Source organism: Pseudomonas sp. 18175 (genome assembly GCF_050432925.1).
GTDB lineage: Bacteria > Pseudomonadota > Gammaproteobacteria > Pseudomonadales > Pseudomonadaceae > Aquipseudomonas.
Map to the genome: position 1 here is coordinate 1 of NZ_JBKFTO010000020.1, position 113,005 is coordinate 113,005.

Sequence of the window (113,005 nt, forward strand, 5' to 3'; positions counted from 1 at the left end):
GCGAGCGCGAGCCTGTGAATAAACAAGTCACTTGAGATCTGACGCGACAACTACGTTGACACACACCGCTCTTTTCCAAAAGTGACCCGCCGTAAGGGCGGAACCATAATCAGCCGTTACCCAAATAACGGATATGTACACCGAAAGACCGCTATCGCAGGCAAGCCAGCTCCCACATTTGAACGGTGTACACCCCATAGAACTCGGTCGCTTGATAGGCCCTCTTCGCGAGCAAGCCCCTCCCACATTTGGGCGGTGTACACCCGACAGAACTCGGTCGCTTGATAGACCGCCTTCGCGAGCAAGCCCGCTCCCACAGTGGGCCCGAGGTTAGCCAGTCAATACCGCGCACTGTCAAAGCAGCCCGGATCTTCATCCAGATACTTTTTCATCCGCCGCCACAACGTGGTGGTGCTGATCTGCAAACGCTTGGCAGCCTCTTCGCGATTACCGCGAACGCTACTGAGCACCTCATGCAACAACGCCAATTCGCTCTTGATGGAGCCACCCTGCCCCGCCACCCCATCAGTGGCCAGATCCTCCAACACCTCCTCCAGCCACGGCTGCGCAAACGCCCGCCCCTGACTCATCACCGCCAAACGCTCAACGATATTACCCAACTGCCGAATATTGCCCGGCCACGCATAACCGCTTAGGCGCACCAACAAATCATCCGAAGGCTCGGCCGTGTCCATCGGTAAGCTTCGCAACAGGTAACGCACCAACTCGGGAATATCCCCACGGCGCTCACGCAACGCCGGCAACTGCAACTTGAGCACGCAGATGCGGTAGAAGAAGTCCTCACGAAACACCCCCTGAGCCACCAACTGCGGCAAGCTTTTGTTGCTCGCGGTGATGATGCGGATATCAATGGGCGTAACCTTGTCATCACCAATGCGCACCACCTTGCGCTCCTGCAAGGTGCGCAGCAGCTTCACCTGGATATCCGTGGAGGTTTCGTTGATTTCATCCAGGAAGATCGTGCCGGTATGCGCCAGTTCGAACACCCCCGCCTTACCTTCGTTGAGTGCGCCGGTGAAGGCGCCTTTGACATAGCCAAACAGTTCGCTCTCCAGCACGCCGGGGGCAAACGCTGCGCAATTGATCGCCACGAACGGGCCGTTTTTACGCCGCGACGCGTTGTGGATGCTCTGGGCGAACAGCTCCTTGCCAGTGCCGGTTTCGCCTTCGATCATCACCGTGCTGTCCACCGCTGCATAGGTCAGGGCCAGGCGCTTGGCCTTGGCCAGCGCCGGACTGCTGCCGATGATGTCGTCGAAGGTTTTTTCCGCCAGGTGCAGGCGCGCCAATTGGCGGCGCATCTTGCGTTCGATGGCGGTGATTTCGGTCTGGTTTTGCAGGGTGGCCACGGCGCCGATCACCTGGTTGTCCAAGGTGATGGGAGCGATGCTCAACGTCAGCGACAAACGCCCCAGGCTGATCAACGCACCGCGCACCGGACGCCCGTGGTTGAGCACTTGGCTGAAGTAATCCTGGGCCAGCAGGCCGTCGATGCTGTCGCCAATCCCCAGGCTGCCCAGATATCCGGTGGCCACGCTGTTCATATTGGTGAGGGTGCGCTGGCTGTCGACACTGAAAATACCTTCGGACACGCAATTGAGGATCGACTGGATCATCTCGTAGCGGCTCTGCAACTCCACGCGTTTGAGCCGACGCTCCTCCTCGATCTGCAACAAGTGCAAGGCTTCATCGATGGCCTCGTCGGCCGCATCCGGGTCGGCCTCGGACATGATGTAACGCATGCCCCGCGCCATCACCGCTTGGCGCGATGACAAGCCGCCAATCGCCACTTCAATGCCGTCCGCCTGCAAACGGTCCAACTGCGCCTCGGTGGCCTGGCTGCTACCCAACGGGTCAATCAGGCAGATCGACACCTGCGGCATAAATGGCCGCGCCTTTTCCAGGATCGTTGCATAGCCCTCGGAAGTGGCCAGAAAGGCGACCTTGTCCGAGACCTGCTGCGCCTTGTGATAGGCATTGATGCAGTCGAAAAACGTGTGCTTGACCTCGACAATGGGCACCCGCAATTGCTCGCGCAACACACTGGCGGTGCGGCCACGGCTGATGATCACGCTGACGCCGCTGTCGAGCAGTTCGCGGGCCTTGAGGGTCGCATCGTGCTGCGCGGCTTCGACCACTCGCAGCGATAGACCGCGCTGCTGGAGGATGCCGCGCATCACCGAGGTCAGGGTGCTGGAGGGGGAAATCACGGCGATGGTGCCTTGCATGGCAGAACCTCGAACAGCATGGACGGAGATTTCAGATTATTGCACAGCGCAATAATTTGAAATCTCCATGCAATGCAGCGCTTCACCCTTAAATACTCAACTCGTTGTTTTAAATGGACTTTAATCCGGTGGCACAGCCCTTGCTCTTTCTTCATCAATAACAAAGACAATGAAGGAAACACTGGATGGATATCGTCTTCATCGGGTTTGGCGAAGCCGCCTACCACCTCTGCACGGGCCTGCGCACCACTGGCGATCTACAGATCGGCGCCTACGACGCCCACGTCAGCCCGCCCCTGCAACAACGCGCCGAGCAACTGCACGTCACCCTCTTCGACTCCCTGGAACACGCCTGCCGCGATGCCCGCTTCGTGGTCTGCCTGACCAGCGCCAGCAGCGCGTTGGGCATCGCACAAAAAGTCTTGCCGCTGTTAGTCGCCGGGCAAATCTACGTCGACATGAACTCCGCCGCGCCTACCGTCAAGCAGGCCATCGACCTACTGCCCCGCCCCGCTGGCGTAGGCTTTTGCGACAGCGCCGTGATGGGCACCGTACCCGGCAACAACCACCGGGTGCCGATGTTTCTAGCAGGCGACGGAGCCATTGCGTTTGCCGAAGCCTTCACCCCACGGGGCATGCAATTGACCGTGCTGGACGCCGAAGCCGGTGCCGCCTCGGCGATCAAGATGCTCAAGAGCGTGGTGATGAAAGGCCTTCCGCAATTGCTGCTGGAAGCCTTCCAGGCCGGTGAAAAGTTTGGCGTGCTCGACACGCTGGTGGCGTCCCTCGGCGACTCACTCAACGGCAAAACCATCGAGCAACTGGCCAACACCTTCACCGCCCGCACGCTGATCCACGCCAAGCGCCGCAGCGCAGAAATGGACGACGCGGTCGCCACCCTGGAAGCCGCCGGCGTCGACCCGGTAATGACCCGCGCCACCCACGCCCAGCTCGAAAACCTGGCCGCCACCGACTGGGCCAACCTGCTCGGCCCCGGTGGCAGCGACATGGATTTTCGTACCGCCATCGCCCACTTTGCTGCCCACGCCTGAGGCCCTGCCATGAACACTGAACACTACTTCCCCCTGCCCGACCTGATCCCCGCCGACCTGCTGGCGCGCTTTCGCAAGCTCAGCCCGGCGCAACTGTGCGACGGCATGCAAAGCCTGGGCATCGCGCGCAACGGCTGCATGGACGCAAGCCTCATGCCCCTGGATGAAAGCAAAGTGATGCTCGGCACCGCCTACACCGTCGACACCGAAGACGGCGACAACTTCCCCATCCACGTCGCGGTGTACCAAGGCCAGCCCGGCTACGTGCTGGTGGTGGCGGGCAAGGCCTACCCCGGCCGCGCCTACATCGGCGACCTGATGGCTGGCGCCGCCCAGGCCGTAGGTTTGGCGGGCATGGTCATCGACGGTTGCGTGCGCGACAAAGTGCCGTTGGCCCAACTGGACATCCCGATCTACGCCAAGGGCTTCATGCAACGCAGCCCCGGCAAGCAAGGCCCGGGCAAGATCAACGCCACCGTGACCTGCGCCGGTGTCGAGGTAGCACCGGGCGACTTGGTGTTCGGCGACTACGACGGCGTCACCGTGGTGCCCCGCGCACGCCTGCTGGAAGTACTGGAAGCCTCGGAGAAAAAAAGCACCTACGAAAACCAGCGCCGCGACGTGATCGACGCTTACACTCGCGCCCGAGACAGCGGCCAGCCATTGCCGGCGCTGGCCCCGGCGTGGGTTACCCAACTGCTGGAAGGCCAGTAACGCTCAAGGCTGTACCGGGGGCGCTTGGCGCCCCACCTGCTGCGCTCACTATAAAAATAAAATTGTGGAGACGTTCAGATGCTGACAGTTCTGGGCTATGTGTTGATCACCTTGTTTTTGGTGCTGGTCATCAAACAAAAACTATCGCCGTTTACCGGCTTGATCGTGGTATCGCTGGCCGTGGGGGTGCTGGCGTGCCTGGTCAATGGCGTGCCGCTGGACACCATCATTCAATGGGTGCGCGAGGGGCTGTTCTACTCGCAAAACGAGGCCGGCAAGGTCTCCCTGGGCACGGTCAACCCCACGGTGATGATCCTGTTTGCCGTGTTGTATTTCAGCCTGATGATGAACGTCGGGCTGTTCGATCCGCTGTGTACGTTCCTGATCCGCAAGGCCAACGGCGACCCGCTGAAAATTATCCTGGTCACCGCCTTCACCTCGGCCGTCGTCACCCTGGACGGCGACGGCACCACCACCATCCTGATCATCACCACCGCGTTCCTGCCGCTGTACAAACAGATGGGCATGAAACTGTCGAACCTGGCGATGCTGATCATCCTGCCCTGCGGCCTGGGCAACTGCCTGCCGTGGGGCGGCCCGTTGGCGCGGGCGGCGGCAGTATTGAACGTGGAGGTCAACACGCTGTTCGTCGCGATCCTGCCGATCCTCGGCGTGTCATTCCTGTACGTGTTCTTTATGGCCTACCTGATGGGCATCAAGGAACGCAAACGCCTGGGCTTTGTGAAGGGTGCCAACGGCATCGTGACGCCTGAGCAGATCGTGCAAATGGTCAATGTGATCAAGGACCACGACAAAGAACTCAAGCGCCCGCGCCTGTTCCTGTTCAACCTGGCGTTGACCCTGGGCATGCTGGTGATCCTCATCGCCGGCTGGGCCAGCGGCGCCGTGGTGTTCATGCTCGGCACCGCGATTGCGCTGACGGTCAACTACAGTGCCGTGGAACAACGCGAACGCATCACCGCCAACGGTGGCGACGCCGTGGCCGTCGCCTCGATCATCCTTGCCGCCGGCTGCTTTCTGGGCATCTTCAACGGCAGCGGCATGGCCGGCGCCGTGGCCGAACACATGGCCAGCCTGATCCCGGACTCCATGGGCAGCCACACCGCACTGATCTTCGCCTTCCTCGGCGCCCTGGCCTGCTACGCCTTGCCGGTGGACGCCTACTACTTCGGCATCCTGCCGGTGGTGGCGCCCATCGCCTACAAGTTCGGCATCAGCCCCACCGAGATCGGCGTGGCATCGTTTATGGGCCAGGCGTTGCGCTATGCCAGCCCGACGGTGGCGTGGTTGTTTTTGCTGATGAACCGCACGGAGATGTCGTTTGGGGAGTACCAGAAGGAATTCTTCAAGTGGTCGATCCCGATGTTTTTCATCTTTATCGTGACGGCGATTGTGACGGGTGAATTACCCATTGGCTAAGCCCCACGAGCTTGCCCCGCGCTGGGTGGCCCAAATGCCCGCCAGTCAAGCTCAAACACTCTACCCGTGGCGAGGGAGCTTGCTCCCGCTGGACTGCGCAGCAGTCCCCGGCTCTTAAAACAAAGAGCTGGGGCCGCTTCGCGGCCCAACGGGAGCAAGCTCCCTCGCCACAAGTACAGCGCTCGGCCCTAGGGCAAGCCCGTTCACCGCCATGAAATCATCGTGCCACTAGCACACCTGTGCTAATCGACCCCTCCCCCCTGCGGCGCTATATTCCTCGGCACTTCCAACGCACCCACCGGCACCGCGCATACCCTGCGCGCGGACGCGTTGTGCGTTGGAAAAACCATAACAACCCCAAGGAAGAAGCACCATGAAACTGCACTCCCCTGTTACCCGCATCACCCTGTTGGGCGCCTTGATCATCGGCGTGGCCGGCTGCAGCAATATCAAGCCTACCGAAGACCATCTCAAGACGTTGTCGGAAACCAACCTGGGCGAGCCGGTCAAGCGTATTTCCAACGTACGCAGCGACTCGATGACCACCTACTATGTCGCCAGCGCGGCGTCCGGCGAATACAACTGCTCGGTGCCCAGCGGCGCCAGTGGCGGCATGTTTGCGGTCGCCAGTTTTGGCATGATGAAACCTGCGGCCTACTGCCAGCCCAAGGGTGCGCGTGGTAACCCACTGCAAGGGTTCAACCAGTAACCTTCTCCTGGCTCAAGTCGCGCAGTGTGCCGCGCAATTCTGCGGGGCGCACCGGCTTGGACAGAATGGCGATCTGACGGTCGTGCAAGGCGGCCTGGATGCGTTCCACATCGTGCCCCGTGAGGATCAGCGCCGGCACCGCCCAGCCCCGTTGCTCGCGCAGGGCATCGATGCATTCGATACCGGTGGCGTGGTTGCCCAGGTCATAGTCGGCGACGATGATGTCGCAATCGCTCACCAGGTCACGCCCCGACGACTCAGCCTGCACCTCGCAGCCCCAGCGCTCCAACAACGCCTGGGTGGCGAGCAGCACGTTGTGATCATCCTCCACCAGGCACACTTTCAACCCGGTCAGCAGGCCGGCCTGCCGTATGTCGTCACGGGCAGCCGCTGCACGCGGCGCGCTGGCCAGGGTCAAGCCATGCAGGCTCACCGAGGTGCCATGGCCCACCTTTGAACGCAGGCTCACCTGCACCCCCATCAACTGCCCCAGGCGCTTGACGATAGACAGCCCCAGGCCCACGCCTTCGACGTCCTTGTCCCGCAGGTGGCGTACGCGATAGAACTCTTCGAAGACCTTTGACAGATGCTCCTCGGCAATCCCCCGCCCCCGATCATGAATCTGCACCGCCAGCCCGCCGTCGCGGATGCGCACGCCCATCAACACCGGCCGGTGCGCGCCGTACTTGAAGCAATTGGAGAGCACGTTTTGCACCATGGTCGCCAACAACGCAGGGTCCACCAACACCCAGTGGGCGCAAGGCCGCAAGCGCAACTCCACCCCGGCCCAACGCGCGGCTTCGGCGTTCTGGCGCACCAGATCGGCGAGAAACTCACCCAGGTTCACCGCCTGGTATTTGGGCAACAAACGCCCGTTGTCGAGGGTGTACAGGTCGAGAATCGAACGAAACAACTGCGACACGTTAAGCAGCGAGCGGTCGATGTTATCCACCAACCGCCGCTCTTCATCGCCCAGCCGCGCTTCGCGCAAGCACGCGGTAAACAGGCCGATGGAGTGAATGGGCTGGCGCAGGTCATGACTGGCCTGGGCGAGAAAACGGGATTTTTCCAAGTTGGCGGCGATGGCCTCTTCCGACGCCTTGCGCGTACGCTCCAGCAGGATATGGGCGTACACCGGGATCACCGTACTGGTGATCATCAACATCAGCACCATGAACGGTTGCGCCTGCCATACCGGCGTCAACTGGTACACGATCAGCAGCGCCAACAACGCCAGCGCCGTGGCAATCGCCAGGTAGCGCGAGCCGTAACGCATGCCGTTGCCCAGGTTGACCCACACCATCACCGCATACAACGGCAACGCCGCCTCGCCGCCCACCACCATGCCGAACGAAGTGCCGGTGTAGTCGTGGAGCATGCCGAAAATACGCCGCGCCGGGTAATGCCCCGGCCAACGGGCGATCACCTGCCGCAAGGCAATCGAGGCGATCAGGAACAGCGCAATGTACAGAATCACCGGCAGATACGTGTCCAGCGACTGTCCTGGCAAAAAACCCAGAGCACTGATGTAAACAATCGCAATACCGGCCACCACAATGCGCAGGTTGGCCTGGTCGAGTTCAGAGTTGGTCTCACTACCCATGGGTTACGTCCTTGTGCGGCAGTCGTCAGCGGCGTCATGCAATGCGGTGCTAAGGTAGCATGACCGCGCCACACGCCGCCCCAAGGAGGAGCCCCCCATGAGCGGCCGCATCATCATCGCCGACGACCACCCGATGTTTCGCGAAGGCATGCTGCGCACCGTGCAACGCCTGCTGCCCGGCACCGAAGTGCAAGAAGCCGGCGACCTCGACACCGTGCACGCGCTGATCAGCGACGACGGCGACATCGACACCCTGATCCTCGACCTGCGCTTCCCTGGCCTGACCTGCCTAAGCCAACTGGCCGAACTGCGCCAGCAACTGCGGCGCACCACCTTGATCGTGGTATCGATGGTGGATGACCCGGCATTGATCGATCAGGTGATGGCGTTGGGCGCAGACGGCTTTATCGGCAAGAACATCGCACCCGAGGAGATCGGCCAGGCGTTGCTGGCGATTCGTGAGGGTGAGGTGTTGGTCAAGTTTGCGCCGTCGGGGTTGTTGCCGTTGGATACCCACACGTTGACAGCGCGACAGCAGGACGTGTTGAGGTTGATTGCCCAGGGGAAGACGAATAAGGAGATTGCCAAAGCGTTGGATATCTCGCCGTTTACGGTGCGGATTCATGTGTCGTCGTTGCTGAGGGTGTTGGGGGTGAGTTCGCGGGCGGCGGCGGCGGTTAGGTATTCGGGGGTGGGTTAGAGAGGACAGTTGCGGCGTTTCCGGGGTAATGACATCGGAGTGCTCATCTGCCGGCCAGTCGGTAACCGGCAGTGTTGACTCACGGACGAGCCACAAAGACCTGTGGTGCCTATGCCCGATCTGTCCCCCTTTTCACACAATCTCGCCAAGCTGATCGTGCACCTCAATCCACAATAAACAGCTTCGCCCCAATGCTCGTCGATGAACGATGGCCTTCCATGTCATTACCCACCTGGTAACTCATCCCCGCCGTCAGAATGAACTGGCGACCATCCTCCAACTCCGTGTGCAACTCGCCTTCGAGGCACAACAGCACATGCCCGCGCCAACACCAGTGATCAGCCAGGTAACCGGCGGTGTATTCCACCTTGCGCACACGCGTGGTGCCGAAGTGGCAGGTGCGCCATAAGGCGCTCCCGGTAATGCCTGGATGGACGACGGGTTCCAGCGTGGACCAATCTGTGATGCCAAAGGGGACAGCGGTGAGATCCATAGTGGGCTCGGCGGCGGTTTGAAGAAGGTTGAGGCTATCCAGCCGGTGGCGTGCGCGGTAGACACAGATGGCTGGGTTTTGTGGGATATAGGCGATTTGTTAATCTGCCAGCGTCGCTTATGGATTGGCTTATGCACATCGACCCTACGTATGTCCTTTATGAAACCGAACACTGGCTGCTGAACCATCACCTTGCTTCGACATTGCCGGGTTACCTGATGCTGGGCGCCAAGACACAGCACCGGTCGCTGGCGGATATGCCAGAGGCCGCACTGGCCGAGCTGGGTGGCTTACTGGCTAGAGCCCAGCGGGTCATGGAGTCGCAACTGCGGCCCAAATGGCTGTATATCAGCCGCTATGGGCATATGCCGGGATTCCCTCTGCACTTTCATTTCATCCCGGTGTATGACTGGGTGGAAGATGCGTTCTGGCGGGACGCGCGTTATCGGGCACTGCAGGGTTTTGGTGCGCATGCTCAGGGTCAATCGCTGACGGACGGGGCGGAATTGACGCTGTTTGTGTGGCGAGAGTACGGCGAAAGTCAGGTGCTGCCGCCGGTTGGGGGGGATTCAGTTCAGGAAGTGATTGCGCGGTTGCGGGCTGCTTTTGCTGCGGGCCAGGTGAGGTAGCGGGTGTACACGGTGCACATGTGGGAGGGGCGGTGCGACGATTCGACTTGCTCCCGATTGCGGAGTGTCAGGTGCTGGGTATGTTTGGTCGGGGTACATATCCGTTACTTGGGTGATGGCTGGTGTGGGTTCCGCCCGGGCTTTAGGCTTTAGCACTCGCATACCGCTCGTTCCACCAGACGACAAGCTCGGCATGTTGCTTGTGCGTGATCCACTGGATATTCGCGGGGTCTGTCGGGTCGCCTCCAAACACCAGCGGCTTCAGGTACCACTTGATCTTCGCGGTGAAGCGCGCGTCGGGGTGCAGTGATGGCTGCTGGGTCAGCGTAAACGGCGCGGCAAGGCTTGCATCGAGTGGCAGAGTGGGCACGGTAAGCATCACGCCGGACGCGTTGATGACGATGAAATCATCCCAGCCCTTCAGGCCTATCAGCGTATAACCCGGCAGGTAACGATCGAATGTGTAGGCTTGCATCGCGGCGAAGCTTTCATCCTGATCAAGGAGGATAAGGTAATCGTGGTTTTGCCAGCCTTCGTTCATATGGAACTCACAGTGTGTGCGAAAAAGAGAGTGTCAGATTTATTTTTTTCTTGTGGCTGTCACACTAGCCCGTCCCGCACCTGCATCAACGCAAACCCTAGTAGGTTCAAGCCTTTCCAAAGATTCGGATTGCTCGCATCCGCGTGGTCCTGCGCGAGCCCTATACCCCAGATGCTATCAACCGGGCTGGCTTCGACAATAACCCGCGAACCGGTGTGTAGAAGGTATTCGTTTAACGGCGGATTCTGAGAAAACTTGGCCTGGTTCGCTCGAACCACGATGTCGTATCGGTGTTGCAGCCAGACCTTTTCATCAAACCCGCGTACCTTGCGGCCAAGTACTTTGGCGGCACTAGCCGTAGGAGCGTCGAGCACCTGCGCACGAATGTCCTGATCGTCAAACAAGGCCGCTTTCTCCGCCATCATGAAATGCTCGGCCGTCGAGTAATGTTGACCCTCAACGAAAAATTCGGCCTCAAACCATTGGCTGAAACACGAAGCCGTGACGACAGTTTTGCTGCGCTGGTGCCCCCAGAAAAACGTAAAGCTCAGCGCTTCTCCTGCGTTGAAACGGGCGCACAGTGCGTTCAAATGTTCAGAGTCGTTCAATGAGATGCCCTCGCTAACTGGAGACCGAAGTTACAGCTACAGGGCGGGCCGAGGCAACCACGAAACTTGGCAGGTCAATGGAGCGCATCATCCTCTGGCATCGGATAGAATCCGCAGCTTATTTCGACAATGCTTGCTACAAACGAGGGAATTACATGACAAGGATGGCCGCTGTTTTCACCTTACTGAGTTGCATCGCGTCAGCCCCGGCATTGGCGGCGTCTGATTGCCCTTTTCCGCAGGGGATGCAGGCATCCATCGGTGCGTCGAAGCAGGCCATTGAAGCCAGGCAAGCGGGTGTCGCCAAGGACGAACTGCTCACCAAAATTTCCCCCGTGGCCGATGGGCAGATGTCCAAGATGCTAAAGAGCATCGTCGACGAGGTTTACGATTATCCGGTGCTGCTGCCTGAGGTGTATGCGGCCTTTCGGTTTGAGCGCTGCTTTGTTTCGCAGCAGCATGGGGAACAGGTGGCGGGGATGAAGTTTGCTGATGCTTATCCGTTGTTGAAGAAGTGTGAATTGATCGAACCGGAAGGGGCTCGGCCGCCTTGTGCGATGCGGGTGGTGCATACGGTGAGCGGGGTTCCTGAGTGATGGCCTTGGGTGGTTGGGGGCTGGGATGAAGGGCAGGTACCGGCTAGAAGCGGACAATGATAGGAAAATAAATTTATCCCCTTTTCGCTCTTTTCGCTCGTGGGTGGCGGCAGAAACCACGTACGCCCTGATGCGTTGGGACATGTAAGGATGGCGCAATCAACGGAGTAGTCATAACGATGATTTTGGTTGTTGAAGGTATCAGCGCCAGCGGGAAAACAACTTGGTGCGCTAAGCATGGAGGGCACCATGTCATTCCTGAAAACGGCCGTTTTGAAAACGAGCCGGATCGAATAAGAGATCCAGTCGGAGCAGCAACTTTTTGGGCAGAGCGAAACGTGGATCGCTGGCGAAAAGCGCTGGCCATGGAAGACATTTCTTCGTGGGCTTTGTGTGACAGTGACCCTCTCAAGCTCCACTACATTTGGAGTCTTTGGCAAATCGGCGAGACGAGCGAACACGACTGGCGACTAGAGTTGGACGCCACAAGAGAAACAATCTCACAAGGACGTATTGGCTTTGCTGACTGTTACATGGTTGGCCACATAGATCCTCAACTCGCGCGAGAACGAGCCAAAGCAGACACCACCCGCCGACGGAGTGGATTCGAGCTACACGTGCGCCTCCAACAAGCTCTGCTGACTTGGTACTCAGCTATGGATGAAGTGCTTCCCGGCAGAGTGCGATTTGGGTTTCCTTCAGAAATTCCAACCTTGAAAAGGCTTGATGGAAGATACGCGGTGGTGGTCTTTGATCAAATGATCGCATCGCTCCCACGACCTTCTCGGTCCCCCTTTTCCGCATAGCCCTGCACTACGCGCTTCGTCGCCAGTTGTCCTGGTTCAATAATATTTTTGTTTATCGTCCAACATCTTCTACAGTCCTGACCTCAATAAACAGTCGGGACAGATCCATGAAGAAGGTCTACATCGCTAACTTTGGGCGCAAAAATTACGAATGGCCCAAATGCCTCAAGAAAAACACCGTCGCGACAATGAATAACCTGGATGCGCATGCCGCTTGGTTGAATAACGATCGGGATGCGTACCATCAAATATCCATGCGCCCATCTAATTTTCTAGACAATAAACCGCCTACCCCTGCGGTTACCACGCGATGGTTCAATGCGACCACAACGGTAAATGACACCGCTGGGGATATCTGGATGCATTGCGATCAAAATCACCTGTGGTGGACGGAGTCGACTGCCGCCGCCTGCGAAATTTACCAAATGACTGAACCCGTTGAGATAGGTGCTCGACCTATCTTTGTCTACCACAAACCTTGCCTGCCTTGGTCCAGCACGAACAAGAAAGGTAGGTCTTTAAGCTGGAAAAGTTTGCATCCGAAAGCGAGGCAGATTCTTTTTACACAAGGCACCCTAGCGGCGTTATCACTGGAAAACGCAGGCTACGCGAGAGCCCTGATTGATGACGCAGACCTCTCGAAATGGCATGACCTACCGAAATGGAAAGAGGTATTGCTAAACTCAAAAAAGACCTTGGGCTCCAGCTTTACCCCTTTAGAAAGAACTTGCTATCGAATGGCTCAGACCGCTCTGTCGACGGCAGCTCATTCAAATGGGCAAGTGGTGGTGAGTACCCTCAAAAACAAGCTGATGAGTCTTTCACTAGATGATATGAGAGAGCTACTGGCTGAGCTTTTCATAGCACAGGAAGGGCTATGTGCTTTGACGGATATACCTCTTCAACTTGATGGTGAGCAAGATGATGACGAATTTTTATGCTCACTTGATCGAATCGACAGTGATGGACACTATGACCGAGACAACGTGCAGGTCGTTTGTAGGTTCGTTAATCGCTGGAAATCCGATGGTGATAACGACGCGTTCAAACAGCTCGTTGATGCGATTAGAAGGCACTAGCTTTCCCATTGCTCAGGCTGTACTCCTTGAACCGGCCCTGAATTCGTAGACGCTGGATGGCCGCTCCTGGCCGATAGCGGCCTGTTGTGAGAGGACAGTGAACAGCCAAAAACCGGCCTTCCAGATACCTCAATCTCAAGATGCCCCTCCCACTCAACCCCGATGAACTTCAACCCGCAACCCCTCCCCCTCACCCGGCGTACAGAAGTAGCTGGTAATCAGATCAAACTCCGCATCGGTCGCCGCAAACTCATGTTCCCCACGCTGGTTGCGAAGATGCAACCTGGCACGACAGGTGTGATCTTCCACCTCAATGTAGTGAACACAATGGGAAACCCCGGCAACATCAGCTAAGCCGCGTAACCATCGCCGGTCTTGAGGCGTATTGGCAGGAAAATCCAAGACCACCGTCACACCAGCCCTCAGTAGATCGATGACGACCGGGCCTACCACCTCGCGGATCTGGCGCGCAAAGCGCACATAATCTGTGATTGACTTGATCTGATCAGGGTACAGCCGTGCTAGCCACTGATCCTCACTCAGCAAAATGGCCGAGTGTTCGGCTGCGAGGCTTTTTGCCAGGGTTGATTTGCCGGAGGCGATTTTGCCTGTCATGAGATGCAGCACGGGGTTGGGCATGGGGACGTCTCCTTGTCGAAGCCTGATGATGCTGATTGCAAAGCGTTGAGGCAACCGCCGCCCGCGATGTTTGCCGCCTTATCGCGGCGTTGATACATCCTCTTGGTTGCACCCCGTTTCACAGCGCCTTATAGTTCGGCCCGTCGCTGGCATTGGCTGGCGACAGGGTTTCGCAGCCCTACAGAATAGAATCAACCTGCACAGTCATCAGACCCTCAGGCGGAGTTCGCTCGCGTCTTGTTTATGGCGGCTGTGCGTGGGAGACCTTCGGGTCTGCCGGGGGTGATTCTTCCTGGTCTGCGAACCCGCGCACAGTTGCCACCCAAGTCTGTTTCGCAGCAGCAAGGTGGCCATTCTTTTATCCCAAATAGAATCGAACCTTATGACTACTCAAAACCCGCCCCACCGCTTCACCCCCATGTCCCAAACCGCAACCGACTACCCCGTCCTGCTGATCGACAGCGATGCCCCGCTCAGCGAGTTGCATGCGTGCGCCAGCGAACGCTTGAACGCTGCCCTCGCCTATCTGCATCTGATGGCCTGTTCCAACGTGTCGGACTATGCCGAGCACGATATCAATACCGTCGCCAATACTGCCCGGATCATGGTCCAGGATGTGGCGGATGTGTTTGCGGTGATTGAGCGGCGCGGGTTTGGGGCGCCGGCTGTGAGTTGAGGGTTTGGGAGTGTTGAGGGAACCCGCTTAGGCGGGTTTTCTGGTTTTTGATTGACGGTGCTGCAGATGGGCTTCCGGCATCGTTAGCAAGACCTAATGCCGGCTATAAACAACCTGTGGCGAGGGAGCTTGCTCCCGTTGGACTGCGCAGCAGGCCCATTCTTTTAAACAAAGAGCGGGGCCGCTTTGCGGCCCAACGGGAGCAAGCTCCCTCGCCACAGGTACAGTGTTCACCCTTTAACTAACTGGCATCCGTTAGGTCAGGCGTAGCCCGGCAACCAGGGTTCTTGCTCAAGGGTCGCAATGTCTCCTTCGGCCAATAAGCGCCACAATTCCAGGATCTTGCTCTCTGGGACTTGCTTCATATGGCGAGGCTCGCCGGACTCCAGGTTTTCAAAGGTGACCGTACCTGAGAGGGACACTGCGATGCACCACTCTGCGTCGTTGGTCACTGAAACCTCTGCATGCTCCTCATCTTCCGGGCGGGTTTTTAGTTCGGCGAGAAGCTCCGGGAGCGTGTGTAGGCCAGGGTCCGACTGCATGGCCCCGTATCTGTGGCAAACGTGATAACCCATATTGACCTCGTGTGTTTAATTGGCAGATGAATTGGCATCGCACAGTAGTGCTAACAGTTCAGTCGCCAAGGCGGCGGCTTCTTGGCGGTAGTCTTTGTTCCAGTGGTGTGACCAGTCAGCAGGCTTTCCTTGATCGTCCCATTGTGACAATGCGAGCCCGTTGATGATCTCTAGTTCGAACCAAATGCGCTGCCACGCGTCGGCGTCCTGGACCAAGGCCGTGTCTTGCCACAGGAATTCTGTTTGCGCAACAAACGCCGCCCATGCGAACAGGTTGTCTGAGGCTCGTTCGCCAAGGGCTAGCCAGTGCTTTCTGACATCCAATGAAGGACTCCCTGTAATGGATTTTGAGTGTTAAGTGATGGTACAGCAGCAGGTCTGCCGCCATCGGGGGCAAGCCCCCTCCCACAGTTGATCTCCATATGTCTGATAGATCTCGATCTGCTCTGGCTCTGGCTCTGGCTTTTGATCTTGATCTTAGGCGCCCCGTTAACCACGCTGGCCGAACGCAGGCTTGAATCCGTGGGTAACCCGGCAGGACGCCGGGTTAGCCGTCCTGGGCCAAGGATGGCCCATGACGGCGGCCCACGGATTCAAGCCGGAGAGAGGGCACACCGAGCCTAGGCGAGGTGCCGAGTGGTGGGGCAAGAGCCCTTTGGTTACTTTGGGCTGGGCCGGCATTCCGGCTCTTTTCCAAAGTGACTCGCCGTAAGGGCGAAACCAATATCAGCCGTTACCCAAATAACGGATATGTACACCAAACAAACGCCATCAAAATCAATCCCCTCCCACAGTTGAAGGTGCGCCGCTATCATGTTCCCCTTTCGCCCCACGCCCCAGGAAGTCCCCATGCCCACCCTCACCCTGCGCAACGCCCTCCCCGCCGACGCCGTCCGCTGCTTTGAAATCGAAACCACCGCCTACGAAGGCGACGAGGCCGCGACCCTGGAGAAGATCGCCACGCGTATTGCGCTGTACCCCGAGGGCTTTTTGATCCTGGAAGCCGATGGCGAAACCGTGGGCTTTATCAACGGCGGCTGCGCCCATGAAGTGGTGATGTCAGACGAAGCCTTCAAGGAGCTGGTAGGCCATTCGGCCGACGCGCCAAACGTGGTGATCATGTCAGTGGTGGTTGACCCCGCGCACCAGGGCAAAGGCTATTCCACCACGCTGATGACCGCGTTTGTGCAGCGCATGCGTGACATGGGCAAGCAAACCATTCACCTGATGTGCAAGGACCAGCACGTGCCGCTGTACCAACGCATGGGCTATCGCTATGTGCAGCCGTCGGCGTCGGACCATGGTGGGATGGCGTGGCATGAGATGGTGATGGATCTCTAACAGCCCCCTCGAGAAGGAACCTCTGCGTGCAAACCCCAACACCCCTGACCTTTCAACAAACCCTGAAAAAGAACCTCAAGCGTGTGCTCAAGTTCTGGGCGCCGCTGAGCGTGATCTTCGCGGGGCTCGGCACCCTGCTGGGCTTCTACACGCTGTCCACCTATGCCACGGCCATCGGCCGCCCGGACCTGATGGCCGCCGCGCTGGAGGCCAAGTCGGCGCTGATTCCGTGGCTCGCCACGGTGATCGGCATGCTGGCCGCGTACCTGTTTATCCTGCTGTCCACCACGGTGCTGTTCGGGCTCACGGTGTCGCTGTTCAACGATGCGTCCTCGCAGCAGCACAAGCTGGTGGGCATTCTGTTGCTGCCGGTGCTGGCGGGGATCGTTGCGTTGCTGTGGCAGGTGTTTGAAGGCCCGGAACTGGATGATTGGGACAGACTTTTCTGGAGCCTGGGCTGGCTCGCCATTGCGCTGCCGGTGATGTTGGCGTTCCGATCCTTCCGGTATGCCGTCGACGCCTGCGCCACCCTGGCGAGCCCGCGCAACCCGCGCAGTTGGCCGCTGCGGGTGTGGTTCATGGTGATGGTGTCGTTGCTGCTGACGGCCACGGTGATCTCTGCCGTGTTCCCCGCCAGCCTGATCCTCAAGGCCTATATCGGCGAAGACACGCCAGAAGCGGTCAACCGCCTGAAGTACATCTCGATGTTCGCCGCCACTGTCACCCTGCTGCCGGTGGTGGTGTTCTACGTGAGCAAGGCCGACCTGTTCAAGCGCCTGAGCCTGGGCCTGCTGGCGGTGATCGTGACCGGGCTGATGGTGATCGGCATTTCGCCGGGAAGCCCCGCTGCCATCGTCTATGCCGCAGCCCAGGTCATGAACGTGCGCGACCCGGCACCCGCGCACTTCATGCTCACCAAAACCTACGCCAAGGAAGACTTCGACCCCTCGGTATGGGGCACTGTCGAAACCGTGCGCGCCCAACCCGTGGTGTCAGCCTTCCCACTGTTCTCCTTCGGCGATGTGCTGTTGCTGTGCCCCACCAGCCTGGCCAACAAGGGCCGCAAGGAATGGCCATCGCAATCGGCCTACTGCGTGCTCACCCAAAGCAGCACCGCCATTCGTATGCCGAAGAAGGCACAACCGGCAACCGCCTGCCCGCCAACCACAGGAAAAGGATCACCTGAATGTTCATCGGACGCCTCGCCCACCTGACCGGCTGCACCCCGAAAGCCATCCGGCTGTACGAGCAGATGGGCTTGATCAACACGCCCCAACGCAGCGGCCGTTACCGGGTCTACGACGCGCACCACGTGCAAATGGTGCAGCTGATCCGCAAGGCCCAGTCGGCAGGTTTTACCCTGGCGCAAATGGGCCCGTTGATCACGGTCAAAGAGGCTTTAAAGGCGTTCCCGCTGGAAATGGCCAACGCGGCCATCGACACCAAGCGCCTGGACGTGCAGGCAAAAATCGATGAACTACAGGCATTGGACCTGCATTTGGTCGCGCTCAAGGGGCAGATGAATGCGATGTTCAGTCCTCATACGGTGCAACCGCGCACCTGTCCAGATACGCAAGCGCCTCACGCAGCGCATGCTGCGGCGGACGCGGGTTAAACCCCAACTCGGTCCGGGCCTTGCTGAGGGTGTATTCCTGCCGCACACCGTGAAACAGGCGAACCTGGCTTTGCATCAACTGGGCCGGTTGGCCCGTGAGGTCTGCCCGGCGCTCGTGCAACCAGGCGATGCCCATCAGCAACCAACGCGGCGCTGGGGGTGGCAGGCGACTACCCAGCAAATCAACCACATCCGCCAAGGATGACGAATGCTCATTGGCCAGAATGTACCGCTGGCCCGAGCGACCCTTTTGCGCGGCGCGCAGCATGCCGTCTGCTACGTCGCGCACATCGACAAAATTGAAATGAAACCCAGGGTCCAGGGGCATCTTGCGGTCCTTGACCGCTTGCAAAAAACCAAGGGTGTCGGTGAGGCGGCCAGCGTTCGGCCCCACCATTGCCGAGGGTAGTACCGAGACCATCCATAGCCCCAAGGCATTGGCGGTTTGCCAGGCCATGTGCTCACTGAGGATTTTCGAGCGGTAGTAGGCGTTCTCGGTTTCCTGGTTCCACTGGGTTTCGTCCAGCGCGCTGCCGTCATGCCCCACCGCCGCCACCGAGCTTACATAGACCACCCGCTTGACGCCCGCACGGCTGGCCGCCTGCAACACACAGCGGGTGCCTTGCACATTGGGCTGCACGATGTCTGCCTCGGGGTGCCTGGCCCAATGCTTGAACACCGCCGCCACCTGGAACAACACCTCGACCCCTTGCAGCGCCTTGAGCAACGCGGGTTCGTCCTGCAACTCGGCGTAGACCAACTCACACTCAAGCCCGGCGAACGGCGCCGTCTGGCTAATATCACGCACACCGGCGCGCACGCGGTGGCCGTGTTTGAGCAGGGTTCGCACCAGGGTATTGCCCAGGTGCCCATTGGCGCCCGTGACCAGACACAACATACCTTTCGCTCCTTTGGCCGTAGAAAAACTCCGCGCACTGCCCGGCGAAAAAAGCATAAAGTCTGCCCCACGGGACAGAGTCAAGATCTAGAACGACAAGGAATCGAGCACGATGCAAAAACCCCTGATTGAAGTCAGTGACCAACGCGACCCACAAGCTGAATGCATCCTCGGCGACGGCCTGGCCGCGTTCAACGCGCAAGCCACCGGCTACCACGACCGCCTCCCCTTGACCGTACTGGTCAAAGACCCAAACACCCAACAAGTGCTGGGCGGCATCACCGGCCGTAGCGCCTTCGGCATGGCCTTCCTCGACCTGTTCCACCTGCCCGACTCACTACGCGGCTCGGGCCTGGGCAGTCAGTTGCTGCAAGCCTTTGAAGATGAAGCCCGGCGCCGGGGTTGCTTGAGTGCAGTGCTGTACACCATCAGCTTCCAAGCGCCGGGGTTTTATGAGAAGCGGGGTTGGGTGCGCTTTGGTGAAATACCCTGCGCACCCGAGGGCAGCAGCCGGGTGTTTCTGTCCAAGGTGCTGTGACGCGCTACCAACTGCCGGAAGCGCCGCCGCCACCGCTGGAACCACCGCCGCCCGAGGAACTGCTGCTGGAGCTGGAACGACTGGACCCCGAACTCGAGCCGCCGCTCGAACCCGAGCCCGAACCCGTGCCACTCTGGATAAACACAAACAACGCGGCGAACGAAGCCATGGGGATCGCCACCAACCAGTCCTGGGCCGTGCTGCCGAGCAGCATGCCCGCGACGCCATAAATCAGTGCGACCGCCAGCAAGCGCAGGAGGAAAAACGTCGGGCTGTTTTTCCAGGACTCCTTGATCAGCAAGAACAGCAGCAGGTACAAGCCCAGCACCACCGCGCCGCCCAACGGGTACGCCAGCCAGTGGATAAGGTTGACGTCGACGTAGTGATCCGCAACGAGCACGCCAGCGATATAGGCCAGCAAACCCAGCACAGTGTAGAACGCCGTACGAGCCATCCACAGCGCACCAAAAGTGGCGCCACCGATCAGCGCCGTCAGCGGCACCACCAGCAGGTACACCGGCCATTCCCGCCCGCCGACGTAAATCGCCAGCAGTACCGTCACTGCCACCGCCGCCATCAAGGCGCGGCGCCATTTCAGGGTGCCGGAGGCCATCAGCACACCCCCGACGCCACCGAACACAAACGCCAGCAGCACGGCAATGGCCCCGGCTGGAAAGCCAGGTGCAGCAACTTCAGGCAAGTCGCCGCCATCGACCAGCACCACCAGGTCATCGACGCCCTGGGAGACGCCCGCCGCGTAGTCGCCCTGGCGAAACGCAGGCGTGATGTGCTCCTCAATGATGCGATGGGCCAGCAAGTCCGTGACCGTGCCTTCCAGCCCGTAACCCACTTCGATACGCACCTTGCGATCTTCCTTGGCCACCACCAGCAGGATGCCGTCGTTGACGTCCTTGCGCCCCAGTTTCCAGGCGCGGAACAGTTGGTTGGCGTAGTCCTCGATGCTCACGCCGCCGGTGGTTGGCACCATCAGCACGGCCACTTGGGCGCCTTTGCGCTGTTCCAGGTCGGCAAGTTGGGTTTTCAGACGGGTGGTGGTGCCGTTATCGAGGGTGTTGGTGAGGTCGATCACCCGTTGGTCGAGGGCGACGCCAATCGGCGAAGGGTCCGCGTGGGCCGTACTCGACAGGCCGATAACCAGCAGCGCCAGCAGACTCAAGACCGATTGCCGCAAAATCGCCATCATGCTTTGTTACCTGAAGTTTCTCCCTGAAGGCGCCGACTTTACCCCATCGGCGCTATAACGCGTGACCCCACGCCGTTGACTATCTAAACTCCCCGCACGCATAGCAAAACGCCATAACCGAGAAGCCCATGGACTTACGCCAACGCAACAATATCAGTGTGATGGGCAACGGGGCCTCGACCCTGGTGTTTTCCCACGGGTTTGGCTGCAACCAGGCGATGTGGAATTACCTCGCGCCGCACTTTTCCGAACGTTTCCGTGTGGTCATGTATGACCTAGTGGGCGCCGGTCTGTCAGACCTCAGTGCCTTCGACAAGGCCAAATACAGCGCGCTGGACGGTTATGCCCGCGACCTGAACGAACTGATTGACGCATTTGCCCAAGGCCCGGTGATCCTGGTGAGCCACTCGGTGAGCGCCATGATCGCCACCCTCGCCGACCGCCAGGCCCCGGGCCGCATCGCCGCCCATGTGATGATCGGCCCGTCGCCGCGCTATATCGATGCAGACGGCTACACGGGCGGCTTTAAGCTCGCTGATATCCAGGACCTGCTCGACACCCTCGACAGCAATTACCTGGGTTGGTCCAGCGCCATGGCCCCGATGATCATGGGCGCCCCTGACCAACCGGCGCTGAGCGTCGAGCTGACTGGCAGCTTCTGCCGCACGGAACCGGAGATCGCCAAGCAATTTGCACGGGTGACCTTTATGTCGGACAACCGCCAGGACGTCAGCGGCCTGACCACCCCGGTGTTGATCCTGCAATCGAGCGACGACTTGATCGCCCCCGTGGCGGTCGGCGAATACCTGCACAGCGTATTGCCCAACAGCACCTATTGCCTGGTGGAGAATATTGGCCATTGCCCGCACATGAGCGCGCCCCAAGCCTGCGCGGACGCGATGCACACCTTTCTTGCACCCTGGGCCACAGCCGATGCCCGTTGACTTGTTCAACAATGCTGCCTGCGCGCTGGCCGTCACCGCAGAGGACGGAACGATCCTGCAAGCCAACGCGCGATTCGGCGAATGGCTCGGGCTGAGCCCTACCGAGCTGTGCGGGCGGCGCTTCCAGGATTTGCTGACCATGGGCGGGCGGATTTTTCACCAGACCCATCTGGCGCCCATGCTGCGTATGCAGGGCAACTTCACCGAGGTGAAACTGGACATGCGGCACAGCGACGGCCGCAAGGTGACTGTGCTGCTAAACGCCATCAAGCGCACACACGCAGGCGAAACGTTTTATGACCTGGCGCTGTTCGGCACCACCGACCGTGACAAGTACGAGCGAGAACTCCTCAACGCGCGCAAGTTGGCCGAGGCGCTGCTGCAAGAAAAAACCGCGACTGAACTCGCGTTGCAGCAAGCCCAGGCCGATCTGAGCGACGCCTATGCCATCGCCCAGCGCCGTGCGATGTTTGCCGAACAGATGGTGGCGATTGTCAGCCACGACCTGAAAAACCCGCTGACGGCGATCCGCATGGCCTCGGACTTTCTCAACCGTGGCGAACGCACCACCAAGGAACGCCAGCTGCTGGGCCACATCGGCCAATCCTCCGAGCGCGCCCAACGCATGATCGCCGACCTGCTGGACTTCACCCAGGCACGGGTCGGCCAGGGCATCACCATCAAGACCGCCCCCGTAGACCTGCATGCCCTGACCCACCAGGCGGTGGATGAACTGCGCGTAGCTTTCCCCAAGGCCACCCTGGAACACCACGCCCTCGGCAGCGGCGACGCCAGCCTGGACGCCGACCGCGTGCAGCAGATCATCGGAAACCTGGTGGCCAACAGCGTGGCGTACGGCGATCTGCAACGGCCGATCAGCATCACCTCACGGCTGGGGGATGGGCAGTGCGAAGTGTCAGTGCACAACCATGGCGCGGTGATTCCCCACACCTTGCTCGCCGGGTTGTTCGAGCCCATGACGCGCGGCACAGACCAGGGCAGTGACGTACGCAGCGTGGGGTTGGGGCTGTATATCGTGCGGGAGCTTGCGAGGGTGCATGGCGGGGATGTGGCGGTGAGCTCCACCGAGCAGGGTGGTACGACGTTCAGTGTGCGCTTTCTTCCGGTGGGCGCTGTCGAGGTTTAGCCAGGCTGCGAAGGCGGCGGCATGCGCGATAGAGATGTTGTGCCTGAACCACCGCTTTCGCGAGCAAGCCCGTTCCCACAGGTGACCGCATTCCAAGCGGGTGTACGCGGTGCAAATGTGGGAGCTGTCGAGCTTTAGCGAGGCTGCGAAGGCGGCGGCATGGGCGATAGAGATGTTGAGCCTGAACCACCGCTTTCGCGAGCAAGCCCGCTCCCACAGTTGATCGCATTTCAAGCCGGTGTACACGGTGCAAATGTGGGAGCTGTCGAGCTTTAGCGAGGCTGCGAAGGCGGCGGCATGGGCGATAAAGATGTTGTGCCTGAACTACCGCCTTCGCGAGCAAGCCCGCTCCCACACTTGATCGCATTTCAAGCCGATGTACGCGGTAAAAATGTGGGAGCTGTCGAGCTTTAGCGAGGCTGCGAAGGCGGCGGCATGGGCGATAGAGCTGTTGAGCCTGAACCACCGCTTTCGCGAGCAAGCCCGCTCCCACACTTGATCGCATTTCAAGCCGATGTACGCGGTGCAAATGTGGGAGCTGTCGAGCTTTAGCGAGGCTGCGAAGGCGGCGGCATGGGCGATAAAAATGTTGGGCCTGAATTACCGCTTTCGCGAGCAAGCCCGCTCCCACACTTGATCGCATTTCAAGCCACTGTACGCGGTAAAAATGTGGGAGCTGTCGAGCTTTAGCGAGGCTGCGAAGGCGGCGGCATGGGCGATAGAGATGTTGTGCCTGAACCACCGCTTTCGCGAGCAAGCCCGCTCCCACACTTGATCGCATTTCAAGCCGATGTACGCGGTGCAAATGTGGGAGCTGTCGAGCTTTAGCGAGGCTGCGAAGGCGGCGGCATGGGCGATAGAGATGTTGTGCCTGAACCACCGCTTTCGCGAGCAAGCCCGCTCCCACACTTGATCGCATTTCAAGCCGATGTACGCGGTGCAAATGTGGGAGCTGTCGAGCTTTAGCGAGGCTGCGAAGACGGCGGCATGGGCGATTAAAGATGCTGGGCCTGAACTACCGCTTTCGCGAGCAAGCCCGCTCCCACAGTTGATCGCATTTCAAAGGATGAACACGATCAACTGTGGGGGAGCTGTCGAGCTTTATTCAGCCAATCCCGAACACACTCCCCTGCATCACCGGTTCCACACTCCCGGTCAACACCACACCGCCCTCACCTGCCCAGTGCACGGTTACTGTCCCGCCATCGCATTGCACCTGCACCGTGTCATCCAGCAACCCCCTGCGAATACCATTGACCACCGCCCCGCAACAGCACGAGCCGGAGCCCAACGGCACACCACCGCCACGCTCCCAGATACGCAGGCGGATGCGGCCACGGTCGAGCACCTGCACAAAATGCACATTGGTCTTGGCCGGGAACAGCGGGTGAATTTCCAGCGCCGGGCCGACGGCCGCTACATCGACAGCATTGATGTCTTCCACAAAAAACGTGCAATGCGGATTGCCCATGCTGCACGCCGCCGGGTCGCCGTCGATGGGCAAATGCTGTGTATCCATAGCCTCGGCCAGCGGCACCGCCGACCAGTCCAGCGAAGGCTCGCCCATGTTCACCGACACTTGTCGCCCCGGCTGCCGCACGCAGGTCAGCAGCCCTCGATCGGTACGTAGCACCACCGAATCATTGCCGGTTTCATGCATCAACCGGTCGGCCACGCCACGGGTAGCACTGCCACACGTGGCCAGCGGTGTGCCGTTGGGGTTCCAGAATTTGATGCGCGCGGCGGCGTCGTCGCAATCGAGTACCACAGCCAGTTGATTGAAGCCGATACCGGTGTGGCGATTGCCCAATTGGCGGGCGATTTTGGCGGTGATGGGGTCATCCAGGCCACGGCGGTCGATAATGATGAAATCGTCGCCATGGGCGTGCATTTTCACGAACTGCAAGGGCATGGGGTGTCCTGTCATCGGCTGGAGTGAGTAGCAGGATACCTTCATCAAATCCTACGCACGCATTAAAAACATCCTACTTATTGATAACCATTATCAACTACCGCTAAACTCCGCGCCCTCCCACTTCCCAGTCTGTGCCCGACCGCACAGTCGCGCGCAGGCAGCTGACTCTCTTGGCGGATGAAAAACTCCAGCTTTACCTGACCCACCGGGCCGCGCTGCTGGACTATGCCGCGCCCATCGTGGGCTGCCGCGCCCGCGCCGAGGACGTGGTGCAGGAAGCCTGGCTGCGTTTCAGCGGCCAGGACGCCCAGGCCGATATTCGCCACCCGGCCAGCTACCTGTACCGCATCGTGCGCAACCTGGCGCTGGACCTCACGCGCCGCACCGCAACCGAACGGGTGCAGCCGGGTGGTGATGAACTGCTCAACGAATTGCCCTCAAGCTCAGCCTCGCCGGAACGCGAAGTCAGCAGCCAGAACGAACTGCAAGCCATCGCCCGCGCCTTGGCCCAGTTGCCCGAGCGCACGCGGCTTGCCTTCGAGATGCACCGCCTGGGCGGCTTCACCCTGCAACAGGTGGCTGCTGAGCTGGGGGTGTCGACCGCGCTGGTGCATCAACTGGTACACGACGCCCTGCGCCATTGCATGGATTGCCTGGAGCCGGACGATGACTGATTTTCTGAAAAAACCCGCGGCTGCCGCGTCTTTTGCAGTCAAGGGCGATTCCATGGGAAGCTGCCCGCCGATTTTTGCCAGCGGAGATGCCCCGTTCATGCCCACCGAGGATTGCGCCAACGCCCGCCGTGACCAGGCGCTTGACTGGCTGCTGCGTGTGCAACAGGCCCCGCAGGATGCGGATTTGCAGGCACAGCTGGCCCGCTGGTGCGCCCTCGACGAGGCCAATGCCAAGGCCTACCGCAAGGCCCAGCGCATGTGGCAATTGACCGGGCAACTGGCGCCGACCACGGCGCCGCAATGGCCCAAGCCGGTCGTGCACGCGATAGCACGCCCGGTTGCGCGCCCACGGCGCACCCGCCGCTGGGTCGCTGCCGCCATCGCCGCCTGCCTGGTCGTCGCCTCGGCACCGAGCCTCCTGCTGCGCTGGCAAGCCGACTACCGCACAGGCTTTGGTGAAACCCGCGACATCACCTTAAGCGACGGCAGCGTGGTGCAACTGGACAGCCACTCGGCCATCGCCGTGGACATCGCCGGCAACCACCGCGACGTGAAGTTGCTCAGCGGCCAGGCGTTTTTCAAGGTGATGCCGGACAAGAGCAAACCCTTTCATGTGTGGACACAGACGTTGCAAGTGACCGTCACCGGCACCGCGTTCAACGTCGACACCCAACAAGACAGCGTCGCCGTGCAGCAAGGCTCGGTCAACGTGAACGAGCGCCAGGCCGGCCGCCCACTCGCCAGCCTGGTGCCGGGGCAACGCCTCACCTACCGCGCCGGGCAGGCCGAACTCAGCGCCTTTTCCCCCAGCCAGGCCGCCGCCTGGCGCCAGGGCCAGTTGATTGCCGATGACTTGCCCATCAGCGACGTACTGGCGCAATTGCGCCGCTATACGCCTGCGATCATCGTGCTGCGCGATAAACAGCTCGGCGCACAACGGGTCACCGGCGTCTACGACCTGCGCAAACCCCAGGCCGCACTGCAAGCGGTGCTGCAGCCCTATGGTGCGAAAGTCACGGCCTACAGCCCTTGGGTACTGGTCTTGAGCAAGTAATTTTGCCTGTTTGAAAAATATTTCATCTTTTTCCTGAAAATTCCCCGCGCTGTCCCGTCTTCTGTCCCGCGCGCAGCAATTGAGATTTATTCGTATTCATTTGACTGGCCGGTCGTTTGACCGGCGCGGGGACTTTTTGCATGACTCACACCCTTCACCGCTTGCCTGGGCAGCGCGGCCCATGGCCGCTGCGTCTTAAAAAAAGCGCCGGCGCAAGCCTGCTCGGCCTGTGCTGCGCCTTGGCCGTGGTGCCCCAGGCGCTGGCCCAACCTCAGGCGGCAGGCGCCAGTTCGGCACGCGGTTTTGATATCCCGGCCCAGCCCCTGGCTGGCGCGTTGATCGCCTTTGGCCAACAGAGCGGCCAGCAGGTGACCGTGGACCCGCAATTGCTCAAGGGCGTGAACTCCCCCGGCGTGAATGGTGAGATGAGCAACGACGCCGCCCTCGCCTACCTGCTGCAAGGCACCGGTATCGGCTGGGGTTACCAGGACGGCGCGTTGATCTTCCATCGCCTGCCCACGGCCGAAGACGGGCCGGTGACCCTGGACAACACCATCGTGCTGGGCTTTACCGAAGAGAACTCATTCCAAGGCGCCACGGTGATCGATCACAAGGCGATCCAGGCGTTCCCCGGTGCCAACGGCGACATCACGACCCTGCTGCAAATGCACCCCGCCGTGCAGTTCAGCAGCGAACAAAAAGCCTCCAACACCCCCGGTGAAATCGACCCGGCCGACATCAGCATCAACGGCGCCAAGTTCTACCAGAACAACTTCATGATCGACGGCATGTCGATCAACAACGACATCGACCCCGGCGCCCACGGCTACAGCGAAACCCGCCAGTTCGACGCCGCCCCCAGCCGCTCCCACGGCATCGCCCTGGACGCCGACCTGCTGGAAGAAGTGAAGGTCTACGACAGCAACGTGCCGGCCGAATACGGTGGCTTCAACGGTGGCGTGGTGGACGCGATCACCCGTCGCCCCAGCCAGGACCTGCACGGCAAGATCTCCTACGCCATGACCCAATCGGCCTGGACCAAGTACCACATCAGCGCCCAGGACCAGGAAGCCTTCGACAACGCGTCCAACGAGCAATATCAGCCCGACTTCAAGAAAACCACGGTGCGCGGCATGCTCGAAGGCCATCTCACCGAAGACTTCGGCGCCATTCTGAGCTTCTCGCAAAAGCGCTCGGTGATCCCGCTCAACCGTTACGTCGACGGCTACACCAGCCCCAACGGCGACAACGAAAAAGACCAGACGCGCCAGCTCGACAACTACATGCTCAAGACCTACTGGAACGTCAACGACCGCCTGAGCCTGGACGCCTCGTTCATCAAGGCCCCGCAGGAAAACACCTATTTCCGCGAGGGCTACATCAACTCCGGCTTCACCAATATCAACGGCGGCTGGCAAGGCTCGCTCAAGGCCGTGTGGGAAGGTGACTCGGCGCGCTGGACCCACACCGTGGCGCTGACCGACCTCAACAGTTCGCGCACCACCGAAGCCTCAGACATGATCGGTTGGTACTACTCCAGCGTAAAAAACTGGGGCATCCCGCTGTCCAACACTTCCCGCAGCGGCGAAGGCTCCTATGGCGACCTGGACCAGACCCAGCGCGGCATCAACTACAAGCTCAAGGCCGAATGGCAAGCCTTCAACTGGGCCGGCGCCGAGCACCAGATCACCGGCGGCATGGAGCTGACACGCAACCAGGCCAACTGGGAACGCAAGACCCAAGCCACCAGCGCCCTGATCGGCAGGCGCGACAACATCGCCACCTGCCTCAACAATGACCCGCTGTGCTCCATCGGCTTGATGCTCAACGGCAACACCCGCCAGTGGGCCAATACCGTCAACGTCTACGGTGCCGGCAAGCTGGACCTGACCGAAAACAAGTATGCGTTCCACCTGCAGGACGCCATCCAGATCGGCAAGCTGGGCCTGCGCCCCGGTCTGCGTTTTGAAGGTGACGACTACATGCAGGACCAAAACCTCGCGCCACGCTTTGCCGGTGACTACGACTTCTTCGGCGACCGCAGCACCGTGCTGGTGTTTGGTGCGAACCGCTACTACGGGCGCAACCTGTTCAAGTATCGCCTCGCTGACGGTCGCCAAGCGTTCAACACCCGCTACACCCGCACCACCCAGGGCGGTGCCTGGACGTCGGTCCAAGGCAAGAACCTGAACAAGTTCTCCGACCTGAACGTGCCCTATGACGACGAGTGGACCCTCGGGCTGGACCAGGTGTGGCTCAACACCGACTTTCGCCTCAAGTATGTGCACCGCGAAGGCAAAGACAAGATCGTGCGCGCCTCCAACCGCGTACTGGGAACGGGCGCCGCGGCCGGCTACGACACCATCTACTACACCTACACCAACGCGGCTTCCAGCGAGAGCGACAACCTCAGCCTGACCATTACGCCCAAGCACGAATTCAAGTGGCTGGGCACCCGCAGCAGCGTGCAGGCGGCCTTTGACTGGTCACGTACCAAAGACGCCTACGGCACCTACGAGGCAGGCGTCAATGACGACCAATTCGCCGATGACGATGTGATCTACGACGGCAAGCGCATGGCCTACAGCGAACTGCCCGCCGGCGACTTCAATCGGCCCTGGACCGCGCGCATGACCACCATTACCGAGATTCCGCAGTTGAACCTCACCGTCAGCAACTTCTTGCGTTATCGCGGCGCCTACGAGCAGATCCTCGCCACCACCGGCACCCAGGTGATTGGTGACGAGACGCTGGCGGTGTACGACTCGGCCAAGGTCAAGGCCGCGCCCACCTGGGACCTGCGCGTCAAATGGGAGATCCCCACCGGCAAGGACCAGGCACTGTTCGCCGCCGTGGACGTGACCAACGTGACCGACCACGTCAACGAGATTCGCGGCAAAACCAGCTCGGTCGTGAGCTATGAAGTCGGCCGCCAATACTGGCTGGAAGTCGGCTACCGCTTCTAACCCCTCACCCGTTTAGCCTGGAAACCCTGATGAACAAGATTCTTGCTGGCCTGCTTGGCCCGCTGCTGCTGTGCGCCTGCGCGTCGCCCGCAACCGAGACGCCGCTGCCCTGGGCCCCGCAAGTGGTGCGCGGGCAATTGGCCAATGGCCTGGAATACCGCCTGGTGCGCGACAGCAGCCAGGCCGGGCGCCTGGACCTGCGCCTGACCGTGCGCGCCGGCTCCGTGGACGAAGACGACGACCAGGTGGGCGTGGCCCATATGCTCGAACACCTGACCTTTCGCAGCCGCGCCGGCAAGGCCGTCGACCTGCGCGCACAAATGACCGAATTGGGCTGGGTACAGGGGCGCAATTTCAACGCAGTGACCAGTTACGACCGCACCCAATACCTGCTCAGCCCCATGGCCGGCAGCACACAAACGCCGCTGGCCCTGGAGAAACTCGCACAACTGGTATTTGCCGGCGATTACAGCGCCCTCGACCTTGAGCGCGAACGCCCCATCGTGATCGAAGAATGGCGCGGTGGCCTGGGGGTGGCGCAGCGCATGAATGACCAGCGCGCCGCCACCCAGCGCGTAGGCTCGCGTTACCCGCAGCACCGCACCATCGGCAATGAAGCGGCGATTCGTACGGCGTCCCTCAGTGCCTTGCAGCGCTTTCAACAGCGTTGGTATGTGCCGAACAATATGATCCTGTCGGTGGTCGGCGACTTCGATCCACAGCAGCTCGAACAACAGATCTCACACGCGTTCGGCGGTCCCGCTGCGCAGGAACTGCCTGAGCGCGATCACCGTGAATTGCCCCTCGACGGCCAGCTGAAAATCTTCCGCCTGCAAGACCCGCAAACCGGCAGCAACCAAGTGTCGCTGCTGTTTCGTCTGCATGAGCCCGACAGCCGTGGTGCCACTGAACAGGCCAGCCGCGAACGCCTGATTGATCGCATCACCCTTTCCGCGCTGTTGGCCCAACTGCGCCTGCAGCCGCTGCAACCCGGTGTGCGCAGCCTGACCGTGCAAAAGACCCTGATTGGCGAACAGTCCAGCGTGCTCGGGGTGGCCGCCGGTGTCGACGGCGCCCATCACGATGAGGCCTTGAAGCAAGTGCTGACCGAGCTTGAGCGCTTGCGCCAACACGGTTTGACCGCCCAGGATTTGCAGCGCGAGCAAGCCAAGTTGCGCCAGTTGGCAGACGGCATGCTGGCCAAGGATGAGTCGCGCACCTTCGAGCAATGGGTAACCTCGCTCAACGATGCTGCCGTGCAAAACCGCCCTGTCGTGGCGCCGCACCAGATTGCCCAACGCACGTTGCGGGCGCTGGACAGCATCGACCTGGCCGCCGTCAATGCACGGCTCACACGCTGGCTCGACAGCCCCGACCAAGTGCTGCAATTGACGGCGCCGGGCAACAGCGTGGTGCGCCTGCCCAGCGTGAAAGAGGTGCAGCAACTGCGCACGACCCTCGCTCAAACCTCGCTGGTTGCGCCGGTTACCGCAGCCCCCGTAGCGCCGCCCAGCATCACCTTCACACCCGCGCCTGCCGGCCAGCCGGGTACGATTGTGGGCAAGCGCGTTTTCGCCGCTGAACAGGTCGAACATTGGCACCTGGCCAACGGCGACCGCCTGGTGTGGCTGCGCCGCAATGCCGAAGACGGCAAGTGGCGCCTGCAAGCCGAATCGGCCGCAGGCTTTAACCGCAGCGACGTGCCCGCCTGGCGCCTGCAAATGGCGGCGCAACTGGGCAGTGCCAGTGGCGGCGAAGGGTTGGAGGCCTGGCGCAAGCAACACAAGGCCACCCTCAGCCTTGAGCACAGCGCCACGCGCTTGCAGTTGAGCGGCACCAGCCCAGCGTCGAGCGAAGCGCTGGCCACACTGCTGCAAAGCTATCGCCAGAGCCAGGTGGGTGCGGTGATTGACGATGAGTTGTTCAGCGAGGCGCGGGATGATTTGCTGTCGCGGGTCAGCACGCGCCCGGATGCCATCGCACAGGCCCGGCGCGAACTGCGCTACGGCGCCGACAGCTGGCAGGGGCCCGATCAAGCCGCGCTGGAGCAACTGCAACCGGGCACCCTGACAGGCGACTGGCAGCACCTGGTGAAGGCCCCTGTCACCTATTACCTGATGGCGGATATCGAGCCGACGCAACTGGACGCTCTGGTGCGTGAGCAACTGGCCAATATCCCCCGTGGCACCGCACAGCCTACTCACCCGGCCCTGCAACAGCCTGGGCAACGCCAGCGCGATATCGCCGTCGCCCTTGAACCTCGTGTGGTGCTGGAAGCCAGCAGTTTCAGCGAGCAACCTTGGACACCCGAAGCCGCCGCCCGTGTTGCCGCCCTGCGTGACCTGGCCAACCAGCAACTCAAGCAGCGCCTACGCGGTGAAGCCTCCGGCGTGTACCGCCTGCGTTTCGACAGCGAACTGAACCCGGACACCCAGCGCATCGAAAGCCAGTTGAGCTTTACCTGCGACCCTCGACGCGCCGATGAACTGTGGGCTCTGGCCCAACAGACCTTGGCGCAACTGGACCGTTCGGTGGATACAAAATGGGTCGCCAGCGCACGCAACGAACTGCGCCGCCAGGAGAAAGCCCGCCTTACCGATCCCGCTACCCAATGGCGCCGCCTGTTGCTTAGCGAACGCCAGTGGCAAGACCCGCGCTACCTGAGCCGCCAGGCGCGTTTGCCGGATGGCCTGCGTATCGAGTTGATCAAACCCTTGGCCAGCCAAGTATTCCCAACGGCCAACCAGGTGTTGCTGCGCGTACTGCCCAAGGCGGACGCCCAGTGAAAAGCCTGCGTACCTTCTACCGCCTGGCCGCGCCGTTTTGGCGCCAGGGCTCGCAATGGCTGGGCTGGCTGATGCTGGCCGGTATCATCGGCATGGGCTTGTTGATCGTGCAGATCAACGTGCTGATCAATGCCTGGAGCAAGACCTTCTACGACACCCTCGGCGAGTTCGACACCGGAGCCTTGTACGCGTTAATGGGCCGCTACGTGGTGTACCTCAGCGCCTACGTGCTGATCGTGGTGGCGCTGGACTGGGTGCGCAAAGCCCTGGTATTGCGTTGGCGCCAGGCCATGACCGCGCAGTTCACCCAGGCGTGGCTGGCGGACCAGGCGTTCTATCGCCTGGGCCTGGCCGGTGAGCCGGACAACCCCGACCAGCGCATCGCCGAAGACGTGAACATCGTCGCTGACCTGAGTGTGGAGTTGGTGGCCTCGTTCATCATCAACATGGCCCAAGTAGGCGCGTTCATGAGCATCCTGTGGCAGCTGTCTGGGGTGCAGACGTTCACGGTGGGTGGCTACAGCATCACGCTGTCGGGCTACCTGGTGTGGATTGTGTTGCTCTACACCCTGGCGGGCAGCTTGATCACCCACTGGGTCGGCCGCCCGCTGCACCGGTTGAATGTGGATCGCCAACACTTTGAAGCCGACTTTCGCGCCAGCCTTTTGCGCAAACGCGAGCATGCCGAACAGATCGCCCTGTACCGTGGCGAAGCGGTGGAGCGCCAACACTTGGCCGAGCGTTTCCAGGCCATCGCCGGCAACTGGCGCCAACTGATGGGCCGCGAGCGCAACCTGAGTTTGTTCACCGTCAGCTATGAACGCGTGAGCCTGATCATCCCGGTGTTTGCCGCCCTGCCCGCCTTTCTGGCCAAGACCATCACCTTGGGCGGCTTGATGCAGATACGCAGTGCCTTCGGCGCGGTGCAAGGCTCGCTGAGCTGGTTTATCAAGCTGTACCCCAAGCTGATGCACTGGAGCTCGGCGGTGGAACGGCTGGGGCAGTTCGAACAGGCCATCGCCGCCAGCCGCTGCCAGGCCAAGGCGCCGGTGATCGGCGATTGCCTGTGCGTCACCGGCCTGGACGTATTGCGCCCGGACGCCGGAGTGTTGCTGGGGGATGTGTCGGTGCAAGTAGCCCAAGGCGAATGGCTGTTGATTGCCGGACGCAGTGGCATCGGCAAATCGACCTTGCTGCGCACCCTGCAAGGTATCTGGCCGTACTGTCGCGGCGGCTGGCAACTGCCGCCGGGGCGCAGCTTGTTACTGCCGCAGAAGCCTTATTTGCCAAGCATGCGGTTGCGCAACTTGCTGGCGTACCCGGCGGTCGAGGTACCGAGTGCGGTGCGGTTGATGGCGGTATTGCAGCAGGTGGGGTTGGCTGGACTGGTGCGCCGCCTGGATGAGCAAGCGGAGTGGGCGCGGGAGTTGTCCGGCGGTGAACAGCAACGCATTGGCGTGGCACGGGCGTTGTTGTATGCGCCGGATACGTTGTATCTGGATGAAGCGACGAACCAGTTGGATGAGGGGAGTGCCGAGGCGTTGCTGGTGTTGCTGCGTGAGGAGTTGCCCAATTGCACGGTGATCGGCATCAGCCATCAGGCGGCATTGGTAGCACTGTTTGACCGAACCTGGTCTCCCAACTAAAGACTAAACGCGGTCAAATGTGGGAGCTGGCTTGCCTGCTCCCACAGTTAGAGCACACTCCCCATCGCCTTAATCAACACCAAATCCCGCCCATAAATATCCGGCGCATACACCAACCCACCCTGGCGGTCGACCTCCACCGTCCAATAACTCAACAGCACCGGCACCGGCGTGGCCAGCCTGAATTCGTGGGTCACGCCGGTAGCCAACAGCTCATCGGTACGCGCCCGCTCGGCCGGGGTCACCAGCAGGTCGCGCAGCAGCAACGGCTGTTCAACCCGCACACACCCCGAACTGAACGCCCGTGGCCCCTTGGTAAACAACGGCTGGCTCGGGGTGTCATGCAAGTACACCGAGTACGGGTTGGGAAAGCGCATCACGATCTTGCCCAACGGGTTGCGCGGGCCGGCTTCCTGGCGCAGCAGGATATTGCCGGGGCGCGCCCAGTCGATTTGCTCGGGGGCCAGCGGGTGGCCCTCGGGGTCGAGTACTTGCAGGTTTTGCTGGCGCAGGTACTCGGGGTTCAGGCGGATCGCCGGGAGTTTGTCCTCGCGCATGATGGTCGGTGGGATGGTCCACGTCGGGTTAAGCGTGAGCCGGGTGATGCGCGACTTGAGCAACGGCGTCTGGCGCTCGGCGCGGCCGACTTGCAGGCGGGTTTGCCACACGGGGATGCCGCTCTGGTACACGCTCAATTGCGCGGCGGCAACGTTGACCAGCACGCCTTCGGGTTCCAGGTCCTGGGCCAGCCAGCGGAAGCGTTCGAGGTTGATGCGCAGTTGTTCGCGGCGCACCGTCGGGCTGATATTCAGCTCCGCTACGGTGCCGGCGCCAATCACGCCATCGGCCTGCAACGAGTGGCTAAGCTGGAAGGCCTTGACCGCCTTGACCAGCTCATCGCGGTATTGCTTGCCGCTGGGTGCACTGGACAGGTAGCCGCCATTGACCAGCCGGCGCGCCAGTTCCGGTACGCGCGGGTCTTCCATGCCGGGGCGCAGCAACGGGCCGCTGGCGACCGGGTCCCAGTGAGGGAGCGGTTGCAGGCGCACGGTGGAATAGGCATTGCGCAGGCTGCGGTAGAGATCGGCGCTAGGGCGCGCCTGGTCGAACGCTTGGGCCATGTCTTGCAGGCCGGTGGCGGCGAAGGCCAGCACCTCGACGCTGGGGTCACGGGCCGGCGGCTGGGAATGCCACAACGGTTCGAAACGCGATTGTTGCAGGCGTCCGTAGTGCAGATCCTGCAGGGCTTGCAGGTACTGGCGGCTGCTGTCGATATCGCTGCACAGCACGTTGGCCGTGGCGTCTGGTGTAGGCCGGCTATAGTGGGTGGGGTCCAGGCCGTCATCGACGAGCATTTGCAGTTGCGTTTGCAGGGCCTGGCGACGTTCGTCGGCGGCCCACAGCGGCGTATCGCCCTGCTGCTGATAGAACGCCTGCAAGCGCAGTAGCGCGGCGTCATCGATGTGCGGCGCCAGGCCTGGGCAAACGCTGGGCAGCGCGGCAAGGGCCTGTTGCACAGGATTGGGCGATGCAACGGCCACTGGCAGCTCGTCGGCTGTCGCGACCAGTGGTGCAACGAGCAGGCAAATGCTCAAGTAACATGCGTGTTTTTTGAACACTTGGCTTAACTCCAATCCGCAGCGGGGGGATGTACTGCAGATGCTGACTTTTTTGTGCCGGCTTGGCCTGGCTACCATGACTCTGGCGTTATTGAGCCATTCTGCGCTCGCCGCCACTGGTAACCCTCCTTCTTTGTATAGCAGCCTGGCGCGCTCGGCTCCAGAACTCAATCCCACTGTACTCAAAAGCGCCCTGAGCGCGGTGCAGTGTGCCGTCAATAATGGCGAAGAGCGTTCCGATCGCCTAGCGGTGATTGACTACTCCCAGCCATCGACCGCCCGTCGGCTGTGGATCTTCGACCTGCGCAAGAAGACCCTGGTGCTACGTGACCTGGTGGCCCATGGCGCCAAGTCCGGGGAAAACTTCGCCACCGAATTCTCCAATCGCGAAGGCAGCCACCAGTCCAGCCTGGGCCTGTTCCGCACCCAGGAAAGTTACCTGGGCACCCACGGCTACTCGCTGCGCATGGACGGCCTGGAGCCAGGGTTCAACGACCAGGCCCGCGACCGCGCCATCGTGATCCACGCCGCCGACTACGTAAGCCCCCTGTGGAGCAAGCGCGAAGGCCGCATCGGCCGCAGCCAGGGTTGCCCGGCCGTACGCCCGCAAGTGGCGCGCCAGGTGGTAGACAAACTCAAGGACGGCCAGTTCATGTTCTCGTGGTACCCCGACCAGCACTGGTTGAAGTCCTCGACGTACCTCAATTGCAAACCCCAACAGGTGGCGAGTAGTCGTACAATCCGTGGCGGATAGCCTGTCTCCCTATATAAAAGACAGATAAAAGAGAACGACGCATGCTTCTACATAAGTCCACCTGGATCGAGATCGGGCAGTTTCTGGAGCGCAGCCGCACGGTCGTGATCCCCATCGGTTCCAACGAACAGCACGGCCCCACCGGCCTGCTGGGGACCGACTGGATGTGCCCGGAAATCATCGCCCATGAGGCACAGAACAACGCCGACCTCCTGATCGGCCCGACCTTTAATATCGGCATGGCCCAGCATCACCTGGGCTTTCCCGGCACCATTTCCCTGCGCCCTTCCACCTTTATCGCCGCGATTGGCGACTGGGTGCGTTCGCTGGCCGGGCATGGTTTCGACAAGATCCTGTTTCTCAATGGCCATGGCGGCAATATCGCCACGATTGAAGCGGCGTTTTCCGAGCTGTACGCCGAAGCCAGCTTTGCCCGTCGCCCGGCCGGGTTTGCCTTGAAGCTGGTGAACTGGTGGGATCTGGACGGCGTGAGCGAACTGGCCCACCAGCAATTCCCCGTGGGCCACGGCAGCCATGCCACGCCGTCGGAGATCGCGGTGACGCAATGGGCTTATCCGGATTCGATCAAGACTGCCGAATACTCGCCGCAGATCGCCAATACCGGGCCGATCCGCGAGGCGCTGGATTTCCGCGCGCGTTTCCCGGATGGGCGCATGGGCTCGGACCCGGCGCTGGCGACGGTGGAGAAAGGTGGGGAGTTGGTGAGATTGGCCGCGCAGGGATTGGTTAAAACCGTCAACGCGTTCAGCAACGAAGCCAAACCCTAGCCTTACACCTATCCAAATGTGGGAGGGGGCTTGCTGTGGTGAGGGGGCTTGTCCCCCGACGGGTTCGCTGATGAACTAAATGGGGCTGCTTCGCAGCCCAGCGCGGGGCAAGCCCGCTCACCACAGCAAGCCCCCTCCCACATTTAGCCTCGTGTGTTACTTACATTCCTGGGCAGCCAGTTCTAGCCGCGACGGCGTGAGCGCCGACGCCAACGGCTTACGCTCATACAAAAACACCTTGCCGCCATCCTGGGCCTTATAGACCTCCAGCACATCATCGGCGGCGATCTTGCTGGTCAACACCACCTTGGCGTGACGCGAGTTCTGGGTCACCACCGAGGTGATCCCGTGTTTTTCCAGCTTGGGCAGCACGCACTGCACGTAAGCTTCAGGCGCCTTGTTGGTCTGCAAAGTCAGGGTCGGCGCATTGGGCGCGGACACACAACCGGCCAGCAATACGGAAGCAAAGGCCAGGGCCGGTACGAAAAAAGAACGCATGAAAAAATCCTGAAGATAAAGATAAAAGTTCACATCAACCCGCCCGAACCAACGCTTTGAGCGACACATCAAACTGCTTCAAGGCGTCGAGTTGAACGTCGCGCTGCTGCTCAATCTGCGCGGCAATCTCCGGTGCGGCCTTGTCATGCACCCACACCGACGGCACTTGCTTGTGCACCGAACCTTCGGCCTTGGCGATGTATTGCAAGTGCGCGTCATAAAACCGCGCAATAAAACGCGCCTCGACCACATCGTTACGCTGGGTCAGCAGTTGGTTATGGGTATCGAGCATCACCACCACATCGGGGTGAGCCTGCACCAGGGCGTCCAGGTTGTCGTAGACCGTCACCGACAAAAAGGCGCCTTGCAGCGAACTCATCAGCCAATCAATGGCCAGTTCCGGGTCGGAACTGCTGACGAACGCCTGACGGATGCGCCCATCGAGGGCATCCTTGGCGCCATTCAAGGCCATGTCGTGGTAGCGTTCAAGGTAGCTGAGGTTGTCGCGGGTGTTATCGCTGAGCAATACACCCACCGACTGCGCATGTTGCAGGGAGTCTACGCTACCGTCGATAGGTAGCAAATGGCTACTATGCAATTCATCCGCAATTGCCCCGTTGTTGATGGCCACAGTGCCAAGCATCAACATCATTAGACCAAGCTGGATAATCGTCCTCATCACGCATTTCCTTGAACAGCGTCTCGATGGGGTGATTTTCCGCTCAAGACCCAAAAAACAGAACTTGCGATCCGTGATGGTGACTATTATCTGAACCGATAGTGCACCCATAAAACCTATAAGGACCCGCTATGAAGCCCCACCAGAAAACCTTCGACCGCATCCGCGAAGCCGTCTTGCCAGAGTTTCGCGAGCGGGTCGCCGATTACCTGGTCGACTATGAAAGCGTGCTGCAGGACACGACGGCCAACGCCGACCAGGTCATCGCCAGCGCCCAACAATTGCGCGGTTACCTGCGTGGCTTGAACACCACGCGGGTACTGGGCATGGCTGATTGGGAAGACCTGGACCGCCGCGTGGCCCAGGAATGGCTGTAAAAACCTAGAGCGCAGGACGCGTCAGGTTCACCCATTCCTGCACCGATGGCCGCTGCCACTGGCGCTGCGCGTACTCCACCAGTTCGGCGGGTACGTTGTCGCCGTTGAGGATCAGCCGATTGAGCATCACGGCCAGGTCCACATCGGCAATCGACCACTCGCCGAACAAGTACGCCGGGCTCCCCGCCAAGAATGCCTGCGCCGCACTGATCAACTTCGCGGCCGCCACTTCGGCCTGGGGCGACAACGGCGGCATCTTCTGCCCGTAGAACACCACCAGCGTCGAACGCTCCTGGCGAATCGGCAGCAGGTCACTGCGCAGCCAGGCCTGCACCTGCCGCGCCCTCGCCCGCTGCTTGGCATCGGCCGGGTAGATCGGCGTGTCGGGGTAAGTTTCTTCCAGATACTCAGTGATCGCCGAAGACTCCGACAGCGCAAAGTCGCCTTCCACCAGGGTCGGTACGCGCTGGGTCAGGGACAGCTTGGCAAAGTCGGCCGTCTGGCTTTGCGCGGCGTCCAGGTCCAGGGTCAAGGTATCGAAGGCCAGGCCTTTTTCCCGCAGGGCCACAAATACCGACATGGCATAGGGGCTGGTGAACAGACTATCGACGTACAGGCGCAGCGCAGGTGGGTTCATGGCGGGTCTCCTTGAGTGAAAGCCCACGCTACGAGATCTGCGGCGAGAAAGACAATGGCAGGTTTTTATAGGGGCATTCCGGTTGGGAATAGCCCCACATTCGGACCTGCGTCGCGGTCTAGAAGTCGACAGTGGCCGACACTTTCACAGTACGCGGCTCGCCCTGAGTCAGGTAGTTATTGGCCGTTGAGGCCGATGCCCAGTACGCCTTGTTCGCCACGTTCTCGACATTGGCCCGCAGGGTGATGTACTTGTCATCGGCCTTGAAACCGTACCGGGCACCGAGGTCGACGCGGGTCCAGGCCGGGATGTCCAGCGTGTTGGTGGCGTTGACGTACTCAGCACCGGTGCGCAGCATCCTCGCACTGACAGCGGCGCCTTGAAGGCCGGGAATATCCCAGTCGGCACCGACGTTGAACTGATAACGCGGCACACCCGCCGCACGGTTACCGTCGGTGGCGCCGTTGGAGGTGTTCTTAAGCTCGGTACGCATCAACGTGGCGCCGGCCAGCAGGCGCAGGCCGTCAACGGGTTCGCCGAATACGTTCAACTCCACGCCCTTGTTGATCTGCTTGCCATCGACGTTGAAGGTCCGCGTACCATTGGGGAACTGCGGCGTGACGCTGTTGGGATTGTTGTTGGTCGCGCTGTTGGGCTGCTCGATGCGGTACACACCCAGAGTGGCGCCGACGTTGTCCCAGTCAAGCTTTACCCCGGCTTCGGTCTGTTTGCTGCGGTTCGGCGGGAACACATCACCGCTGTTGGTGATATCGGCGGCCGTCGGCACTGTAGGCCCCTGGGCCAGGCCTTCGATGCGGTTGGCGTAGAACGACACGTGCTCCCACGGCTTGATCACCAGGCCATACACCGGCGTGGTGATCGACTCCGCGTAGTTGGCGTTGCGCACCCCTGTGGTGGTGTTCCAGGCATCCACTTCGATGGTCTGGCGACGCACGCCCAGGGTCAGCAGCACACGGTCATCGATAAAGCCCAAGGTGTCGGACACCGCCGCACTCTTGATACGGTTCTTGCCCACCACTCGCGGGTCGTGAATATCGCTGCCGAAATAGGTCACGCTCGGGCGCGGGATCTGAATCGGGTTGTACAGGTTGCCCGGCTGGCGGTTGGCTTGCAGGATCGCCTCGAACGCCGAGCGCTGTTCACCCCAGATGCCCGACAGGCCGACGTTCATCTGGTGGGTCACTGGCCCGGTGTTGAAATGCCCGTTCAAGCCGGCCATGGCGCTCTTGTTGTCTTCATCGTGGGGTGAATACAAGAACCCGACCCTCCCGGCGCCGTTGTTACCCACATACAACGACGAGTACTCACCGTTTTCCCGCGTGTGCTTGGCGCCGCCGCCCACGTAGGCGGTCCAGCTTTCATTCAGGTCATATTCGGCATTGAACATGCCGTAGGTGTCTTCCAGCTCCGACCAACTCCAGTCTTGGGCATAGTTGTGCTTGGCCGACGGCGCCTTGGGCACTTGGGTGCCGTTGGGGTAGACCACCGAGCGGCCGTTGTTGATGCGCTCTTTCTGGTAGCCGAAGTCGGTGGACACCCGCAGGCGGTCGCCCCGGTAGTCCAGGGCCACGGCGATCAGTTGGGAGCTTTTGAATTCGTCATCGATGGCCGTGTCGCCGCCATGCTTGGCCAGGTTGACCCGTGCGCCGAAGCGGTTGTCTTCGCCAAAGCGTTGGCCCAGGTCCAGGTGCCCACCGGTCTGCCCGCCGCTGGCCGCATCCAGGGTGACGCTGCGAGTAGCAACGTCTTCAGCACGCTTGGGCACCAGGTTGACGCTGCCGCCAATCCCCGAACCGGCTGGCGGCACGCCGTTGACGAAAGCGTTGGGGCCTTTGAACAATTCCACGCGTTCCAGCGCTTCGGTGGTGATGATCTGCCGTGGCAGCACGCCGTACAGGCCGTTGAAGGCAATGTCATCGGTGTTCAGCGGCAGGCCGCGAATGGTGAACACCTGGGAAAAGTTGCCGAAGCCTGAGGATTGGCGCACGGACGCATCGTTGAGCAATACATCGCCCACGGTGCGTGCCTGCTGATCGGCGATGGTCTTGGCGGTGTAGCTGACCACACTGAACGGCACATCATTGATCGAACGGCTGCCCAATACGCCAAGGCGCGCCGAACGCGCCACCTGACCGCCGCCGTAGGTGTCGGCCTGCGCACCGCTTTCGCCGCTGATGGTGGTCGCCCCCAGCTCCACCGCATCACCGTTGGCTTGGGGCACCACGGTATAGCCACTCGCGCCGGTGCTTTGCAGGGTATAACCACTGCCCTGCAGCAACTGCATAAAGCCTGATTGCGCGGTGTAGCTGCCCTGCAAGCCGGGGCTCTGCTGGTCGTTGAGCAGCTTGGAGTCAAACGACAGCGGCACCCCCGACAACGCCGCAAACTGCGCCAATACATTGCCCAACGGCCCCGGCGCAAGGTTGTAGCTGCGCGCTGCGCTGGTGGACGCCGCCTCTGCGGCCTGCGCGCAATGCAACGGCACGATTGCGGCCAGGGCAACGGCCAGGCTCAGGGCCTTCAGGGGGCGGATGGGGTGTGGGGTGAAGGTCATGGGCATTCCTGTCGGCGCGGTGCAACGTTGAGGGTTCTCCCCTACACCGGGCGACAACGAAAAAGGTATCAGCGAAAAGTGAAAAAGATTCAGCGCGGCTCGACGGTTACCCAGTAGCCCGCCAGGCTGCTGACCTTGACCGGCAGGGTTTCCTGCAACAGGCGCAGGGCGGCATCGGTATCGCGCAGCGGGAACGCTCCGGAAACCGTCAACCCGGCCACGCTGGCGTGGCAACGCAGCACGCCGTGACGGTAGCGGCCCAACTCGTCCAGCAGGTCTGCCAGGCGCATCTGCTGGGCCAGCAGCATGCCGTTTTCCCAGGTCATGGCGCTGACATCCAACGGTTCAACAGCCGCCACGCTGTCACTGGCGAATGCGCTCTGTTCACCAGCCTTGAGGATCACGCCATCGCTGGCGTGCTTGGGCAGCATTTGCACCGCGCCTTCAAGCACCGCCACGCGGCTGGCCTGCTCCCCTACCCGCACACTGAAATGCGTGCCCAGCGCACGCGCTGTACCGTGGCGCGTCTGCACGAGAAACGGCCGATGGGTCGGCGCAGGGTCCTTGGCGGTGGTGATCATCACCTCGCCTTGCAGCAGTTCGATGCGCCGCTCCTGGTCGGTAAAAGCGATATTCAACGAGCTGCCCGTGTTGATCAGCAGGCGCGTGCCATCGGGTAAGGTGAGGTCGCGTTGTTCGCCGATGGCAGTGTGTTGGTCGGCGGTCCATGCCTGCCACGGGTTTTGCCGATAAGCGAGCCAGGTCGCAGGCCCCGCCAGCAGCAGCAACCCCAGCGCCTGGCGGCGTCCCAGGGTTTTCTTGCGGCCGATGCGCTTGAGGGTGTCGCCGGCAATCGCACCCGGCACGCTGTTGAAGTCCCCCAGGATCGCCTCCGCCCGCTGCCAGGCCTGGGCATGTTGGGCGCTGCGGCCTTGCCATTGGGCGATGGCGCGGCGGTCGTCGTCGGTGGCGCTGCCAGACTGCAACTGCACCATCCAGTCGGCGGCTTCGCCGAGGATCTGCGGGTCGATGGACGGGTTCATGCCACGCTCAGGCACGCGAGGAAAGCCTCGCGCATGTAGCGTTTGACCGACACCAGCGACACCTTCAGTTCATCCGCAATCTGTTGGTAGGTCAGCCCGTCGATCTGCGACATCAGGAACGCCTGGCGGGTTTTTACCGGTAAGTCCCGCAGCATGGCCTCGATGCGGTACAGCGCTTCAAGGATCAACCAGCGGCTTTCCGGCGACGGCACGTCTTGCTCGGGCAAGTGGGCGATGGTTTCCAGGTAGGCGCGCTCGACTTCCTGGCGGCGCCAGCTGTCGATCATCAGGCCCTTGGCGATATGGGTGAGCAATGCACGCGGCTCGCTGCCCCAACCCGCGCTGTGCTGGCGAGTGAGCAAGCGCAAGAACGTGTCATGGGCCAAATCGGCCGCATCACTGGCGTTGCCCAGCTTGCGGTCGAGCCAGCGGTACAACCATCCGTGGTGTTCGCAGTACAACGCCTGGACAGGCAGATGGAGCGAAGACGACATGCAGATCACCCAGCAACTGGAAGTAATTAAGAATTGATCGCATTCTAATCGGCAGGGTGAAACCCAGCAGCGTACAAATTAATGTTATAGAATAACACCCCACTTCTACCCCGACCTGTGACCCCGACCCATGACCGATGCTGTTCCCTTGCGCCAACGCCTGCTTTCCATCGACGCCCTGCGCGGCCTGGTGATCCTGTTCATGCTGCTGGACCATGTGCGCGAAACCTTCCTGCTGCACCGCCAGGTCAGCGACCCGATGAACATCGACAGCACCGAGCCTGCGCTGTTTATCAGCCGCACCCTCGCCCATTTGTGCGCGCCAGTGTTTGTATTGCTCACCGGCCTGTCCGCCTGGTTGTACGGCCAGAAACACCAGGGCCGGCGCGATGTGTCGGCGTTCCTGTTCAAGCGCGGGCTATTCCTGGTGGTGTTGGAGTTCACCTTGGTCAATTTCGCCTGGACCTTCCAACTGCCGCCTAGCGTGATCTACATGCAAGTGATTTGGGCGATTGGCGTGAGCATGCTCGCCCTGGCCGCGCTGGTGTGGTTGCCGCGCCCGCTGTTGATCGGCTTGGCGTTGGTGATCATCGGCGGGCATAACCTGCTCGATGGCCTGCATTTTGCGCCGGGGTCGGCGCTGCAAAACCTGTGGGCGATCCTGCATGAACGCGGCTGGATCGAAGTGAGTGACACCCTGCGCCTGCGCACCACCTACCCGGTGTTGCCGTGGATCGGCGTGATTGCCCTGGGCTATGGCCTGGGCCCGTGGTTCGCCAATGGCGCGCAACCCGCGTTACGTCAGCGTTATTTGCTGCTGGCGGGTGTGGCTGCCTTGGTGGGATTTGTGGTTTTGCGAGCCTTCAATGGCTACGGGGAAAAACCTTGGCAAGGCTATGAAAGCGGCGTGCAGACGTTGATGAGTTTTTTCAACGTGACCAAGTACCCGCCTTCGCTGTTGTTTTTGGCGTTGACCTTGGGGGTTGGGTTGTTGCTGTTGCTGGCGTTTGAGCGTGTGGGGCATAAACGCTGGATCAGCGTTTTGGCCACGTTTGGCGCGGCGCCGATGTTCTTTTATTTGCTGCACTTGTATGTGCTGAAAATACTGTATGTGGCGTGTGTGGCGTTGTTTGGCTTGAACCATGGCAACTACTTTGGTTTTGACAGCATTGGCGCGGTGTGGATGGTAGCGCTGTTGTTGCCGTTGGCGCTGTACCTGCCAGTGCGCTGGTTTGCCGGTTTGAAAGCCCGGCGCCGCGACCTGGCCTGGCTCAAATACCTCTGACCCCACACAGTCAAAACTGTGGGAGCGGGCTTGCTCGCGAAAGCGGTGGATCAGTCGATACAACCGGTGACTGACACTCCGTATTCGCGAGCAAGCCCGCTCCCACCTTTTTTACCGCGTTAAGCCAGTTCGGTACGAAGCTGGCGAGCCGCTGCCACCATATGAATCAACGCCGCCTCCGTCTCCGGCCAACCCCGCGTTTTCAAACCGCAATCGGGGTTCACCCACAACCGCTCGGCCGGAATCCGCTTGGCCGCCTTGCGCAGCAGGTTGGCCATCTCCGATGCATCCGGCACCCGTGGCGAGTGGATGTCATACACGCCAGGCCCAATCTCATTCGGGTAAGCGAAGGCTTCAAACGCGTCCAGCAGCTCCATGTCCGAGCGCGACGTCTCGATGGTGATCACATCGGCATCCATCGCCGCGATGCTTTCGATCACATCGTTGAATTCGCTGTAGCACATGTGGGTGTGGATCTGGGTTTCATCGCGCACGCCAGAGGCGCACAGGCGGAACACTTCGGTGGCCCAGTCCAGGTAGTGCTGCCACTGCGCCTGGCGCAACGGCAAGCCTTCACGAAAGGCCGCTTCGTCGATCTGCACGATCTTGATGCCGGCCGCTTCCAGGTCCACCACCTCGTCACGGATCGCCAGGGCCAGTTGCCGAGCCTGCACTTCGCGGCTCACGTCTTCACGGGGGAACGACCACATCAGCATGGTCACCGGGCCGGTCAGCATGCCCTTCATCACCTTGTGGGTCAGGCCTTGGGCGTAGCGGATCCACTCCACGGTCATGGCCTTCGGGCGGCTCAGGTCGCCGAAAATCACCGCCGGTTTCACGCAGCGCGAACCGTAGCTTTGCACCCAACCGAAGCGGGTGAACACGTAGCCGTCGAGTTGCTCGGCAAAGTACTCGACCATGTCGTTACGCTCAGCTTCGCCGTGTACCAGCACGTCCAGGCCGAGGTTTTCCTGCACCTCGACGGCGTGCTTGATCTCGCTGTGCATGGCTTCGACGTATTCGGCCTCGCTCAACTTGCCGGCTTTATAGGACTGGCGCGCCAGGCGGATCGAAGCGGTCTGCGGGAACGAACCGATGGTGGTGGTTGGGAACAACGGCAGGTTCAGGCCGGCGCGCTGTTTCTCGATACGCTGGGCAAACAGCGATTGACGCTGGCTGTCCTTGGCGGTGATCGCCGCCACACGGGCTTGTACCGCAGGTTTGTGGATACGTGGCGACGCGGCACGGGCGGCTTGCACGGCACGGCTGTTGGCCAAGGCGGCCAACACGTCGGGGGCTTCAGGCGCGGTGACGGCTTTAGCCAATACCGCCACTTCAGCGCACTTCTGCACAGCGAAAGCCAGCCAGCTTTTCAGCTCGGCATCCAACTGGTCTTCACGGCCCAGGTCGACCGGGCTGTGCAGCAGCGAGCAGGACGGCGCGACCCACAAGCGATCACCGAGTTTTTCATGGGCGTGCTGCAAGGTCGCCAAGGCGTTTTCCAGGTCGCAGCGCCACACGTTACGGCCGTTGACCACGCCCAGGGACAACACCTTATACGCCGGCAGGCGATCAAGGATGGTCGGGTACTGTTCCGGTGCACGCACCAGGTCGATATGCAGGCCGTCCACCGGGAGGTTGGCAGCCAGGCCGAGGTTCTCTTCCAGCCCACCGAAGTAGGTCGCCAGCAGTTTTTTCAGCGGGTCGCGCTGGATCTGGTTGTAGGCGCGCTCAAAGGCGTTTTTCCATTCCTGCGGCAGGTCCAGCACCAGGATCGGCTCGTCGATCTGCACCCACTCCACGCCCAGGTCGGCCAGGCGTTGGAAGATCTGGCCGTACAGCGGCAGCAGGCGGTCCAGCAGGTCAAGCTTGTCGAAGTCGCCGCCCTTGGCCTTGCCCAGCCACAGATACGTCAGCGGGCCAATCACCACCGGCTTGACGGTGTGGCCCAATTCGCGGGCTTCCTGGACTTCTTCGAACAACTGGTCCCAACCCAGGTGGAACTGCTGGTCAACGCTGAATTCCGGCACCAGGTAGTGATAGTTGGTATCGAACCACTTGGTCATTTCCTGGGCGTGGGCACCGCCGCAACAGCTGTCGCTGACGCCACGGGCCATGCCGAACAGGGTTTGCAAAGTAGCCTGGCCGTCGGCCGGGCGAAAACGCTCCGGGATCACGCCGAACATCAGCGAGTGGGTCAGCACCTGGTCGTACCAGGCAAAATCGCCAGCCGGCAGCAACTCGATGCCCGCCTGCTGTTGCAATGCCCAGTGGGTCTTGCGCAAATCACGGCCAACGGCCCGCAGGCCGGCTTCGTCGAGCTCGCCCTTCCAGAACGCTTCCTGCGCTTTTTTCAGTTCACGATCGCGTCCAATGCGCGGAAATCCCAGGGAATGAGCGACTGCCATGACTTACAACTCCAATGTCGTTTTGTATGGCAGCTATTGTCGGCAAGCACTGATAGTGAGACAAACTCATATTATTCTAGATGATCACAAGATCTGCTCATGTTGAGATCAGGTGCACGTAGAACGCGTGGAACATGAAATACGCACACACCGCCAGCGCTACACCCATGCAGCGGTTGAACAAGGTGAACGCCGATGCCCCGTTGATCCGACGTCCCAGCAAGGCGCCCAACAGGGAATACAGCCATGGCGCACCGAACGCACCAAAGGCCAACGCCGCCGAAACTGCCGCGATGGACACGCCGGTGATATGCGCCGCTGGCAACATCACACTGGTGATCGGCAACACCGCCATGATGCCCTTGGGGTTGAGCAACTGGATTACCAGGCCGTTCCAGAACGTGAGGGTTTTGGCCGGGGCGCGGGTTTCATCCACCACCGTGCGTGCGGTAAATACCTGGTAAGCCAGATACAACGTGTACACCCCGCCAATCAACGAGATATACGGCAACGCCGCTTGGGAAATGATCGCCTCGCCGGTGTAGCCGAACACAACAAACAGCAACATCATCGCGCAGCCCACACCGATAAAAAATCCGGTGGAGCGGCGGAACTGGCCGGTAAGTCCGGCGTTGAGCCCCATGAAGTTCACGGGACCGGGGCTGTACATGACGCTGAAGGCGTAGAGGAAGATGTCCATGGAAGACCTGCACTAGAGAAAGTGCGATGAGTCTACGCAGGGGGTTGGTGGGCAATCTTGTACGTTTGTGGTCGAGACAATTCTACGCATTGCACGTCGTTTTCTGCGCATGGAGTACCTGACTTGAAAGAGCACGGACTGATGCCATAATGCCTCTACCTCTTCAAGATCACATTGATCAGGACATCCAGGTGCCATAGAGCGCCCCCCCCGAAAAAGGACTTTTCCGGTGAACATACGCTGCCTGCTATTCCTGCTTGTGCTACTCACAGGTTGTGCGCAAATCCAGCCTCGCGACGCAAAAATAGACAATGCGTCTGACGGCGCGGTCATGGTTCAGATTCTGGTCAACAGCGAACACGTCAGCTTTTTCTTCAAGAACTGGCAAAGCATCACGCTTGAGCGCGTGAGCGGCCCCAACGGTGAGCACGGCGACAAATTCTCCCTGTCTAAAAACGAAGAAGCCTCTTCCCGATCTGCCCTCTACGCGGGCTCACTGCCTGCGGGCAGCTATCGGTTGGTACAGTTCAACGCAGGTCAATGCGGCGCAATGTGTGTCAGCAATGAAGCGAATATCGGTCCGAACTTCAGCCGTTTTACCGTACAAAGCGGTCAGTTGACCGACTTGGGGGTGATTGTGCAGACCCCGGTAAACGATCGCCTGTTATCCGCACACAGCCCCGCGCCCTCCGCCGAGTCGACGCGCGAGCGGGTCGTCGAGCTATTGCCGGGGCTGGCGCCACTGCTCGCAAAGCCTGTGCTGTCATGGGATAGCCAAACCGTACCGGCCGATATGACAAGCGCCTTTGAATTGAGTAAAAGCGCCAGCTTTGGCGCCATGTCCCTTCAGCAGACCGCCAACAACACATTCATCTACGCCAGCGCCAACGGCGTGGTCTATGAATGGGCGCCAGGCCAGACCGCCACCGCGCTTGATGTGGGGGTACGCAACGCGCTTGAAGCGACGCTCGTCACATCCTCGGGCAGTTGGTTGGCGGGGGGAGAATTGGGAACCTTGTTGCAATCGGACGACCAGGGAAAACACTGGCGGTCCATCCGCGGCAACTTGCCTTTTGGCGTCGTCGGCAACCTGCATCAATGGAAGGACCAAGTCATAGCAACCACGCTGCGTGGCAAAAGCATCTTCATTCATAGTGCAGCACTGGGAAGTAATCGCTGGACTCAGCTGGCGCGGTATGAAAAGGAACCGTCCATGCGCGCGCTGACTTATCTGTTCCCGCCAAGATCCTACTTGCTGGGGAACGAACTGGTCAGCTCGGTGCCAGGCGATCAGGTTGGCGTGCTTAACCTTGAAAGCCGCCAGTCCACGCTGTACCCACTGCCGGGTGGCATTTCTCTGTTCTGGGCATCCAACGATGGCGTGCTGCATTGCAGCTGCGCGGCAACCATGGTCTACAACCCGTACGAGAGCCATGACCGCGGCAAGACCTGGCAAGACTCGACACACACGCGGTATATGTTTGCCTCCAATTTCAGGGACAAGAACAACGGCGTCGCCCTGCACTATGTGCTCTATTCCGATATGCGCATGGCCTACACGCAAAACGCGGGTGCGACCTGGACTGAGACGACCACGCTCTCACCGACCTTTGTTAATGAGTTCTTCTACAGCCGCGACGGCAAATGGGTGTTCGCCTCCTTGGTCAATGGCCGCCTGCTGCAATCCAGCGATGACGGGCGTAGTTGGACCACGGCTATGCGGTAGTCAGGCGATATCACTATGGGCAGCGCAGCTGCCCCCTTCCACAGGAGGGCGAAGCATCGTTCAGTCAATCAAGCCATGGGCATCGTAGAAAGGATACGGCCCCGGATACTCCCCAAACACGCCGTTATGGCTGACCAACCCCTGCTGCGCGTCCCAGCGATGCAACAAATACCCCGCCGGCTCCAGGTTGAAATGCGCCGGCGCAGTCTCCTGCAAATCCAGCACGATCTGGTGCGAGGTGCCGGGGCACACGCAACTCACGCTGCCGCCAAAGCGCCGCTGCATCGGCCGATGCAAGTGACCGCTGAGCAGGCGTTCCACTTGGGGATGGCGGGCGACCACGTGCTCCAGCCCGGCGGCATTGATAAAGGGCTCACGGTCCATATGGCCAATGCCGCTGATAAACGGCGGGTGATGCAGGATCAGCAACGTCGGCGCATCCGGGCGCAACGCCAATTGCTCATCGAGCCACTGCAATTGGCTGTCGAGCAACTGGCCGCCATGACCACCTGGGATAGTCGAGTCCAGCCCGATCAGCCTGAGCGGATGTTCATCTACGACCCAATCCAAAGGCCCGTCTGCCGAGGCTGGCAAGTAGCGGTGATCATGGAACGCATCAAGCAACGGCCCACGGCAATCGTGGTTACCCGGCACCAGGTAGCACGGCATGTGCAGGCGCGCGAGTTCGGGGTGCAGCACCGCGTATTCATCGGCACGGCCGAAGTCCACCAGGTCGCCGCTGATCACCACGATATCGGGGCGCGGCTGGCTGGCATTCAAATGGTCGACGGCACGGCGCAAGGCACCCAGGGTATCGACCACGCCGTAGGTAAGGCGCTGGCCGGCTTTAAGGTGCAGGTCGCTGATGTGTGCGACAAGAAATGGACTTTTCACGATCAACTCTCAAGCATTCAGGGTGAACAACATGTGCGGTGCAATCGCCAGGGCAATCGGCGCGCCGACGGTGTAGAGCTGGTTGTCGCTGCTGTCCACCAGCAGCGGTTGCGGGCCGCCGACATCCACCAGCAAGCGGCTTTGCGCGCCCTGGAAAAACTGCGCCAGGAGATGGCCGTGCAGGTGCCCTTCGCGCTCCATCACCCGCAGGTGTTCGGGGCGGCAGTACAGGGTCTTGGGCAAGTGGGTGTCATGCCACGGTAACTCGCCGCCACAGACTTTCAAACCGTGGGCTGACGCCTCGATCACCTCGAACGCATTGAGGTTGCCCACAAAGCCTGCGACAAACGCATTGGCCGGTTTCTGGTAGATATCCCGCGGGCTGGCCAGTTGGGCCACCCTGCCCTGCTCCATCACCAGGATGCGGTCGCCCAGGGCCATGGCTTCGCCCTGGTCGTGGGTGACGAACACCGAGGTGATGCCCAGGCCGCGCAGCAGGTCATTGAGTTCACTGCGCAAGCGCTCACGCAGCTGTGCATCGAGGGCCGCCAACGGCTCATCCAACAACAATACCTTGGGGCGCGGCGCCAACGCGCGGGCCAGTGCCACGCGCTGGCGCTGGCCGCCAGACAGTTCGTGGATGCTGCGCTTGCCATGCGCCTGCAAGCCCACTAACTCCAACAATTCATCACAGCGCTTGCTGCGCAAAGGCTTGGACATGCCGCGAATCTTCAAACCATAGACAATATTCCCCGCCACATCCAGGTTGGGAAACAGCGCGTAATTCTGGAACACCATGCCCACATCGCGGCGCTCGATGGGCAGGCGGGTCACGTCCTGGTCGCCGAAAAACACCTGGCCCACATCCGGGCGTTCCAGGCCGGCAATCAGGCGCAAGGTGGTGGTTTTGCCACAACCGGACGGGCCAAGAATCGCCAGGGTTTCGCCGCCTTCGACGGTCAGGTCCAGGTCATGCACGGCCACGGTGCCATCGGCGAAGGCCTTGCGGCAGCCTTGCAGGCGGATAGTGATAGCGGTCATCGACGCTCTCCACGGGACAAACGGGCACTGATGGCCTGCAGCGCAATCAGCAGCGGCACGATCATCAGCAAAAAGATAAGGGTGTAGGCGCTGGCGATTTCCAGGCGCGCCGAGGCGTAGCTGTCGGCCAGGCCAACCGGTAGCGTCTTGGTCATGGGCGTGTGGAGCATCCAAGTCAGGTTGAACTCACCCAGGGACAACGTCACCACCATCAACACACCGGCCAGGATTCCCGCCCGGCAGTTGGGCACCACCACGCTGAAAAAGCGCTTGATCGGCCCCGCGCCCAAACTGGCTGCGGCCTCTTCCAACACCGGCAGTTGCTGGCGCTGCATCACCGCCATCACCGGGCGCACCAAAAACGGCAAGGTGAACAGCACATGGCCGACGAGGATGAACAACCAACTGCTGCGGAACGAGCCGAACTGGCCGTAGGTCAGCAGCAAGGCCAGTGCACTGGCCAAACCCGGCATGGCCACCGGCAGCACCATCAATTCTTCGAAGGCGCGGCTGAAGCGGTTGTTCATGCGCACCAGGGCGTAGGCCGCCGGGACACCGATCACACACACGCACACCGCACAGGCCACGGCCAGTTGCAGCGACAGCCACACGGTGGGCGAATACGCCTGCCACACCTGGACCAGCCAGTCGAAGGTCAGGCCGCTGGACACGCCAACAAAGAAGTTGCGCGTCAAACCGGCCAGCAGCGACATCAGCACCGGCACCAACATAAAGGCGCACACCAGCAAGGTGAACAGCAGTTGCATCACAAACAGCGATGAGCGTTTCACAAGACCGTCCCCGTGTTTTTCACCAAGCGCCGGGTCAGCAGCAACACCGCCCAGGTCAGCGCGCCGAGTACCACCGACAGCGCGGCGGCCACGGCAAAGTTGGCGTAGTTGGTGAACACGTTGTAGATCGCCACCGGCGTGACATTCAGCCGTGTACCCAAGGTAAACGCCGTGCCGAATGCGCCCATGGAGGTGGCAAAGCAGATCGCCCCACACGAGGCCAACGCTGGCGCCAGGCCCGGCACGATGACGTCGCACACCACCCGCCAGTGCCCTGCCCCCAGTGAATGCGCGGCTTCTTCCAGGCTGCGGTCGAGGCTTTCGCAGGCGGCCATCACCGTGAGGATCACCCGTGGGATCGAGAAGTACAGGTAGCCCACAAACAGCCCCGCCAGCGAGTAGGCAAAGATCCAACGCTCACCGGCCAGTTGCAGGCCCAACGACGCAAACAGCCCTTGGCGCCCTGCCAACAAGATGACCAGGAAGCCCACGACCACGCCGGGAAACGCCAACGGAAACGTGAGCAGCGCCACCAACGCCGAGCGGCCAAAAAACTGCTGCCGCGCCAGGAATACCCCACTGATGCCGCCCACCAATAACGCCGCCAGCGTGACGACAATGGCGAGCCCACAGGTTTGCGCCAGGCTGCCCAGGTACTGCGCACTGCTGAGCACCTGCCAGTAACCGCTGCCGTGGCTGTCTCGACTCTCGGTACCGAGCAGCACAAGGTGCGCCAACGGCAACAACCAGAACGCGAGCAGCACCGCAAACGCCGGGGCCAGCGCCCAGGCCGCATGTTTTGCCGATGCAGCCACTTACTTGACCTCGTTCAGGTAACGGGCGGCGAAGGCTTCCTGCACGGCGGCCATTTTTTCGTAGTCCACGACACCGGCGCGGGCGTAGTCGCTGGCGGGGAGGAACTGGGCGGCGACCTCGGCCGGCATCTCTACCGGACGTACCGGGCGCAGGTAGGCCTTGGCCCAGAGCGCCTGGCCTTCGTCCGAGAGTACGAAGTCGAGGACTTTTTCCGCGTTGGCGCGGTGCGGTGCGTTGGCTACCAGGCTCATGACGTAGGGCACGCTGATGCTGCCTTCCTGGGGAATCACGAAGGCGACGTTGGCCTTGTCTTTGTAGCGGGCGCGGTAGGCGTTGAAATCGTAGTCCACCAGGATCGGCAATTCGCCCGACAGCACCCGCGCATAGGCGGTTTGCTTAGGCACGATGGGGGCGTTTTTCGCCAGCTTCTGGAAGTAGTCGATGGCCGGGGCGAAGTTGTCCAGGTCGCCGCCCAGGGCGCGGTTGATCGCCACCGCCGACACGTAACCGACAAACGCGCTGGACGGGTCGAGGTAGCCGACCATGCCTTTGTACTCAGGCTTGAGCAGGTCGGCCCAGCGCTGTGGCACCGGCAGGCCGCCGAGGGCATCAACGTTGACCATGATGCCCAAGGTGCCGGAGTGGATCGCAAACCAGTGCCCGGCCGGGTCTTTCAAACCGGCGGGGATCTGGTCCCAGGCCTTGGGCTTGTAGGTGCCGACCACCTCGGCCTTTTGCGCTTGCAGGCCGAAGGTCACGCCGTAGTACACGACGTCGGCCACCGGTGCGGCTTTCTCTGCCACCAACTGCGCTAGGGATTGGCCGGAGTTCTTGTTGTCCAGCGGCACCTGCACGCCGGTGCTGGCGGCGATGGCCTTGAGTTGGGTGCCCCAATCGGCCCAGTCCGGCGGGCAGTTGTAGCAGATGGCGGTCTCGGCGGCCTGGGCCAGGCTGGCCGCGCCGCACAACAACACGGCGGCCAGGGTTTTACTGAATGCGCGCATCAAGGGTCTCCTCACGGGGTTGAGTACTTTCGCCCGGCCGGATGTGGCAAGGCAGGCAATGGGACGTCGGCTCGTCGCCGGCGATTTGCGCCAGCAGTTGGTCAATCACGGTGCTGGCCAGCAGTGCGATGGGTTGCACCACGCTGCACAGCGTCGGGTGCATCTGGGTGCCCAGGCTGATGCCGTCGAAGCCCATGACCGAGAGTTGCTCGGGCACGCGCCAAGCGTTACGGCGCAGCTCGGCGATCAGGCTGATGGCCAGAAAATCGTTGGAGCACACCAGCGCGGTGGGCGCATCCGGGCCTTGGAGAAACGGGGCGATAGCGATGAAGTCCGCCTGGGTATGGGCCGGCATTTCGATCACTGGGCGGCTGTCCAGTGCGTAGTCGCCCATGGCATCGCAATAGCCGGCGTAGCGCAGGCGCGCACGGTCCGACTGCAACGCGGGGCCAGCGACCATGCTGATGCGCCGGTGCCCCGCTTCCAGCAGATAACGCGTGGCCAGGGCCATGCCGGCGCGGTTGTCCACCGACACGGCGCTGTAGTTGGGGTTGCTCGGTTGGTGATAGGCCAGCACGAACGGGGTTTGTTCGGTATTGAGGCTGCTGAGCACGGCATTGCTTTCGGCATCGGTGACCGTCAGCACCAAGCCATCGACGCGCTGGCGCAGCAGTTCTTCCACCACAATGCTTTCGCGCTCGCTGTTGTAGTCGGTGGTCGCCAGCACCAGGCTGTAGCCCCGCAAGCGTGCAGCGCGTTCCATGGCCTGGAACTGCTCGGCGAACACCGGGTTGAGCAGGTTGGGCACTACCACGCCGATCAACTGGGTGGTTTGCAGGCGCAGTTGGCGGCCCAACAGATTGGGGCGAAACCCCAACTCACGGGCGGCGGCGAACACCTGTTCGCGGGTGGTGGGGCGCACCTGGTCAGGGGAAGCAAAGGCCCGGGCGGCGGTGGCGCGGGATACACCGGCCAATCGGGCAACGTCTTTGAGGTCTGTCATTGTCACTCGCTTGAGATCGATCTCATTGGCGAGGACAGTAGCGGGGGAATGTGGCAGTTCGGTGCTCAACAGATGACGCTTTCATGGCAGTGCAGATCCCCACTCTCCCGCCAAGTGGAGATCAAATGTGGGAGCTGGCTTGCCTGCGATAGCGGTGTATCAGCCAACACTGCTGTCTCTGACCCACCGCTATCGCAGGCAAGCCAGCTCCCACATTGATCCGGGGTGTACCTATGGATAGTCATACTCAGCAGGTAGAGTCGAAAACTGGCGCAGCAAATTCCGCCCACTAACCTTTCGATTCGCCCCAAGTGCGGGCACAATGCGTGTCCTTTTTTGGCAGGCACCGCCGCAGGCTCTCAAAAATGATCAAAACGCCGTACTACCTCATCGATAAACAGAAGCTTCTGGTCAACATGCAGAAGATTGCTTACGTGCGCGAGCAGTCCGGCGCCAAGGCGTTGCTGGCGCTCAAGTGCTTTGCCACCTGGTCGGTGTTCGACCTGATGCAGCAATACATGGACGGCACCACGTCGTCGTCGCTGTATGAGTTGAAGCTGGGTCGCCAGAAGTTCGCAGGTGAAGCTCACGCTTATAGCGTGGCCTGGGCCGACGATGAAATCGAAGAGATGCTGGAGAACTGCGACAAGATCATCTTCAACTCCATCAGCCAATTGCAGCGCTTTGCCGAACGCTCCGAGGGCAAGACCCGCGGCCTGCGCGTCAACCCTCAGGTGAGCAGCTCCGACTACCTGCTGGCCGACCCGGCACGCCCGTTCAGCCGCCTGGGCGAATGGGACCCGGTGAAGATCGAAGGCGTGATCGAGCAAATCTCCGGCTTCATGTTCCACAACAACTGCGAGAACGGCGATTTCAGCCTGTTCGACAAAATGCTCGGCACCATCGAAGAACGCTTCGGCGCGCTGCTGCATAAAGTCGAGTGGGTGAGCCTGGGCGGTGGTATCCACTTCACCGGCGAAGACTATGCCGTGGACGCGTTCTGCGCGCGCTTGAAAGCCTTCTCGGAAAAATACGGCGTGCAGGTCTACCTGGAACCGGGTGAAGCGGCGATCACCAACAGCGCCTCCCTGGAAGTCACCGTGCTCGACACCCTCTACAACGGCAAAAACCTCGCCGTGGTAGACAGCTCCATCGAAGCCCACCTGCTGGACCTGCTGATCTATCGCCTCAACGCCAAGCTGGCGCCGAGCGAAGGGGAACACTCCTACATGATCTGCGGAAAATCCTGCCTGGCCGGGGACATCTTCGGTGAGTATCAATTTGATCGTCCGCTGGCCATCGGCGATCGGCTGTCGTTCATCGACACCGCGGGCTACACCATGGTCAAGAAAAATTGGTTCAACGGCCTGAAAATGCCGTCCATCGTAGTGAAACAACTCGACGGTACTGTCGAGGTGGTTCGTGAATTTGGTTACGACGACTACCTGTCCAGCCTTTCGTAAGCTGGCGGATATAGGAGAAAGAAAGCAATTGAAAAAGAACGTTCTTATCATTGGTGCAGGAGGTGTCGCCAAGGTGGTGGCCCACAAGTGCGCGCAGCACAACGACGAACTCGGTCGTATTGCTATCGCGTCGCGCAACATCTCCAAATGCCAGGCCATCATCGACAGCGTCAAGGCCAAGGGTAGCCTCAAAGTACCCGCCGATATCCAAGCCTTCGCGCTGAACGCCCTGGACGTGGAAGCGACCAAGGCCCTGATCCGCGAGACACAATCGCAGATCGTCATCAACGTCGGTTCCTCGTTCCTGAACATGTCGGTACTGCGTGCCTGCATCGACACGGGCGTGGCGTACCTCGACACCGCCATCCACGAAGAGCCGGGCAAGGTCTGCGAGACGCCACCTTGGTACGGTAACTACGAGTGGAACCACCTCGAAGAGTGCAAACAGAAGAACATCACCGCCATTCTTGGCGTGGGCTTCGACCCGGGTGTGGTCAACGCGTATGCCGCGCTGGCGCAGCAACAGCATTTTGACCGCATTGATTCGATCGACATCCTCGACGTCAATGCCGGCTCCCACGGCAAATACTTCGCCACCAATTTCGACCCGGAAATCAACTTCCGCGAATTCACCGGACAGGTGTGGAGCTGGCAGAACAGCCAGTGGACCAGCAACACCATGTTCGAAGTCAAACGCACCGACGACCTGCCGGTAGTCGGTTCGCAGAACCTCTACCTCACCGGCCACGATGAAGTGCACTCGCTGTCGAAAAACCTCGACGTGCCCAACGTGCGTTTCTGGATGAGTTTTGGCGAACACTACATCAACGTGTTCACCGTGCTGAACAAGCTCGGCCTGCTCTCCGAAAAACCCGTCACCACCGCCGAAGGCCTGGAAGTGGTGCCACTGAAACTGGTCAAGGCCGTACTGCCCGACCCGTCTTCACTGGCCCCTGGCTACACCGGCAAGACCTGCATCGGCGACCTGGTCAAAGGCACCAAGGACGGCAAGGCGCGCGAAGTGTTCATCTACAACGTAGCTGACCACGAAGAAGCCTTCGCTGAGACCGACAGCCAGGGCATTTCCTACACCGCCGGTGTTCCTCCAGTCGCCGCTGCGCTGCTGGTGGCCCGTGGCGAGTGGGACGTGCAACGCATGGCCAACGTTGAAGAACTGCCGGCTGAGCCGTTCCTCAAGGCGCTGGACGTGATGGGCTTGCCGACGCGTATCAAGGACGAGCACGGTGATCGTGCCTGGGATGCGATTGCCTGATAGGCGATAGCGACCCAAACAAAAAAATGCGCCCCCAGGGGCGCATTTTTTGTTTGGGGAAAACACACCTCTCAAACCCAATGAAATTCCAAATGTGGGAGCGGGCTTGCTCGCTCCCACAGGGGATCTCTAGTGAATTTGAAATAGCGGGTTATTCCAAGTTCCGCGCCGAATTGCTCAGCGCTCTTGAGCACTGCAACAACGCCGGCGCCAATTGCCGCTCCGCATCCGCCCTGCTCCACCGACTGGTGGGCGCCACCACATGCACCGCTGCCACCGGTCGGCCATTGGCACCCAGCACCGGCGCACCGATGGTCATGTCGCCCAGGAACAACTCCTGGCCATTGACCGCATAACCCTGCTCGCGCACCTGTTGCAGCGACTCCAGGATCTGCTCGACGTCCGTCAGCGTCTGGCTGGTGTGGGCAATGCGCTGACTGTTCTCGATCAACACCAACGCCTCATCCTGCGGCAACGCGCTCAAATACGCCCTGCCCGACGCCGTGCAGTACATCGGCACCCGCGAGCCAATCGGCATATGCACCGGCACAAAACCTGCGCTGACGAACCGTGCGATATAGGTCATGTCATAGCCAGCAGGCTCCGTCAGGCATGACGTCTCCCCCGTCAACCGCGTCAGTTCCGACAAAAACGGATTGGCCACCTCAATCAACGAATGCGCATCCAAATAACTGAAACCCAGCTCCAGCACCCGTGGGGTGAGTTGGTAATGACGTGTGCGGGAGTGTTTCCGAAGGTAACCCAGGCTTTCGAGGGTAAACACCATGCGCTGGGCCGAGCTTTTGGTCATGCCGGCAGCCTCGGCCACCTCTGCAAGGCTCATGCTGCGGCGCTGTGCGCTGAATGCCTTGAGCACTGACAAGCCTTTTTCCAGGGATTGGTTGTGCAAGCTGTTGCGTTCTTCGGACATGGCGAACTCGCGGTTTGGTCGATCAGGCGTGGCGGTATTTCTACCGTAAATCACAAAAATAGACCACCAAATATCGCATATCGATACGAATGGTTCATTTTGTCGATTTTCTATAGCGCTATACGATTTTTTACAATCGAAATGGCACAGAGCTTGCGATTTCATCCTCAGCCGCTTGCGGTACTGACGATCCGTTTTCCTTCTGGAGTAACCCGATGAACAGTCTTTCGCCCTTGTTTCGCCGCTTCGCCTTCGCCGTATGCGCCACCCTGTGTGCCAGCGCCGTGCACGCAGAGAGTGCGTCCTCGTACAAAGTCGGTGCAACGGCCAGCGGTTCGCCGTTTACCTTCCTCGATATCAAGAGCAACAGCATTCAAGGGGTGATGGTCGATGTGGCCGAGGCCGTGGGCAAGGCTGGCGGCTTTACCAGCCAGATCGAACAGACCAACTTCGCCGCGCTGATCCCCTCCCTCACCTCCGGCAAGCTGGACTTCATTTCCGCCGGCATGCTCAAGACCGAGGAGCGCACCAAGGTCGTGGATTTCAGCGCCCCGGTGTACGCCTACGGTGAAGGCCTGATCGTCAATGCCGACGACAACACCGCTTACCCCGACCTGGCCCCGCTCAAGGACCAGATCGTCGGCGTGCAAGCCGGCACGGTGTTCTACGACCAACTGAACAAGCTCGGCATCTTCAAGGAGATCCGCACCTACGACTCCATCGGCGAGATGGTCCGCGACCTGTCCCTGGGTCGTATCAAGGCCGCCGTGGGTGATCAGCCGGTAGTCGCCTACCAGATCCGCCAGAAGCTGTTCAAAGGCGTGAAACTGGCCACCGACTACAAGCCCACCAACGTCGGCGAAGTGTGCCTGGTGGTGCGCAAGGGCGATGCACAAACCCTCGAGCGCCTGAACACCGCCATCGCCAGCATCAAGGCCGACGGCACCCTGGACAGCATCCTCAAGAAGTGGGGGCTTGATACCCAGGTGCGCCCATGAACCCGGCCGAGTTCCTGCAAAACGCCCAGGACTTTTTGCCGATCCTGCTACAAGGCGCGTGGGTGACGATCCAGATCACCGTGCTGTCGTTCCTGCTCAGCAGCGCCATCGGCCTGGTGCTGGCGTTGCTCAAGCTGTCGCCGATCCGCGCGCTGTCGTGGGCCGCCAGCACCATCATCAACGTGATCCGTGGCCTGCCGATTATCGTGCAGTTGTTCTACATCTACTTCGTGCTGCCGGACATGGGCATCCACCTCACTGCGTTCTACGCAGGCGTCATCGGCATGGGCATCGCCTATTCGGCGTACCAGGCGGAGAACTTTCGCACCGGCATCATCGCCGTGGAACAGGGCCAGCGTGAGGCCGCCGAAGCCCTGGGCATGCGCTCGGCGCTGATGATGCGTCGGGTGATCCTGCCCCAGGCGTTTCGCATCGCCCTGCCGCCCTACGGCAACACCCTGGTGATGATGCTCAAGGACTCGTCCCTGGTGTCCACCATCACCGTGGCGGAGATGACCCGCCAGGGCCAACTGATCGCCTCGTCGACCTTTCAGAACATGACCGTCTACACCCTGGTCGCCCTGCTCTACCTGCTGATGAGCCTGCCGCTGGTGTATGGCCTGCGTCGCATGGAACAGCACCTGAGCCGGAGGAAAAAAGCATGATCGAGATCCGCCAACTGCAAAAACATTACGGCAGCCACCGCGTGCTGCACGGTGTCGACCTGGACGTGGCCAAGGGCGAAGTGGTGTGCCTGATCGGCCCCTCGGGCTCGGGTAAATCCACCCTGCTGCGCTGCATCAACGCGTTGGAAGCCTACGATGGCGGCGCCATCACGGTGTTCGGCGAAACCGTGCAGCGCGGCAGCAAGACCGTGCACGCCCTGCGCAGCCGCATGGGCATGGTGTTCCAGCGCTTCAACCTGTTCCCCCACCGCACCGTGCTGGAAAACGTGATGGAAGGCCCGGTGTACGTCAAAGGTGAGCCGCCCAAACAGGCCCGCGAAGAAGCCCTGGTCCTGCTGGAAAAAGTCGGCCTGAGCGCCAAGGCCGATGCCTACCCCGAACAGCTTTCCGGCGGCCAGCAACAGCGCGTGGCCATCGCCCGCGCCCTGGCGATGAAACCCGAAGCCATGCTGTTCGACGAACCCACCTCGGCCCTCGACCCGGAACTGGTGGGCGACGTGCTCGCAGTCATGCGCACCCTCGCCGACGAAGGCATGACCATGATCGTGGTCACCCACGAAATGGGCTTTGCCCGCGAAGTGGCCGACCGCGTGTGCTTTTTGCACGGTGGCTACATCGTCGAAAGCGGCCCCGCCGAGCAAGTGCTGGGCAACCCGCAGCAACCACGCACCCAGGATTTCCTAAGGCGCGTGCTGCACCCTACTGGCGATACGCGGAGCCTGTCATGAAGTCCCTATGGTCAGCGACTGCGCCAGCGGCGGTGCCAACGCCGGCATTGAGTGAGTCGGTAAAGGTGGATGTGGCGATTGTCGGCGCAGGCTATACCGGGTTGTCGACGGCGCTGCACTTGGCCGAGCGTGGTGTGAGTGTGTGCGTGCTGGAAGCCAACGAGCCGGGCTGGGGCGCGTCCGGGCGCAATGGCGGGCAGGTCAACCCGACGCTTAAATACGACCCGGAACAACTGGTGCAGATGTACGGACCAGAACGCGCCGAACCGTTGATCTCCACCGTGTCGAATTCAGCGGACCTGGTGTTCAAGTTGATCGAACGCCACGGCATCGACTGCGCGCCGGTGCGCAAGGGTTGGATGCAAGTGTCGTACACCGAAAAAGGTGTGGCCGGCCTGCATGCACGGGCCGATCAATGGGCGCGGCGCGGTGTGCCGGTGCAACGGCTGGATGCCTACTCGGTCGCCACCCGCATGGGCAGCTCGGCGTTTGCCGGTGGCTGGCTGGACGGACGCGCCGGGGCCATTCAACCGTTGGCGTATGCCCGTGGGTTGGTGGCGGCGGCATTGGCGGCAGGCGTGCGGATTCACGGCCAGAGCCCGGTGAACGGGTTGCAGCGCCAAGCTTCGGGTTGGCAGTTGACCACGGCCAGTGGCGCGCAAGTGAACGCTGACCAAGTGGTGTTGGCCACCAATGGCTACAGCGGCAACCTGTGGCCGGGGATGGCCCAGAGCATATTGGCAGCCAACAGTTTTATCGTCGCCACCAAGCCTTTGACGGGGCGCGCCGCCGAGAGCATTTTGCCGGGCCAGGAAACGGTGTCCACTGCACAACGCCTACTGTTGTACTTTCGCAAAGACAGCCATGGGCGCTTGTTGATGGGTGGGCGCGGGCTGTTCAACGACCCCACTGCGCCAGCGGATTTCGCCCATCTTGAGCGCTCCCTGGCGCTGCTGTTCCCGCAATTAGGACCGCTGGAGTTCGAGTACCGCTGGGCCGGACGCATCGCCATCACCCGCGACTTCATGCCCCACGTACACGAACCTGCGCCGGGGCTGACGTTAGCGTTGGGCTGCAACGGTCGCGGCATCGCCTTGTGCACCAGCCTGGGCCAGCAACTGGCTGGACGGCTCTGCGACCGCAATGCTGACTTTGCCTACCCGGTAAGCGCCTTGCAGCGTCTGCCGATGCACAGCTTGCAGCGCTTTTACATCGGCGCGGGCGTGGCCTGGTACAGCCTGCTGGACCGCCTGAATGTAAGCTGACACCACTCCTGTAGGAGCGAGCTTGCTCGCGAAAAACTTGAACGATAACGCGTAAAAACCGGGTAAACGCGTTGCCTGTGAGTCTTTCGCGAGCAAGCTCGCTCCTACACGGGGCCAGGCGGCCGCGCTATCGCCAGTATCAACGCGCGGTGAGCATGATCGTGCCGCTGCCCAGGCGCACGCCGCGCAAAGAAGATCGCGAGTAGCCACAAAACCCCATGTGGGAGATTCTCTGTCAGCTGGATTTGTGCCAGGCTTGGCCCTCGCGCACACCGCCATACCCTTGTGGGAGCGGGCTTGCTCGCGAAGGCGGCGTGTCAGCCAACACATTTATCGACTGACCCACCGCTTTCGCGAGCAAGCCCGCTCCCACATTGAGAAGCAAGTGCAAGACGCCTATCTCGGGCGACCTCCAACAAATCAGGAACAGGAAGTTACCCCTTGAGCACCTCCCCTCTACTGCGCGGCCGCACCTTTGCCATCCTCGCCGGTATCGCCTTTATTGCCATCGACCAACTGGTCAAACTCTTGGCCCTGACCTCCCTGCAATCCCAGAGCATCAAGATCGGCGCCAACCCCTTCAACCTCGCGCTGGAATTGAGCCTGAACCCCGGCGCCTTCCTGAGCCTGGGCGCGGCGTTGCCGCCGCAGGTCAAGCAGCTGATTTTCATTGTGGGTGTCGCCGTGGTCGTGGCGTGGGCGATGGGCTGGTCGCTGGCCAACTGGCACCAGCCCTTGCGTAAAGTGTTACCGCTTTACGCCATTGCCCTGGGCGGTATCGCCAACCTGATCGACCGCGTATTCCGTGAGGGTCACGTGGTCGACTATATGGTGCTGAACGTGGGCCCAACGCACACCGGCGTGTTCAATATCGCGGATATCGCGATCACGGCCGGGGCATTGTGGTTGATGGTGGATTTGTTTTTGACGCCGCGAAAAGCCTAACGAGATCGTTCCCACGCCACCCGTGGGAACGGCCTAAAACACCGACCACCCAATCCGCTCACTCAACAACTCCAACGCCTTGATCCCTGCCAGCGAATTCCCGGCAGCGTTCAACTCCGGCGACCACACGCACACCGTAAATTGCCCCGGCACCACCGCGACGATGCCGCCGCCCACGCCGCTTTTGCCCGGCAAGCCGACGCGGTAAGCGAAGTTGCCCGCTTCGTCATACAGGCCGCTGGTGGCCATGATCGAGTTGACTTGCTTGGTCTGGCGCGCCGTCAAAATCTGCTCGCCGCTGTGGGCACTCACGCCCTCGTTAGCCAGGAAGCTGAACGCCTTGGCCAAATCCAGGCAACTCATTTGCAACGCACAGTAGTTGAAGTAGCTGTGCAGCACTGCGTCGACATCGTTGTGGAAGTTGCCGAAGGATTTCATCAGGTAGGCCATGGCCGCATTGCGTGCGCCGTGCTGGGCTTCGGAGTCGGCGACGATGCTGTTGACCAGGATCTGCGGGTTGCCCGACAGGCGCCGCACAAAGTCGCGCATCGACAAGATCGGCACGGCGAAGCGCGACTGGTTGATATCGCAAATCACCAAGGCACCCGCATTGATAAACGGATTACGCGGCCGGCCTCGTTCAAATTCCAGTTGCACCAGCGAGTTGAACGGCTGCCCCGAAGGCTCGTGGCCCAGGCGCTCCCAGATGGTTTCGCCGCCATGGTCGATGGCCTGCACCAGGCTGAACACCTTGGAAATGCTCTGTACCGAAAACAGGGTGTTGGCATCGCCGGCGCAGTACGCCGCACCATCGTTGCCGTACACCGCGATACCCAGTTGGTTGGCCGGCACATCGGCCAGCGCGGGGATGTAGTCGGCCACTTTGCCGAGGCCGATCAGTGGACGAACTTCGTCCAGGATCGACTCCAGCAACGCCTGCATGTCTTGTCCTGTCATCTGTCTTGGAATCAGTGGAAAGCGGGGCGCGGAGGATACCTGATCTCAATGTGGCGAGGGAGCTTGCTCCCGCTGGACCGGGCTGGCGCTCCAGTGCGAAGCGCTCCCAAGATTTTGGGGCCGCTACGCAGCCCAGCGGGAGCAAGCTCCCTCGCCACAGGTTTTACTCAGTGCTCATAAGAAACCCGGCTACCTTCACCGCCGCAGCCTCCAAATGCTGCTCATGACTAAACCCCGACGCCTTCAACGGCTTCAAATCATNTTTGAATACGGCGGGCTCGGCTCTAACCGGCAACCGCCGCACATTGGCCGCTGGCGTATCCACTTCCACCCCAAGCAACCCCAGCAACCGCGCCCGAATCGCCTGGAACCCCTCCTGCCCGGTGTCCCGCGCACGCGGCAGGTCTATGCGCAGTTGTTCGGCAATCTTGCCGTGCTCCAGCACAATCACCCGATCAGCCAGCAGGATCGCCTCGTCCACATCGTGGGTCACCAACAACACGGCCGGTGTGTGTTTACGCCACAGTTCGATGATCAGGCGATGCATCTTGATGCGGGTCAGGGCGTCGAGGGCGGCGAAGGGTTCGTCGAGCAGCAGTAACTTGGGTTCGCGCACCAGGCCACGGGCCAGGGCCACGCGTTGGGCTTCACCGCCAGACAGGGTGGCCGGGTAAGCGTCCAGACGGTGGGCCAGGCCCACTTCGGTCAGGGCTTGCACCGCACGTTCCTTGGCATTGGCGATACGCAGGCCCAGCACCACGTTTTTCCACGCGCGTTTCCACGGCATCAGGCGTGGCTCCTGGAACACCGCCGCACGCGCGGTGGGCACCCGCAGTTGGCCGCTGTCGATACTGTCCAAGCCTGCCAGGCTGCGCAGCAAGGTGGTCTTGCCCGAGCCGCTGGCGCCGAGCAAGGCCACGAATTCACCCGGGGCGATGTCCAGGTCCAGGCCATCGATGACCCGTTGCTCGCCGAATTGGCGCACCACATTGCGCAGTTGCACAGGCGCTTCAAGTGCCGACATATCAGTTCCTCACAAAAGATGGGCGCCAGGCCAGGGCGAAACGTTCAAGGGTGCGAATCAAGCCGTCGATCAGCAGGCCCAGCACGCTGTAGATCAGCAGGCAAATCACGATGACGTCGGTGCGCATGAAGTCCCGCGCATCGCTGGCCAAAAAGCCGATACCGGCGGTGGTGTTGATCTGTTCGACAAACACCAAGGCCAGCCAGGAGATGCCCAAGGCGTAGCGCAGGCCAACGAAAAACGCAGGCAGCGAGCCCGGCAAAATCACATGCCAGATCAGCTCACGGCGGTTGAGGCCCAGGGTGTTCGCCGCCTCGATCAACTTGGGGTCGATATTGCGGATACCGGCGAACAGGTTGAGGTACACCGGGAAAGTAGTGCCCACGACGATCAAGGCAATCTTGGTGAACTCACCGATGCCAAACCACAGGATAAACAGCGGCACCAGGGCCAGGGACGGGATGGTGCGCACCATCTGCATCGGCGAATCAAGGATCACCTCGCCGCGCTTGGACAAGCCACTGATCAACGCCGCCGCCACACCGATGCTCACGCCGATGCTCAGGCCGAACAATGCCCGTTGCAGGGACACCAGCAGGTGCTTGCCCAGCTCGCCGGAGACGATCATCGCCCACAGCGTGCCGCCGATCTGCGACGGGGCCGCAATCACCCGCGCGGGAATCCAGCCCAATTGCGAGGCCAGTTCCCACAACAGCAACAGCACCAGAGGGCTGACCAACCGCAGCAACGCGTCCGGCGTGCGCCATGTGCGCGTGGTCCTGGGTTGAACCTCGGGCTTATTGATGGAGAACGTCTCGGTCATCAGGCTGCTTCCTTAATAAAGACTCGACCCCATGCTAATCGCATAAAAAACGGCTGTGAAAGTCTTTCCAGGAATAACCTAATACACACAAGATGCAAATTACTGATACATCAAACAATTAATGATTCAACATTTTAATAATTAGGATAGAACCAAACGGCATTTTACAGGCCCGCCCCCTGCCCCTACTTTGGACGCGAATAACCGACCCCCTGCCCGGAGGAGGTGCCTATCCCGTACCAGACAAGGACAGACCATGAGCATTGAATTCATCGGCTACATCGGCGGCCACCACGCGTCCGAGATCCACCCGCGCAGCGGCCCTACCCTGCAACCGGACTACGTGGAAACCGTGGCCCGCGCCCACGAAGAGGCCGGCTTCGACCGCGCCCTGGTGGCCTTTCATTCCAACAGCCCGGACAGCACGCTGATCGCCTCCCATGCCGCCAGCGTCACGAAAAAACTGCAATTCTTGATCGCCCACCGCCCGGGCTTTGCCCAGCCGACCTTGGCAGCCCGTCAGTTCACCACACTGGATGTGTTCAACGGTGGCCGCACGGCGGTGCACATCATCACCGGCGGTGACGACCGCGAACTGCGCGCCGACGGCAGCCATATCGGCAAGGACGAACGCTACGCCCGCACCGACGAATACCTGAGCGTGGTGCGCCAAGAATGGACCAGCGAGCAGCCGTTCGATTTTACAGGCACCTACTACCAGGTCGAAGGCGCGCACTCCACCGTGAAGTCGCCGCAGCAGCCGCATATTCCGTTGTACTTCGGCGGCTCTTCACCGGCCGCGATTGCCGTGGCCGGCAAGCACGCCGATGTCTACGCGCTGTGGGGCGAGACCTACGAACAAGTGCGTGAAATCGTCACCCAAGTGCGCGCCGAAGCCGCCAAGCATGGGCGCACGATTCGTTTCAGTTTGTCCCTGCGGCCAATCCTCGCCGAGACCGAAGAACTGGCATGGGCGCGGGCGGACAGCATCCTGCAACAGGCCACTGAATTGGCTGAGAAGAATGGTTTTGTAAGGCGCGAACCGCCGAATGAAGGCTCACGCCGGTTGCTGGCGGCTGCGGCGCAGGGGTCGCGGTTGGATAAGCGTTTGTGGACTGGGATTGCCGGGTTACTCGGTGCGCAAGGCAACTCAACCTCGCTGGTGGGCACCGCTGAGCAAGTCGCTGAGGCGTTGGTGGATTACTACGACCTGGGGATCACCACGTTCCTGATTCGTGGTTTTGATCCGTTGAACGATGCCATCGACTACGGCAAGCGTTTGATCCCCCTCACCCGCCAACTGATCGCAGAGCGCGAGCAGGCCAAGCAAGTCGCTTAAATCAAGAACACTGCAAAACAAATGTGGGAGCGGGCTTGCTCGCGAAAGCGGAGTGTCAGTCACAGCTAATTCGACTGATCTACCGCTTTCGCGAGCAAGCCCGCTCCCACATTTTCAGATCTTCATTAGGCTCAAGATCAGTTTTTGTAGTCGGTATCAGTACGCTCCAACTGCCGCACCAACGCATTCCAATGCCGCGCCACGCCCGGGCCATCGCCACTGGCAAACACCTTGGCCTGTTGCTCCACCTTCTCCACCACTTCCGCCGGCGGGAAGATCAATTCCGCATTCCCCGCCGCCTGCGCCGCCACCTGGATATTGCAGGCGCGCTCAAGCTGTTGCAGTTGCTGGAAGGCATGTTCAACGCTCACACCCGCCGTCAACAAGCCATGGTTACGCAGGATCATCACGCTCTTGTCACCCAGGTCCGCCACCAGGCGCTCGCGCTCGTCCAGGTCCAGGGCAATGCCCTCATAGCCGTGGTAGGCCACGCGCCCGGAAAAACCGATGGAGTGTTGGGAGATCGGCAGCAAGCCGTCTTTCTGTGCCGACACCGCAATACCGTCACGGGTATGGGTGTGCAACACGGCTTGCAGGTCGTGGCGCGCACCATGGATGGCGCTGTGGATCACATACCCTGCGTAGTTGATACCCAGGCCGGTCGGGTCGTCGACGATAGTGCCGTCGAGGTCGACCTTGACCAGGTTGGACGCGCTGATTTCATCAAACAACAGGCCAAAGGCGTTGATCAGGAAGTGCTCCTCCGGGCCCGGCACGCGGGCGGAGAAGTGGGTATAGATATGGTCGGTCCACTTGTACAAGGCCGCCAGGCGATACGCGGCGGCCAGCTTGACGCGCACCTCCCATTCCTCCGGAGTGACGCGTTGGCGAACATTGTTGGAAACGCTGGAAATCGAGGTGACGCTGCTCATGGCAAAACTTCCTGGATGGCCTTAAGGACTTCCAGGCAAGCCTATGGGATGCAAAAAAATAATAAAAAGCACATTTTAATCTAAGCTAATTATTATTTTTTTTCATAACCAATTGAGCAACAACACAGAACAAATGTGGGAGCGGGCTTGCTCGCGAATGCGGTGGGTCAGCCGCCAGATGTATTGACTGATCCACCGCTTTCGCGAGCAAGCCCGCTCCCACACACCCCTCTTTCACTGAGGCTATGCGGCGACTTTGACCTTGTGCAACGAAGCCGCCACCAACTTGCCAAACGCATCCACCGGCCCCTGCAAGTTGCCCAGAAAGTGCGGGTAGATCAGCCACAAATCCATCACCGGTTTAAAGTCCTTGAGCGGCATCACCGCCAGTTGCTCACGGTGGGCACTGCGCTCCAGCAGCGGGCGCGGCACCAGGCCCAGGCCCAAGCCGTCTGCCACCAAGCCCAATTGCAACTCGGTGCCAAAGGTCTCAAGGTTCACTCGCAATGCCAGGCCCTGGTCGGACAAGGTGCGCTGCAAACCGGCGCGGAAGCCGCAGCCATCCGGGTTCAGGATCCAGCCGTTCTGGTACACGTCCGCCAGCTTGCACGGCTTTTTCGGCAGTTGCGCCTTGGCGCACACCACCACCAGCTCCATCTTGCCGATGGACTCGCCAACGATATTGTCCGGGAAGATCTTGCCTGCCGGGAACAGCGCCGCCGCCGCGTCCAGTTCGCCGCGCTCGATCTTGCCCACCAGTTGGCTGCCCCAGCCGGTGGCGACCTGGGCGCGCAAGTCGGCATATTCAGTGCGCAGGTGCTTGAGGGCATCGAGCAGCACCACGTCGCCGATGGTCTGTGGCACCCCCAAACGCAACAGGCCGGTGGGCGGTGCGTCGGTGGCCACCAGTTCGCGCAGGGCATCCATCTCCCGCAGGATCAGCCGGCACTGCTCGTACACGCGGGTGCCGATCAGCGTAGGTTTGAGGGGTTTGGTGTTACGGTCGAACAGCTCCACCCCCAATGCCTGCTCAAAGTTCTGCACGCGACGGGTAATGGCCGGCTGGGTCAGTTGCAACGACTCGGCGGCATGGCTGATGGACTGGCAACGAATCACTTCGACAAAGGCATCGATATCGTCAATTTTCATTTGGGCCGCACATAGAGAACAGTCATTAAGATGTGCGCCAAGCATAGTTGCAGGAATGCTATCTGAATAGCCCGCGCTGTGATCGATAACGTCTAACCCTAGTCCGAGCGATTCTAAATTACCTTCAGCTATAAGCTAATCATTAAAAAATAGCATATTAACTATAAACATTATGCTTAGATAAGCTTAAGAACACAGACCAATGGAATTGCCATGACCCAGGCCAAGCACCCCGAGAGACTCCGAGCCTTTATTGGCGCCCTGGCGGAATTGATTGACGGCAATCCACGCGAAGGCGACCTGTTGCACCGTGGCGGCAAGCTACTGGCGCAGTTGGTCAGCCATGATGACTGGCTCCCCGAAGCATTCGCCCAACCCAACCCCGAACGCTACCAGCAGTTTTTGCTGCATGCCGATTCGCGTCAGCGCTTCAGTATCGTCAGCTTTGTGTGGGGGCCGGGGCAAAGCACGCCGATTCATGACCATCGGGTGTGGGGGTTGATTGGCATGCTGCGCGGCGCTGAGTTTTCCCAAGGGTTTGAGCGTGCGCCCGACGGCAGCCTGGTCGCCGAAGGCAAGCCGATTGAATTGGTGCCCGGCCAGGTTGAAGCGGTATCGCCCAAGGTCGGCGACATTCATCAGGTGAGCAATGCCCACAGCGACCAGGTGTCCATCAGCATCCATGTGTATGGCGCCAATATCGGTGCCGTGCGCCGCGCGGTGTACCAGCCCGACGGCAGCGAGAAACTGTTTATCTCCGGTTATTCCAACGCCTACCTCCCGAATATCTGGGATTTGTCCAAAGAAAAGAGCCCTGCCCTATGACCACCGTATCCACTCGCAGCTATGCCCAGATTCGCCAGGCCCTGTTGGACCATCAAGAACTCGCCCTGGTAGACGTGCGCGAAGAAGCGCCGTTTGCCGAATCCCACCCGCTGTTTGCCGCGAATATTCCGCTGTCCAAGCTGGAGTTGGAGGTGTACTCGCGCATTCCACGCCGTGATACCCACGTGACCGTGTATGACAACGGCGAAGGCCTCGCCGCCCGCGCCGCCGAGCGTTTGGTTACGCTGGGCTACACCCAGGTCAGCCTGCTGGAAGGCGGCCTGGACGGCTGGCGCAAGGCCGGTGGCGAGCTGTTTATCGACGTCAACGTGCCAAGCAAAGCCTTTGGCGAACTGGTGGAAAGCGAGCGCCATACGCCGTCTTTAGCCGCCGAAGAAGTACAGGCGCTGATCGACAGCCAAGCCGATGTAGTAGTGCTGGATGCACGCCGCTTCGACGAATACCAGACCATGAGCATCCCCACCGGCATCAGCGTGCCCGGTGCCGAACTGGTGCTGCGCGCCCGTGAACTGGCGCCGGACCCGGCCACCCGTATCATCGTCAATTGCGCCGGGCGCACCCGCAGCATTATCGGCACCCAATCGCTGATCAACGCAGGCGTCGCCAACCCGGTATCGGCCCTGCGCAACGGCACCATCGGTTGGACGTTGGCCGGGCAGAAACTCGCCCACGGCCAGTCGCGCCGCTTTGCGCCGACCTCGGAGGAACATCGCCAGGTGGCCGCAGCCGATGCCCGTCGCGTGGCCGACAAGGCCCGCGTCGGCCGCGCCAGCCTCGCCGATTTGCAAGGCTGGCAGCAGGACGCCACGCGCACCACCTACCTGTTCGATGTACGTACCCCGGAAGAATTCGAAGCCGGCCACCTGCCGGGCGCACGCTCCACGCCGGGCGGGCAACTGGTGCAGGAAACCGACCACGTCGCCAGCGTGCGCGGCGCCCGCCTGGTGCTGGCGGATGACGATGGCGTACGCGCCAACATGTCCGCGTCCTGGCTGGCCCAACTGGGCTGGGACGTGCATGTGCTCGATGGCCTGCAACCGGCGCAGTTCAGCGAGCAAGGTGCATGGGTCGCCCCCGTGCCGGCACCGCCCCAGGCCGAGCTGATCAGCCCCCATACCCTCGCCGACTGGCTGGGCCATGGCGATACCGTGGTGTTGGATTTCACCGCCAGCGCCAACTACGTCAAGCGCCATATCCCCGGCGCTTGGTGGGCCTTGCGTGCGCAACTGCCGCAAGCCCTGGCCAAGGCACCCGCGGCCCAACGCTACGTGCTGACCTGCGGCAGCAGCCAATTGGCGCGCCTGGCGGTGGCGGAAGTGGAAGCCATCACTGGCAAGCAAGTGTTCTTGCTGCAAGACGGCACGGCCGGTTGGATCAACGCCCAACTGCCATTGGAAGAAGGTGAAACCCACCTGGCCTCGCCGCGCATCGACCGCTACCGCCGGCCGTACGAAGGCACCGACAACCCCAAGGAAGCCATGCAGGCCTACCTGGATTGGGAATTCGGTCTCGTCGACCAACTGGCCCGCGACGGCACCCACGGTTTCTACGTGATCTGATCAACCCTGACCCAACTGCACCCCCATCGGGTGCAGTTCCCACATCCGACCCCTCTCCAGGCGGAGGCTGAACCCACACACGAGAGGACACCCGCATGACCCTGCATATCACCCGCCTGGAACCCACCATCGGCGCCGAAATCGCTGGCATCGACCTGCGCCAACCGCTGACCCACGCCTTGCGTGACGAACTGCGCCAACTGCTGCTCAAGCACAAGGTGCTGTTCTTTCGCGACCAGGCCATTAACACCGAACAGCAGATAGCCTTCGCCAAGGAGTTCGGCGAGCTGTACGTGCACCCCACCACCCAGCAAAACGACCCGACGCTGCCCCAGGCCCACCTGATCGAAGCCCAGGACGAACGCAAGCTCTACGGCCCGCGCATCAGCGGCCGTTGGCACACCGACACCAGCTGGCTACTGCAACCGACCCTCGGTGCAGTACTGCGTGCGGTGGATTTACCGGAAGTCGGCGGCGACACCCTGTGGGCCGATGCCGGCGCGGTATACCGCGCCCTGCCCGATGACCTGCGCGCCGAGATCGACAGCCTGCACGTGGTGCACGACTTCAAAAAATCCCTGGACAAGGTTGGCTACGACTACCCGATCCTCGCCCACCCGCTGGTGCGCACCCACCCGGAAACCGGGGAAGACGGCCTGTTTATCAACTTCTCGCAGAACCCCTCGGTGATCGGCTGGACACCCCAGCAGAGCAAGCAACTGATCGACCGCCTGCTGCTGGAATTCAACAAGCCCGAACACCAGGTGCGCTTCAAATGGCGCCCCGGTTCCGTGGCGTTCTGGGACAACCGCTCAACCCTGCACTACCCGGTCTACAACTACGGCGACTATCCACGGCGTATGGAGCGGGTGCTGATTGCCTATGACGATATTCCGCATCGGGTGAGAGCTGCCAACGCGGCCTGACCTCTATTTAAGCCACCACAAAGATCCCCTGTGGGAGCGGGCTTGCCCGCGATGGCGGCAGATCAGCCAGTATTTCTTTAGCTGACACACCGCCATCGCAGGCAAGCCCGCTCCCACAGGGATGTGCGGTGTCCCTAGGTTTTCTGGAAATAGCCCCCATGCCTCCATCCCGCTTTCACTACTGCGCAGCCGCGCTGAGCCTGCTCGCCATTAATTTCCCGGCCCAGGCCGAAGACCCCGACAAAACCCTCGGCACCGTGGTCGTCACCGGCAACCGTGGCAACCAGGCGCGCACCATCGCCGACAGCCCTTCGCCTATCGACGTGATCAGCGCCGAGCAACTGCAAGCCAGCGGCAAGGTCGGTCTCAAGGAATTGCTGGCGCGCCTGCTGCCGTCGTTCAACCTGCCCGCCATCAACGGCGGCGGCACTTCGTGGTCGGTACGCGGGGTGACCATGCGCGGCTTGTCCGGCGACCAGGTGCTGGTGCTGGTCAACGGCAAGCGTCGCCACAACACTGCCTTGATCAACAACCTGGCGCGCATCGGCACGGCGGCGGTGCCGGTCAACCTGGACCTGATCCCGGTGTCGGCTATCGACCACATCGAAGTGCTGCGCGACGGCGCATCGGCCCAATACGGCTCGGATGCGATCGCCGGGGTGATCAATATCATCCTCAAGGAAAACGACAGCGGCGGCAGTGCCGAAACCTCCTTCGGCCGTTACGGCGCCGGGGATGGCGACACCGTGCACCAAACCGTCAACTATGGCCTGCCACTACCCAACGACGGCTTCGCCAACCTGGCGCTGGACGTCAAGGAACAGGAGCCCTTCAACCGCACCGGCAGCGCCACGGGCAACCTGTACGGCGACAGCCGCGACCAGACCGTCAACCGCCACGGCTGGAACCCCAGCTACGGCCTGGGCCGCGAGAAGGTCACCAACGCCAGCTACAACCTCGAACTGCCGTTGCAGGACGACCTCAAGTTCTACTCGTTCTCCACCGCCAGCTACATGGAAACCACCAAGGTCACCGGCAACTACCGCCCCAACGAAATCACCGCCCTGGCCGGCGACCCAAACACGCCCTACCCCGACGGCATCCACGCACAACGGCGCAACCGCACCAAGGACTTTCAGGTGGCCGGGGGCTTCAAGGGCCTGGTGGGCGGCTGGGACTACGACATCAGCTCCACCTGGGGCGAAGACGATTCCACCCTCAATGCCAACAACACGCTGAACCCGTCCTGGGGGCCTACCAGCCCGACCTCGTTCAACCTGGCTTCGCAGATCTTCGACCAGTGGACCAACAACCTGGACTTGAGCCGCACCTTCGATATCGGCCTGAGCCACCCGCTGCAAACCGCGTTCGGCTTTGAATACCGTTGGGAGAAATACCAGATCGAAGCCGGCGACTATGCGTCCTATACGCCAGGCAACTACGTGCTGCCCAGCGGCCCGTTCGCCGGGCAAACGCCGCTGCCGGGGCTGGCCTCCTATAACGGCACCAGCACGGCGGATGCCGGTGAGATCAGCCGCAGCAACGTCGCCAGCTACCTGGACCTGGGCCTGGACGTGACCGACCGCTGGTACGTCGGCGCCGCCGCGCGTTATGAGCGCTACACCCAGGACATCGGCAGCACCTGGAGTGGCAAGTTGTCGACGCGCTTCAAGCTCACGCCTGAATTCGCCCTGCGCGGCACCATCAACAATGGCTTCCGGGCGCCGTCCCTGGCCCAGACCATTTATGCCTCATCCACCTTCACCTCCGGCGGCGTGGTCAACGGCCAGCAGGTGTCGGTGCCGGTCAAGGTGTTGCCGGTAGACACCGCCGAGGCCCAGGCCTTGGGCGCAGAAAAACTCAAGCCCGAGAAGTCGCTGAACTACAGCTTTGGCTTCACCTACGAGCCTACCCAGAACTACCGCCTGACCACCGACCTGTACCAGATCGGCATCCGCGACCGCATCGTGTCCACCAGCCTGCTCGGTGGCCCCGCCGTGTCGCAGATCCTGGTCGCCAACGGCCTGTCGCCAGGCTTGTATGCGCAGTACTACACCAATGCCGTGGACACCCGCACCCGTGGCATCGACATCATCAACGAATACCGCCAGCAACTGGACCAGTACGGCCAGGTGCGCTGGAGCCTGGCCTACAACTGGAACCAGACCAAGATCGAAAAACTCCAGGACACCCCGCCCGCGCTTGCCAGCCTAGGCTCCAACTACCAGATCTTCGATCGCCGCCTGCAAAAAGACCTGACCGTGGCCACGCCTCAGTCCAAGTTGATTCTGGCGGCCAACTGGAAGGTCAGCGCCTATACCTTGAACCTGGCCCTGACCCGTTTCGGCAGCTACATCGAAGGCGACAACAACCCGGTCAACGACCGCAAGTTCAGCGCTAAATGGATCAGCGACCTGGACGCCGCCTACGACATCAACAAGCACTTCACCGTGGCCCTGGGCGCCAACAACCTGTTCAACGTGTACCCCGACAAAAAGGGCATCAAGGACTGGGCCGGCGCCTATGAGTACGGGCAGTTCTCACCCTTCGGCTTTGGCGGTGCGTACTACTACACCCGCCTGGCGTACAACTTCTAAGGCCCTGCCCATGACTGAATTGAGCTGCGATGTATTGATCGTCGGCGGCGGCCTGGCGGGCACCTGGGCCGCCATCGCCGCAGCCCGCGAGGGCGTGCGGGTGATCCTGGTAGACAAGGGCTACTGCGGCACCAGCGGCGTCACCGCCACCGCCGGGCCCGGCCATTGGTGGGTGCCCCCCGGCGCCCGCGAAGCCGCCATCGACAAACGCCTGGGCACCGCCTACGGCCTGGCGGATGCGCACTGGATGGCCCGCGCCATCGACACCACTTGGACCAGCCTGCCGGGCTTGAGCGACTACTACGCGTTCCCACAGAACGAACGCGGCGAGACCCAATACCGAGGCCTGCGCGGCCCCGAATACCTGCGCGGCCTGCGGCGTCGGGTGCTGGACAGCGGCGTGACCATCCTCGATCACCATCCCGCCCTGGAACTGCTGCGCGACGACCACGGCAACGTCGTCGGCGCCCGTGGCTGGCGGCGCCAGGCCGGTGGCGACTGGCTGATCCGCGCGGGGGCAGTGGTACTGGCCACCGGCGGTTGCGCGTTCCTGTCACGCCTGTTGGGCAACCACACCAACACGGGCGACGGCTACCTGATGGCCGCCGAAGCCGGGGCCGAGTTGTCGGGCATGGAGTTCTCCAACTACTACTGCATTGCCGCAAAGGGCAGCAGCATGACGCGTTCAATGGTGTACAGCTTTGGCGAGTATTTCGATGCGGCGGATCGGCCGTTGAATATCAGCGGCGGCCCCAGCTTTACCGAGGACTTGGCCAGGGCCCTGCTCAATGGCCCGGTATATTGCCGCTTGAATCGGGTGCCGACGGACATTCGCGCGCAACTGCCGAGCATCCAGCCCAACCTGATGCTGCCGTTTGACCGGCGCGGGGTGGACCCTTATCGAGAGCGGTTTGCCGTGACCCTGCATCCCGAAGGCACGATTCGCGGCGTCGGCGGTTTGCGCCTGATCAACGATGACTGCCAGACCACCGTGCCCGGCGTGTTCGCCGCCGGTGATGCGGCAAGCCGCGAGCCGATTGCCGGTGCCACCTCCGGCGGCGGCGCGCAGAATTCGGCGTGGGCCTTGTCCACCGGCCAATGGGCCGGACGTGGCGCGGCACAATGGGCCCGGCAAAAAACGGCGTACCACGGCGCCCTGCGCGGCTACGCAGGCGCTGCCGGTGGCAACCCGCAACTGCTCCAACGCATCCAGGCCGAAATGCACCCGCTGGACAAAAACCTGTTCCGCTGCGGCGCACAACTGGAGCGCTCCTTGCGCGAACTCGACAACATCTGGGACCAGCTACGCAGCAACCAATCCACCCTCAACCCCCTACGCGCCCGCGAAACCGCCGCCATGGCCACCACCGCCATGGCCACCACCGCCCGCTGGTGCTACACCGCCGCCGCAACGCGCAAGGAAAGCCGAGGCATGCACCAACGCAGCGACACGCCGCAGCAGAGCGCGTTATATGACGCGCATTTGCGGATGTCCGGTGTGGATCAAATACAAACGCGCTTCGACCCTATTTCTCCGAGCTATTAGAGGGCTTCTGTGGCGAGGGAGCTTGCTCCCGCTGGAGTGCGCAGCGCTCCCAAAAAGCCGGCTCCAGCTTCGCTGTCGAGCGGGAGCAAGCTCCCTCGCCACAGGTAACTCACACACTAGAGATACCCAACATGCTTGAACTGATCTACTCCGACCTCTGCAACGGCTGCGGCCAATGCGTCGCTGTCTGCCCCACCAACGTGCTGGCCGCCGACGCCTTGGGCCATCCCCTGATTGCCGATCAGCAGGCCTGCCAGACCTGTTTCATGTGCGAACTGTATTGCAGCAGCGACGCGCTCTACGTCGACCCAGACGCCGAACAGCTGCGCCATCCCGATCCCGTGGCGGTGCGTGAAGCCGGGCTGCTGGGGCAGTACCGGCGGGATTCGGGGTGGGATGAATGGGCGCAGGATCCCAGGCATCAGAATGAACATTGGCGCATGGATGGGATTTTTGCGTTGGCGCGGGGCCTGCATTCAAATGCAATAAGAGAATAATCAATTCACCCATAATGAATTATTTTGATAATTACCATATAACCAAAAAGAACTTCACAGAGCGTTCTTATGGGAATAACGTCAACTCACTCACCGACCCCTTCTCCAGGCGGAGGTAACCGAACCCTTTCTTGATCTGCCTGGAGCCTGCATCCCATGGTCTTTACCACCCCTTTCAAACGCCTGCTCCTGGGCACCGCCCTCGCCCTCGGCCTGATCGGCAACGCCCACGCCGCCGACTTGCAACCGCTGCGGGTGGCCAATCAGAAATCGACGATCAAGGCGCTGCTGGAAGTCTCGGGCGAAACCAAGAATGTGCCTTATGAAATCCAATGGTCGGAATTCCCCTCTGCGTCACCACTGGGTGAAGCATTGAATGCCGGTGCCGTGGATATCGGCGCGCTGGGCGATGCACCTTACGTGTTCGCCCTGGGGGCCGGGGCGTCGCTCAAGGTGGTCAGTATCATCCACGCCGAAGGGCGTAACACCACCGCGCTGTTGGTGAACAAGGATTCGCCGATCAAGACCGTGGCGGATCTTAAGGGCAAGAAGATCGTCACTGGCCGTGGCTCCATCGGGCACTACCTGGCAATCAAGGCCTTGGCCACCGCCGGGCTGACCACCAAGGATGTGCAGTTCATTTTCCTGCTGCCGAGCGAGTCGCGCCTGGTGCTGGATAACGGCACTGCCGATGCCTGGGCCACCTGGGATCCGTACACCACCGTAGTCACTTCCCAAAGCCAGGCCCGTGTGTTGATCAGCGGCAACAAGCTGCTGAGCAACCATCTGTACTTCGCCGCCACCAGCCAGGCCATCGCCGAAAAACGTGCGCAACTGGACGATTTCGTTGCCCGTATCGACCGTGCCTACGCCTGGGCCAACACCCATCCCAATGAATACGCCGCAGCCCAAGCCAAGATCACCGGCCTGCCGCTGGAAGTGCATGTGGAAGTGGCCAAGGACACGCGCCTGTCGCCGGTGGCGATCGACGATTCTGTGATCAGCGGCCTGCAAGCGACCGCCGACATCTACCAACAAGAAGGCCTGGTGACCAAGCACATCGATGTGTCCCAGGGTTTTGATAAGAGCTTTAACGCCAAGCGTGCCCCACTCAACCAAGCCTCGCGCTAAAGGAGCAGAACATGAGCACAACACGTCACTTGAAACTCGGCGCCATGGTCCACGGCGTCGGTCACGGTTGGGGCGAATGGCGCCACCCGAACGCCCAGCCGAATGCCAGCACAAATTTTGGCTTCTACAAGCAGCAGACTGAACTGGCCGAAGCCGCCAAATTCGACTTCGTCTTTATCGCCGACAGCCTGCATATCCACGCCAAATCCAGCCCCCACTACCTCAACCGTTTCGAGCCGCTGACGATCCTCTCGGCCCTCGCCGCGATCACTACCAATATCGGCCTGGTCGCCACCGTGACCGTCAGCTACACCGAGCCCTACCAGGTGGCGCGCCAGTTCGCGTCCCTGGACCATATCAGCGGCGGCCGCGCCGGCTGGAACGTGGTCACCTCGTGGCTCAGCGGCACCGCCGATAACTTCGGCAAGGCCGAGCACCCGCCCCATGCCGTGCGCTACCGCATCGCCAAGGAACACGTGAACGCGGTCAAGGGCCTGTGGGACTCCTGGGAAGACGACGCCTTTGCCTACAACAAGCAAAGCGGCGAATTCTTCACCCCGAGCAAGCTGCATGCACTGAACCACAAGGGCGAGTTTTTCTCGGTCAAAGGCCCGCTGAACATCGCCCGCTCCCGCCAGGGTCAGCCGGTGATTTTCCAGGCAGGCACCTCGGAAGATGGGCGCAACTTTGCCGCGCAGAATTCCGACGCGATCTTTGTGCATGTGGAGAGCATCGAGGAAGGCCTGGCGTATGCCCAAGACCTGAAACGCCGCGCCAAGGGCTTTGGCCGTGACCCAGAGAGTTTGTCGATTCTGCCGGGCATTCGCCCGATTGTCGGGCGTGATGAAGCCGAAGTAGAAAGGCGCTACCAGCAGGCCGTGGAGCTGGTCACCGTGGAAGACGCCATCGTCGCCCTCGGCCGCCCGTTCAACGACCATGATTTCAGCAAATACCCGTTGGACGAGCCTTTCCTGGAGCTGGGCGACCTGGGCTCCAACAGCCAGCGCGGCGGCTCCGACCGCATCAAGCAACTGGCCAAGGACGAAGGCCTGACCCTGCGCGAAGTGGCCCTGCGTTTCTCGCGGCCCAAGCGTGATTTTGTCGGCACCCCGGAGCAAGTCGCCGATGCGATCCAGACCTGGTTCGAGCGCGGCGCCAGCGACGGTTTTATCGTCAACTCGGTGCTGCCGGACGGCTTGCAGTACTTCACCGAACTGGTGGTGCCGGTGTTGCAGCAACGTGGCCTGTTCCGTGCCGAATACACCGGCCATACCCTGCGCGACAACCTGGGCCTGGACGTGCCCGCCAACCGCTACAGCGTTGCCGAGGTTGAAGACAAACAGGAGGCGCTGGCATGAGCGAATCCCTGAACCGTCAGCTGGCAGACCTGCACGCCGAACGCGTGGCCACCTGGGCACCCGAGGCGTTGAAGGTCAATATCGACCAGCGTCAGCGCCTGGTGGATGAAGCCCGTCCCGACGACTACGTGCAGGTCGGCGATGAGCTCGACCCGTTCACCTTGCTCAATGTGGAGGGCGGCGAACTCAACCGCGAACTGCTGCTGGCGGACGGCCCGGCGGTGTTGGTGTTCTTCCGCTTTGCCGGCTGCCCGGCGTGCAACATCGCCCTGCCCTATTACGAGCGCCAGCTCTACCCACGCCTGCGGGAACTGGGGGTGCCGCTGGTGGCGGTCAGCCCGCAAGTGCCGGAACGCCTGGTAGAGATCAAGACCCGGCACAACCTGCAACTGTTGGTGGCCAGCGATAAGGACAACAACCTGGGGCGGCGCCTGGGCATTCTCTACAGCTTTGACGAAGCGTCACGCAATGCCGCGTTGGCCAAGGGCAACAGCATTGGCGAGACCACTGGCACCGGCACTTGGGAGTTGCCGCAACCGACGGTGGTGGTGATTGCCAAGGATGGGACGGTGGCGTTTGTAGAGGTGAGCCCGGATTGGTTGGTGCGCACGGAGGCTGAGCCGGTGTTGCAGGTGGTGGAGCAACTGCTGGGCGAGCAGCCCGTGCGCCTGGCCATCTGATAAACACCTACCCCACTGTAGGAGCGAGCTTGCTCGCGAAAAACCTGAGGGCGCCACTGAGTGTCAGGCGCCCCGCGTCATCGTTGACGACCTTCGCGAGCAAGCTCGCTCCTACAGTCATTGTGAGTACATTCTTATGACCCAACCGTCTCTACGCTCCGTGGAAGTTGCCAATTTCGAAGCCCTGCTCGAACGCCTCACCACCGAGCTTGCCAGCACCGCGCACCTCTTTGATGAAAGCGGCGCCTTCCCCCACGCCAACTTCAAACGGCTGCACGAACTCGGCCTAGTAGCCCTCACCGTGCCCAAATCCCTGGGCGGCGGTGGCGCCAGCCTGCCCCAGGCGCGCAAGGCCATCAGTGCGATTGCCAAGGGTGAACCCTCCACCGCGCTGATCCTGGTGATGCAATACCTGCAACACACGCGCCTGCAAGACAGCAAGAGCTGGCCCGCCCACCTACGCACCCAAGTGGCCGAAGACGCGGTGCGCAACGGCGCGCTGATCAACGCCCTGCGCGTCGAGCCCGACCTCGGCACCCCGGCCCGTGGCGGCCTGCCGGCGACCATCGCGGTGCGCACCGCCGAGGGTTGGCGCATCAGCGGGCGCAAGATCTACTCCACCGGCAGCCATGGCCTGACGTGGTTCAGCGTGTGGGGCCGCAGCGATGACGCCGATCCACTGGTGGGCGCCTGGCTGGTGCCCAAGGACAGCCCCGGCATCAGCATCATCGACACCTGGGATCACCTGGGCATGCGCGCCACCTGCAGCCATGAAGTGGTGCTCGACAACGTGCTGGTGCCCCTGGATCACGCCGTCAGCGTCAGCCCCTGGAGCGCGCCGTCGCCGGAGCTGGATGCTGAAGGGTTCCTGTGGATGTCGGTGTTGCTCTCCTCTGTCTACGATGCCGTGGCCCACGCCGCCCGGGATTGGCTGGTGAACTGGCTGGAAGAACGCGCACCGTCCAACCTCGGTGCGTCGCTGTCCACCTTGCCGCGTTTCCAGGAGACCGTCGGCCATATCGATACCCTGCTGTTCGCCAACCGCAGCCTGCTGGACGCCGCCGCAGAAGGCCACACCCCGGCCGCCAATGCCGCGCAGCTCAAGTACCTGGTGACCAACAACGCGATCCGCGCCGTGGAACTGGCCATCGAGGCCTCGGGCAACCCTGGCCTGTCGCGCCTCAACCCGCTGCAACGGCATTACCGCGACGTGCTGTGCAGCCGCGTACATACCCCGCAAAACGATGCCGTGTTGCAAGGCGTCGGCAAGGCTGTCTTCGTCCAACGTCAAAAGGAACGCACATGAGTCAGGTGATTATCGCCAGCCAGCTGGACGAAGATTTCAACGCGGTCATCCGCGAGCGCCTCAACGCTATCCACCCTGATGCCCAGGTGATCGGCGTGCCCGCCGGTGTGCCAAGCGACCTGCCGCCCCAGGCCAATATCCTGCTGGCACGCCCGATCAATGTGCGCGGCTATATCGCCCCCGACACCCCGCCGCCGGGTTGGCCCTATGGTGCGCAGTGGGTGCACCTGGTGTCGTCGGGCATCGACTTCTACCCACGCTGGCTGTTCAACGGGCCGCAGGTGACCACCTCCCGCGGCAGTGCTGCCGATAACCTGGCGGAGTTCGCCTTGGCGGCGATCTTTGCCGCGTCCAAGCACCTGCCGGATATCTGGGTCAAAGACTCGCAGTGGAATTTCACCCCGCTGCGCCCGCTCAAGGGCACTACGTTGGGCATCCTGGGCTTTGGTGCGATTGGCGAGCGCCTGGCGCAAAAGGCGTTGGCGCTGGGCATCAACGTGGTGGCGTTGCGTCAGAGCCAGGCGCCGTTCAGTGCGGGCGTGGAAGCGGCCAAGGATATCCACGACCTGTTCGCCCGCGCCGATCACTTGGTGGTAGCCGCGCCGCTGACCGAGGCCACCCGCCACATTATCAACCGCGATGTGTTGGGCAGTGCCAAGCCGGGGCTGCATTTGATCAACATTGCGCGCGGAGGGTTGCTGGACCAGGAGGCGTTACTCGAAGCCCTGGATAACGGCCAGATCGGCCTGGCCTCTCTGGACGTGACCGAGCCTGAGCCGTTGCCGGATGGGCATCCGTTGTATACGCACCCGAGGGTGAGGTTGTCGCCGCATACGTCGGCGATTTCGACCAATAGCAAGCAGGAGATTGCGGATACGTTTTTGGCGAATTTGGAAAGGTATGTCGGCGGTCAGGCGTTGGCGAACCTGGCGAATGCATAACGGCGTATGAAGATCCAAATGTGGGAGCGGGCTTGCTCGCGAATACGGTGTATCAGTCACAGATGTATTGACTGATACACCGTATTCGCGAGCAAGCCCGCTCCCACAGGGGGGTTGTGTGAGCCGAAATAAATCATTTGATGCGGTAGTGGAAGGTATTGCGCACCGCCGGTACAGGCACCGCCTTGCCGTCCACGATCCGAGGCTGATAGCGGAAGGTGTTCGCCGCCGCCAATGACGGGCGCATGAACAAGGGGTGGCAGCCGTCCAATACCTTGGGGTTTTCCACCCGGCCTTGGGTGTTGACGGTGTATTCCACCGAGCAATCGCCTTCGATGTTCTTATCCAGGGCGCGCTCGGGGTAGTCCGGCGCTTCCTTGCTCAAGGGCTGGTATTGGCGGCTGTCGAACGCCGGTGCGGGCGCGGGTGCCGGTGCGGCCGGGCGAGCGGCTTGGGCGGCGGCCAGGCGCTGTTGTTCCAGCTCGCGGTTGCGCTGCTCGGCGGCCTGGCGTTCTTGTTGCTGCTCGGCTTTCCTTTCCTCGACGCGCTTGCGGGCCAACGCAGCTTTCTCCAGTTTTTGCGCCTGGATCTGTGGGTCGACCACCGGTTTGGGCGGCAGCGGCACGCTGACCGGCTCCGGCGGCGCTGCAACCGCCACGGGTTCCGGCACGGGGGCAGGCGCCGGCGGCATGATCACCAGTTGGGTGTGCATCACCCGAGGCGCCTCGACCTGGGGTTTGTCCGTCGACCAACCCAGCATCAGCGCGGCCAACACGCCCACGTGCAATGCCACGGCGAGGCTGGCCGCAAAGCTGTTGCGCCAGAAGCCTGAGCGGTCTGCTGGCGCCATCGTCAACGTTGGACTGTGCATGATCATCGCCGTCATTGCGGGGCCTCGGTCACCAGCCCCAGGTTGCTCACACCACCCTTTTGCAACACCGCCATGGCCGCCACCACCCGACCGTAGCCGGCGTTGTCGTCGGCGCGGATATACACCTGGGTGTCGCTGCGTGCGGCCACCACCTGCATGACCTTGGCGCCCATTTCATCCAGGCTCACGGCGCTGTCGGTCTGGTGCTGGGTGTCGAGTTCGCCGCCCAGGTTCCAGTAGTAGCCGCCATCGGCCTTCACCGACAGCGTGAGGATCTGCTGGCGGGTGTCGGTGGCCAGCGCCTCGGCGGCGACCTTGGGCAGTTCGATCTTCACGCCCTGGGTCAGCATGGGCGCGGTGACCATAAAGATCACCAGCAGCACCAGCATCACATCGATGTAGGGCACCACGTTCATCTCGGCCTTGGGCCCGTGCTTGCGTTGCGGCCTGGTCAGCATGGTCTTGCTCCTTGTTCAGGCGGCCACGGCCAGGTTGATCGACGTGCCGCGCAGGGTGCGATGCAGGCGCACTTGCAGCTCATTGCCAAAGGCGTAGTAGCGGGTGAGCAAGGTCTGGCCACGGGCCGCAAAACGGTTATAGGCGATCACCGCTGGGATGGCCGCAAACAAACCAATGGCGGTGGCGATCAACGCTTCGGCGATGCCCGGCGCCACCGTGGACAGCGTGGCCTGCTGCACCTGGGACAAACCGATAAAGGAATTCATGATGCCCCACACCGTGCCGAACAGGCCGATGTAGGGGCTGACCGAACCCACGGTGGCGAGAAATTGCAGGCCCTTTTCCAGCTCGATTTCCTGCTCGGTGATCGCCACTTGCAAGGCGCGCTCGACGCCTTCCAACACGGCCGGGTCATGGCTGTGCAGGTGCTGGTATTCCTGCACCCCGGCGATAAAGATCGGCGCGATACCGCCTTCGCCCGCCTGCACGGTGTCGCGGTACAGCGGCTGCAAGTCGGGCGCGGCACGAAAGCGCTGCACAAAGCCATTCAACTGGCGTTCCAGGCGGCGCAGCACGGTGCCGCGCTGGATGATCAGGTACCAACTGACCAGGGAGGCCAGCAGCAAGGTGATCATGACCGCCTTGACCAACAGGCTGGCGTTACTGATCAGGCCCCAGATCGTCATATGTTCCATCGTCGCGTGCATGGTGAACTCCTATTCCAACAAAAAAGTGATGACCGGGTGATGACGCGTCACGGCAATTTCAGTGCGCGGGTCACGTCCGCCCACGGCACGAACTTGAAGTTCTGGGTCTGCTCGGGCATACGCTTGCGCCCGTCCTGCACCACCAGCATGCCTTGGTTCCAGGGGCCGCCCAGGTTGATGGCGGTGACCTCAAGACCATCGGTTTCCGAAGAACCGTCGATGCCGGCAGCGGCGTTGAGGCCCACACGGAATGCGCCGTGGGTGGCAAACGGTGGCTCGGCGTCCACCACCAGGTAGCTGTCGTTGCCTTGGCTGGAGATCACCAGGTAGTCGCGCTTGTCGCTCTGGTACAACGCCAGGCCTTCCACATCGGCGTGCAATTGCGGGCCGACCTTGATCACGCTGGTGAGCTTGGCCGGCTGGTCGGCACGCGCATCCACTGCCCACACGCCGACGTCTTCCTCACCGATAAACAAGCGCTGGCGCTGGTCATCGGCCACACAGCCTTCGGGCTGGCTGTCGACCTTGAACTGGCGCACCAACTCGCCCTGCACGCGGCCATCCGGCGCACTCAGGCGGTATTGCAGGAAGGTGCCGTCCTTGTCATTGGCGATGGCATAGATCTCGCCGCTGGCGGGCTGGAACAGGCAGATGCCGTAGATCGCCTTGAGGGGCGTGGGCACTTCACCGGCTTCACGCAGTTCGCCGGTTTTACGGTCGATACTGAACAGGCTCAGGCTGTTGTGATCGCGGTTACTGGCCACGGCCAGGTCGACGGTCTGCGCGCCGAGCTTGAAGTGGGGGCGTACATCGACGTTGTTCAGGCGGCCCACGGCCAGTTCCTGCAACAGCTTGCCGTCGAGGTCGTAGGCCAGCAGGCCCTGTTTTTTGTTGGTGCCCAGCACGCGGCTTTTGGACGGCTGCTCGGGGTGAATCCAGATCGCCGGATCATCGGCAGCATCGCCCTGGCGGCCCACCGGGTCGGTTTGGCGCACGGCGGCGACTTCAGGCAGTACGGGTTCGGCCGCTACCGGCTTGGCCTTCCAGTTGAGTGTGCCCTGATAAAGCGTGCCGCTGGCGTCGTCGCGCACCAGCAGGTTCTGGCCGTTGAGGGTCAGTTGCTCCGGTTCTTTAAGGCCCGGCAAGGTCAGGCTGGGTTGCTCGACCCAACGCTCGCCGCTTTGCTGGAATAGATGCAGTTGAGCGGTTTTGGGATCCAGCGCAATCACCCCACCTGGCACCACGGCCATGGCGCCGGCCTCACGTTTGGGATTATCGAACACCGCCACCGGCGTGCGTTTGACGTCCGCTTCCGGGTGCGCCGGGTAGGCCCACCAGCCGACATTTGTCTCGTTCACCACCAGGCGATGGGCGCCGTCATCCACTTGGCAGAACTCGGCCGAGGGCGGCAGAGGCAAACCGCGCACGCGCTGGGCTTCGCTCAACAAGGTCGCGCCATTGCCCACCAGCCATTGCTCGCCCTTGCCCTCTTCGCCCACCAGAAATACGAACAGGTTGGCGGCCGAGTCGCGGTACAGGCACAGGCCGTTCACCGCGTAGTCGCGGGTGGGCAGGTAGAGTGGTTTGCCGAAGGTTTTGGCGGAGGCGTCGAGGCTGATCAGCAGGGCTTGCTGGCGATCGTTGTCGAGGCTGGCCACCAGTGTCTGGCTGCCTGCGGCGCGGGTGTCGAGGCTGGTGAAGTTGCCGTTGAAACGGGCCAGTTCGGTGCCTTTGGCGTCCAGCAGTTGCAGGCCATCGCGGGGGCTGGCGGTGAGGCGTTCGTTAGTGTTCAGGAACGCCATGGCTTCGACATTCAGGTTCGGTGCCCAGGGGGTCAGGGCTAAATCGGCGGCGAATGTGTGGCCGCTGGTTGCGAGAGCCATCAGCAGGTACAGCTTGGAAAATTTCATGAACATACAAATCCTTCAAAAACATTAGAGATGTGTTGAATTTAAAAATGGGTAAAGGTCAGGCCCAGCTTGTAGGTCGGGCCGTACTCTTCGTACTGGCCGTTGTAGCTGCGGTTGCCGGTGTAGACGAAGTACGACTCGTCGGTGAGGTTTTGCGCCTCGAAGCTCACTTGCAGGTTCTTGGTGAGCGAGTAGCGCGCACTGAAATCCACGAAGGTCTGGGCATCAACGTGCAAGTCATGGGCCTTGTCGTTGATCGAGGCCAGTTCATACAGGTAGGCCGATTTGTAGTTGGCCGACAGGCGCAGGCTGAGCTTGTCGTCTTCCCAACCGAGCATCAGGTTGCCCACGGTGTCCGACTGGTTGGGCAGGCTGATGCTGCGTTTGCGGTTCGTACCGCTGGCACTGTCGAAGCCTTCGATATCGGCGCTTGAGCGGCTGAAGGTGGTGTTGGCGCCCACCAGCAAACCGTTCCACGGCGCCGGCAGCCAATCGAATTTCTGGGAGTAGGCCAATTCCAGGCCATACAGCTTGGCGCTGTCGCCGTTGGCGTAAGTGTGGGCTTCGGAGAAGTTGGCCCAGGCGCCGGTGCCGGCCAGGTCGGTGTTGTAGACGAAGTTCTTGATGTCTTTGTAGAACACGAACGCCGACACGGTGCCAGCGCGGCCCATGAAGTGCTCGATGCCCAGGTCCAGGTTGCTCGATTCCAGGGGTTTGAGGTCCGGGTTGCCGAAAGTGGCTTCGTCATCGTCGATCACAAAACCTGGCGCCAATTGGCCGAAGGTCGGGCGCACCACGGATTTGGTCCAGGCCGCGCGCACTTGGGTGTTCTTGTCGATCTGGTAACGCGCATGCAGGCCCGGCAGCCAGTGGTGGTAGCGGCGCTTGGTGTCGGTGGCGGTGAACACGCCGTCGGTGGCGCCGGTGCCTTTGGCTTCGAACTCGGTGCCTTCGTAGCGCAAGCCGGCAATGAATCGCCAGTCGTCGATGTCAATGGTGTTCATGAAGTAGCCGGCGTTGATGTCTTCGCGAATGGTGTAGTCGTTGACCCGGGATTCGGTCTCGTCGTAGAAGTCGGCGGCATTGAGGCTGCCGATCAACTGCTTGATGCTGCTGGGGCTGATGCCGGGGCCGAAGTTGCCCAGGCGGTAGTCAACATTGCCCTTCTGAAACTGGGTGAGGTTGAGCTGGTCGGCGCTGAAGCCCAGGGTGTCGAAGTCTTCATAAACCCAGGCTTCCAGGTCGTTGGTCTTGTGGCGGCGGCTGACCTTGCCGCCGAATTTGAACTGCGAGGCGTAGCCGCTCAGGTCGTAGTCGCGGGCCAGGTCCAGGCGCAGGTTTTTCTCGGTGTCCTTGGTGTTTTGTTTTTCCCAGTCGACTTTATCGAGGGTGTAGTTACTGGCATCAAAGAAGCCGGCGCCAATGATCGGGCGTGGCTTGTCCTTGTCGTAGAAGCCGCTGTTGGCAAAGTCGCCGCCGTCGAACGTGGCGCTGGCGATATGCCCCGGGCTGTCTTCACTGGACTGGCTGTAGCCGGCCTGGCCGCTCAGGGTCCACAGGCCGAGCATGCGTTCGCCGCCGAACACGTAGGATTGGATCTCCTGGGTTTCTTCGCGGTTTTTGAGCTTGCGCTTGGCCTCGGCATCGCCCAGTTCGCCCGCTGCCAGCGGGTCGGCAAATTCGATGCTGGTGGAGTTGCGGGTCTCGGTGTCTTTGTAGCGGCTGTAGAGGGTGCGCAGGTAATAGCTGCTGACGTCATCGGGCTTGTAGTCGAAGTTCAGGCCGCCGCCAGCGCGTTCGCGGCTGATGTCGTAGTCGCGCTGCTCGAATTCGTTGAGCTTGGCGCCGTCGGTAAAGTCCCAGGCGCCGCCGGTTTCGACGTTGTCCGAACCGAAATCACGCTTCTGCCAGCTCAACGCTGCGGCCACGCCGAAGTTGTCGATGCCGTCGCCCAGGCTGAAACGGTTGCTGGCAGCGCCGGAGAATTTCGGGCTGGTCTGGTGGGTGTTCTTGTCGTAGCTGGCCTCGGTGCTGCCGGTGTAGAACAGGCCCTTGTGGTCGAAGGCCGAGAGGCTTTGCACGTCAACGGTGCCGCCTAGGGAGTTGGCGTCCATGTCCGGGGTGAGGGTCTTGATCACCGACAGCGACTGCACCAGCTCCGAGGGCAACACATCGAGGGCCACGGCGCGGCGTGCAGCTTCCGGAGCAGGCACGAGAGTGCCGTTGATGGTCACGCTGTTGAGGTCCGGGCCCAGGCCACGCACGCTGACGAAGCGCCCTTCGCCCTGGTCGCGCTCTACGCTGATGCCCGGCAGGCGCTGCACCGCTTCGGCGACGTTTTCATCCGGCAACTGGGCCACGCCGTCGGCGTGCACCACGCTCTTGATGCTGTCGGCCTTGCGTTGCTCCTTGAGGGCCGAGTCGATGGCAGCGGCCTGGCCGACCACTTCGACGTGCTCGGTGGTGGCCGCCTCGGCCGCTTGCAGCCGTTCGCTGGCAATCGCCAGGGCCAAGGCGGTAAGCGTGAAGCTGACGAGCCCGGTGCGCTTGTACATGAAATCCTCCCCAAGAAATCCGTTGGCGCCAGGCAAGGGGCCCGGCAACTGGGAGGGCAAGCTAGGGGTGGGGGATGACGGTTCTGTGACAGGTACAGCGTGTGAAGCCCATAACCCGGGGTTTAGAGCGATCTCAAGTGTACAAATGAGCTGAAATGACCTCGGTTCAAATGTGGGAGCGGGCTTGCTCGCGAATGCGGTGTATCAGCCAGCACAGCTAATACTGAAAGACCGCATTCGCGAGCAAGCCCGCTCCCACATTTGATCGGTGTTTGCCAGTCAACTGCGATTATGCCGTGAGCTGATCCGACCCTCCCCCATCGTCACGCAACCGTCACATCCATCTGCTGTGCTGGCGCCCATCGCCTATTTACCCAAGGACTCACGGCCATGTTCTCCGTGCTCAAACCCCACCGCTGGAAACTCAGCCTGCTGCTGATCGCCGCCAACCTCGGACTGATCCTGCACCTGGCCTGTGGCGACCTTAAAAGCTTCAGCGAATGGGTGTGGCTGGATATCTTCGGCGAAGGCGGCTCGGCGCTGCTGGCACTGGTGTGGTTGGGCCTGGTACTCAAAAGCCGCCCTGCCGGGCGCGTCACCAATTACCTGGCGCTGGGCCTGTCGTGCATCTTCTTTTCCTGGTGGATCGACAGCCTCGACGAGTTCATCCGCCTGCCCGACAGCATCACCTGGGACCACTGGCTGGAGTCCGGGCCGATGCCGGTGGGCATGATCCTGCTGACCATTGGCATCTACCACTGGCACCGCGAACAGCTGGCGATCAGTGCGCAGATGGAGAAACGCGAGCGGCTGTTTCGCGAGCATCGTTTGTTCGACAAACTCACCCCATTGGCCGGGGCCGATTACCTCAAGCGCCAACTGGCCGACAGCCTGCAAGACAGCCGCGTACAGCAACAACCGCTGTCGCTGCTGGCGCTGGACCTGGATAACTTCGCCGCCATCAACCAAGCCTACGGGCATGCCGAAGGCGACGCCGTGTTACAGGCCCTCAGCCATTCGCTGCTGCTGAACCTGCGCCGCCAGGACTTGCTCTGCCGCCTGGCCGGTGACCGCTTTGTGGTGCTGCTGCCCAATACCGGCGAACGTCAGGCCCAGGTGCTGGCGCTGGAGTTGCAGCAAGCCGTGCGCGCCCTCGCCCACAAGACCCGCCAGCAAGGCGAACGTTTGCAACTGGGCGCCACCACCGCGGTGGTAATGGCCTTGGACGAAGCGCCCCAGGACTTGCTCAAACGCCTCAATCTGGCGCTGGCCAAGGCCAAACAACCTCTTGCGAAAAGCGCCTGAGATGGCCGTGAAAACCAATTGGTATGAAGCCGACAGCCGCTTCATACCCGGTCACTACCAACCCGCCACACTGATCGACCTGGCCTTGTCGCGGGATATCGACAGCCATCGACTGCTGCGCGGTACCGGGCTGTTTCATGAGGACATCCTGGCGGGCACGGCGCGGCTGAGTCCCCAGCAGTTTTTGGGGTTGATCGGCAACAGCCGCAAACTGCTCGATGCCGACGACAGCAGTTTCCTGTTTGGCCAGCGCCTGCTGCCCGGTTATTACGGCGCCGCCAGCCATGCGTTGGGGCATGCGCAGAACTTGCATCAGGCGTTGGAGATTTTGATCCAGCAACAGGTGCTGCTCAGTCCGTTGGTCACCCTGCAACTGGAACTGGACGAGCACCACGCCTACCTTTACTGGCTGGACAGCTGCGGCGCGGGCGAACACTGGCGTTTTTTACTGGAAGCCAGCATGACGTCGCTGGTCGCCATGAGCCAATGGCTCAGCGGCGAGCGCCTGCCATGGGTATGCAGTTTCAGCCATGCCGAGCCGCGTTATGTCGAGCAGTATTGGGTCCACCTTGGGGAAGAAACGCGCTTCGACCGGCCGCTGGACATGATGAGCATCCCCCGCGCCTTCCTCACTCGCCCCTGGCCAGGCGCCTCGGCCACCGCAGGCCAAGTGGCGCGCCAGCAAGCCCGCGAGCAGATCGAGCAACTGGGGTTTGCCGGCAGCTTTCTCGACTGCCTTTACGACTATCTGCACGAGCACGTACGCCAACCGCCCAGCCTGGAACTGGCCGCGCAGGCCTTCGCCATGAGCCCGGCGACCCTCAAGCGCAAGCTGCACAAGCACGACACGGGGTTTCAGCAGCAGGTGGACCGGGTACGCAAGCAGGTGGCGCTGCACCTGTACCAGGTCAAGGGATACACCAATGAAGAAGTGGCGGCGTATTTGAGTTTCAACGATGCGGCGAACTTTCGGCGTGCGTTCAAGCGCTGGACCGGCAGCACACCGAGCCTGATTCGGCAGTTGTTCAACAGCCACTAGCCAGGCGTTCGCGCAAGAATTCCACCAGTGCCTGCACCGGCCGCGAGCTTTGCCGGTGCTGCGGGTACACCGCCGACAGGGTCAGGTCCTCGGGGGCGAACTCGTCGAGGACCGTGACCAAGCGGCCGTCCTTCAACGCATCCCCAACGATAAAGGTCGGCAAATAGGTCACACCAAACCCAGCAATAGCGGTGTCACGCAGCAAATCGCCGTTATTCACACGCATGCGCCCGCACACGTTCAGAGCTTGCAACTTACCCTTGAAGCGCCATTGCACCTGGCGGCTGTGGCCGTAGGGCAGGCAGTCATGCCTGGCCAGGTCTTCGGGCTGCTGCGGCGTACCGCGCAGGGCAAGGTATTGAGGGCTGGCGCAGTACACGCGGGGGATGCTGGCGATGCGGCGGGCGATCAAGGTGGAGTCTTCCAGGGTGCCGATACGCAGCACCAGGTCGTAGCCCTCGCCGATCAGGTCCACGGGGCGGTCGCTTAAATCGACCTCGACCGCGACTTCGGGGTGGCGCTCCAGAAACTGCGGCAGCAGGCAACCCAGATGGGCAATGGCGAACGACAGCGGTGCACTGAGACGAATAGTGCCACGCGGCTCGCTGTTCTGCCCGGCGATGCCCTGCTCCACTTGCTCGACTTCACTGAGCAGGCGCAAGGCGGACTCGTAGTAACTCTGGCCCAGTGGCGTGACATCCAGGCGGCGGGTGGAGCGGTTGAGCAGGCGTACGCCGAGGCGGTCTTCCAGTTGGATCAGGCGGCGGCTGACGAACTGCTTGGACAGGCCCAGCTGTTCGGCGGCGGCGGTGAAGCTGCCGGACTCCATGACCTGGCAGAACAGGCGCATGTCTTCAAAGGGGTTCATTGTCGCTTCTCGGTGGACATTTGTGCGGTTGTATAACCGGTTCGTCGCAACACCACAAACCAAAATGTGGGAGCGGGCTTGCTCGCGAATGCGGTGGGTCAGCCACAGAATCTATTGACTGACACTCCGTATTCGCGAGCAAGCCCGCTCCCACAGGGGTATTGCGCAGTTTTCTAGAACGGGTTACTTGGCAGTAAACGCCGAGTAGCTGTTCATCAGGTTGCGGTAGTTGGGGATGCGCGGCGACAGCAGGTTGGCCAGGCCTTCCATGTCGTTGCGCCAGTCAACTTGCAGCTCGCAAGCCACCGAGAACCNGGCAGTAAACGCCGAGTAGCTGTTCATCAGGTTGCGGTAGTTGGGGATGCGCGGCGACAGCAGGTTGGCCAGGCCTTCCATGTCGTTGCGCCAGTCAACTTGCAGCTCGCAAGCCACCGAGAACCAGTTCACCAGTTGCGCACCCGCTGCGGTCATACGCGACCAGGCGGCTTGTTGCACGGTTTCGTTGAAGGTGCCGGAGGCGTCGGTGACCACAAACACTTCGAAGCCTTCTTCCAGCGCGCACAGGGTTGGGAACGCTACGCACACGTCGGTTACTACACCGGCGATGATGATCTGCTTGCGGCCGGTAGCCTTGACCGCCTTGACGAAATCTTCGTTGTCCCAGGCATTGATCTGGCCAGGGCGAGCGATGTACGGCGCGTCCGGGAACAGCTCTTTGAGTTCTGGAACCAGCGGGCCATTGGGGCCGGCTTCGAAGCTGGTGGTCAGGATGGTCGGCAGGTTGAAGAACTTGGCGACGTCAGCCAGGGCCAGCACGTTGTTCTTGAACTCGTTCGGCGAGAAGTCTTGCACCAGGGAGATCAGGCCAGTCTGGTGATCGACCAACAGTACGACGGCGTCATCTTTGTTCAAACGGTTGTAAGCCATGGGGATATCTCCTAACGGGGGTTGGGTTAATCAGAACGCAAAGCACGAGCAGCCAAACGCACCCCAGAAACCCTGGAAGTCGCTGACGGGCACGCTGGAAAGACGGGCTTTTTCGTGGCTGTGGGAATGCACGCCGCACGGGCCGCTGCACTGGTGGACTTGCGCCTGCAATGGCGAGCTTGGGCGCCAGTGACCCGGCACCTTGACCACGGGCGACCAGTCCGGAAGCACCGGCACGCGGGGCGGTGCGTAGTCTTCGAAATCACCGGCGCCGTAGACCACCTTGCCGCCGACCACGGTGAGTACCGATTCAATCCATTTGATGGCCTCTTCATCGACGCTGAAAAAGTCCGCCGACAGCGCGGCCACGTCCGCCAATTGGCCGACCTTGATCTGGCCTTTCTTGCCCTGTTCGGACGAGAACCAGGCACTGCCGTGGGTGAACAGTTCCAATGCGGTGAGGCGCGGCAGGCCTTCGGCGTGCAGTTCCAGGCCGCCAACGGTACGGCCGCTGACCATCCAATACAGCGAGGTCCACGGGTTGTAGCTCGACACCCGCGTGGCATCGGTGCCCGCCCCTACCGGCACGCCTTCAGCAAGCATGCGCTTGATCGGCGGCGTCGCTTCGGCGGCCTTGGCACCGTAGCGCTCAACAAAGTATTCGCCCTGGAACGCCATGCGGTCCTGGATCGCAATACCGCCGCCCAGAGCGCGTACGCGCTCGATGTTTTTCGGGGTGATGGTTTCGGCGTGGTCGAAGAACCACGGCAGGCCATTGAACGGGATATCGCGGTTGACCTTCTCGAACACGTCGAGCATGCGCGAGATGGACTCGTCATACGTGGCATGCAGGCGGAACGGCCAGCGCTGTTCCACCAGGTGACGCACCACCGGCTCCAGCTCCTGCTCCATGGTCAGCGGCAGGTCCGGGCGTGGTTCCAGGAAGTCTTCGAAGTCGGCGGCGGAGAACACCAGCATCTCGCCGGCGCCGTTGTGGCGCAGGTAGTCATCGCCCTGGTGCAGCTTCACGCTGCCGGTCCAGTTCTGGAAGTCGCTGAGTTCTTCCTTGGGTTTTTGGGTGAACAGGTTGTAGGCGATGCGCACCGTCAACTGTTCTTCCTTGGCCAGTTGCTCGATTACGGCGTAGTCGTCCGGGTAGTTCTGGAAGCCGCCGCCGGCATCGATGGCGCTGGTGAGGCCCAGGCGATTGAGCTCGCGCATGAACTGGCGGGTGGAGTTGACCTGATATTCCAAAGGCAGTTTCGGGCCTTTGGCCAGGGTCGAATACAGGATCATCGCGTTGGGGCGTGCCACCAGCATCCCGGTGGGGTTGCCGTTGCTGTCGCGCACGATCTCGCCACCCGGTGGGTTCGGCGTGTCCTTGGTGTAACCGGCCACGCGCAATGCAGCGCGGTTGAGCAAGGCGCGGTCGTACAGGTGCAGCACGAACACCGGGGTATCTGGCGCGGCCTGGTTGAGTTCTTCCAGGGTGGGCATGCGTTTTTCGGCGAACTGGAATTCGTTCCAGCCACCCACCACGCGCACCCACTGCGGGGTTGGCGTGCGGTCGGCCTGGTCCTTGAGCATGCGCAGGGCATCGGCCAGGGACGGCACGCCTTCCCAACGCAGTTCGAGGTTGTAGTTCAGGCCGCCACGGATCAGGTGCAGGTGCGAGTCGTTGAGGCCCGGGATGACGGTGCGGCCCTTGAGGTCGATGACCTTAGTGCCACTGCCGCGCAGGGCCATGGCTTCACCATCGGTGCCCACGGCGACAAAGCGCCCCTGGCTGATGGCGACGGCGGTTGCCCGCGGGTTTTCACGGTCCACGGTGTGGAACTGGCCATTGAACAGAATCAGATCGGCGTTCATAGGGTTTCCTTTACAGAGGCTTCAAGCCAGGGAGCGAACAGGCGGGTGGCGGCTGGCATCAGCAGGTAGACCACCAGCAATACGATGGTCACGGTGACCAGGAACGTGGCGACCACGTAGTTGGAGAGGAACGGGTGCAAGCGCAGAATTGGGCCCCAGATGAGCGGAACCAGCAGGGTCAGCGGCAGGATCACGAACAGCGTGACCACGGCCTGCTTCCAACGCGGCGGCTTGGCGGTACTGCCCGTTTCGGGGTTGAACCAAAATTCGTTGACGGCGCCGATTTCGGTATTGTCGCCGTCGGCCAGCATGGGGCTGGCTTCGTCGATCAGGGTTTTGCGCTGGGGGGAGTCGAGCCAGGTTTCCAGGTCATCGGTGGAGCGGTAGCGCAGTACGCAGGTGAACAATGCCAGGCCGTTTTGCTGGCTGCGTACCACGTCAACGCCGAGGTGACCGGGGCGCTCGCCGGCGATGCGCACAATGCGACGCAGCCAGGCTTCGTAGTCGGTTTCGCGGCCTTGCTTGATCAGGTGTTTGACCACCAAGGTGACGACTTCGTCAGGGCTGGTCTTGGGTGCTGGGTCCATTGTTTGTCCCTCTGCTTGGAGATTTCAGCGATGAGGGGAGTTTGCCGGGGTGGTGGCGGGGAAAATTGGATGTACGTGCTGTTTGGAGCGGGTGGGGTGGATGCATACCCGGCAACGTCGGCAACAACCTACGACGCAAGAAGAAACGTACTACTGACGAGCACGCAAAGTAGACCTCCTACTTAAGCATCCGCCTACTCGCGGGTCCAAAAATAATAAAAAAGAGGTCTGAGCCATGAATGAAGCTACCAGTCTCGCGCACGTCGCCGTTGTGCAGTTCGACCCCCAAGTCGGCACGCAGAATCGACAATCCAATCTGGATGCCAGCCTCAGCCTGGCCCAACAAGCCGTGGACAACGGCGCCAACCTGATTGTGCTGCCTGAGCTGGCCAATACCGGCTACCTGTTCAGCAATCGCCAGGATGCCTTCGAGCATGCCGAGCCGGTTCCGGACGGGCCGAGCACACGGGCCTGGATGGACTTTGCGCAGGACCATCAGGTCTACCTGGTCGCTGGCCTTGCCGAACGCGAAGGCATGCAACTGTTCGACACCGCCGTGCTGCTGGGGCCGGATGGACTGATCGGCAAGTACCGCAAGGCCCATCTATGGAACAAGGAAAAGCTCTGGTTTACGCCAGGCGACCTGGGCTTCCCGGTTTTTGAGACGCCCATCGGCCGAATCGGCTTGCTGATCTGCTGGGACATCTGGTTCCCCGAAGTCCCGCGCATCCTGACCCAGCAAGGCGCCGACATCATTTGTAGCCTGAACAACTGGGTGTGGACCCCTCCTCCGTTGTTCGACGAGGCCGGCAAATGCATGGCCTCGTACCTGACCATGACCGCTGCCCACGTCAACAACGTGTTCATCGCTGCTGCCAACCGGATCGGCGAGGAACATGGCGGGCGCTACCTCGGCTGTTCGCTAATTGCCGGCACCAACGGCTGGCCCATCGGCAAGGTTGCCTCTCCCAGCGAACAAACCATTTTGTATGCCGATATCGACTTGTCCACTGCACGCAGCGCACCGATCTGGAACGAACTGAACGACCTTCAGCGGGATCGCCGCGTCGATCTGTATGACGGCATGCTTGGCTATCTCCACCACCCGTGCCTGCCACGATGATGAGGGCACGATCATGGACTCCATTTCGGCAAATCCGTCATCGGCTGCTCGCCATTTAGTGATTTTGCTTGCAGTAACAGTCGCCGCAGTCGGGCTGATCGCTGGCCTGTCGGTGTTGTACTCACTTTCCGCAGCGTCTTACTGGCCCAGCTACAACGACATGGTGACCAGCCTACCCTCACCCACGGCTTGGCTGCGTTGGGTGGTCGGCGATATCAGTGAAGTGGCGTTTTACAAACACGAGTTTGCTTCCATTGGTTTACTGCTGGGTGGCGCATTCGGCTACTGGACCAGCCGTTATGCCCAGGGCTGGCAGGGCTTTAGCATCGCCTATGGCACGGGGCTGTGGCCCTGGCTGGTAACCAGTTCATTGCTTGGGCTGTTGCTGAGCAATGCACTGTGGGGCTGGACGGTGACGGCCGAGTCCTGGCAGCCCACGTTTGCGGCATTTGTGTCGTTGCCGGCGGCGATGGTGCTGCTGTTTGGCCCAGGCTGGAAAGTCACACTCAATGGTGCGCTCCTCGGCGCGATCCTGGTAACGCCGAGTTGCCTGCTGATAGTGAATTACCTGTGCATCCCGCTGGGACTGCCAGTGGTGATCGGTAACGTACTGGGGATGGCGCTGGGCAGTGTGGTGGCGTTTCTGCTGTGCAGGGCGTTGCCGGTGTTGGTCAGCCGGCAACCCGAAACAAAGGTCAACGCCCCTCCTCCCACCGCCCTTACGCCACCCGACTACGGCATGCGCTGGACAATCCGTCGCGTGCTGGCAGACTTTTCCGAAGCGCCATTTTTTGGCAATGAATGGGCGAGTCTTGGTTTGCTTGCCGGGGTTTTTCTGGCGTACGCATTAAACCCTCTTAGCCCTGCCTATGGTTCAGGCTGGTTACCGCATCTGGTGGCGGGTCAGGCGCTGGCCTCACTGCTAGGTATTGGGTTATGGCGCCAGCAATGGCGAAAGCGCGGGTGGTATCCGACCTATGTGCCGTTGGTGTCGGTGGTGCCAGCGGCGGTGTTGACCCATGGTGGCAGCCCAATCGTCATCGTGGTCAGCGCCTTGCTGGGAGCATTGATGGCGCCACCCTTGGCCTGCGCGATTGCCGGGAGGCTGCCGACGTACATGCACCCGTATATTGGGAACGTGTTATCGATGGCGATCAGTACAGCATTGATCGTACCGATGATAGGGGCGTTGATTGAGCTTTAGGGCGGGAACGGTGGCACAAAGCAAGGGACAGATTTATTGTTTTCGGACAATAAATCTATCCTTTCGCGCACACATTTGACGCCGTCGCGGGTCAAGAATCCGCCTGATCGGCGCTTAACCCCTCGATTCGCGCGAGGCGAGTATTTCACCAGAAATGGAAGTCTTTTTCAGAGTTTCCTCGACTGGCAAAAGTCGCCCCTAACGGCATCATTATTTGGCTTGGCGAAGCACAAGCTGCGACAGACGGGTTTTAACGCGGAAGCAGAATTCACGAATTTGAAATTGATACGCGGGCATAACCATGTAGTTTAAATCGGCACCTAGGGAGTCTTTAACTTCCATGTATTTGGCCGTTTTGGCAGCAATGGCTTGGTATTCCGCCTCGTATTTAGCGTAAGACGCTTTGTTGTACATCTTTAAAACGTCCAACTCTTTACGGCATTGCTCAGCGCGATTTGGGTTCAAGTCTGTTTCTGACTCTGACTGAGCAGCGTGCGCAGAGGCAGGGGCTGGTGACTCAGCACTTGCGGCAGGTTCTGCCTCATACCGCACCGTGTAGGGTGGCGTCGAAGGTGCGGCTTCAGGTGATGCTTGCTGGACGACGGCGGGAGGTGGAGTCACGTTAGGTTTTTCTGGGGTTTTTGTAGCGCATCCCGAGAGGGCAAGCCCTACCACTACAACGATGCCACACATTTTATCCATCGGTTCCACCAAGAAGTAATTACGATTGGCTGAGTCGTTAGGTTCTGGGTAAAAGTAATAACTCACTCAATGATCGAGTGTAAATTTTCTACCAGCCTCAAGGCGCTCAATCTCTCTTCCTTGAGTACACAGACGAGGGATAATAGTAAAAAAACAAAGGGATGACGAGTAAAAGCTCGTCAGAAAAATCATAGGCTTGATGAGGCAATTGCCGTGGGACCAAGGGGCGCAGCTAGCATAGAACTTCGGCCTTTTGTTCTGATCCCAATACCAGGCGTGCTTTAAACCGTGAGCGCCTGCTGACCACCCATAGAGGTTCACAAAATGAAAATGACACTACCCGCCCTCGTTTTGAGCACCCTCATTTCGCAAGGATCGATGGCTGCCGGAGATGGCACAGCCGCCCTTGGAGGCGGCGTTGGTGGTGTGCTTGGCAACGTCGTAGGTCAACAGCTCGGCGGCTCAACTGGCGCAGCGGTAGGTGCTGGCGTAGGGGGAGCCGCCGGCAGTGCTGTCGGTGCTCAAAAAGGCAACAGAGCGGAAGCTGCGTTAGGTGGCGGAATAGGCTCAGCCGGCGGCTCGCTCATTGGTAATCGCCTCGGAGGAACAACTGGCTCGACTATCGGCGCCGGCGTGGGTGGTGCAGCGGGCGGCGCGCTGGGGAATAACCTGGCAGATGACGAGAGTAGTCATCGATCAGACGGTAAGAAGCATAAAGGCAACGCCAAGCATAAACACAAGAACAAGCATCGTTAGCCTTTAAGCAGAAACACAAAAGCCCCGCATTCGCGGGGCTTTTGTTTGAATCTTGGCGGGAAACCAGGGATTCGAACCCTTATATAAGGTTCAACCCAACACCTACTTAACTGCGATCACCTTAGCTTCAATCTGCGACGTAGTCAACCTCAACGAATCCGGCCTCTCCGCAAAAAAATACTACCTTAGCCCGTTGTAGCCCCGAAGCTTGCAAAGGTGCAACTCGTTGCAACTTAAGAATTGCACCTTAACGAGCTTGAAATTCAGGGCAAAAGTCACTCTGCCTAGCTCACGACCCGACTCCTTCTGGCGAATACGCGAGTAATTCGACGTATCAGAGCTTACTCAACTGCGCAAATGCCTACGCACGGTAAGGATCGAAATCACGAATCTCTCTGCTCCTAGGCTGCCCACGCATCAAAGCATCACCGATGACTCGATCTACCGAAACATCTCTGAAGTGACCACACCCGCACTGCAATCGATAATGCCACTCAGTGTGTGACTCAAATTTCATTTTTACACGTAAACTCGCAGTACAAATAAGCAAACCCGGCCATTATTAGCAATTACTTTTTTTCAGTAATTAAATCAACATAACAAAAGCCATCAAAAAACCGCAACTCAATTAACAATTTAACCAATCACTGAACAACAACAGCGCTCAAAATCAAAACACCAAACAAAGCACTAGATACTAAAACTATACCGTAAAATCAATAAAAACAAACACTGGCTACGCACTTTGCTAAAAACAACAAAACAAGATCATAGTTTACTTTTAATATACTGTTAAAACATCATCGCACGCTGTTAAAGTGCAAAAAAACCTTGACGACGGCACATCTCCCCCTCTTAAATGGCAGCCCTCACATGATGGGGTGGATGATGAGTCAGAAAAAAGAAGACATGAAGAGAAAAACAATCAAGCCTTTTAACCGAAGTGAGCTAATTAAAATAAAAGCGACTCTCGAACGGACAGGCTCGATTACAGACCGATTACTTTTTTCACTGATGCTCACCGGCATGAGGCCTAGCGAATATCTGCCGATCAGATCGCAAGACTTGATACTTGGGCTCGAAAAAACTTTCAACTTCAGAGGACTGTCAATGCCTAAGGCAGATGTAGACTCTGCGCTAGAAATGCTGAGTCTGAGGAACACGTCAAGGAATTATTATATTTTTCCAAGCCGCTCGACTTCAAACTCCCCGATGAAGTATAAAGAACTTTGCAATAAACTGGTTTCGTGGCTGAATGCTGCGAACGTAAGCCACGACGAACGCTCGCCACACACTGTACGTTGCTCGGTAATTATCGCTAACTCAGAGGCGGTGGTGAAGTTGCCCAAGCGGTTCAAACTTAGCACTGGCATGACGAGTCTGAACACTATTCAGAACTTCATTCCTAAAAAACACCCTCATCAGAACTAGAACGAACGCTGACAAATGGGCTAGAGCGGTCGAACATTTACCACTAAGCCCCCCTAAACATCCAGTACATTAGGAACCTCACATTATGGAATTCACACTTTCGTATCAAGACAACAGCCAAATTATTTGCGGCCCAGCACAATCGCTGGAAGGTACCAACCTATTCTGTCCCGTATCACGGACAGCGCCAAGCCAGCTAGCTTATCAATACACTCCAACCAAACCCTGCTTCGAATGTGGGCCAGCCACGCTTTAACTAATCTGGTAAGCTTGAGCGTGCTTATCTACCATAAAGCGCGCTTGTAACGCTGCAGGTTTCCTACACCCGCAAAAATGCTAAACCCCACGCCTCTCAGCCCTTTTCCGCCCATTTACTAATTCAGAAGTAAAGAATGAACAACCAAGCACTCAACTTAAATTTCTGACAGCCATCATATGACCTTTGCACATAGAAAATTATACCCAGGTCATTCGATCAGTGTACTTCTGGAGAGTTATTGAAGCACCAGTGGACGTAGCATGCCCTTGCAGAGACGGCTGTCAGACAGGTCTTGGCCCTTCGGGCTTCCATCCTCACGCCCTCCGACCCTCATGGTCTGCGCGCTCCGCTTGCATAGTGATCAAAGCCACCACCTAGCTTGGACATATCTTACAACTGCCACATACTAGCCTCATCCGCTCAGAAACGAGGCTCAGCAAATGGCATGGCCATTTTGGAAGGACAAACGCCCCGCCTGGATACAGGCGGAAGAACGAGATTTCATCAAAGCAGCCAACAGCCTCAAGACACTGGAGGTGACACCACGAGGCGGCATGAGAATTGACCCTGAAGAACTCAGAGGTCAGATCCTAGCCGCTCGAGAACGGTACAAAGACTTGGTTGAGAAATAGTGATGCTGGATGTCCTGCCTACGCTGTAGCGGAATCTGGCCCGTGTCGCGATACACGTGCTGACCTAACGAGCCAGGTTCGGCAGGAGTCGAGAGGGGCGTTTTCGACACCGGGCACCTGCGCCACTACCCCCCCAACTAAGCCCAAGCAACTGAATGCCCTACACAACATCTAGTATGTCGTAAGGCTTGAGGTCTTCAGGGCACCATTCGCCGCCTCGAGCAAGCCCAAACGATGGTACTGCTTCGGTAGCTGCTGGCTAACTTCAAGTAGCTTCTCTTGCAACCAAGATGCATCCTGCGCTGAAAATGAGAAGCCCATCCACTCAAACTGAAGTTCGAAGCCGCTCTCCTCAATGGTTCGAACCGCAACAAGGATGCCTTCGCCGACGGCACCGTCAAGAAACTCAAGGTTAGCATTCTCAACATGTACAGCACCTTCCGCGCTGAACTGCCATGCGCCGCACGACAATCGGTACTTTCTATTGAGCAAACCTTCTTCACGTACAGCGGCCGTAACGCTTTCTACATCAGTTTGCTCCGCGATTGCCAAAGCTTCCGACAAGCAAAAGGCGATCTCTGCCGCGACCTCTGCACTGACGTCCACCCCTTCAGACTCAAATTCAATTCTCGCGCCTCTCCCGTCAGTGCCTGCAACACGGCATTCATAGCGTTCATCGAACTCCCGACCTCGCCAGCACAAGAAGTCGCGTTTGAATTCTAGTACAATAGCGTGATCTGCATTTGATGCACTCATTAATAAACCCTTCCATTCTTCTTAGATTTTTCTTCTGATAGTTCTATCTTTGCGAGCAGATACCCTCCAACGCATAACTGGTCAATTAGCCAAGATGCTTCGTCAAAGCTGAAGGTATACACCTTATTCTCGATACCCAAATATCGTGCGCGAAGCTCGTGATTGAACGCTACGAATAGCTTGTAGGAATTACGCGTACCGGGATATCGGAACGATCCAGAGGCAACAAGGTGCATATCGTCCGGGCTGTAGCCATAACCTTGTAGTTGGTCGTGCTGTGGCGCCAGGGTTCGCGATAAAATCATTTGGTAAAAAATCTTGCAGTAATTTAGCTTCAGCGCTCGCCCCACCTTAGGTTCGCCACCTGCGCGCTCATAGCTGGCTTGCACCAATGTTGCGAGGCTGCCCGCCAACTCCCCACATTGTTGCGCTGTAAAGTAGTAATCAGAGTCGTCCAGAACGCACCTAACAGCGTTACCGGCTAATTCAACTGTGGCAGTGAACGTCCTCTCTTCCATTAAGGCACGGCACATCATCAAACGCTCAACTTTAAAGAGCGTGCTCATCGAAACATCAACTGCCTTAACCATATACCTTCACCATTGAAGCCAAATACAAACTTAAACGGTCTGTCGCTCAGAAAACTTTAGTGGACATCAAAAATAATTATGAGAACGTTGCCGCGATAACACGATTGTCCGTGGAGTTCTCTGAGCGCGCCCTTCGGGACGGCTATCGTGAACAGAGCCGTTCGCCGCGTCTCGGCCGATGGGATTACATCCTCGCGGCATGCGCGCTCCGATTACGTCGTTGTACGAGCTGTAATCTGACCGTTCAGGCTCTAGACTGCGGACCCTCACTTTTTATGAACAACGGAATACGCATGTCTGAAATTGAAAACGATAATGTCGAAGAGAAGGCAAAACCTGATGATCTTTTTCAAACCGCAGAGCAATATTACTCGATGGTAAAGGCCCATCGTCGTCACAAGCGTGCGGCTAGATTTCGAGAGATGAATCCTTTGGCGTGGTACTTCGACGAATTCCCCGCACAGGACATGTATAAGAGTCCGTTATCGAATCAGCGCTCAACTCGCCAGGAAGTCAGATATCACTGGCTAAGACAGCGCGCAGGCTGGATCTTCTGGTCTCAGTTGAAGACTACCACTGCGGTGCGATTTGCCGCCTTTGGAGGATTGATCTGTGCATTCTATCAGGCCGCACCTGGCATGCATGGTGAGGCCGGTGATGCAGGAGCTCCTTTCAGGTGGCTTTTATTAGCAGGTCTAACGTACCTCATCGCTGTGCTTTGGTATGAAATCTGGTGTCCTCTTTTGTTGAAACAGGCCCTTTCCTCCAAGCCTGGTTTACTCGAAAATCAATCCAGTGTTTGGCTTCGTACGTTGGTTGAGGATGAGCTGCGTCGCTGGTGGAGCAAGCGCAATTGGTTGCCATATCCTGACTTACTGGATGAGCAGAAGTCCGAAGATCGGACAGCGATCGCAATTATGTCCGGATATGGTGTACCTGCGTTCGCAGGGTTCGATGCTTATGCATGCGCTCACATTGAGCGGGCTCTCTTCGAATATCGCAACTTGCGCAAAGTTACTATGTGGCGAAGGGGCGATCGCTCGCCGGATATGGAGGAGTTCTCACCGCAATACAGCTACGAGGGTAACCGCCCCTTAATGCGTCGTTTGACCATCAGTTCTCTCGATGAATACGATATCAAGGACAATCCCAAATCAAAGGCGGGAGATCTGGTGGTACGCTGGCATAGGTGTCCTATCGGCATATCTTCGCAACTTGATAGTCGAAGCACCGTCAACATACGACACGAAGCTGAAGGATTAGATCACTTGTTCGCAGATCATGCAGGGGCCATAGCGTTCGCTCAAACGATTGCAGTTTGGCAAAACACGATGCACCCAATCCGTCGTCTCATCCTAATGGTTCTGTATTTAATGAGTGGAATTTTTTTCGTGTGGTTTGTAGTCCTTCAACTACAAATCATTCTCCCGAAAATGTTTTGAGCCAATCTCTGTCGCTCACTGACCGACGGCTCTAATACTGTTGTGCGCGCCCTTCGGAACGGCTGTCGTAAACCGAGCCCCTCGCCAAGGCTCTGTCTCGGCCCGGAGGGCTTCCATCCTCGCGCCTCGGCCTTACGGCCTGCGCGCTCCGCTTGCATTCAGATACCCAGCCGATTTCTGGTACCACAGCCGCCGAAGCATTTGATGCTTCTCATCGCCCCCTGTTGGCAGAGAAAATTCAGATTACTAACCATCTCATGCCAAGCGCTGATGTCATCGCCTGGACAATCCACCTCCCTGGCGATTACTTGCTGCACCGTAAACCTTCTGTCTAGGCTCTAAGTGCAAAATCGTCTTGCTCATAGTGGACGCCCGTAATGGTATGTATCACTAAGCTACCAGGCACAAAAGCTATCTGAGTGCCCAATGTCTCCTTAGGCCCCAGAACCATGTACCCACCATTTGTAGGTTGCACGATAGAGGCTTCCCGTGAAGCAACATGCGAGAACAGTACGATGTTCTGCCCCCCAGGCTTCTGAACCGACTTGAAGATGACTCCGTCAAAACGAGGACAATGTTGTGTCGCAAGGTACTCTGCGATGACCTGAGTTATCAGATAGCTTTTTCCGGAGCCCGGCAGGACTGGAACCGTAATTTGGTCGTGCAAGACTCGAAGAAATTCTCGTCGCCCGGCTTTGAGGAAGTAATTAGGCTCAAAAAAGCTAGGATGTGCGCCCAGATCGGCCTCAGCAAAGCGCCCAAAGTCCAATACCCTGAGGGCCCCGTTAATGCGGAATTCTCCGCTTATAACATCGCTACCTACTGGCGGTCGGAGCTCGGCCACACAAGTGTTACGTTCAAAAGCACCATAGAACGCAGGAACCCCCACAGGGTTCATTCGTCCATCTCTGGCTTTTTCTTTCGGAGGGGCTCCCAGATTACGGTCAGGATCAGCAGAAATTGAGTCGATTTCTTCAGACGAAGCACATGGACGAGCTCGGAAAATTGGCGGCGAGGTATCCGGTGCTAGCAGCCTTACAACGGCACTCTCTTGGATTGAACTTGAATAGCTGTCTAGTCCGTCGAACAGCCAACCCAGAAATTTTCGTGCGCCATCGTTGAAGAAACGATTGCCATGCAGCATCCCTTCCTGAAACTCGACCCACTGACGACCGATGCTATCGGGAAGAAAGGGCTTTCGGACGTAATTGGTGTCTCCGCTATAGGAGTAACCCTCAAGGTCGTTGCAGATGGCTTGGACTATAGGCTCTTCGTTGTCGCAACATAGAACCTCGCTCACCCAAAACTCGGGATCCTCTCCGTCCTGAGAGCCGTCTTGGCCAAAGCGCCGGTAGTAGTCCCCCTCACATATGTAGCCGTCCAATACAGTTTTTACCATGTCGGAGATATTTGAAAAGGGAAGGCATCTGCGCTTTATCCCACACAGCGCACACAACATGGATGAACCTTCACTCTTGATCTGGCACTCCAGATACGACTCTATAACGCATTTGTAACAGATGAATTTCTCCATAATGCAGCAAGATTCCTTCTACCAGCACCGAAACTGATCCGGTTTTTGAGCAATAAAACCGGAGATCACTGTCCTTTTTTGCAGGGTTATAGGCGTACTAAGTGGCGGGCTTGTTCATTATTCTTCTATGCAGTTCTTTGAGATCGTCGCAATCAGTACGACTGGACTCAGTGAGCAGCTCAAAAAGCTCGTTATTACCCAACCAATGCCCCGTATGGTCTACCCCACGTTGGAGTTGCACGAGTTGCTGGTGAGTGAGCTTTGCAGACCAGGCTCGAAAGCTCATCTCAACTTTCTCTCGGGTGTCGTGACACTTAGGGCACAACGCCCGAAGCGAGCTGATTGGGTACTCCCAAGGCCGAAATCCATTGCTCATACGGGCGTAGTAACAATGGTGAGCTTCAAGCCTACCGGCAGCCCCGCAATCTTGGCATTTATGCTCAGCCACGCGCTTCACAAGATCGGCTTTTCTTTTCCAGCGGGGATCAAAAAGGAGCTGCGAGTACGTGGACTTTGCCGAGGTCGGAGTGAAGTCGTAGCCCTCGATTGGATAGATTCCCAGATTCCAGCTATGGCCCATTTCGTAGTAGAAGCCAAAGCTCTCGAAGATGTCTTCGAACTCTGTGAGATCCCCCCCGAAATTTAGCATGTGGTGAATGCTACTGCCGTCGAACACCAAAACGTGCACGGCATCGTTTAGCCAGCTTTCCCCTCGCGACTGCCACTCCGCAGGCGAGAGGAAAAATGCATCACCCAGAAGCCCCTCACGCACCAGCCAATCTTCGAATGCTAACAGCAGTCGGCGCAGATTTTCTTCCATGCAAAACTTCCATATCTCAGTGGTCGCTTTCCCTCGCAGGGGAAAGCTCTTCCAGCCCGAAGGCTTAAGTGAGAGTAACGTTTCGTACCTGTAGAGAGCTGGCGAATCAGAAAAACGCGCGACGTTTCGTTCCTGCTAACGGGGACGTTGGTTAGAGATCAATTAGGTCTTTGATAGCCAGGCGCGAACATCGAGCTCTCCACCCCGTAGAGAGCAAGAGGATCCTGGAGCCATAAACGATAAGCCTTGTCACCAATACTGTGATCTGGAGAACAATCTACGTGGTACTGCTGCAGGACGTACCCAGCCATTGCGGCGCGCACACGAAGCTTAAGCACCCCCTCATGCATCTCATAGTCGCGCTTAACAATCTCAGTAGAGTCTTTATCGGGATGCGGAACCAGGGGCAACTCGAGCATGCGATTCCATTGGTCATCATGCTCCGGCGCTTCTTCATAACGGGGTTTTTCTCCCATCTGAATCTCTGCCTGCCCGATTCGGGTCAGCACGAAATCCCCGAAATTACTACGCTTTCGATCAAACGCTCGAACGTGCCACCGAAGACCATCACACCCAATAGCAAATGGAACGACTTCCCGCTCGGACTGACCTGAACCAGAAGTGTAGGTAATCGTCACCACGCGCTTGAGGCGAATTGCCCTTGTGATGGGGGCAAGAATTTCTACTTTAGGTCGACTAAGGAGCGACACCGATTCGTGTGGTATGAGCGGTTTCTCATCTGAGTCCATTCCATACCCAAATCCCTGTGAAAGCGCAGTGAGCACTCGCTCGGGTGAATGAACAATCAGCGGGGAAAACGCTTCTCTAATCACATACAGTTTTGTCACCGAATCGAGCTCGGTATTGCCAGGTGCAATCTCCCGATACAGTCCGAAGTCTCGAGTTGCAGCTGCCCCTCCTACCCCAAACCGCTCCATGAGATCTGTCCGCGAGACAACCCCTGTGAAGTACAGGCGGAAATCAATGTACGCCAGACGTTCCCGCTGCGCTTGGCTGTACTCGCTCAAATCAATCATGTGCTCTCCGTCTAGCTGTCTAATTTATTACCGCTTTGCCGCTTTGCCGCCCTATCCGTCAAATCCACCAGTGGTCAGTGGTCGGCGATGATTTACCAGTAATCATAGCACGAGATGATTTGACGTAATCAAAATGATGATGATATGATTTTGATATGGGCACGATAGATGTGCTTATGCAGTATCTCTGGTGACGCAAGAAAGACGGTTAGAGATCATCAGGAAACACCAGAAACAAAAAGGCCGATCAAGTTCGTACCTTGACCGGCCTTCGGGAAAAGACGTCTGAACAGGCTCCAGATGTCTCTCGCGCTTTGTTGAGAAGCGTTGCGATGGTAGCCCCTGTGGGTTTCTTTCGCAAGGTAGCGAGTTCTGTATTCGAGCCTACCTCAGCAGGAGACACTCCATGTCCCAGATTGAGATGTTCGACAAGCCCGATGGGGAAGGTGAGGTCATCTATCGCATGACCATCACAACCAAAACGGGCAAGGTGATTCGACGTGCAAACGGTCAGCCGTTTCGTATCGTCATTCGCCCTAAAGCAGCCAAGTAATATGGCTGCTTAACAGAGCTCAGGGCACACAAGTGCCCTGCACTCTCTAGCTTCCGATGAAGAAATTCCATGAGCCTAGATTTCTATGATCGTGATCGGATGCCGATAGCATATACCGATGACGATGAACATTTGTACTCGTACTGCGGTCGCCCCGTAGCCTACATCCATGAAGGCTCCATTTACTCCTATCCTGGTCACCATCTAGGTTGCATATCCGATGGAGTGATCCGCGACAACCATGGCCACATTGTGCTTTACACAGCGGACTCCAGAGGTGGTTGTGAGAAACCGTATCTTCTACCACCCCCGCAGAAGGTTCTCAAGCAGATGCGATACCTCAAGTGTCGACGACGCGCTAAGCATGAAATCCCGTTTCGGCTCTCCTGGTGGTCGAAGATGCCTAGTCAGGAATTCTTCTCTTGACTAGCGGACTACACGCAGCCTTTGAACGGGCATCCTTAATAGAGGCAGGCAGCGCTTGGTAGCCTGTAAGAATGCTCCAAGATGCCCACAGTTTTGGTACTAGGGGATTGTGATGGAAGACCTCGCTACAAAAATCATTCCACTGGTACAGACACTTGTTCCAGGCTTTCTGACCACGATGATCTTCTATTGGTTGGCCGATGTTAAAAAGCCCGGACAGTTTGAGCGTACAGTTCAAGCGCTGATCAGCACGGGGCTGATCACGATGCTGGTGTCAGGCATCAAGCCCGTTCTGTTCTACATTGGCGAGCATCACTTTCAGCTAGGGCAGTGGACGGTTCAAGTAGAAGGCGTTTGGGGAATAGGCTTGGCGACATCCCTAGGCCTATTGTTAGCCTTCGCTTCGAACCACGACTATCTATACAGATTTGGCAGGTGGTTGACCTTGACGTCTCGCTCGTCGTACCCCGAGTGGATTTATGCCTTCCGCAAACGCGAAGGCAAAAGCGTGGTGCTTACCCTGCTTGATGGACGGCGATTATTCGGGTACCCGTCAGTATGGCCAACCGAGCCTAAAGATGGGCACTTCCTCATTACACAGCCAAGCTGGATGAACGAAGAGAATGAGTGGGTCGACACGCCCGGCATCGAGAGCTATTTGATCGCAAACAGCGATGTGTACCTAGTCGAATTTCTAGAGTAGGAGATCAGAAATGAATAACGAAAATAAACCTAGGCATCACGTGCTTGAACAGCGAACTGGTAATGAGGGAATGAATGTTAATCCTCCTGCGCCAGCTAATATCCGTCCCTCAGCACCACCGCCTGCTCCCCCTAAAGCGCCGAAAAAATAGAGGTCGAAATGTACGAGGAAAGGGGTATATCGCCCCAACCACGCAAACCGAGTGGCGGACATTCAAATCCACCCAAGCCATTCGCTCAGCGCCCGGCAACTCCACCTAAGGCCCCTCCACCACCCACCAAAAGGTAATCCCATGACAAACCAATCCGGCGGAAGAGTTCATGTGAATGACGGTATCAGCAAACAAACAACCAGCCAAAGACCTGCCGCGCCGCCTCCACCTCCGCCGCCACCTAAAAAACGATAGAACGTCAGCTCGCAGCTTCGCGGCGAGGAGCTGATGTCCGAATGGGAAGCCCGCCTGGATAATTGTTATGCCAGTAGGCTCCTCCCTGACATCATCGTTAGTTAGCACAGTTTCAGGCGAGCTCAAACCCTAACCCAGTAAGCGTCTCTTTCTCTGCGACGTTCAGTTTCTTCACCGCCCAGATGAGCATGTAGCGCGGACGTGAGCTCGCCACGTAAGCAAACCTCGCGCCTTCGGATGCTGGGTCGGCCAGCCACTCTTTCCAATGGGAAAGGTGAATGCCCTTTTGAAGAGATGACACGACCACAGTCGCATCGTGAGTCTCACCTTTGACTTGATGGATGGTCTCGTAGCGTAGGACGTCTGCGACTGGTTGTTGAGCAACCGCGTGGTTAAGGCGGACGGACAGTGCGATGTCACCCTGCTTTGCGGGTGATCGAAGTACCAGCTCCCTAAGCGGCTCAAGATCTCCACTGATTTCGTCCAACACGAAAGCCTGATCGGGCAAGTTACGCATGGTTTGTTTTGCTAATGCTGCCCACTCCTTCCACGTCAGGTTTGTATCCGCAGCGCCAGCGGCAACCAAGTGCTTCAAACATTGGTGAATGAATTTCCGCCAGGCAAGCTTCGACTCAATCGCTACCGGGCAATGGGGGCCTGATCTTGTGACGTGCAGGGCGAGCCTGCCAGCCAACCATTCAGCGAATAGTGCTACCGCGACGTTCAACTCCTTGTTGCTCCCATTACTGGCAGCCACACATGCCAGTGCCAACACTTCAACGCCCTTGAAGCTGTCGCCTCTGCGAAACCGTTGCAACGTGCTGTGCCCACGAGCGACAACGACAACTTTCTCATAGCCATTGGTGAGCTCGTTGATCTTTGGAATGAGCTCTGATGGGCATTTTGTGTACTGGAGCAGAAGGGGCTTAACTGTAGCAATATCGGGATTCCCCGAGATCCGATCGATTCGCAGCAAGTCACTGCAAAAATCCACGATGGATTGCCCACTTCTCCAATTCGCTGTGAGTGGCAGCTCTGCGAAACGGAGCTCGGCAAGGAGTGCCTTCACATTGTCTGGATTAGATTTTCTGAACCCGTAGATCGATTGGTTCAAATCGCCTACGAAGTGGAATTTAACACCAAGGCCATGGAGCTTGCGTACCATGGCCAGTTGCTCTGCTGACAGGTCTTGGCACTCGTCGACAATAATCAGTGGAAATCGCTTCGCCAGGCGCTGGAAATAGCTCTTAAGAGCGGGCCTCTTGAGCGCCGCCAGGGCAATCATGTCCATATCTTTGTACGTTGCAAAACCTGCTTCCCAGAAGCGCTTCTTCGTGTCGATCAGATCTTCCAAGGCAACATTAGTGATGTGAGCGTCATTGAGTTGTTTATCTCTAGTCCGCTCGCCGGTCGAGAACGTGAAACCTTTGGTCTCAAGGTCGTAGTTATACTTACAGGCGGAGACCGAACGGCCACAGATTTTTTTGCGAGTGTGGAATATGTCGGCCTTGTTTTCCAAGATCCTGATCCGACTGTCCCCATCCTTCCCTGGAAACTCAGTGACCTCGCTCGCAATGCTTGCGACCATCCGGGAATGGACAAAGCTATCAAAGGTGGACACTAGGTGAGGAAACCCCAGCGGCTCTCCTAGATAGCGAACCAATCTGTTTTTGAGCTCGTCCGTTGCGCTGTTGGAGAAGGTCAAAACCGCTATCCCGCTAGGGAAGCGAGTCCACTCTTCAACGACCTTGGCCACCATGGCCGCGACGACCTCAGTTTTGCCACTGCCTGGGCAAGCGTTGAGATAGACATGCTGATCGATAGGTGCGCCGATATAAGCCTTCTGCTCGTCAGTCAGCTTGATCATTGAGCGGGGGGCTCCTCGAGTCCGCAGGCCCAAAGAATGGCATCACGGATGTAGGCTGGTACGACGAATTCGCCTTCCTGCTTCTCAAGCTCTTCGGCAAAAGCCTGCGCGTAGATTCCTTTTCCAATACTGGTGGAATCGATGCGATATAACAGCTCAGCCGCGTGTGCTGCTCGCTCGGGACTTTTCATGTCGTCAAAAACAAGCTTCGCTCTTTCTCGCAGCTCTGGAGCTACCGTTCCTTCCTGGGCAGGCCAAAGATCGGCAGCTAGGGAGAGCATCATTCGTAGGTTCGCGCCCTCCATAGCGATATCGTACTCGAAGGTTTTGTACTGACCTGCGTAAAGGCGGCCAAACTGAGACTGTCCAATCTTGGCAATGTAGGCGAGAGCATGGTTCTCACCGTCCCTCAAATCGTCGTCGTTCGGCGTGTACTCAACTGCCACCTGCTTCCCACCTTCAGCATCGACTTTAATCGTTTTGGGTGGATCCTTGTCGGTCAAACCCGCGCAACGTATCGGCACGTCCTCTCCTGCGCTCTCATCAGTCACGTCACAGAACAGCTGCATGAAATGCTTGAAGTAGATCCCACCTAGGTTTATGACGGACACACCGTAATCCTCCAGTGTGTTTTCGCCCTCGCCGTACTGAGCTAGCACCCTACGTGCCAGCTCCGGGATGACCATCGCTTCTGCTATGCCCTCAACCAAGATAGAGCCTTTCGAAAAAAGCAGGTTGGATTTAGTGACATCGAGCCACCGATCAATGAATTTCCTGCTGGGCTCTGGAAGCCCACAC

102 protein-coding genes and 4 pseudogenes (1 of these 106 cut by a window edge) are annotated in these 113,005 nt (G+C 60.0%); 55 read left to right on the top strand and 51 right to left on the bottom strand.

Annotated elements, in window-relative coordinates; translation table 11 throughout:
- Positions 1-338 precede the first annotated feature (338 nt).
- Positions 339-2,249, bottom strand: a complete 1,911-nt coding sequence (locus ACLD1Y_RS23320) for a sigma 54-interacting transcriptional regulator (RefSeq protein WP_429480144.1) — start codon at positions 2,247-2,249, stop codon at positions 339-341.
- Positions 2,250-2,434: 185 nt separating this feature from the next.
- Between ACLD1Y_RS23320 and ACLD1Y_RS23325 the strand changes: the two genes are divergently transcribed.
- The 4 genes from ACLD1Y_RS23325 to ACLD1Y_RS23340 all read left to right on the top strand — a co-directional run bounded on the left by ACLD1Y_RS23325 (position 2,435) and on the right by ACLD1Y_RS23340 (position 6,164).
- On the top strand, positions 2,435-3,301 hold the full coding sequence (locus ACLD1Y_RS23325) for a DUF1932 domain-containing protein (protein WP_429480145.1): 867 nt from the start codon (positions 2,435-2,437) through the stop codon (positions 3,299-3,301).
- Between the two features lie 9 nt (positions 3,302-3,310).
- Positions 3,311-4,015: an RraA family protein gene (locus ACLD1Y_RS23330; protein WP_429480146.1), complete on the top strand. Its 705-nt coding sequence runs from the start codon at positions 3,311-3,313 to the stop codon at positions 4,013-4,015.
- 78 nt (positions 4,016-4,093) lie between these two features.
- Positions 4,094-5,455, top strand: a complete 1,362-nt coding sequence (locus ACLD1Y_RS23335; RefSeq protein WP_429480147.1) for a CitMHS family transporter — start codon at positions 4,094-4,096, stop codon at positions 5,453-5,455.
- 373 nt (positions 5,456-5,828) lie between these two features.
- Positions 5,829-6,164, top strand: coding sequence for a hypothetical protein (locus ACLD1Y_RS23340; RefSeq protein WP_429480148.1), 336 nt, complete (start codon positions 5,829-5,831; stop codon positions 6,162-6,164).
- On the opposite strand, the gene ACLD1Y_RS23345 is transcribed toward ACLD1Y_RS23340, so the two are convergent.
- On the bottom strand, positions 6,154-7,767 hold the full coding sequence (locus tag ACLD1Y_RS23345) for an ATP-binding response regulator (protein WP_429480149.1): 1,614 nt from the start codon (positions 7,765-7,767) through the stop codon (positions 6,154-6,156). The two genes, ACLD1Y_RS23340 and ACLD1Y_RS23345, sit on opposite strands and share 11 nt — an antisense overlap.
- 97 nt (positions 7,768-7,864) lie before the next feature.
- Here ACLD1Y_RS23345 and ACLD1Y_RS23350 point away from each other — a divergent pair, with 97 nt between their 5' ends.
- Complete coding sequence (locus tag ACLD1Y_RS23350) at positions 7,865-8,467, top strand: LuxR C-terminal-related transcriptional regulator (protein WP_429480150.1); 603 nt, start codon at positions 7,865-7,867, stop codon at positions 8,465-8,467.
- A gap of 163 nt (positions 8,468-8,630) precedes the next feature.
- On the opposite strand, the gene ACLD1Y_RS23355 is transcribed toward ACLD1Y_RS23350, so the two are convergent.
- Positions 8,631-8,960 carry a DHCW motif cupin fold protein gene (locus ACLD1Y_RS23355; protein WP_122511725.1) on the bottom strand — a complete coding sequence of 110 codons (330 nt, stop codon included), beginning with the start codon at positions 8,958-8,960 and terminating at the stop codon, positions 8,631-8,633.
- 131 nt (positions 8,961-9,091) lie between these two features.
- Here ACLD1Y_RS23355 and ACLD1Y_RS23360 point away from each other — a divergent pair, with 131 nt between their 5' ends.
- Positions 9,092-9,589: an HIT family protein gene (locus ACLD1Y_RS23360; protein WP_429480151.1), complete on the top strand. Its 498-nt coding sequence runs from the start codon at positions 9,092-9,094 to the stop codon at positions 9,587-9,589.
- A gap of 142 nt (positions 9,590-9,731) precedes the next feature.
- On the opposite strand, the gene ACLD1Y_RS23365 is transcribed toward ACLD1Y_RS23360, so the two are convergent.
- Both ACLD1Y_RS23365 and ACLD1Y_RS23370 read right to left on the bottom strand, forming a co-directional pair.
- Complete coding sequence (locus ACLD1Y_RS23365; RefSeq protein ID WP_429480152.1) at positions 9,732-10,130, bottom strand: hypothetical protein; 399 nt, start codon at positions 10,128-10,130, stop codon at positions 9,732-9,734.
- A 59-nt stretch (positions 10,131-10,189) separates the two neighbouring features.
- Positions 10,190-10,738, bottom strand: coding sequence for an NADAR family protein (locus ACLD1Y_RS23370; RefSeq protein ID WP_429480153.1), 549 nt, complete (start codon positions 10,736-10,738; stop codon positions 10,190-10,192).
- Between the two features lie 77 nt (positions 10,739-10,815).
- Between ACLD1Y_RS23370 and ACLD1Y_RS23375 the strand changes: the two genes are divergently transcribed.
- The 3 genes from ACLD1Y_RS23375 to ACLD1Y_RS23385 all read left to right on the top strand — a co-directional run bounded on the left by ACLD1Y_RS23375 (position 10,816) and on the right by ACLD1Y_RS23385 (position 13,219).
- Complete coding sequence (locus ACLD1Y_RS23375) at positions 10,816-11,334, top strand: hypothetical protein (RefSeq protein ID WP_429480154.1); 519 nt, start codon at positions 10,816-10,818, stop codon at positions 11,332-11,334.
- 179 nt (positions 11,335-11,513) lie between these two features.
- Positions 11,514-12,140 (top strand): hypothetical protein, encoded by a 627-nt coding sequence (locus ACLD1Y_RS23380; RefSeq protein WP_429480155.1) that lies wholly within the window; start codon positions 11,514-11,516, stop codon positions 12,138-12,140.
- Positions 12,141-12,247: 107 nt separating this feature from the next.
- Positions 12,248-13,219 carry a hypothetical protein gene (locus ACLD1Y_RS23385; protein ID WP_429480156.1) on the top strand — a complete coding sequence of 324 codons (972 nt, stop codon included), beginning with the start codon at positions 12,248-12,250 and terminating at the stop codon, positions 13,217-13,219.
- A gap of 153 nt (positions 13,220-13,372) precedes the next feature.
- On the opposite strand, the gene ACLD1Y_RS23390 is transcribed toward ACLD1Y_RS23385, so the two are convergent.
- The gene (locus ACLD1Y_RS23390; RefSeq protein ID WP_429480157.1) at positions 13,373-13,858 is read right to left on the bottom strand and encodes an AAA family ATPase; all 486 of its coding nucleotides are present in this window, start codon (positions 13,856-13,858) and stop codon (positions 13,373-13,375) included.
- A gap of 382 nt (positions 13,859-14,240) precedes the next feature.
- On the opposite strand from ACLD1Y_RS23390, the gene ACLD1Y_RS23395 reads away from it, so the two are divergent.
- Positions 14,241-14,534 (top strand): fructose-bisphosphate aldolase, encoded by a 294-nt coding sequence (locus ACLD1Y_RS23395; RefSeq protein ID WP_429480158.1) that lies wholly within the window; start codon positions 14,241-14,243, stop codon positions 14,532-14,534.
- A gap of 260 nt (positions 14,535-14,794) precedes the next feature.
- On the opposite strand, the gene ACLD1Y_RS23400 is transcribed toward ACLD1Y_RS23395, so the two are convergent.
- Together ACLD1Y_RS23400 and ACLD1Y_RS23405 are read right to left on the bottom strand one after the other, a co-directional pair.
- Positions 14,795-14,986: a hypothetical protein gene (locus ACLD1Y_RS23400; RefSeq protein ID WP_429480159.1), complete on the bottom strand. Its 192-nt coding sequence runs from the start codon at positions 14,984-14,986 to the stop codon at positions 14,795-14,797.
- Positions 14,987-15,124: 138 nt separating this feature from the next.
- The gene (locus ACLD1Y_RS23405; RefSeq protein ID WP_429480160.1) at positions 15,125-15,433 is read right to left on the bottom strand and encodes a hypothetical protein; all 309 of its coding nucleotides are present in this window, start codon (positions 15,431-15,433) and stop codon (positions 15,125-15,127) included.
- 525 nt (positions 15,434-15,958) lie between these two features.
- Here ACLD1Y_RS23405 and ACLD1Y_RS23410 point away from each other — a divergent pair.
- Genes ACLD1Y_RS23410 through ACLD1Y_RS23420 form a run of 3 tightly spaced genes read left to right on the top strand, consistent with a single transcriptional unit; the run spans position 15,959 to position 18,065 of the window.
- Positions 15,959-16,450: a GNAT family N-acetyltransferase gene (locus tag ACLD1Y_RS23410; protein WP_429480161.1), complete on the top strand. Its 492-nt coding sequence runs from the start codon at positions 15,959-15,961 to the stop codon at positions 16,448-16,450.
- A gap of 26 nt (positions 16,451-16,476) precedes the next feature.
- Positions 16,477-17,664 carry a hypothetical protein gene (locus tag ACLD1Y_RS23415; protein WP_429480162.1) on the top strand — a complete coding sequence of 396 codons (1,188 nt, stop codon included), beginning with the start codon at positions 16,477-16,479 and terminating at the stop codon, positions 17,662-17,664.
- The gene (locus ACLD1Y_RS23420) at positions 17,637-18,065 is read left to right on the top strand and encodes a MerR family transcriptional regulator (protein ID WP_429480163.1); all 429 of its coding nucleotides are present in this window, start codon (positions 17,637-17,639) and stop codon (positions 18,063-18,065) included. The genes ACLD1Y_RS23415 and ACLD1Y_RS23420 overlap by 28 nt, the downstream gene beginning before the upstream one ends.
- Here the strand turns inward: ACLD1Y_RS23420 and ACLD1Y_RS23425 are convergent.
- Positions 17,983-18,963 carry an NAD-dependent epimerase/dehydratase family protein gene (locus ACLD1Y_RS23425; RefSeq protein ID WP_429480164.1) on the bottom strand — a complete coding sequence of 327 codons (981 nt, stop codon included), beginning with the start codon at positions 18,961-18,963 and terminating at the stop codon, positions 17,983-17,985. The two genes, ACLD1Y_RS23420 and ACLD1Y_RS23425, sit on opposite strands and share 83 nt — an antisense overlap.
- A 112-nt stretch (positions 18,964-19,075) precedes the next feature.
- On the opposite strand from ACLD1Y_RS23425, the gene ACLD1Y_RS23430 reads away from it, so the two are divergent.
- Complete coding sequence (locus ACLD1Y_RS23430) at positions 19,076-19,501, top strand: GNAT family N-acetyltransferase (RefSeq protein ID WP_429480165.1); 426 nt, start codon at positions 19,076-19,078, stop codon at positions 19,499-19,501.
- A 4-nt stretch (positions 19,502-19,505) separates the two neighbouring features.
- On the opposite strand, the gene ACLD1Y_RS23435 is transcribed toward ACLD1Y_RS23430, so the two are convergent.
- Complete coding sequence (locus ACLD1Y_RS23435; RefSeq protein ID WP_429480166.1) at positions 19,506-20,705, bottom strand: TPM domain-containing protein; 1,200 nt, start codon at positions 20,703-20,705, stop codon at positions 19,506-19,508.
- 128 nt (positions 20,706-20,833) lie between these two features.
- Here ACLD1Y_RS23435 and ACLD1Y_RS23440 point away from each other — a divergent pair, with 128 nt between their 5' ends.
- Both ACLD1Y_RS23440 and ACLD1Y_RS23445 read left to right on the top strand, forming a co-directional pair.
- On the top strand, positions 20,834-21,649 hold the full coding sequence (locus ACLD1Y_RS23440; protein ID WP_429480167.1) for an alpha/beta fold hydrolase: 816 nt from the start codon (positions 20,834-20,836) through the stop codon (positions 21,647-21,649).
- On the top strand, positions 21,639-22,796 hold the full coding sequence (locus tag ACLD1Y_RS23445) for a PAS domain-containing sensor histidine kinase (protein WP_429480168.1): 1,158 nt from the start codon (positions 21,639-21,641) through the stop codon (positions 22,794-22,796). The genes ACLD1Y_RS23440 and ACLD1Y_RS23445 overlap by 11 nt, the downstream gene beginning before the upstream one ends.
- Positions 22,797-23,901: 1,105 nt before the next feature.
- On the opposite strand, the gene dapF is transcribed toward ACLD1Y_RS23445, so the two are convergent.
- The gene (gene dapF, locus ACLD1Y_RS23450; protein ID WP_429480169.1) at positions 23,902-24,708 is read right to left on the bottom strand and encodes a diaminopimelate epimerase; all 807 of its coding nucleotides are present in this window, start codon (positions 24,706-24,708) and stop codon (positions 23,902-23,904) included.
- A 173-nt stretch (positions 24,709-24,881) separates the two neighbouring features.
- Here dapF and ACLD1Y_RS23455 point away from each other — a divergent pair, with 173 nt between their 5' ends.
- From ACLD1Y_RS23455 to ACLD1Y_RS23475, 5 genes are all read left to right on the top strand, one after another.
- Positions 24,882-25,385: a sigma-70 family RNA polymerase sigma factor gene (locus tag ACLD1Y_RS23455; RefSeq protein WP_429480170.1), complete on the top strand. Its 504-nt coding sequence runs from the start codon at positions 24,882-24,884 to the stop codon at positions 25,383-25,385.
- Entirely contained in the window at positions 25,378-26,439 is a 1,062-nt protein-coding gene (locus ACLD1Y_RS23460; RefSeq protein ID WP_429480171.1) for a FecR family protein, read from the top strand. Before ACLD1Y_RS23455 ends, ACLD1Y_RS23460 begins: the two co-directional genes overlap by 8 nt.
- 140 nt (positions 26,440-26,579) lie before the next feature.
- A complete protein-coding gene (locus tag ACLD1Y_RS23465; protein ID WP_429480172.1) occupies positions 26,580-29,405 on the top strand; it encodes a TonB-dependent receptor plug domain-containing protein in 2,826 nt (941 codons plus the stop codon).
- Positions 29,406-29,434: 29 nt separating this feature from the next.
- Positions 29,435-32,191: an insulinase family protein gene (locus ACLD1Y_RS23470; RefSeq protein WP_429480173.1), complete on the top strand. Its 2,757-nt coding sequence runs from the start codon at positions 29,435-29,437 to the stop codon at positions 32,189-32,191.
- Positions 32,188-33,837 (top strand): ABC transporter ATP-binding protein/permease, encoded by a 1,650-nt coding sequence (locus ACLD1Y_RS23475; RefSeq protein ID WP_429480174.1) that lies wholly within the window; start codon positions 32,188-32,190, stop codon positions 33,835-33,837. The genes ACLD1Y_RS23470 and ACLD1Y_RS23475 overlap by 4 nt, the downstream gene beginning before the upstream one ends.
- A gap of 47 nt (positions 33,838-33,884) precedes the next feature.
- Here the strand turns inward: ACLD1Y_RS23475 and ACLD1Y_RS23480 are convergent, their stop codons facing one another.
- Entirely contained in the window at positions 33,885-35,456 is a 1,572-nt protein-coding gene (locus tag ACLD1Y_RS23480) for a L,D-transpeptidase family protein (RefSeq protein ID WP_429480175.1), read from the bottom strand.
- A 40-nt stretch (positions 35,457-35,496) separates the two neighbouring features.
- Between ACLD1Y_RS23480 and ACLD1Y_RS23485 the strand changes: the two genes are divergently transcribed.
- Both ACLD1Y_RS23485 and ACLD1Y_RS23490 read left to right on the top strand, forming a co-directional pair.
- Positions 35,497-36,210 (top strand): murein L,D-transpeptidase catalytic domain family protein, encoded by a 714-nt coding sequence (locus ACLD1Y_RS23485; RefSeq protein ID WP_429480176.1) that lies wholly within the window; start codon positions 35,497-35,499, stop codon positions 36,208-36,210.
- A gap of 41 nt (positions 36,211-36,251) precedes the next feature.
- A complete protein-coding gene (locus ACLD1Y_RS23490; protein ID WP_429480177.1) occupies positions 36,252-36,998 on the top strand; it encodes a creatininase family protein in 747 nt (248 codons plus the stop codon).
- Between the two features lie 156 nt (positions 36,999-37,154).
- Here ACLD1Y_RS23490 and ACLD1Y_RS23495 read toward each other — a convergent pair whose 3' ends face one another.
- A complete protein-coding gene (locus ACLD1Y_RS23495; RefSeq protein WP_429480178.1) occupies positions 37,155-37,496 on the bottom strand; it encodes a hypothetical protein in 342 nt (113 codons plus the stop codon).
- A gap of 34 nt (positions 37,497-37,530) precedes the next feature.
- Complete coding sequence (locus ACLD1Y_RS23500; protein WP_429480179.1) at positions 37,531-38,175, bottom strand: ATPase; 645 nt, start codon at positions 38,173-38,175, stop codon at positions 37,531-37,533.
- Between the two features lie 131 nt (positions 38,176-38,306).
- On the opposite strand from ACLD1Y_RS23500, the gene ACLD1Y_RS23505 reads away from it, so the two are divergent.
- On the top strand, positions 38,307-38,552 hold the full coding sequence (locus ACLD1Y_RS23505; protein WP_429480180.1) for a hypothetical protein: 246 nt from the start codon (positions 38,307-38,309) through the stop codon (positions 38,550-38,552).
- Positions 38,553-38,556: 4 nt separating this feature from the next.
- Here ACLD1Y_RS23505 and yfcF read toward each other — a convergent pair whose 3' ends face one another.
- The 4 genes from yfcF to ACLD1Y_RS23525 form a co-directional block, all read right to left on the bottom strand.
- Entirely contained in the window at positions 38,557-39,189 is a 633-nt protein-coding gene (gene yfcF / locus ACLD1Y_RS23510) for a glutathione transferase (protein WP_429480181.1), read from the bottom strand.
- A 118-nt stretch (positions 39,190-39,307) separates the two neighbouring features.
- Positions 39,308-41,764, bottom strand: coding sequence for a TonB-dependent siderophore receptor (locus ACLD1Y_RS23515; RefSeq protein WP_429480182.1), 2,457 nt, complete (start codon positions 41,762-41,764; stop codon positions 39,308-39,310).
- Positions 41,765-41,853: 89 nt separating this feature from the next.
- Complete coding sequence (locus ACLD1Y_RS23520) at positions 41,854-42,807, bottom strand: FecR domain-containing protein (protein WP_429480183.1); 954 nt, start codon at positions 42,805-42,807, stop codon at positions 41,854-41,856.
- The gene (locus ACLD1Y_RS23525; RefSeq protein WP_429480185.1) at positions 42,804-43,301 is read right to left on the bottom strand and encodes a sigma-70 family RNA polymerase sigma factor; all 498 of its coding nucleotides are present in this window, start codon (positions 43,299-43,301) and stop codon (positions 42,804-42,806) included. The genes ACLD1Y_RS23520 and ACLD1Y_RS23525 overlap by 4 nt, the downstream gene beginning before the upstream one ends.
- A 130-nt stretch (positions 43,302-43,431) precedes the next feature.
- Between ACLD1Y_RS23525 and ACLD1Y_RS23530 the strand changes: the two genes are divergently transcribed.
- The gene (locus tag ACLD1Y_RS23530) at positions 43,432-44,586 is read left to right on the top strand and encodes a DUF1624 domain-containing protein (protein WP_429480186.1); all 1,155 of its coding nucleotides are present in this window, start codon (positions 43,432-43,434) and stop codon (positions 44,584-44,586) included.
- 119 nt (positions 44,587-44,705) lie between these two features.
- Here ACLD1Y_RS23530 and metE read toward each other — a convergent pair whose 3' ends face one another.
- Both metE and ACLD1Y_RS23540 read right to left on the bottom strand, forming a co-directional pair.
- Positions 44,706-46,994 carry a 5-methyltetrahydropteroyltriglutamate--homocysteine S-methyltransferase gene (metE, locus tag ACLD1Y_RS23535; protein ID WP_429480187.1) on the bottom strand — a complete coding sequence of 763 codons (2,289 nt, stop codon included), beginning with the start codon at positions 46,992-46,994 and terminating at the stop codon, positions 44,706-44,708.
- 97 nt (positions 46,995-47,091) lie between these two features.
- Positions 47,092-47,694, bottom strand: a complete 603-nt coding sequence (locus tag ACLD1Y_RS23540; protein ID WP_429480188.1) for a LysE family translocator — start codon at positions 47,692-47,694, stop codon at positions 47,092-47,094.
- Between the two features lie 331 nt (positions 47,695-48,025).
- Here ACLD1Y_RS23540 and ACLD1Y_RS23545 point away from each other — a divergent pair, with 331 nt between their 5' ends.
- Positions 48,026-49,420: a WD40/YVTN/BNR-like repeat-containing protein gene (locus ACLD1Y_RS23545; RefSeq protein ID WP_429480189.1), complete on the top strand. Its 1,395-nt coding sequence runs from the start codon at positions 48,026-48,028 to the stop codon at positions 49,418-49,420.
- Between the two features lie 60 nt (positions 49,421-49,480).
- On the opposite strand, the gene ACLD1Y_RS23550 is transcribed toward ACLD1Y_RS23545, so the two are convergent.
- Genes ACLD1Y_RS23550 through ACLD1Y_RS23575 form a run of 6 tightly spaced genes read right to left on the bottom strand, consistent with a single transcriptional unit; the run spans position 49,481 to position 54,969 of the window.
- Complete coding sequence (locus ACLD1Y_RS23550; protein WP_429480190.1) at positions 49,481-50,314, bottom strand: phosphodiesterase; 834 nt, start codon at positions 50,312-50,314, stop codon at positions 49,481-49,483.
- Positions 50,315-50,323: 9 nt separating this feature from the next.
- Entirely contained in the window at positions 50,324-51,355 is a 1,032-nt protein-coding gene (locus ACLD1Y_RS23555) for an ABC transporter ATP-binding protein (protein ID WP_429480191.1), read from the bottom strand.
- Positions 51,352-52,146 carry an ABC transporter permease gene (locus ACLD1Y_RS23560; RefSeq protein WP_429480192.1) on the bottom strand — a complete coding sequence of 265 codons (795 nt, stop codon included), beginning with the start codon at positions 52,144-52,146 and terminating at the stop codon, positions 51,352-51,354. The genes ACLD1Y_RS23555 and ACLD1Y_RS23560 overlap by 4 nt, the downstream gene beginning before the upstream one ends.
- The gene (locus ACLD1Y_RS23565) at positions 52,143-52,961 is read right to left on the bottom strand and encodes an ABC transporter permease (protein WP_429480193.1); all 819 of its coding nucleotides are present in this window, start codon (positions 52,959-52,961) and stop codon (positions 52,143-52,145) included. The genes ACLD1Y_RS23560 and ACLD1Y_RS23565 overlap by 4 nt, the downstream gene beginning before the upstream one ends.
- Positions 52,962-53,966 carry an ABC transporter substrate-binding protein gene (locus ACLD1Y_RS23570; protein ID WP_429480194.1) on the bottom strand — a complete coding sequence of 335 codons (1,005 nt, stop codon included), beginning with the start codon at positions 53,964-53,966 and terminating at the stop codon, positions 52,962-52,964.
- Positions 53,950-54,969: a LacI family DNA-binding transcriptional regulator gene (locus tag ACLD1Y_RS23575; protein WP_429480195.1), complete on the bottom strand. Its 1,020-nt coding sequence runs from the start codon at positions 54,967-54,969 to the stop codon at positions 53,950-53,952. Before ACLD1Y_RS23575 ends, ACLD1Y_RS23570 begins: the two co-directional genes overlap by 17 nt.
- Before the next feature lie 365 nt (positions 54,970-55,334).
- Here ACLD1Y_RS23575 and ACLD1Y_RS23580 point away from each other — a divergent pair, with 365 nt between their 5' ends.
- On the top strand, positions 55,335-56,432 hold the full coding sequence (locus tag ACLD1Y_RS23580; RefSeq protein WP_429480196.1) for a carboxynorspermidine decarboxylase: 1,098 nt from the start codon (positions 55,335-55,337) through the stop codon (positions 56,430-56,432).
- Between the two features lie 28 nt (positions 56,433-56,460).
- Complete coding sequence (locus ACLD1Y_RS23585; protein ID WP_135290317.1) at positions 56,461-57,705, top strand: saccharopine dehydrogenase family protein; 1,245 nt, start codon at positions 56,461-56,463, stop codon at positions 57,703-57,705.
- Between the two features lie 151 nt (positions 57,706-57,856).
- Here the strand turns inward: ACLD1Y_RS23585 and ACLD1Y_RS23590 are convergent, their stop codons facing one another.
- Complete coding sequence (locus ACLD1Y_RS23590; protein WP_429480197.1) at positions 57,857-58,636, bottom strand: IclR family transcriptional regulator; 780 nt, start codon at positions 58,634-58,636, stop codon at positions 57,857-57,859.
- A gap of 215 nt (positions 58,637-58,851) precedes the next feature.
- On the opposite strand from ACLD1Y_RS23590, the gene ACLD1Y_RS23595 reads away from it, so the two are divergent.
- The 5 genes from ACLD1Y_RS23595 to ACLD1Y_RS23615 all read left to right on the top strand — a co-directional run bounded on the left by ACLD1Y_RS23595 (position 58,852) and on the right by ACLD1Y_RS23615 (position 63,258).
- Positions 58,852-59,634 carry an ABC transporter substrate-binding protein gene (locus tag ACLD1Y_RS23595; protein WP_429480198.1) on the top strand — a complete coding sequence of 261 codons (783 nt, stop codon included), beginning with the start codon at positions 58,852-58,854 and terminating at the stop codon, positions 59,632-59,634.
- On the top strand, positions 59,631-60,299 hold the full coding sequence (locus tag ACLD1Y_RS23600) for an amino acid ABC transporter permease (protein WP_429480199.1): 669 nt from the start codon (positions 59,631-59,633) through the stop codon (positions 60,297-60,299). The genes ACLD1Y_RS23595 and ACLD1Y_RS23600 overlap by 4 nt, the downstream gene beginning before the upstream one ends.
- Positions 60,296-61,048, top strand: coding sequence for an amino acid ABC transporter ATP-binding protein (locus ACLD1Y_RS23605; RefSeq protein ID WP_429480200.1), 753 nt, complete (start codon positions 60,296-60,298; stop codon positions 61,046-61,048). Before ACLD1Y_RS23600 ends, ACLD1Y_RS23605 begins: the two co-directional genes overlap by 4 nt.
- Positions 61,045-62,313, top strand: coding sequence for an NAD(P)/FAD-dependent oxidoreductase (locus ACLD1Y_RS23610; protein ID WP_429480201.1), 1,269 nt, complete (start codon positions 61,045-61,047; stop codon positions 62,311-62,313). Before ACLD1Y_RS23605 ends, ACLD1Y_RS23610 begins: the two co-directional genes overlap by 4 nt.
- 441 nt (positions 62,314-62,754) lie before the next feature.
- Positions 62,755-63,258 (top strand): signal peptidase II, encoded by a 504-nt coding sequence (locus ACLD1Y_RS23615; protein ID WP_429480202.1) that lies wholly within the window; start codon positions 62,755-62,757, stop codon positions 63,256-63,258.
- A 33-nt stretch (positions 63,259-63,291) separates the two neighbouring features.
- On the opposite strand, the gene glsB is transcribed toward ACLD1Y_RS23615, so the two are convergent.
- The 3 genes and pseudogenes from glsB to ACLD1Y_RS23630 form a co-directional block, all read right to left on the bottom strand.
- A complete protein-coding gene (glsB, locus tag ACLD1Y_RS23620; RefSeq protein WP_429480203.1) occupies positions 63,292-64,200 on the bottom strand; it encodes a glutaminase B in 909 nt (302 codons plus the stop codon).
- Between the two features lie 310 nt (positions 64,201-64,510).
- A pseudogene (locus ACLD1Y_RS23625) lies at positions 64,511-65,239 on the bottom strand (ABC transporter ATP-binding protein); the annotation flags it as partial.
- Position 65,240: 1 nt separating this feature from the next.
- Positions 65,241-66,062 (bottom strand): ABC transporter permease, encoded by an 822-nt coding sequence (locus ACLD1Y_RS23630; RefSeq protein WP_429480204.1) that lies wholly within the window; start codon positions 66,060-66,062, stop codon positions 65,241-65,243.
- Between the two features lie 256 nt (positions 66,063-66,318).
- On the opposite strand from ACLD1Y_RS23630, the gene ACLD1Y_RS23635 reads away from it, so the two are divergent.
- Positions 66,319-67,401, top strand: coding sequence for an LLM class flavin-dependent oxidoreductase (locus tag ACLD1Y_RS23635; protein WP_429480205.1), 1,083 nt, complete (start codon positions 66,319-66,321; stop codon positions 67,399-67,401).
- Between the two features lie 137 nt (positions 67,402-67,538).
- On the opposite strand, the gene ACLD1Y_RS23640 is transcribed toward ACLD1Y_RS23635, so the two are convergent.
- Together ACLD1Y_RS23640 and ACLD1Y_RS23645 are read right to left on the bottom strand one after the other, a co-directional pair.
- Positions 67,539-68,333: a class II aldolase/adducin family protein gene (locus ACLD1Y_RS23640; protein ID WP_429480206.1), complete on the bottom strand. Its 795-nt coding sequence runs from the start codon at positions 68,331-68,333 to the stop codon at positions 67,539-67,541.
- A gap of 243 nt (positions 68,334-68,576) precedes the next feature.
- The gene (locus ACLD1Y_RS23645) at positions 68,577-69,482 is read right to left on the bottom strand and encodes a LysR family transcriptional regulator (protein WP_429480207.1); all 906 of its coding nucleotides are present in this window, start codon (positions 69,480-69,482) and stop codon (positions 68,577-68,579) included.
- A gap of 213 nt (positions 69,483-69,695) precedes the next feature.
- Here ACLD1Y_RS23645 and ACLD1Y_RS23650 point away from each other — a divergent pair, with 213 nt between their 5' ends.
- From ACLD1Y_RS23650 to ACLD1Y_RS23690, 9 genes are all read left to right on the top strand, one after another.
- Complete coding sequence (locus ACLD1Y_RS23650; protein ID WP_429480208.1) at positions 69,696-70,307, top strand: cysteine dioxygenase; 612 nt, start codon at positions 69,696-69,698, stop codon at positions 70,305-70,307.
- A complete protein-coding gene (locus ACLD1Y_RS23655) occupies positions 70,304-71,887 on the top strand; it encodes a rhodanese-related sulfurtransferase (protein ID WP_429480209.1) in 1,584 nt (527 codons plus the stop codon). Before ACLD1Y_RS23650 ends, ACLD1Y_RS23655 begins: the two co-directional genes overlap by 4 nt.
- Positions 71,888-71,982: 95 nt before the next feature.
- Positions 71,983-72,813, top strand: coding sequence for a TauD/TfdA dioxygenase family protein (locus ACLD1Y_RS23660; RefSeq protein ID WP_429480210.1), 831 nt, complete (start codon positions 71,983-71,985; stop codon positions 72,811-72,813).
- 158 nt (positions 72,814-72,971) lie between these two features.
- Entirely contained in the window at positions 72,972-75,410 is a 2,439-nt protein-coding gene (locus ACLD1Y_RS23665; RefSeq protein ID WP_429480211.1) for a TonB-dependent receptor plug domain-containing protein, read from the top strand.
- Positions 75,411-75,420: 10 nt separating this feature from the next.
- Positions 75,421-76,956 (top strand): FAD-dependent oxidoreductase, encoded by a 1,536-nt coding sequence (locus ACLD1Y_RS23670; RefSeq protein WP_429480212.1) that lies wholly within the window; start codon positions 75,421-75,423, stop codon positions 76,954-76,956.
- 131 nt (positions 76,957-77,087) lie between these two features.
- Positions 77,088-77,453, top strand: coding sequence for a 4Fe-4S dicluster domain-containing protein (locus ACLD1Y_RS23675; protein ID WP_429480213.1), 366 nt, complete (start codon positions 77,088-77,090; stop codon positions 77,451-77,453).
- Positions 77,454-77,609: 156 nt separating this feature from the next.
- Entirely contained in the window at positions 77,610-78,584 is a 975-nt protein-coding gene (locus ACLD1Y_RS23680) for an ABC transporter substrate-binding protein (protein ID WP_429480214.1), read from the top strand.
- An 11-nt stretch (positions 78,585-78,595) separates the two neighbouring features.
- Positions 78,596-79,942 (top strand): LLM class flavin-dependent oxidoreductase, encoded by a 1,347-nt coding sequence (locus tag ACLD1Y_RS23685; RefSeq protein WP_429480215.1) that lies wholly within the window; start codon positions 78,596-78,598, stop codon positions 79,940-79,942.
- Positions 79,939-80,622, top strand: a complete 684-nt coding sequence (locus ACLD1Y_RS23690; RefSeq protein WP_429480216.1) for a peroxiredoxin-like family protein — start codon at positions 79,939-79,941, stop codon at positions 80,620-80,622. Before ACLD1Y_RS23685 ends, ACLD1Y_RS23690 begins: the two co-directional genes overlap by 4 nt.
- A gap of 13 nt (positions 80,623-80,635) precedes the next feature.
- On the opposite strand, the pseudogene ACLD1Y_RS23695 reads toward ACLD1Y_RS23690, so the two are convergent.
- Positions 80,636-80,743, bottom strand: a pseudogene (locus ACLD1Y_RS23695) (outer membrane lipoprotein carrier protein LolA); the annotation flags it as partial.
- 15 nt (positions 80,744-80,758) lie between these two features.
- Here ACLD1Y_RS23695 and ACLD1Y_RS23700 point away from each other — a divergent pair.
- Both ACLD1Y_RS23700 and ACLD1Y_RS23705 read left to right on the top strand, forming a co-directional pair.
- Complete coding sequence (locus ACLD1Y_RS23700) at positions 80,759-81,928, top strand: acyl-CoA dehydrogenase family protein (RefSeq protein WP_429480217.1); 1,170 nt, start codon at positions 80,759-80,761, stop codon at positions 81,926-81,928.
- Positions 81,925-82,869, top strand: a complete 945-nt coding sequence (locus tag ACLD1Y_RS23705) for a D-isomer specific 2-hydroxyacid dehydrogenase family protein (RefSeq protein WP_429480218.1) — start codon at positions 81,925-81,927, stop codon at positions 82,867-82,869. The genes ACLD1Y_RS23700 and ACLD1Y_RS23705 overlap by 4 nt, the downstream gene beginning before the upstream one ends.
- Positions 82,870-83,002: 133 nt before the next feature.
- Here the strand turns inward: ACLD1Y_RS23705 and ACLD1Y_RS23710 are convergent, their stop codons facing one another.
- Genes ACLD1Y_RS23710 through ACLD1Y_RS23730 form a run of 5 tightly spaced genes read right to left on the bottom strand, consistent with a single transcriptional unit; the run spans position 83,003 to position 89,371 of the window.
- Entirely contained in the window at positions 83,003-83,755 is a 753-nt protein-coding gene (locus ACLD1Y_RS23710; RefSeq protein WP_429480219.1) for an energy transducer TonB, read from the bottom strand.
- Positions 83,752-84,198 (bottom strand): protein TolR, encoded by a 447-nt coding sequence (gene tolR, locus ACLD1Y_RS23715; protein WP_122488299.1) that lies wholly within the window; start codon positions 84,196-84,198, stop codon positions 83,752-83,754. Before tolR ends, ACLD1Y_RS23710 begins: the two co-directional genes overlap by 4 nt.
- Positions 84,199-84,213: 15 nt before the next feature.
- The gene (tolQ, locus tag ACLD1Y_RS23720; RefSeq protein ID WP_429480220.1) at positions 84,214-84,906 is read right to left on the bottom strand and encodes a protein TolQ; all 693 of its coding nucleotides are present in this window, start codon (positions 84,904-84,906) and stop codon (positions 84,214-84,216) included.
- A gap of 47 nt (positions 84,907-84,953) precedes the next feature.
- Complete coding sequence (locus tag ACLD1Y_RS23725; RefSeq protein WP_429480221.1) at positions 84,954-86,816, bottom strand: phytase; 1,863 nt, start codon at positions 86,814-86,816, stop codon at positions 84,954-84,956.
- A 41-nt stretch (positions 86,817-86,857) separates the two neighbouring features.
- A complete protein-coding gene (locus ACLD1Y_RS23730) occupies positions 86,858-89,371 on the bottom strand; it encodes a TonB-dependent receptor (protein ID WP_429480222.1) in 2,514 nt (837 codons plus the stop codon).
- Positions 89,372-89,761: 390 nt separating this feature from the next.
- Between ACLD1Y_RS23730 and ACLD1Y_RS23735 the strand changes: the two genes are divergently transcribed.
- The gene (locus ACLD1Y_RS23735) at positions 89,762-90,676 is read left to right on the top strand and encodes a GGDEF domain-containing protein (RefSeq protein WP_429480223.1); all 915 of its coding nucleotides are present in this window, start codon (positions 89,762-89,764) and stop codon (positions 90,674-90,676) included.
- Position 90,677: 1 nt separating this feature from the next.
- Entirely contained in the window at positions 90,678-91,715 is a 1,038-nt protein-coding gene (locus ACLD1Y_RS23740; protein ID WP_429480224.1) for an AraC family transcriptional regulator ligand-binding domain-containing protein, read from the top strand.
- On the opposite strand, the gene ACLD1Y_RS23745 is transcribed toward ACLD1Y_RS23740, so the two are convergent.
- The 5 genes and pseudogenes from ACLD1Y_RS23745 to ACLD1Y_RS23765 form a co-directional block, all read right to left on the bottom strand.
- Positions 91,702-92,583: a LysR family transcriptional regulator gene (locus ACLD1Y_RS23745; RefSeq protein ID WP_429480225.1), complete on the bottom strand. Its 882-nt coding sequence runs from the start codon at positions 92,581-92,583 to the stop codon at positions 91,702-91,704. The two genes, ACLD1Y_RS23740 and ACLD1Y_RS23745, sit on opposite strands and share 14 nt — an antisense overlap.
- Positions 92,584-92,766: 183 nt before the next feature.
- Positions 92,767-92,895: pseudogene (locus tag ACLD1Y_RS23750) on the bottom strand (hydrolase); the annotation flags it as partial.
- Between the two features lie 18 nt (positions 92,896-92,913).
- A pseudogene (gene ycaC / locus ACLD1Y_RS23755) lies at positions 92,914-93,510 on the bottom strand (isochorismate family cysteine hydrolase YcaC); the annotation flags it as partial.
- 30 nt (positions 93,511-93,540) lie between these two features.
- Positions 93,541-95,379, bottom strand: coding sequence for an amidohydrolase (locus tag ACLD1Y_RS23760; protein WP_105699741.1), 1,839 nt, complete (start codon positions 95,377-95,379; stop codon positions 93,541-93,543).
- Positions 95,376-95,966 (bottom strand): antibiotic biosynthesis monooxygenase, encoded by a 591-nt coding sequence (locus ACLD1Y_RS23765; RefSeq protein ID WP_429480226.1) that lies wholly within the window; start codon positions 95,964-95,966, stop codon positions 95,376-95,378. Before ACLD1Y_RS23765 ends, ACLD1Y_RS23760 begins: the two co-directional genes overlap by 4 nt.
- A 235-nt stretch (positions 95,967-96,201) precedes the next feature.
- Between ACLD1Y_RS23765 and ACLD1Y_RS23770 the strand changes: the two genes are divergently transcribed.
- A complete protein-coding gene (locus ACLD1Y_RS23770; protein ID WP_429480227.1) occupies positions 96,202-97,089 on the top strand; it encodes a nitrilase family protein in 888 nt (295 codons plus the stop codon).
- A 13-nt stretch (positions 97,090-97,102) separates the two neighbouring features.
- Positions 97,103-98,293, top strand: a complete 1,191-nt coding sequence (locus tag ACLD1Y_RS23775) for a hypothetical protein (protein WP_429480242.1) — start codon at positions 97,103-97,105, stop codon at positions 98,291-98,293.
- Between the two features lie 210 nt (positions 98,294-98,503).
- Here ACLD1Y_RS23775 and ACLD1Y_RS23780 read toward each other — a convergent pair whose 3' ends face one another.
- Positions 98,504-99,061 carry a hypothetical protein gene (locus tag ACLD1Y_RS23780; protein ID WP_429480228.1) on the bottom strand — a complete coding sequence of 186 codons (558 nt, stop codon included), beginning with the start codon at positions 99,059-99,061 and terminating at the stop codon, positions 98,504-98,506.
- A 258-nt stretch (positions 99,062-99,319) separates the two neighbouring features.
- Between ACLD1Y_RS23780 and ACLD1Y_RS23785 the strand changes: the two genes are divergently transcribed.
- Together ACLD1Y_RS23785 and ACLD1Y_RS23790 are read left to right on the top strand one after the other, a co-directional pair.
- Positions 99,320-99,751 carry a hypothetical protein gene (locus ACLD1Y_RS23785; protein WP_429480229.1) on the top strand — a complete coding sequence of 144 codons (432 nt, stop codon included), beginning with the start codon at positions 99,320-99,322 and terminating at the stop codon, positions 99,749-99,751.
- 909 nt (positions 99,752-100,660) lie between these two features.
- The gene (locus ACLD1Y_RS23790) at positions 100,661-101,182 is read left to right on the top strand and encodes a tyrosine-type recombinase/integrase (protein ID WP_429480243.1); all 522 of its coding nucleotides are present in this window, start codon (positions 100,661-100,663) and stop codon (positions 101,180-101,182) included.
- Positions 101,183-102,244: 1,062 nt separating this feature from the next.
- On the opposite strand, the gene ACLD1Y_RS23795 is transcribed toward ACLD1Y_RS23790, so the two are convergent.
- Together ACLD1Y_RS23795 and ACLD1Y_RS23800 are read right to left on the bottom strand one after the other, a co-directional pair.
- Positions 102,245-102,829, bottom strand: coding sequence for a hypothetical protein (locus ACLD1Y_RS23795; RefSeq protein WP_429480230.1), 585 nt, complete (start codon positions 102,827-102,829; stop codon positions 102,245-102,247).
- Positions 102,829-103,419 carry a hypothetical protein gene (locus tag ACLD1Y_RS23800; RefSeq protein WP_429480231.1) on the bottom strand — a complete coding sequence of 197 codons (591 nt, stop codon included), beginning with the start codon at positions 103,417-103,419 and terminating at the stop codon, positions 102,829-102,831. Before ACLD1Y_RS23800 ends, ACLD1Y_RS23795 begins: the two co-directional genes overlap by 1 nt.
- A 293-nt stretch (positions 103,420-103,712) precedes the next feature.
- Between ACLD1Y_RS23800 and ACLD1Y_RS23805 the strand changes: the two genes are divergently transcribed.
- Complete coding sequence (locus ACLD1Y_RS23805; RefSeq protein ID WP_429480232.1) at positions 103,713-104,861, top strand: hypothetical protein; 1,149 nt, start codon at positions 103,713-103,715, stop codon at positions 104,859-104,861.
- A 331-nt stretch (positions 104,862-105,192) separates the two neighbouring features.
- Here the strand turns inward: ACLD1Y_RS23805 and ACLD1Y_RS23810 are convergent, their stop codons facing one another.
- From ACLD1Y_RS23810 to ACLD1Y_RS23820, 3 genes are all read right to left on the bottom strand, one after another.
- The gene (locus tag ACLD1Y_RS23810; protein ID WP_429480233.1) at positions 105,193-106,395 is read right to left on the bottom strand and encodes an RES family NAD+ phosphorylase; all 1,203 of its coding nucleotides are present in this window, start codon (positions 106,393-106,395) and stop codon (positions 105,193-105,195) included.
- Between the two features lie 97 nt (positions 106,396-106,492).
- Entirely contained in the window at positions 106,493-107,215 is a 723-nt protein-coding gene (locus ACLD1Y_RS23815) for an HNH endonuclease (protein ID WP_429480234.1), read from the bottom strand.
- A gap of 158 nt (positions 107,216-107,373) precedes the next feature.
- Positions 107,374-108,252 (bottom strand): helix-turn-helix transcriptional regulator, encoded by an 879-nt coding sequence (locus ACLD1Y_RS23820; RefSeq protein ID WP_429480235.1) that lies wholly within the window; start codon positions 108,250-108,252, stop codon positions 107,374-107,376.
- A 406-nt stretch (positions 108,253-108,658) separates the two neighbouring features.
- On the opposite strand from ACLD1Y_RS23820, the gene ACLD1Y_RS23825 reads away from it, so the two are divergent.
- The 3 genes from ACLD1Y_RS23825 to ACLD1Y_RS23835 all read left to right on the top strand — a co-directional run bounded on the left by ACLD1Y_RS23825 (position 108,659) and on the right by ACLD1Y_RS23835 (position 109,934).
- Positions 108,659-108,805 (top strand): hypothetical protein, encoded by a 147-nt coding sequence (locus tag ACLD1Y_RS23825; RefSeq protein WP_410239493.1) that lies wholly within the window; start codon positions 108,659-108,661, stop codon positions 108,803-108,805.
- A gap of 69 nt (positions 108,806-108,874) precedes the next feature.
- Complete coding sequence (locus ACLD1Y_RS23830) at positions 108,875-109,231, top strand: 4-fold beta flower protein (RefSeq protein WP_429480236.1); 357 nt, start codon at positions 108,875-108,877, stop codon at positions 109,229-109,231.
- Between the two features lie 112 nt (positions 109,232-109,343).
- Complete coding sequence (locus ACLD1Y_RS23835; RefSeq protein WP_426215204.1) at positions 109,344-109,934, top strand: DUF6338 family protein; 591 nt, start codon at positions 109,344-109,346, stop codon at positions 109,932-109,934.
- Positions 109,935-110,452: 518 nt separating this feature from the next.
- Here the strand turns inward: ACLD1Y_RS23835 and ACLD1Y_RS23840 are convergent.
- The gene (locus tag ACLD1Y_RS23840) at positions 110,453-112,204 is read right to left on the bottom strand and encodes a UvrD-helicase domain-containing protein (protein WP_429480244.1); all 1,752 of its coding nucleotides are present in this window, start codon (positions 112,202-112,204) and stop codon (positions 110,453-110,455) included.
- Positions 112,204-113,005, bottom strand: partial view of an ATP-dependent nuclease gene (locus ACLD1Y_RS23845; RefSeq protein WP_429480237.1) — the 3' portion only. Its footprint extends 1,103 nt past the window's final position; only the last 802 of its 1,905 coding nucleotides appear in the window; its start codon lies off the right edge, out of view; the stop codon is at positions 112,204-112,206. The genes ACLD1Y_RS23840 and ACLD1Y_RS23845 overlap by 1 nt, the downstream gene beginning before the upstream one ends.

Excerpts from the sequence above, each read along its gene's own strand:
- metE (WP_429480187.1), bottom strand. The coding sequence starts at position 46,994 with ATGGCAGTCGCTCATTCCCTGGGATTTCCGCGCATTGGACGCGATCGT.
- ACLD1Y_RS23570 (WP_429480194.1), bottom strand. The coding sequence starts at position 53,966 with ATGCGCGCATTCAGTAAAACCCTGGCCGCCGTGTTGTTGTGCGGCGCG.
- yfcF (WP_429480181.1), bottom strand. The coding sequence starts at position 39,189 with ATGAACCCACCTGCGCTGCGCCTGTACGTCGATAGTCTGTTCACCAGC.
- ACLD1Y_RS23425 (WP_429480164.1), bottom strand. The coding sequence starts at position 18,963 with ATGTTGTGTCTGGTCACGGGCGCCAATGGGCACCTGGGCAATACCCTG.
- ACLD1Y_RS23445 (WP_429480168.1), top strand. The coding sequence starts at position 21,639 with ATGCCCGTTGACTTGTTCAACAATGCTGCCTGCGCGCTGGCCGTCACC.
- ACLD1Y_RS23410 (WP_429480161.1), top strand. The coding sequence starts at position 15,959 with ATGCCCACCCTCACCCTGCGCAACGCCCTCCCCGCCGACGCCGTCCGC.
- ACLD1Y_RS23700 (WP_429480217.1), top strand. The coding sequence starts at position 80,759 with ATGACCCAACCGTCTCTACGCTCCGTGGAAGTTGCCAATTTCGAAGCC.
- ACLD1Y_RS23545 (WP_429480189.1), top strand. The coding sequence starts at position 48,026 with ATGGTTCAGATTCTGGTCAACAGCGAACACGTCAGCTTTTTCTTCAAG.
- ACLD1Y_RS23555 (WP_429480191.1), bottom strand. The coding sequence starts at position 51,355 with ATGACCGCTATCACTATCCGCCTGCAAGGCTGCCGCAAGGCCTTCGCC.
- ACLD1Y_RS23795 (WP_429480230.1), bottom strand. The coding sequence starts at position 102,829 with ATGAGTGCATCAAATGCAGATCACGCTATTGTACTAGAATTCAAACGC.
- ACLD1Y_RS23360 (WP_429480151.1), top strand. The coding sequence starts at position 9,092 with ATGCACATCGACCCTACGTATGTCCTTTATGAAACCGAACACTGGCTG.
- ACLD1Y_RS23805 (WP_429480232.1), top strand. The coding sequence starts at position 103,713 with ATGTCTGAAATTGAAAACGATAATGTCGAAGAGAAGGCAAAACCTGAT.
- ACLD1Y_RS23340 (WP_429480148.1), top strand. The coding sequence starts at position 5,829 with ATGAAACTGCACTCCCCTGTTACCCGCATCACCCTGTTGGGCGCCTTG.
- ACLD1Y_RS23335 (WP_429480147.1), top strand. The coding sequence starts at position 4,094 with ATGCTGACAGTTCTGGGCTATGTGTTGATCACCTTGTTTTTGGTGCTG.
- ACLD1Y_RS23640 (WP_429480206.1), bottom strand. The coding sequence starts at position 68,333 with ATGAGCAGCGTCACCTCGATTTCCAGCGTTTCCAACAATGTTCGCCAA.
- ACLD1Y_RS23490 (WP_429480177.1), top strand. The coding sequence starts at position 36,252 with ATGCTTCTACATAAGTCCACCTGGATCGAGATCGGGCAGTTTCTGGAG.
- ACLD1Y_RS23660 (WP_429480210.1), top strand. The coding sequence starts at position 71,983 with ATGACCCTGCATATCACCCGCCTGGAACCCACCATCGGCGCCGAAATC.
- ACLD1Y_RS23740 (WP_429480224.1), top strand. The coding sequence starts at position 90,678 with ATGGCCGTGAAAACCAATTGGTATGAAGCCGACAGCCGCTTCATACCC.
- ACLD1Y_RS23605 (WP_429480200.1), top strand. The coding sequence starts at position 60,296 with ATGATCGAGATCCGCCAACTGCAAAAACATTACGGCAGCCACCGCGTG.
- ACLD1Y_RS23785 (WP_429480229.1), top strand. The coding sequence starts at position 99,320 with ATGAAAATGACACTACCCGCCCTCGTTTTGAGCACCCTCATTTCGCAA.
- ACLD1Y_RS23420 (WP_429480163.1), top strand. The coding sequence starts at position 17,637 with ATGTTCATCGGACGCCTCGCCCACCTGACCGGCTGCACCCCGAAAGCC.
- ACLD1Y_RS23590 (WP_429480197.1), bottom strand. The coding sequence starts at position 58,636 with ATGTCCGAAGAACGCAACAGCTTGCACAACCAATCCCTGGAAAAAGGC.
- ACLD1Y_RS23380 (WP_429480155.1), top strand. The coding sequence starts at position 11,514 with ATGATTTTGGTTGTTGAAGGTATCAGCGCCAGCGGGAAAACAACTTGG.
- ACLD1Y_RS23685 (WP_429480215.1), top strand. The coding sequence starts at position 78,596 with ATGAGCACAACACGTCACTTGAAACTCGGCGCCATGGTCCACGGCGTC.
- ACLD1Y_RS23765 (WP_429480226.1), bottom strand. The coding sequence starts at position 95,966 with ATGGACCCAGCACCCAAGACCAGCCCTGACGAAGTCGTCACCTTGGTG.
- ACLD1Y_RS23830 (WP_429480236.1), top strand. The coding sequence starts at position 108,875 with ATGAGCCTAGATTTCTATGATCGTGATCGGATGCCGATAGCATATACC.
- ACLD1Y_RS23825 (WP_410239493.1), top strand. The coding sequence starts at position 108,659 with ATGTCCCAGATTGAGATGTTCGACAAGCCCGATGGGGAAGGTGAGGTC.
- ACLD1Y_RS23595 (WP_429480198.1), top strand. The coding sequence starts at position 58,852 with ATGAACAGTCTTTCGCCCTTGTTTCGCCGCTTCGCCTTCGCCGTATGC.
- ACLD1Y_RS23520 (WP_429480183.1), bottom strand. The coding sequence starts at position 42,807 with ATGAACCCGTCCATCGACCCGCAGATCCTCGGCGAAGCCGCCGACTGG.
- ACLD1Y_RS23505 (WP_429480180.1), top strand. The coding sequence starts at position 38,307 with ATGAAGCCCCACCAGAAAACCTTCGACCGCATCCGCGAAGCCGTCTTG.
- ACLD1Y_RS23395 (WP_429480158.1), top strand. The coding sequence starts at position 14,241 with ATGACTACTCAAAACCCGCCCCACCGCTTCACCCCCATGTCCCAAACC.
- ACLD1Y_RS23820 (WP_429480235.1), bottom strand. The coding sequence starts at position 108,252 with ATGATTGATTTGAGCGAGTACAGCCAAGCGCAGCGGGAACGTCTGGCG.
- ACLD1Y_RS23645 (WP_429480207.1), bottom strand. The coding sequence starts at position 69,482 with ATGAAAATTGACGATATCGATGCCTTTGTCGAAGTGATTCGTTGCCAG.
- ACLD1Y_RS23465 (WP_429480172.1), top strand. The coding sequence starts at position 26,580 with ATGACTCACACCCTTCACCGCTTGCCTGGGCAGCGCGGCCCATGGCCG.
- ACLD1Y_RS23670 (WP_429480212.1), top strand. The coding sequence starts at position 75,421 with ATGACTGAATTGAGCTGCGATGTATTGATCGTCGGCGGCGGCCTGGCG.
- ACLD1Y_RS23320 (WP_429480144.1), bottom strand. The coding sequence starts at position 2,249 with ATGCAAGGCACCATCGCCGTGATTTCCCCCTCCAGCACCCTGACCTCG.
- ACLD1Y_RS23690 (WP_429480216.1), top strand. The coding sequence starts at position 79,939 with ATGAGCGAATCCCTGAACCGTCAGCTGGCAGACCTGCACGCCGAACGC.
- ACLD1Y_RS23610 (WP_429480201.1), top strand. The coding sequence starts at position 61,045 with ATGAAGTCCCTATGGTCAGCGACTGCGCCAGCGGCGGTGCCAACGCCG.
- tolR (WP_122488299.1), bottom strand. The coding sequence starts at position 84,198 with ATGCTGACCAGGCCGCAACGCAAGCACGGGCCCAAGGCCGAGATGAAC.
- ACLD1Y_RS23655 (WP_429480209.1), top strand. The coding sequence starts at position 70,304 with ATGACCACCGTATCCACTCGCAGCTATGCCCAGATTCGCCAGGCCCTG.
- ACLD1Y_RS23345 (WP_429480149.1), bottom strand. The coding sequence starts at position 7,767 with ATGGGTAGTGAGACCAACTCTGAACTCGACCAGGCCAACCTGCGCATT.
- ACLD1Y_RS23735 (WP_429480223.1), top strand. The coding sequence starts at position 89,762 with ATGTTCTCCGTGCTCAAACCCCACCGCTGGAAACTCAGCCTGCTGCTG.
- ACLD1Y_RS23575 (WP_429480195.1), bottom strand. The coding sequence starts at position 54,969 with ATGACAGACCTCAAAGACGTTGCCCGATTGGCCGGTGTATCCCGCGCC.
- ACLD1Y_RS23730 (WP_429480222.1), bottom strand. The coding sequence starts at position 89,371 with ATGTACAAGCGCACCGGGCTCGTCAGCTTCACGCTTACCGCCTTGGCC.
- ACLD1Y_RS23630 (WP_429480204.1), bottom strand. The coding sequence starts at position 66,062 with ATGACCGAGACGTTCTCCATCAATAAGCCCGAGGTTCAACCCAGGACC.
- tolQ (WP_429480220.1), bottom strand. The coding sequence starts at position 84,906 with ATGCACGCGACGATGGAACATATGACGATCTGGGGCCTGATCAGTAAC.
- ACLD1Y_RS23790 (WP_429480243.1), top strand. The coding sequence starts at position 100,661 with ATGAAGAGAAAAACAATCAAGCCTTTTAACCGAAGTGAGCTAATTAAA.
- ACLD1Y_RS23775 (WP_429480242.1), top strand. The coding sequence starts at position 97,103 with ATGGACTCCATTTCGGCAAATCCGTCATCGGCTGCTCGCCATTTAGTG.
- ACLD1Y_RS23515 (WP_429480182.1), bottom strand. The coding sequence starts at position 41,764 with ATGACCTTCACCCCACACCCCATCCGCCCCCTGAAGGCCCTGAGCCTG.
- ACLD1Y_RS23540 (WP_429480188.1), bottom strand. The coding sequence starts at position 47,694 with ATGGACATCTTCCTCTACGCCTTCAGCGTCATGTACAGCCCCGGTCCC.
- ACLD1Y_RS23325 (WP_429480145.1), top strand. The coding sequence starts at position 2,435 with ATGGATATCGTCTTCATCGGGTTTGGCGAAGCCGCCTACCACCTCTGC.
- ACLD1Y_RS23800 (WP_429480231.1), bottom strand. The coding sequence starts at position 103,419 with ATGGTTAAGGCAGTTGATGTTTCGATGAGCACGCTCTTTAAAGTTGAG.
- ACLD1Y_RS23470 (WP_429480173.1), top strand. The coding sequence starts at position 29,435 with ATGAACAAGATTCTTGCTGGCCTGCTTGGCCCGCTGCTGCTGTGCGCC.
- ACLD1Y_RS23770 (WP_429480227.1), top strand. The coding sequence starts at position 96,202 with ATGAATGAAGCTACCAGTCTCGCGCACGTCGCCGTTGTGCAGTTCGAC.
- ACLD1Y_RS23435 (WP_429480166.1), bottom strand. The coding sequence starts at position 20,705 with ATGATGGCGATTTTGCGGCAATCGGTCTTGAGTCTGCTGGCGCTGCTG.
- ACLD1Y_RS23350 (WP_429480150.1), top strand. The coding sequence starts at position 7,865 with ATGAGCGGCCGCATCATCATCGCCGACGACCACCCGATGTTTCGCGAA.
- ACLD1Y_RS23495 (WP_429480178.1), bottom strand. The coding sequence starts at position 37,496 with ATGCGTTCTTTTTTCGTACCGGCCCTGGCCTTTGCTTCCGTATTGCTG.
- ACLD1Y_RS23330 (WP_429480146.1), top strand. The coding sequence starts at position 3,311 with ATGAACACTGAACACTACTTCCCCCTGCCCGACCTGATCCCCGCCGAC.
- ACLD1Y_RS23525 (WP_429480185.1), bottom strand. The coding sequence starts at position 43,301 with ATGTCGTCTTCGCTCCATCTGCCTGTCCAGGCGTTGTACTGCGAACAC.
- ACLD1Y_RS23430 (WP_429480165.1), top strand. The coding sequence starts at position 19,076 with ATGCAAAAACCCCTGATTGAAGTCAGTGACCAACGCGACCCACAAGCT.
- ACLD1Y_RS23460 (WP_429480171.1), top strand. The coding sequence starts at position 25,378 with ATGACTGATTTTCTGAAAAAACCCGCGGCTGCCGCGTCTTTTGCAGTC.
- ACLD1Y_RS23665 (WP_429480211.1), top strand. The coding sequence starts at position 72,972 with ATGCCTCCATCCCGCTTTCACTACTGCGCAGCCGCGCTGAGCCTGCTC.
- ACLD1Y_RS23355 (WP_122511725.1), bottom strand. The coding sequence starts at position 8,960 with ATGGATCTCACCGCTGTCCCCTTTGGCATCACAGATTGGTCCACGCTG.
- dapF (WP_429480169.1), bottom strand. The coding sequence starts at position 24,708 with ATGCCCTTGCAGTTCGTGAAAATGCACGCCCATGGCGACGATTTCATC.
- ACLD1Y_RS23705 (WP_429480218.1), top strand. The coding sequence starts at position 81,925 with ATGAGTCAGGTGATTATCGCCAGCCAGCTGGACGAAGATTTCAACGCG.
- ACLD1Y_RS23635 (WP_429480205.1), top strand. The coding sequence starts at position 66,319 with ATGAGCATTGAATTCATCGGCTACATCGGCGGCCACCACGCGTCCGAG.
- ACLD1Y_RS23650 (WP_429480208.1), top strand. The coding sequence starts at position 69,696 with ATGACCCAGGCCAAGCACCCCGAGAGACTCCGAGCCTTTATTGGCGCC.
- ACLD1Y_RS23710 (WP_429480219.1), bottom strand. The coding sequence starts at position 83,755 with ATGACGGCGATGATCATGCACAGTCCAACGTTGACGATGGCGCCAGCA.
- ACLD1Y_RS23485 (WP_429480176.1), top strand. The coding sequence starts at position 35,497 with ATGCTGACTTTTTTGTGCCGGCTTGGCCTGGCTACCATGACTCTGGCG.
- ACLD1Y_RS23500 (WP_429480179.1), bottom strand. The coding sequence starts at position 38,175 with ATGAGGACGATTATCCAGCTTGGTCTAATGATGTTGATGCTTGGCACT.
- ACLD1Y_RS23680 (WP_429480214.1), top strand. The coding sequence starts at position 77,610 with ATGGTCTTTACCACCCCTTTCAAACGCCTGCTCCTGGGCACCGCCCTC.
- ACLD1Y_RS23440 (WP_429480167.1), top strand. The coding sequence starts at position 20,834 with ATGGACTTACGCCAACGCAACAATATCAGTGTGATGGGCAACGGGGCC.
- ACLD1Y_RS23390 (WP_429480157.1), bottom strand. The coding sequence starts at position 13,858 with ATGCCCAACCCCGTGCTGCATCTCATGACAGGCAAAATCGCCTCCGGC.
- ACLD1Y_RS23725 (WP_429480221.1), bottom strand. The coding sequence starts at position 86,816 with ATGAAATTTTCCAAGCTGTACCTGCTGATGGCTCTCGCAACCAGCGGC.
- ACLD1Y_RS23675 (WP_429480213.1), top strand. The coding sequence starts at position 77,088 with ATGCTTGAACTGATCTACTCCGACCTCTGCAACGGCTGCGGCCAATGC.
- ACLD1Y_RS23530 (WP_429480186.1), top strand. The coding sequence starts at position 43,432 with ATGACCGATGCTGTTCCCTTGCGCCAACGCCTGCTTTCCATCGACGCC.
- ACLD1Y_RS23385 (WP_429480156.1), top strand. The coding sequence starts at position 12,248 with ATGAAGAAGGTCTACATCGCTAACTTTGGGCGCAAAAATTACGAATGG.
- ACLD1Y_RS23810 (WP_429480233.1), bottom strand. The coding sequence starts at position 106,395 with ATGGAGAAATTCATCTGTTACAAATGCGTTATAGAGTCGTATCTGGAG.
- ACLD1Y_RS23815 (WP_429480234.1), bottom strand. The coding sequence starts at position 107,215 with ATGGAAGAAAATCTGCGCCGACTGCTGTTAGCATTCGAAGATTGGCTG.
- ACLD1Y_RS23600 (WP_429480199.1), top strand. The coding sequence starts at position 59,631 with ATGAACCCGGCCGAGTTCCTGCAAAACGCCCAGGACTTTTTGCCGATC.
- ACLD1Y_RS23745 (WP_429480225.1), bottom strand. The coding sequence starts at position 92,583 with ATGAACCCCTTTGAAGACATGCGCCTGTTCTGCCAGGTCATGGAGTCC.
- ACLD1Y_RS23365 (WP_429480152.1), bottom strand. The coding sequence starts at position 10,130 with ATGAACGAAGGCTGGCAAAACCACGATTACCTTATCCTCCTTGATCAG.
- ACLD1Y_RS23835 (WP_426215204.1), top strand. The coding sequence starts at position 109,344 with ATGGAAGACCTCGCTACAAAAATCATTCCACTGGTACAGACACTTGTT.
- ACLD1Y_RS23375 (WP_429480154.1), top strand. The coding sequence starts at position 10,816 with ATGGAGCGCATCATCCTCTGGCATCGGATAGAATCCGCAGCTTATTTC.
- ACLD1Y_RS23580 (WP_429480196.1), top strand. The coding sequence starts at position 55,335 with ATGATCAAAACGCCGTACTACCTCATCGATAAACAGAAGCTTCTGGTC.
- glsB (WP_429480203.1), bottom strand. The coding sequence starts at position 64,200 with ATGCAGGCGTTGCTGGAGTCGATCCTGGACGAAGTTCGTCCACTGATC.
- ACLD1Y_RS23760 (WP_105699741.1), bottom strand. The coding sequence starts at position 95,379 with ATGAACGCCGATCTGATTCTGTTCAATGGCCAGTTCCACACCGTGGAC.